127 protein-coding genes, 1 tRNA gene and 6 pseudogenes are annotated in these 107347 nt (G+C 62.6%); 83 read left to right on the forward strand and 51 right to left on the reverse strand.

Going from position 1 to position 107347, the window contains the following annotated elements:
* Positions 1–135 precede the first annotated feature (135 nt).
* A pseudogene (locus FJ959_RS21800) lies at positions 136–465 on the forward strand (hypothetical protein).
* Between the two features lie 28 nt (positions 466–493).
* Here the strand turns inward: FJ959_RS21800 and FJ959_RS21805 are convergent.
* Positions 494–1063, reverse strand: coding sequence for a methylated-DNA--[protein]-cysteine S-methyltransferase (locus FJ959_RS21805; protein ID WP_140524866.1), 570 nt, complete (start codon positions 1061–1063; stop codon positions 494–496).
* A 180-nt stretch (positions 1064–1243) separates the two neighbouring features.
* Between FJ959_RS21805 and FJ959_RS21810 the strand changes: the two genes are divergently transcribed.
* The 9 genes from FJ959_RS21810 (at position 1244) to FJ959_RS21850 (ending at position 8657) form a co-directional block, all read left to right on the forward strand.
* Positions 1244–2155, forward strand: coding sequence for a lytic transglycosylase domain-containing protein (locus tag FJ959_RS21810; protein ID WP_140631926.1), 912 nt, complete (start codon positions 1244–1246; stop codon positions 2153–2155).
* Between the two features lie 5 nt (positions 2156–2160).
* Positions 2161–2649 carry a GNAT family N-acetyltransferase gene (locus tag FJ959_RS21815; RefSeq protein ID WP_140516793.1) on the forward strand — a complete coding sequence of 163 codons (489 nt, stop codon included), beginning with the start codon at positions 2161–2163 and terminating at the stop codon, positions 2647–2649.
* Between the two features lie 147 nt (positions 2650–2796).
* Positions 2797–4065, forward strand: coding sequence for an ABC transporter substrate-binding protein (locus FJ959_RS21820; protein WP_140631929.1), 1269 nt, complete (start codon positions 2797–2799; stop codon positions 4063–4065).
* Between the two features lie 98 nt (positions 4066–4163).
* Entirely contained in the window at positions 4164–5078 is a 915-nt protein-coding gene (locus FJ959_RS21825; protein WP_181171778.1) for a sugar ABC transporter permease, read from the forward strand.
* Between the two features lies 1 nt (position 5079).
* Positions 5080–5904: a carbohydrate ABC transporter permease gene (locus FJ959_RS21830; RefSeq protein ID WP_140582062.1), complete on the forward strand. Its 825-nt coding sequence runs from the start codon at positions 5080–5082 to the stop codon at positions 5902–5904.
* A 92-nt stretch (positions 5905–5996) separates the two neighbouring features.
* Positions 5997–6740: a DUF899 family protein gene (locus tag FJ959_RS21835; RefSeq protein WP_140631935.1), complete on the forward strand. Its 744-nt coding sequence runs from the start codon at positions 5997–5999 to the stop codon at positions 6738–6740.
* A 78-nt stretch (positions 6741–6818) separates the two neighbouring features.
* A complete protein-coding gene (locus tag FJ959_RS21840; RefSeq protein WP_140495937.1) occupies positions 6819–7370 on the forward strand; it encodes a DUF4142 domain-containing protein in 552 nt (183 codons plus the stop codon).
* A gap of 287 nt (positions 7371–7657) precedes the next feature.
* Entirely contained in the window at positions 7658–8122 is a 465-nt protein-coding gene (locus tag FJ959_RS21845; protein ID WP_140556002.1) for a cupin domain-containing protein, read from the forward strand.
* A 142-nt stretch (positions 8123–8264) separates the two neighbouring features.
* The gene (locus tag FJ959_RS21850) at positions 8265–8657 is read left to right on the forward strand and encodes a RidA family protein (RefSeq protein WP_013530107.1); all 393 of its coding nucleotides are present in this window, start codon (positions 8265–8267) and stop codon (positions 8655–8657) included.
* 286 nt (positions 8658–8943) lie between these two features.
* On the opposite strand, the gene carB is transcribed toward FJ959_RS21850, so the two are convergent.
* The 4 genes from carB to FJ959_RS21870 form a co-directional block, all read right to left on the reverse strand.
* Positions 8944–12435: a carbamoyl-phosphate synthase large subunit gene (gene carB, locus FJ959_RS21855; RefSeq protein WP_140631938.1), complete on the reverse strand. Its 3492-nt coding sequence runs from the start codon at positions 12433–12435 to the stop codon at positions 8944–8946.
* Between the two features lie 264 nt (positions 12436–12699).
* The gene (locus FJ959_RS21860) at positions 12700–13545 is read right to left on the reverse strand and encodes an SH3 domain-containing protein (protein ID WP_140566962.1); all 846 of its coding nucleotides are present in this window, start codon (positions 13543–13545) and stop codon (positions 12700–12702) included.
* 218 nt (positions 13546–13763) lie between these two features.
* A complete protein-coding gene (locus FJ959_RS21865) occupies positions 13764–14522 on the reverse strand; it encodes a metallophosphoesterase family protein (RefSeq protein ID WP_140495933.1) in 759 nt (252 codons plus the stop codon).
* 70 nt (positions 14523–14592) lie between these two features.
* Positions 14593–14949: a helix-turn-helix transcriptional regulator gene (locus FJ959_RS21870; protein WP_140495932.1), complete on the reverse strand. Its 357-nt coding sequence runs from the start codon at positions 14947–14949 to the stop codon at positions 14593–14595.
* A gap of 194 nt (positions 14950–15143) precedes the next feature.
* Between FJ959_RS21870 and FJ959_RS21875 the strand changes: the two genes are divergently transcribed.
* Positions 15144–16322, forward strand: a complete 1179-nt coding sequence (locus tag FJ959_RS21875) for an MFS transporter (protein ID WP_140560655.1) — start codon at positions 15144–15146, stop codon at positions 16320–16322.
* 41 nt (positions 16323–16363) lie between these two features.
* Here FJ959_RS21875 and FJ959_RS21880 read toward each other — a convergent pair whose 3' ends face one another.
* The gene (locus FJ959_RS21880; RefSeq protein ID WP_140495930.1) at positions 16364–16828 is read right to left on the reverse strand and encodes a MarR family winged helix-turn-helix transcriptional regulator; all 465 of its coding nucleotides are present in this window, start codon (positions 16826–16828) and stop codon (positions 16364–16366) included.
* A gap of 193 nt (positions 16829–17021) precedes the next feature.
* Between FJ959_RS21880 and FJ959_RS21885 the strand changes: the two genes are divergently transcribed.
* Positions 17022–17816 (forward strand): SDR family oxidoreductase, encoded by a 795-nt coding sequence (locus FJ959_RS21885; protein WP_140560656.1) that lies wholly within the window; start codon positions 17022–17024, stop codon positions 17814–17816.
* A 62-nt stretch (positions 17817–17878) separates the two neighbouring features.
* Here the strand turns inward: FJ959_RS21885 and FJ959_RS21890 are convergent, their stop codons facing one another.
* Positions 17879–18478, reverse strand: a complete 600-nt coding sequence (locus FJ959_RS21890; protein WP_140495928.1) for a LysE family translocator — start codon at positions 18476–18478, stop codon at positions 17879–17881.
* A gap of 95 nt (positions 18479–18573) precedes the next feature.
* Here FJ959_RS21890 and FJ959_RS21895 point away from each other — a divergent pair, with 95 nt between their 5' ends.
* Positions 18574–19443, forward strand: coding sequence for a LysR substrate-binding domain-containing protein (locus FJ959_RS21895; RefSeq protein ID WP_140524953.1), 870 nt, complete (start codon positions 18574–18576; stop codon positions 19441–19443).
* Between the two features lie 61 nt (positions 19444–19504).
* Here FJ959_RS21895 and FJ959_RS21900 read toward each other — a convergent pair whose 3' ends face one another.
* The 3 genes from FJ959_RS21900 to FJ959_RS21910 all read right to left on the reverse strand — a co-directional run bounded on the left by FJ959_RS21900 (position 19505) and on the right by FJ959_RS21910 (position 22511).
* Complete coding sequence (locus tag FJ959_RS21900; protein WP_140524852.1) at positions 19505–20155, reverse strand: dihydrofolate reductase family protein; 651 nt, start codon at positions 20153–20155, stop codon at positions 19505–19507.
* Between the two features lie 102 nt (positions 20156–20257).
* Positions 20258–21100, reverse strand: a complete 843-nt coding sequence (locus FJ959_RS21905) for a protein-L-isoaspartate O-methyltransferase (protein WP_181167698.1) — start codon at positions 21098–21100, stop codon at positions 20258–20260.
* Between the two features lie 46 nt (positions 21101–21146).
* Positions 21147–22511 (reverse strand): Nramp family divalent metal transporter, encoded by a 1365-nt coding sequence (locus FJ959_RS21910; protein WP_140524851.1) that lies wholly within the window; start codon positions 22509–22511, stop codon positions 21147–21149.
* Between the two features lie 232 nt (positions 22512–22743).
* On the opposite strand from FJ959_RS21910, the gene mntR reads away from it, so the two are divergent.
* From mntR to FJ959_RS21925, 3 genes are all read left to right on the forward strand, one after another.
* Positions 22744–23193 carry a manganese-binding transcriptional regulator MntR gene (gene mntR / locus FJ959_RS21915; protein ID WP_181165236.1) on the forward strand — a complete coding sequence of 150 codons (450 nt, stop codon included), beginning with the start codon at positions 22744–22746 and terminating at the stop codon, positions 23191–23193.
* Between the two features lie 204 nt (positions 23194–23397).
* Positions 23398–24330, forward strand: a complete 933-nt coding sequence (locus FJ959_RS21920) for a neutral zinc metallopeptidase (RefSeq protein ID WP_140555992.1) — start codon at positions 23398–23400, stop codon at positions 24328–24330.
* A 157-nt stretch (positions 24331–24487) separates the two neighbouring features.
* Positions 24488–25753: a TCR/Tet family MFS transporter gene (locus tag FJ959_RS21925; protein ID WP_140631941.1), complete on the forward strand. Its 1266-nt coding sequence runs from the start codon at positions 24488–24490 to the stop codon at positions 25751–25753.
* Between the two features lie 13 nt (positions 25754–25766).
* Here FJ959_RS21925 and carA read toward each other — a convergent pair whose 3' ends face one another.
* Complete coding sequence (carA, locus tag FJ959_RS21930) at positions 25767–26978, reverse strand: glutamine-hydrolyzing carbamoyl-phosphate synthase small subunit (protein WP_140582026.1); 1212 nt, start codon at positions 26976–26978, stop codon at positions 25767–25769.
* 278 nt (positions 26979–27256) lie between these two features.
* On the opposite strand from carA, the gene FJ959_RS21935 reads away from it, so the two are divergent.
* Positions 27257–27706 (forward strand): GatB/YqeY domain-containing protein, encoded by a 450-nt coding sequence (locus FJ959_RS21935; RefSeq protein ID WP_140524847.1) that lies wholly within the window; start codon positions 27257–27259, stop codon positions 27704–27706.
* Positions 27707–27742: 36 nt separating this feature from the next.
* Here FJ959_RS21935 and FJ959_RS21940 read toward each other — a convergent pair whose 3' ends face one another.
* Positions 27743–28669: a LysR family transcriptional regulator gene (locus tag FJ959_RS21940; RefSeq protein ID WP_140560658.1), complete on the reverse strand. Its 927-nt coding sequence runs from the start codon at positions 28667–28669 to the stop codon at positions 27743–27745.
* Between the two features lie 100 nt (positions 28670–28769).
* Between FJ959_RS21940 and pcaD the strand changes: the two genes are divergently transcribed.
* On the forward strand, positions 28770–29561 hold the full coding sequence (gene pcaD / locus FJ959_RS21945) for a 3-oxoadipate enol-lactonase (RefSeq protein WP_140582023.1): 792 nt from the start codon (positions 28770–28772) through the stop codon (positions 29559–29561).
* Between the two features lie 46 nt (positions 29562–29607).
* Here pcaD and FJ959_RS21950 read toward each other — a convergent pair whose 3' ends face one another.
* On the reverse strand, positions 29608–30597 hold the full coding sequence (locus FJ959_RS21950; RefSeq protein WP_140516982.1) for a hypothetical protein: 990 nt from the start codon (positions 30595–30597) through the stop codon (positions 29608–29610).
* A 290-nt stretch (positions 30598–30887) separates the two neighbouring features.
* Here FJ959_RS21950 and FJ959_RS21955 point away from each other — a divergent pair, with 290 nt between their 5' ends.
* On the forward strand, positions 30888–31592 hold the full coding sequence (locus FJ959_RS21955; RefSeq protein ID WP_140624060.1) for a DNA helicase: 705 nt from the start codon (positions 30888–30890) through the stop codon (positions 31590–31592).
* 52 nt (positions 31593–31644) lie between these two features.
* Complete coding sequence (locus FJ959_RS21960; protein ID WP_140631944.1) at positions 31645–32202, forward strand: GNAT family N-acetyltransferase; 558 nt, start codon at positions 31645–31647, stop codon at positions 32200–32202.
* 114 nt (positions 32203–32316) lie between these two features.
* Here FJ959_RS21960 and FJ959_RS21965 read toward each other — a convergent pair whose 3' ends face one another.
* The 4 genes from FJ959_RS21965 to FJ959_RS31890 form a co-directional block, all read right to left on the reverse strand.
* A complete protein-coding gene (locus tag FJ959_RS21965; RefSeq protein WP_140631947.1) occupies positions 32317–33501 on the reverse strand; it encodes an MFS transporter in 1185 nt (394 codons plus the stop codon).
* Positions 33502–33623: 122 nt separating this feature from the next.
* Positions 33624–33833 (reverse strand): DUF2061 domain-containing protein, encoded by a 210-nt coding sequence (locus FJ959_RS21970; RefSeq protein ID WP_140495915.1) that lies wholly within the window; start codon positions 33831–33833, stop codon positions 33624–33626.
* A 218-nt stretch (positions 33834–34051) separates the two neighbouring features.
* On the reverse strand, positions 34052–35713 hold the full coding sequence (locus FJ959_RS21975) for a Na/Pi cotransporter family protein (protein ID WP_140495914.1): 1662 nt from the start codon (positions 35711–35713) through the stop codon (positions 34052–34054).
* Positions 35710–35856, reverse strand: a complete 147-nt coding sequence (locus FJ959_RS31890; protein ID WP_181165210.1) for a hypothetical protein — start codon at positions 35854–35856, stop codon at positions 35710–35712. The genes FJ959_RS21975 and FJ959_RS31890 overlap by 4 nt, the downstream gene beginning before the upstream one ends.
* Positions 35857–36103: 247 nt before the next feature.
* Between FJ959_RS31890 and FJ959_RS21980 the strand changes: the two genes are divergently transcribed.
* The 8 genes from FJ959_RS21980 (at position 36104) to FJ959_RS22015 (ending at position 43657) form a co-directional block, all read left to right on the forward strand.
* On the forward strand, positions 36104–36499 hold the full coding sequence (locus tag FJ959_RS21980) for an RcnB family protein (RefSeq protein WP_140631950.1): 396 nt from the start codon (positions 36104–36106) through the stop codon (positions 36497–36499).
* Positions 36500–36640: 141 nt separating this feature from the next.
* Positions 36641–38575, forward strand: coding sequence for a DNA primase (gene dnaG, locus FJ959_RS21985; protein WP_140631952.1), 1935 nt, complete (start codon positions 36641–36643; stop codon positions 38573–38575).
* A 521-nt stretch (positions 38576–39096) separates the two neighbouring features.
* Positions 39097–41121: an RNA polymerase sigma factor RpoD gene (rpoD, locus tag FJ959_RS21990; protein ID WP_140495911.1), complete on the forward strand. Its 2025-nt coding sequence runs from the start codon at positions 39097–39099 to the stop codon at positions 41119–41121.
* 209 nt (positions 41122–41330) lie between these two features.
* Positions 41331–41624 carry a GYD domain-containing protein gene (locus FJ959_RS21995; RefSeq protein ID WP_140495910.1) on the forward strand — a complete coding sequence of 98 codons (294 nt, stop codon included), beginning with the start codon at positions 41331–41333 and terminating at the stop codon, positions 41622–41624.
* 106 nt (positions 41625–41730) lie between these two features.
* Positions 41731–42000, forward strand: a complete 270-nt coding sequence (locus FJ959_RS22000) for a DUF333 domain-containing protein (protein WP_140524839.1) — start codon at positions 41731–41733, stop codon at positions 41998–42000.
* A gap of 20 nt (positions 42001–42020) precedes the next feature.
* Positions 42021–42389, forward strand: a complete 369-nt coding sequence (locus FJ959_RS22005; RefSeq protein ID WP_140524950.1) for a DCC1-like thiol-disulfide oxidoreductase family protein — start codon at positions 42021–42023, stop codon at positions 42387–42389.
* A 168-nt stretch (positions 42390–42557) separates the two neighbouring features.
* On the forward strand, positions 42558–43232 hold the full coding sequence (locus FJ959_RS22010) for a PadR family transcriptional regulator (protein WP_140495908.1): 675 nt from the start codon (positions 42558–42560) through the stop codon (positions 43230–43232).
* Between the two features lie 131 nt (positions 43233–43363).
* The gene (locus FJ959_RS22015; protein WP_140495907.1) at positions 43364–43657 is read left to right on the forward strand and encodes an HlyU family transcriptional regulator; all 294 of its coding nucleotides are present in this window, start codon (positions 43364–43366) and stop codon (positions 43655–43657) included.
* 77 nt (positions 43658–43734) lie between these two features.
* Here FJ959_RS22015 and FJ959_RS22020 read toward each other — a convergent pair whose 3' ends face one another.
* Positions 43735–44937 carry an MFS transporter gene (locus FJ959_RS22020; protein ID WP_140631955.1) on the reverse strand — a complete coding sequence of 401 codons (1203 nt, stop codon included), beginning with the start codon at positions 44935–44937 and terminating at the stop codon, positions 43735–43737.
* A 147-nt stretch (positions 44938–45084) separates the two neighbouring features.
* On the reverse strand, positions 45085–45543 hold the full coding sequence (locus FJ959_RS22025; RefSeq protein WP_140495905.1) for an Lrp/AsnC family transcriptional regulator: 459 nt from the start codon (positions 45541–45543) through the stop codon (positions 45085–45087).
* Positions 45544–45714: 171 nt separating this feature from the next.
* Here FJ959_RS22025 and FJ959_RS22030 point away from each other — a divergent pair, with 171 nt between their 5' ends.
* Both FJ959_RS22030 and FJ959_RS22035 read left to right on the forward strand, forming a co-directional pair.
* Positions 45715–46446 (forward strand): AzlC family ABC transporter permease, encoded by a 732-nt coding sequence (locus FJ959_RS22030; RefSeq protein WP_140495904.1) that lies wholly within the window; start codon positions 45715–45717, stop codon positions 46444–46446.
* Positions 46443–46742: an AzlD family protein gene (locus tag FJ959_RS22035; RefSeq protein ID WP_140631957.1), complete on the forward strand. Its 300-nt coding sequence runs from the start codon at positions 46443–46445 to the stop codon at positions 46740–46742. The genes FJ959_RS22030 and FJ959_RS22035 overlap by 4 nt, the downstream gene beginning before the upstream one ends.
* A 55-nt stretch (positions 46743–46797) precedes the next feature.
* On the opposite strand, the gene FJ959_RS22040 is transcribed toward FJ959_RS22035, so the two are convergent.
* Positions 46798–47433: an FMN-dependent NADH-azoreductase gene (locus tag FJ959_RS22040; protein WP_140495902.1), complete on the reverse strand. Its 636-nt coding sequence runs from the start codon at positions 47431–47433 to the stop codon at positions 46798–46800.
* A 108-nt stretch (positions 47434–47541) separates the two neighbouring features.
* On the opposite strand from FJ959_RS22040, the gene FJ959_RS22045 reads away from it, so the two are divergent.
* A complete protein-coding gene (locus FJ959_RS22045; protein WP_140560664.1) occupies positions 47542–48495 on the forward strand; it encodes a LysR family transcriptional regulator in 954 nt (317 codons plus the stop codon).
* A 42-nt stretch (positions 48496–48537) separates the two neighbouring features.
* Here FJ959_RS22045 and FJ959_RS22050 read toward each other — a convergent pair whose 3' ends face one another.
* On the reverse strand, positions 48538–49131 hold the full coding sequence (locus tag FJ959_RS22050) for a TetR/AcrR family transcriptional regulator (protein ID WP_140631960.1): 594 nt from the start codon (positions 49129–49131) through the stop codon (positions 48538–48540).
* 66 nt (positions 49132–49197) lie between these two features.
* Between FJ959_RS22050 and FJ959_RS22055 the strand changes: the two genes are divergently transcribed.
* Positions 49198–49623: a VOC family protein gene (locus tag FJ959_RS22055; protein WP_140631963.1), complete on the forward strand. Its 426-nt coding sequence runs from the start codon at positions 49198–49200 to the stop codon at positions 49621–49623.
* A 10-nt stretch (positions 49624–49633) separates the two neighbouring features.
* Here the strand turns inward: FJ959_RS22055 and FJ959_RS22060 are convergent, their stop codons facing one another.
* A complete protein-coding gene (locus FJ959_RS22060) occupies positions 49634–50584 on the reverse strand; it encodes a trypsin-like peptidase domain-containing protein (protein ID WP_140631966.1) in 951 nt (316 codons plus the stop codon).
* Between the two features lie 168 nt (positions 50585–50752).
* Between FJ959_RS22060 and FJ959_RS22065 the strand changes: the two genes are divergently transcribed.
* From FJ959_RS22065 to FJ959_RS22075, 3 genes are all read left to right on the forward strand, one after another.
* Positions 50753–51625 (forward strand): S1C family serine protease, encoded by an 873-nt coding sequence (locus FJ959_RS22065; RefSeq protein ID WP_140631968.1) that lies wholly within the window; start codon positions 50753–50755, stop codon positions 51623–51625.
* An 8-nt stretch (positions 51626–51633) separates the two neighbouring features.
* Entirely contained in the window at positions 51634–52314 is a 681-nt protein-coding gene (locus FJ959_RS22070) for a helix-turn-helix transcriptional regulator (RefSeq protein ID WP_140631971.1), read from the forward strand.
* A gap of 186 nt (positions 52315–52500) precedes the next feature.
* Entirely contained in the window at positions 52501–53367 is an 867-nt protein-coding gene (locus tag FJ959_RS22075) for an NAD(P)-dependent oxidoreductase (protein WP_140560668.1), read from the forward strand.
* Positions 53368–53731: 364 nt separating this feature from the next.
* On the opposite strand, the gene FJ959_RS22080 is transcribed toward FJ959_RS22075, so the two are convergent.
* Positions 53732–55216, reverse strand: a complete 1485-nt coding sequence (locus tag FJ959_RS22080) for an OmpA family protein (RefSeq protein ID WP_226880540.1) — start codon at positions 55214–55216, stop codon at positions 53732–53734.
* A gap of 99 nt (positions 55217–55315) precedes the next feature.
* Here FJ959_RS22080 and FJ959_RS32355 point away from each other — a divergent pair, with 99 nt between their 5' ends.
* The 3 genes from FJ959_RS32355 to FJ959_RS22090 all read left to right on the forward strand — a co-directional run bounded on the left by FJ959_RS32355 (position 55316) and on the right by FJ959_RS22090 (position 57197).
* Entirely contained in the window at positions 55316–55756 is a 441-nt protein-coding gene (locus FJ959_RS32355) for a hypothetical protein (RefSeq protein ID WP_246678992.1), read from the forward strand.
* 380 nt (positions 55757–56136) lie between these two features.
* Positions 56137–56583 (forward strand): YcgN family cysteine cluster protein, encoded by a 447-nt coding sequence (locus tag FJ959_RS22085; RefSeq protein WP_140524949.1) that lies wholly within the window; start codon positions 56137–56139, stop codon positions 56581–56583.
* 257 nt (positions 56584–56840) lie between these two features.
* Positions 56841–57197: a hypothetical protein gene (locus FJ959_RS22090; RefSeq protein ID WP_140516721.1), complete on the forward strand. Its 357-nt coding sequence runs from the start codon at positions 56841–56843 to the stop codon at positions 57195–57197.
* Between the two features lie 268 nt (positions 57198–57465).
* Here the strand turns inward: FJ959_RS22090 and FJ959_RS22095 are convergent, their stop codons facing one another.
* Positions 57466–58176, reverse strand: coding sequence for an SIMPL domain-containing protein (locus tag FJ959_RS22095; protein ID WP_140631976.1), 711 nt, complete (start codon positions 58174–58176; stop codon positions 57466–57468).
* A 145-nt stretch (positions 58177–58321) separates the two neighbouring features.
* On the opposite strand from FJ959_RS22095, the gene FJ959_RS22100 reads away from it, so the two are divergent.
* Positions 58322–58397 (forward strand) — tRNA-Ile (locus tag FJ959_RS22100).
* Positions 58398–58454: 57 nt separating this feature from the next.
* Here the strand turns inward: FJ959_RS22100 and FJ959_RS22105 are convergent.
* The 16 genes from FJ959_RS22105 to FJ959_RS22180 are packed head-to-tail and all read right to left on the reverse strand — an operon-like array spanning position 58455 to position 66225.
* Positions 58455–59519: a tyrosine-type recombinase/integrase gene (locus tag FJ959_RS22105; RefSeq protein ID WP_140631979.1), complete on the reverse strand. Its 1065-nt coding sequence runs from the start codon at positions 59517–59519 to the stop codon at positions 58455–58457.
* An 8-nt stretch (positions 59520–59527) separates the two neighbouring features.
* On the reverse strand, positions 59528–59782 hold the full coding sequence (locus tag FJ959_RS22110; RefSeq protein ID WP_140631982.1) for a hypothetical protein: 255 nt from the start codon (positions 59780–59782) through the stop codon (positions 59528–59530).
* A complete protein-coding gene (locus FJ959_RS22115) occupies positions 59775–60035 on the reverse strand; it encodes a hypothetical protein (protein WP_140631984.1) in 261 nt (86 codons plus the stop codon). The genes FJ959_RS22110 and FJ959_RS22115 overlap by 8 nt, the downstream gene beginning before the upstream one ends.
* Positions 60028–60465 carry a hypothetical protein gene (locus FJ959_RS22120; RefSeq protein WP_140631987.1) on the reverse strand — a complete coding sequence of 146 codons (438 nt, stop codon included), beginning with the start codon at positions 60463–60465 and terminating at the stop codon, positions 60028–60030. Before FJ959_RS22120 ends, FJ959_RS22115 begins: the two co-directional genes overlap by 8 nt.
* Entirely contained in the window at positions 60462–60914 is a 453-nt protein-coding gene (locus tag FJ959_RS22125) for a hypothetical protein (RefSeq protein ID WP_140631989.1), read from the reverse strand. Before FJ959_RS22125 ends, FJ959_RS22120 begins: the two co-directional genes overlap by 4 nt.
* Positions 60911–61990: a hypothetical protein gene (locus tag FJ959_RS22130; RefSeq protein WP_140631992.1), complete on the reverse strand. Its 1080-nt coding sequence runs from the start codon at positions 61988–61990 to the stop codon at positions 60911–60913. The genes FJ959_RS22125 and FJ959_RS22130 overlap by 4 nt, the downstream gene beginning before the upstream one ends.
* Entirely contained in the window at positions 61987–62379 is a 393-nt protein-coding gene (locus FJ959_RS22135) for a DUF968 domain-containing protein (protein ID WP_140631994.1), read from the reverse strand. The genes FJ959_RS22130 and FJ959_RS22135 overlap by 4 nt, the downstream gene beginning before the upstream one ends.
* Positions 62379–62795: a hypothetical protein gene (locus FJ959_RS22140; RefSeq protein WP_140631996.1), complete on the reverse strand. Its 417-nt coding sequence runs from the start codon at positions 62793–62795 to the stop codon at positions 62379–62381. The genes FJ959_RS22135 and FJ959_RS22140 overlap by 1 nt, the downstream gene beginning before the upstream one ends.
* Positions 62795–63616, reverse strand: coding sequence for a recombination protein NinB (locus FJ959_RS22145; protein WP_140631999.1), 822 nt, complete (start codon positions 63614–63616; stop codon positions 62795–62797). Before FJ959_RS22145 ends, FJ959_RS22140 begins: the two co-directional genes overlap by 1 nt.
* 2 nt (positions 63617–63618) lie before the next feature.
* Positions 63619–64266 carry a lambda exonuclease family protein gene (locus FJ959_RS22150; protein WP_140632001.1) on the reverse strand — a complete coding sequence of 216 codons (648 nt, stop codon included), beginning with the start codon at positions 64264–64266 and terminating at the stop codon, positions 63619–63621.
* Positions 64263–65126, reverse strand: coding sequence for an ERF family protein (locus tag FJ959_RS22155; protein WP_210239536.1), 864 nt, complete (start codon positions 65124–65126; stop codon positions 64263–64265). The genes FJ959_RS22150 and FJ959_RS22155 overlap by 4 nt, the downstream gene beginning before the upstream one ends.
* Entirely contained in the window at positions 65123–65305 is a 183-nt protein-coding gene (locus FJ959_RS22160) for a hypothetical protein (protein WP_140632004.1), read from the reverse strand. Before FJ959_RS22160 ends, FJ959_RS22155 begins: the two co-directional genes overlap by 4 nt.
* Positions 65305–65499 carry a hypothetical protein gene (locus tag FJ959_RS22165; RefSeq protein WP_140632006.1) on the reverse strand — a complete coding sequence of 65 codons (195 nt, stop codon included), beginning with the start codon at positions 65497–65499 and terminating at the stop codon, positions 65305–65307. Before FJ959_RS22165 ends, FJ959_RS22160 begins: the two co-directional genes overlap by 1 nt.
* On the reverse strand, positions 65499–65708 hold the full coding sequence (locus FJ959_RS22170) for a hypothetical protein (RefSeq protein WP_140632009.1): 210 nt from the start codon (positions 65706–65708) through the stop codon (positions 65499–65501). Before FJ959_RS22170 ends, FJ959_RS22165 begins: the two co-directional genes overlap by 1 nt.
* Positions 65708–66031, reverse strand: coding sequence for a hypothetical protein (locus FJ959_RS22175; RefSeq protein ID WP_140632011.1), 324 nt, complete (start codon positions 66029–66031; stop codon positions 65708–65710). The genes FJ959_RS22170 and FJ959_RS22175 overlap by 1 nt, the downstream gene beginning before the upstream one ends.
* The gene (locus tag FJ959_RS22180) at positions 66028–66225 is read right to left on the reverse strand and encodes a hypothetical protein (protein WP_140632014.1); all 198 of its coding nucleotides are present in this window, start codon (positions 66223–66225) and stop codon (positions 66028–66030) included. Before FJ959_RS22180 ends, FJ959_RS22175 begins: the two co-directional genes overlap by 4 nt.
* Before the next feature lie 164 nt (positions 66226–66389).
* Between FJ959_RS22180 and FJ959_RS22185 the strand changes: the two genes are divergently transcribed.
* The gene (locus tag FJ959_RS22185; RefSeq protein ID WP_181171946.1) at positions 66390–66716 is read left to right on the forward strand and encodes a helix-turn-helix domain-containing protein; all 327 of its coding nucleotides are present in this window, start codon (positions 66390–66392) and stop codon (positions 66714–66716) included.
* A 293-nt stretch (positions 66717–67009) separates the two neighbouring features.
* Entirely contained in the window at positions 67010–67354 is a 345-nt protein-coding gene (locus FJ959_RS22190; RefSeq protein WP_140632018.1) for a hypothetical protein, read from the forward strand.
* A gap of 211 nt (positions 67355–67565) precedes the next feature.
* Here the strand turns inward: FJ959_RS22190 and FJ959_RS22195 are convergent, their stop codons facing one another.
* Complete coding sequence (locus FJ959_RS22195) at positions 67566–67934, reverse strand: helix-turn-helix transcriptional regulator (RefSeq protein ID WP_140632020.1); 369 nt, start codon at positions 67932–67934, stop codon at positions 67566–67568.
* A gap of 259 nt (positions 67935–68193) precedes the next feature.
* Between FJ959_RS22195 and FJ959_RS22205 the strand changes: the two genes are divergently transcribed.
* From FJ959_RS22205 to FJ959_RS22375, 33 genes and pseudogenes are all read left to right on the forward strand, one after another.
* Complete coding sequence (locus tag FJ959_RS22205; RefSeq protein ID WP_140632026.1) at positions 68194–68433, forward strand: hypothetical protein; 240 nt, start codon at positions 68194–68196, stop codon at positions 68431–68433.
* Positions 68426–68833 carry a hypothetical protein gene (locus tag FJ959_RS22210; protein WP_140632028.1) on the forward strand — a complete coding sequence of 136 codons (408 nt, stop codon included), beginning with the start codon at positions 68426–68428 and terminating at the stop codon, positions 68831–68833. Before FJ959_RS22205 ends, FJ959_RS22210 begins: the two co-directional genes overlap by 8 nt.
* Positions 68834–68871: 38 nt before the next feature.
* Positions 68872–69570 (forward strand): hypothetical protein, encoded by a 699-nt coding sequence (locus FJ959_RS22215; protein WP_140632031.1) that lies wholly within the window; start codon positions 68872–68874, stop codon positions 69568–69570.
* The gene (locus FJ959_RS22220; RefSeq protein WP_181171945.1) at positions 69567–69896 is read left to right on the forward strand and encodes a hypothetical protein; all 330 of its coding nucleotides are present in this window, start codon (positions 69567–69569) and stop codon (positions 69894–69896) included. The genes FJ959_RS22215 and FJ959_RS22220 overlap by 4 nt, the downstream gene beginning before the upstream one ends.
* The gene (locus FJ959_RS22225) at positions 69893–70075 is read left to right on the forward strand and encodes a hypothetical protein (RefSeq protein WP_140632035.1); all 183 of its coding nucleotides are present in this window, start codon (positions 69893–69895) and stop codon (positions 70073–70075) included. Before FJ959_RS22220 ends, FJ959_RS22225 begins: the two co-directional genes overlap by 4 nt.
* A 169-nt stretch (positions 70076–70244) precedes the next feature.
* Positions 70245–70658 (forward strand): hypothetical protein, encoded by a 414-nt coding sequence (locus tag FJ959_RS22230; protein WP_140632038.1) that lies wholly within the window; start codon positions 70245–70247, stop codon positions 70656–70658.
* Positions 70655–70927, forward strand: coding sequence for a hypothetical protein (locus tag FJ959_RS22235; protein WP_140646462.1), 273 nt, complete (start codon positions 70655–70657; stop codon positions 70925–70927). Before FJ959_RS22230 ends, FJ959_RS22235 begins: the two co-directional genes overlap by 4 nt.
* Positions 70928–71119: 192 nt before the next feature.
* Positions 71120–71329: pseudogene (locus FJ959_RS32625) on the forward strand (helix-turn-helix domain-containing protein); the annotation flags it as partial.
* 399 nt (positions 71330–71728) lie between these two features.
* The gene (locus FJ959_RS22245; RefSeq protein WP_140646460.1) at positions 71729–73096 is read left to right on the forward strand and encodes a class I SAM-dependent methyltransferase; all 1368 of its coding nucleotides are present in this window, start codon (positions 71729–71731) and stop codon (positions 73094–73096) included.
* A gap of 6 nt (positions 73097–73102) precedes the next feature.
* A complete protein-coding gene (locus tag FJ959_RS22250) occupies positions 73103–73681 on the forward strand; it encodes a hypothetical protein (protein ID WP_140632041.1) in 579 nt (192 codons plus the stop codon).
* Complete coding sequence (locus FJ959_RS22255; protein ID WP_140632044.1) at positions 73681–74280, forward strand: hypothetical protein; 600 nt, start codon at positions 73681–73683, stop codon at positions 74278–74280. Before FJ959_RS22250 ends, FJ959_RS22255 begins: the two co-directional genes overlap by 1 nt.
* A gap of 1195 nt (positions 74281–75475) precedes the next feature.
* Entirely contained in the window at positions 75476–77050 is a 1575-nt protein-coding gene (locus tag FJ959_RS22265; protein ID WP_140632049.1) for a DnaB-like helicase C-terminal domain-containing protein, read from the forward strand.
* 19 nt (positions 77051–77069) lie between these two features.
* Positions 77070–77399 (forward strand): hypothetical protein, encoded by a 330-nt coding sequence (locus tag FJ959_RS22270; protein ID WP_140632051.1) that lies wholly within the window; start codon positions 77070–77072, stop codon positions 77397–77399.
* Positions 77396–77833, forward strand: coding sequence for a hypothetical protein (locus FJ959_RS22275; RefSeq protein ID WP_140632054.1), 438 nt, complete (start codon positions 77396–77398; stop codon positions 77831–77833). The genes FJ959_RS22270 and FJ959_RS22275 overlap by 4 nt, the downstream gene beginning before the upstream one ends.
* Positions 77830–78399, forward strand: a complete 570-nt coding sequence (locus tag FJ959_RS22280; protein ID WP_140632056.1) for a DUF6362 family protein — start codon at positions 77830–77832, stop codon at positions 78397–78399. Before FJ959_RS22275 ends, FJ959_RS22280 begins: the two co-directional genes overlap by 4 nt.
* An 18-nt stretch (positions 78400–78417) precedes the next feature.
* On the forward strand, positions 78418–78597 hold the full coding sequence (locus tag FJ959_RS22285; RefSeq protein ID WP_140632059.1) for a hypothetical protein: 180 nt from the start codon (positions 78418–78420) through the stop codon (positions 78595–78597).
* Positions 78598–78731: 134 nt separating this feature from the next.
* On the forward strand, positions 78732–78959 hold the full coding sequence (locus FJ959_RS22290; protein ID WP_140632061.1) for a hypothetical protein: 228 nt from the start codon (positions 78732–78734) through the stop codon (positions 78957–78959).
* 263 nt (positions 78960–79222) lie between these two features.
* Complete coding sequence (locus FJ959_RS22300; protein ID WP_140632063.1) at positions 79223–80671, forward strand: terminase family protein; 1449 nt, start codon at positions 79223–79225, stop codon at positions 80669–80671.
* Entirely contained in the window at positions 80668–81252 is a 585-nt protein-coding gene (locus FJ959_RS22305) for a hypothetical protein (protein WP_140632066.1), read from the forward strand. Before FJ959_RS22300 ends, FJ959_RS22305 begins: the two co-directional genes overlap by 4 nt.
* 173 nt (positions 81253–81425) lie before the next feature.
* Positions 81426–83147: a portal protein gene (locus FJ959_RS22310; protein ID WP_140632068.1), complete on the forward strand. Its 1722-nt coding sequence runs from the start codon at positions 81426–81428 to the stop codon at positions 83145–83147.
* A complete protein-coding gene (locus FJ959_RS22315) occupies positions 83144–83437 on the forward strand; it encodes a hypothetical protein (RefSeq protein ID WP_140632071.1) in 294 nt (97 codons plus the stop codon). The genes FJ959_RS22310 and FJ959_RS22315 overlap by 4 nt, the downstream gene beginning before the upstream one ends.
* 53 nt (positions 83438–83490) lie before the next feature.
* Positions 83491–84060 carry a hypothetical protein gene (locus FJ959_RS22320; protein WP_246678991.1) on the forward strand — a complete coding sequence of 190 codons (570 nt, stop codon included), beginning with the start codon at positions 83491–83493 and terminating at the stop codon, positions 84058–84060.
* Between the two features lie 43 nt (positions 84061–84103).
* Positions 84104–85018, forward strand: a complete 915-nt coding sequence (locus FJ959_RS22325; RefSeq protein WP_140632076.1) for a hypothetical protein — start codon at positions 84104–84106, stop codon at positions 85016–85018.
* A gap of 42 nt (positions 85019–85060) precedes the next feature.
* Positions 85061–86050 carry a Coat protein gene (locus tag FJ959_RS22330; protein WP_140632078.1) on the forward strand — a complete coding sequence of 330 codons (990 nt, stop codon included), beginning with the start codon at positions 85061–85063 and terminating at the stop codon, positions 86048–86050.
* Between the two features lie 62 nt (positions 86051–86112).
* The gene (locus FJ959_RS22335) at positions 86113–86337 is read left to right on the forward strand and encodes a hypothetical protein (RefSeq protein ID WP_140632080.1); all 225 of its coding nucleotides are present in this window, start codon (positions 86113–86115) and stop codon (positions 86335–86337) included.
* A 4-nt stretch (positions 86338–86341) separates the two neighbouring features.
* Positions 86342–86941, forward strand: coding sequence for a hypothetical protein (locus FJ959_RS22340; RefSeq protein ID WP_140632082.1), 600 nt, complete (start codon positions 86342–86344; stop codon positions 86939–86941).
* Positions 86942–89398, forward strand: coding sequence for a hypothetical protein (locus FJ959_RS22345; protein ID WP_140632085.1), 2457 nt, complete (start codon positions 86942–86944; stop codon positions 89396–89398). It begins immediately after the preceding gene.
* 9 nt (positions 89399–89407) lie between these two features.
* Positions 89408–89884, forward strand: coding sequence for a hypothetical protein (locus FJ959_RS22350; protein WP_140632088.1), 477 nt, complete (start codon positions 89408–89410; stop codon positions 89882–89884).
* Positions 89884–93111 carry a hypothetical protein gene (locus FJ959_RS22355; RefSeq protein ID WP_140632090.1) on the forward strand — a complete coding sequence of 1076 codons (3228 nt, stop codon included), beginning with the start codon at positions 89884–89886 and terminating at the stop codon, positions 93109–93111. Before FJ959_RS22350 ends, FJ959_RS22355 begins: the two co-directional genes overlap by 1 nt.
* Positions 93111–96188: a hypothetical protein gene (locus FJ959_RS32365; protein ID WP_246678990.1), complete on the forward strand. Its 3078-nt coding sequence runs from the start codon at positions 93111–93113 to the stop codon at positions 96186–96188. Before FJ959_RS22355 ends, FJ959_RS32365 begins: the two co-directional genes overlap by 1 nt.
* The gene (locus FJ959_RS22365) at positions 96185–96406 is read left to right on the forward strand and encodes a hypothetical protein (protein WP_140632093.1); all 222 of its coding nucleotides are present in this window, start codon (positions 96185–96187) and stop codon (positions 96404–96406) included. Before FJ959_RS32365 ends, FJ959_RS22365 begins: the two co-directional genes overlap by 4 nt.
* Before the next feature lie 67 nt (positions 96407–96473).
* Positions 96474–98486, forward strand: a complete 2013-nt coding sequence (locus FJ959_RS22370; protein ID WP_140632095.1) for a hypothetical protein — start codon at positions 96474–96476, stop codon at positions 98484–98486.
* 95 nt (positions 98487–98581) lie between these two features.
* Positions 98582–99721, forward strand: a complete 1140-nt coding sequence (locus FJ959_RS22375; RefSeq protein WP_140632098.1) for an acyltransferase — start codon at positions 98582–98584, stop codon at positions 99719–99721.
* Positions 99722–99724: 3 nt separating this feature from the next.
* Here the strand turns inward: FJ959_RS22375 and FJ959_RS22380 are convergent, their stop codons facing one another.
* Entirely contained in the window at positions 99725–99937 is a 213-nt protein-coding gene (locus tag FJ959_RS22380) for a hypothetical protein (RefSeq protein ID WP_140632100.1), read from the reverse strand.
* Positions 99938–100014: 77 nt separating this feature from the next.
* Between FJ959_RS22380 and FJ959_RS22385 the strand changes: the two genes are divergently transcribed.
* From FJ959_RS22385 to FJ959_RS22395, 3 genes are all read left to right on the forward strand, one after another.
* A complete protein-coding gene (locus FJ959_RS22385) occupies positions 100015–100866 on the forward strand; it encodes a glycoside hydrolase family 108 protein (protein ID WP_140632102.1) in 852 nt (283 codons plus the stop codon).
* Positions 100866–101135 carry a hypothetical protein gene (locus FJ959_RS22390; RefSeq protein WP_140632105.1) on the forward strand — a complete coding sequence of 90 codons (270 nt, stop codon included), beginning with the start codon at positions 100866–100868 and terminating at the stop codon, positions 101133–101135. Before FJ959_RS22385 ends, FJ959_RS22390 begins: the two co-directional genes overlap by 1 nt.
* A 185-nt stretch (positions 101136–101320) precedes the next feature.
* Positions 101321–101692, forward strand: coding sequence for a DUF1515 family protein (locus tag FJ959_RS22395; RefSeq protein WP_246679044.1), 372 nt, complete (start codon positions 101321–101323; stop codon positions 101690–101692).
* Positions 101693–101766: 74 nt separating this feature from the next.
* On the opposite strand, the gene FJ959_RS22400 is transcribed toward FJ959_RS22395, so the two are convergent.
* Both FJ959_RS22400 and FJ959_RS22405 read right to left on the reverse strand, forming a co-directional pair.
* The gene (locus FJ959_RS22400) at positions 101767–101991 is read right to left on the reverse strand and encodes a hypothetical protein (protein WP_140632111.1); all 225 of its coding nucleotides are present in this window, start codon (positions 101989–101991) and stop codon (positions 101767–101769) included.
* Between the two features lie 50 nt (positions 101992–102041).
* Positions 102042–102314: a DUF982 domain-containing protein gene (locus FJ959_RS22405; protein ID WP_246678989.1), complete on the reverse strand. Its 273-nt coding sequence runs from the start codon at positions 102312–102314 to the stop codon at positions 102042–102044.
* Positions 102315–102356: 42 nt separating this feature from the next.
* On the opposite strand from FJ959_RS22405, the gene FJ959_RS22410 reads away from it, so the two are divergent.
* Together FJ959_RS22410 and FJ959_RS22415 are read left to right on the forward strand one after the other, a co-directional pair.
* Entirely contained in the window at positions 102357–102650 is a 294-nt protein-coding gene (locus FJ959_RS22410; RefSeq protein WP_140632113.1) for a hypothetical protein, read from the forward strand.
* Positions 102651–102676: 26 nt separating this feature from the next.
* Entirely contained in the window at positions 102677–102946 is a 270-nt protein-coding gene (locus FJ959_RS22415) for a hypothetical protein (RefSeq protein ID WP_140632116.1), read from the forward strand.
* Between the two features lie 108 nt (positions 102947–103054).
* Here FJ959_RS22415 and FJ959_RS22420 read toward each other — a convergent pair whose 3' ends face one another.
* The 6 genes and pseudogenes from FJ959_RS22420 to FJ959_RS22440 form a co-directional block, all read right to left on the reverse strand.
* Positions 103055–103348, reverse strand: coding sequence for a hypothetical protein (locus tag FJ959_RS22420; RefSeq protein ID WP_140632118.1), 294 nt, complete (start codon positions 103346–103348; stop codon positions 103055–103057).
* A 37-nt stretch (positions 103349–103385) separates the two neighbouring features.
* Positions 103386–103793 (reverse strand): GIY-YIG nuclease family protein, encoded by a 408-nt coding sequence (locus tag FJ959_RS22425; protein WP_140632120.1) that lies wholly within the window; start codon positions 103791–103793, stop codon positions 103386–103388.
* Between the two features lie 131 nt (positions 103794–103924).
* Positions 103925–104194, reverse strand: a pseudogene (locus tag FJ959_RS22430) (tyrosine-type recombinase/integrase); the annotation flags it as partial.
* A gap of 3 nt (positions 104195–104197) precedes the next feature.
* A pseudogene (locus tag FJ959_RS32630) lies at positions 104198–104299 on the reverse strand (hypothetical protein); the annotation flags it as partial.
* A gap of 84 nt (positions 104300–104383) precedes the next feature.
* Positions 104384–104545 carry a multiubiquitin domain-containing protein gene (locus FJ959_RS32375; RefSeq protein ID WP_246679088.1) on the reverse strand — a complete coding sequence of 54 codons (162 nt, stop codon included), beginning with the start codon at positions 104543–104545 and terminating at the stop codon, positions 104384–104386.
* A gap of 26 nt (positions 104546–104571) precedes the next feature.
* Positions 104572–104793, reverse strand: a complete 222-nt coding sequence (locus tag FJ959_RS22440; protein ID WP_140495891.1) for a DUF2188 domain-containing protein — start codon at positions 104791–104793, stop codon at positions 104572–104574.
* 25 nt (positions 104794–104818) lie between these two features.
* Here FJ959_RS22440 and FJ959_RS32380 point away from each other — a divergent pair.
* Positions 104819–104923 (forward strand): annotated as a pseudogene (locus FJ959_RS32380) (DUF488 family protein); the annotation flags it as partial.
* 332 nt (positions 104924–105255) lie between these two features.
* On the opposite strand, the gene FJ959_RS22450 reads toward FJ959_RS32380, so the two are convergent.
* Positions 105256–105780, reverse strand: a complete 525-nt coding sequence (locus FJ959_RS22450) for an EF-hand domain-containing protein (protein WP_140495889.1) — start codon at positions 105778–105780, stop codon at positions 105256–105258.
* Positions 105781–106001: 221 nt separating this feature from the next.
* Here FJ959_RS22450 and FJ959_RS32385 point away from each other — a divergent pair.
* From FJ959_RS32385 to FJ959_RS22470, 3 genes and pseudogenes are all read left to right on the forward strand, one after another.
* Positions 106002–106188: pseudogene (locus FJ959_RS32385) on the forward strand (serine/threonine protein kinase); the annotation flags it as partial.
* Positions 106189–106367: 179 nt separating this feature from the next.
* Positions 106368–106694, forward strand: a complete 327-nt coding sequence (locus tag FJ959_RS22465) for a low affinity iron permease family protein (RefSeq protein ID WP_140632143.1) — start codon at positions 106368–106370, stop codon at positions 106692–106694.
* A 93-nt stretch (positions 106695–106787) separates the two neighbouring features.
* Positions 106788–107347 (forward strand): phospholipase D-like domain-containing protein (locus FJ959_RS22470; RefSeq protein ID WP_246680828.1); only part of this gene is annotated, 560 nt, incomplete at its 3' end.

The raw sequence follows: 107347 nt of genomic DNA on the forward strand, positions 1-107347 counted from the left end.
TAGGCTGCTTTCGCACGAAATACAAGACTGCGTGAGAAAGCCGTGATCGAGGGACCGCCCAATGGCCGCCCCAATCCGGTGAAACCGTTGCGTCAGATGGCGCTGTCCGTGAGCCGCGCATCAGGGGAGAGGACCATGAAGACCATTCTGCTGGCAGCATGCCTGACGCTGATTGCCGCCGAGGCGCAGGCGATCTCGCGCTAAGATCCGACGCGGATGGAGTGTGGCCGCGTACAGGCGACGATCGCGCGGCAGGGCGCCGTCATCCTGCGTTACCAGTCGAGGCGGGTACCGGGACTGCCACTCTACGACCGCTACGTGCAGAGCCAGCAATTCTGCACCATGGGCGAGGTGAGGACACGCGCCTATGTGCCGAGCGCCGATACGAAATCCTGCCCGGTCTACAATTGCAAGCGACCGGACAACGACCGGCGTTTCCGCCGGCGGTTTTTTCATAACGACTAGGCCATAGCCTGGCGCGGCTGTTATCGCGTCAAAATCCGAACGAGACCTGCGCTGGCGGCGGCGGGCCGACGCGCACGCCTTCCATGGCCAGCATCTTTTCCTTGGTGGTCGAGCCGCCGGGCGCGGAGAAGCCGCCGATCTTGCCGCCGGCGGCGACGATGCGGTGACACGGAATGACCAGAGGCACCGGATTGGCGCCAAGCGCGGCACCCGTTTCGCGCGGCAGGCCGGCATGGCCGGCGCGCTTGGCCAGTTCGCCATAGGTGGTGGTTTCACCATAGGCTAGCTTTCGCGCCGCGCCATAGATGGCGAGGCGGAAATCGTCGATGCCGTCGAGATCGACCGGCACGGAGGAGAAATCGACGTCCTCGCCTGCCGCATAGGCCTTGATCGAGGCGATCAGTTCGACCACCCACGGCGGCTGCACGGTAGCGGCCGAAACGCCGGCATGGCGCAGCAGCCGCCGTTCCACTGCCTCGCGGCTGCGTTCGGGCAGGCAGAGCCGGATCAGGCCCTTTTCGCTCCAGGCAATCCCCATGAAGCCGATCACTGTTTCTAACACTGCGTGGCCGGCTGTGATCTGCGACGGCGTTTGCATGGCGTGCTCCTTTCGCAAAATGGCCAGAAACCGGCATTCATGCCGGTACATATCAGGAACAATATGGCATTTCGGCCCGAGTCTCGCCACCCGAAAACCACCTGAGCGCCCCGATTGCTCGCCAGGAATCGCTGGTGTAAGGGATTTCTTAACATCCGACGAACCGGACCCGAACGCGGCTTGCCAGCAAAACAAACCCTTATCGCGCTCGGCGTGATCGCGGCCATGGCCTGCGTCAGCGGTTGCACGTCGACATCGCAGATGAAATCCGCGTCTTCCCTCACCGAAACAGCGACCGTCGCCGGCACCGATGCCGGCTTCACCATACCGTTGCCGGAGACGGTTTCGGTGCTGCCGGAACCGCCGGGGATTACGCCCGTTCAAACCGCTGAGTTGCCCGCCGGCCCGACCACACAGGCGGCCGCGGCAACCGCGGCCTTTGCCGGAGCGACCCCAACCGCACCGGCCGTGCCGGCGGTGATGACCGCCAATGCCTGGCAGGCGCCGCCGCCGGCTGGCGCCGGCGCACCAATCAAGGCGGCAGCCACCTACGCCACCGCCGGGCTCATCGTGCCGGCGATCGCCAGGAACGATCAGAAAGCCATGCCCGGCGTGCAGCAGGCGGCCTATGTTGTGCCGCAGAATCCGGCTGCCCTCGTCCAGTTTCCTGCCGCTCCGGTGCAGGAAGAGCATGCGACCGGCGTGCGCGGCGATATCGACCGGCTGATCGTAAAATACGCCGCGTTTTATCAGGTGCCGGTCGACCTTGTGCGCCATGTCGTCAACCGCGAAAGCACCTTCAATCCCAAAGCCTACAACAACGGCCATTGGGGGCTGATGCAGATCAAGCACGCGACGGCGCGCGGCATGGGCTATGACGGACCGGCCAGGGGCCTGTTCGATGCCGAAACCAACCTGAAATACGCCGTCAAATACCTGCGTGGCGCCTGGCTGGTGTCGGACGGCAACGCCAAGCGCGCCGACTGGCTCTACCAGACCGGCTACTATTTCGACGCCAAGCGCAAGGGCCTGCTCGAGGCGACCGGCCTCGGCGTCGACCGCAAGCGGCGCCGCCTGCTGCCCGACGCCTGAGCGAAATGCCCGAACCGCGCCCGCCGGCTCCGAACGACATCCGGCTGCGCAAGATCCTCGACGAGACGCTGGTTCCCGCGCACTGGTCGGATGGCTTTGTCATGCGCACCCTCGAGCCCGGCGATGCGCCGGCCTTGCATGCGCTGCTGACCGAAGTGTTCGACGATGGCGCCGACGGCCCGTTCGACGAATGGTGGCCACGCATCTCAGGCGACCCCGAATTCGATTCTGCGCTCTGTTTCCTCGTCATCGACGCCAAGGGCCTGCTGGTGGCGGCGGCGCTGTGCTGGACGAGCGCCTTCGTCAGGGATCTCGCCGTGCATCCGCAGGCGCGCGGCAGGGGCATCGGCGAGGCGCTGATGTGGCACGCCTTCGCCGTCTTTCGCGAACGCGGCGCAGACCATGTCGACCTCAAGACCAACACGGTGGAAAACGCCGCCGCTGTCAGGCTCTATCAGCGGCTTGGGATGAGCCCTGTCGCCTGGGAAGGCTGAAGCCGCGGCCCGGCCCACCGCCGCTCGCGGGCATCGCTCGGGAACCCAGAGCGCCGCTCCGCATTCAAAGAATGGTGGAGGGGTCCGACGAGCTTCCGGAGCCTCGAAGGCTTGCGTCGCCGTTCCGAAAGGAGATCCTCCGCCGCCATGAGGCTCTTTCACGCATTTGCCACGTTGGTCGCTGCCGCGATGATTGCGGCTGTGCCTGCGCGAGCCGTCGAATTGTCGATCGTATCGGGCGACACAGGAATCGGCATCAAGGTGCTGCGTGAAATCCTCGACCGCTATGAGAAGGACAGCGGCAACAAGGTCAGCATCGTCGTCATGCCGGCATCCGGGACCGACCAGTTCGGCCAGTACAGGCTGTGGCTTGCCGCCGGCAATAGCGATATCGACGTCTACCAGACCGATGTGATCTGGGCGCCGCAGCTCGCCAGCCAGCTCGTCGACCTGACCGCGGCGACCAAGGATGTCGTCGGCGCCCATTTCCCCTCGATCATCCAGTCGCAGACCGTCAACGGGAGGCTGGTGGCGCTGCCGATCTTCACCGATGCGCCGGCGCTCTACTACCGCAAGGACCTGCTCGACAAATACGGCGCCAAGGTGCCTGCCACCTGGAAGGAGCTGGCCGACACCGCCAGGCTGGTCATGGACAAGGAACGGGCTGCCGGCAACAAGGACATCTGGGGCTTCGTCTTCCAGGGCAATGCCTATGAGGGGCTGACCTGCGACGCGCTGGAATGGGTGATGTCGAACGGCGGCGGCCAGATCATCGAGCCGGACGGCACCATCTCGATCAACAATCCAAAAGCGGCGGCAGCGCTCGACACGGCCAAAGGCTGGGTCGGAACCATCGCGCCACCCGGCGTGCTGGCCTATCAGGAAGAGGAATCGCGCGGCGTGTGGCAGACCGGCAATGCGGTCTTCATGCGCAACTGGCCCTACGCCTATGCACTAGGCAATTCCGAAGGCTCGCCGATCAAGGGCAAGTTCGACGTAGCGCCGCTGCCGGCCGGCACCGGCGAAGGCGCGCGTCCGGCGGCGGTGCTGGGTGGCTGGAATCTTGCCGTGTCCAAATATTCCAGGCACCCGGACGCTGCGATCGGGCTCGTCAAATTCATCGCCTCGCCCGCGATGCAGAAATACCGCGCGCTGAGGAACTCCAGCCTGCCGACCATCCAGGCGCTCTATGACGATACCGACATCGCCAGACAACAGCCGATCGTTCCGCGCTGGAAGCAGATCTTCCTCAATGCGGTGCCGCGTCCCTCGGCCGCGGCCAGGATCAAGTACAACGAGGCGTCGAGCCAATTCTGGAACGCCGTCCACAAGACGCTGTCGGGCGATGGCACCGCGGGCGACAATCTGGCCGACCTCGAAGCCATGCTGACCAGGCTGAAGGGGCGTGGCTGGTGACGCCACAACGCGCCTCCATGTCCCGCCCGGCGCGAGGGATGACAGAAGCGGAGCCGAGGACTGAAGCCGTCGCGACCCACCGCCCGCGCTCGCGGCTGATGCGCCAGCGCGTGCGTTCGGCCTGGCTGTTCCTGGCGCCGATGCTCCTGGTGCTCGCCGCCGCTGCCGGCTGGCCGCTCGCCCGCACGGTCTATTTCAGTTTCACCGACGCTTCGCTGGCCGATCTTGACGCCCGCCAGTGGGCAGGCTTCGCCAATTACTTCTCGGTGCTGCGCATGCCGAGCGGCCGGGTGCTCTACGATGGCGTGCTGGCCGACCCGGTGTGGTGGAGCGCCGTCTGGAACACGGTGCGTTTCGCGGCCCTTTCGGTTACCTGCGAGACGATCCTCGGCATGGTCGTCGCGCTGGTGCTCAATGCCGAATTCCCGGGCCGCGGCATCGTCAGGGCGGCGATCCTCATCCCCTGGGCGATCCCGACCATCGTCTCGGCCAAGATGTGGCAGTGGATGCTCAACGACCAGTTCGGCATCATCAATGTGGTTCTGCTCAATCTCGGCCTGATCGACACCAAGATCGCCTGGACGGCCAACGCGGACACGGCGATGGCCGCCGTGCTGGTCGTCGACATCTGGAAGACGACGCCGTTCATGGCGCTGCTCATCCTTGCCGCGCTGCAGATGCTGCCGCGCGAGATCATCGAGGTCGCCAGGCTCGACGGCGCCAATCCGTGGCAGATCTTCTGGCGGGTGACCTTGCCGCTGATCCGGCCTGCGGTGATGGTGGCGGTGATCTTCCGCGCGCTCGATGCGCTGCGCATCTTCGACCTGATCTATGTGCTGACGCCCAACAACGTGCACACCAAGTCGATGTCGGTGTTCGCGCGCGAGAACCTGTTCGAGTTCGACAAATTCGCCTACGGCTCGGCCGCTTCGACGCTGCTGTTCCTCATTCTTGCGCTTCTCACCATGGCCTATATCCGGATCGGCGGGGTCAGCCTCGAGGGCGGGCGCTGAGATGTGGATCCTGAAGCGGACGGCTTTCTACCTGCTGGTCGCGGCCATCGTGCTGGTCGCGGTATTCCCCTTCTATTACGCCATCGTCACCAGCCTGAAATCGGGCACCGAACTGTTCCAGGCCGACCTCTGGCCGAAGACGTTCAGCCTCGGCAATTATCGCAACGTGCTGACCGAAGGCGCCTTCGCACGCAACCTGATCAACTCACTGGTGGTCTCCGGCGCGGTCGTCGCGCTCTCGCTGTTCCTCGGCGTCACCGCGGCCTACGCGCTGGCGCGCATCCGTTTTCGCGGCCGCTCAGCGCTACTATTCGCCATCCTGTCGGTATCGATGTTCCCGCAGGTGGCGGTGCTGGCCGGACTGTTCGAACTGGTGCGGATGTTCGGCCTCTACAATTCGCTTCTCGCGCTGATCTTCTCCTACATGATCTTCACCTTGCCGTTCACCGTCTGGGTGCTCACCGCCTTCGTGCGCGACCTGCCGGTCGAGGTCGAGGAGGCGGCGATCCTTGACGGCGCGACGCCGTGGATCATCATCACGCGCATCTTCCTGCCGCTGATGTGGCCGGCGCTGGCGACCACCGGGCTGCTCGCCTTTATCGGCGCGTGGAACGAGTTCCTGTTTGCGCTGACATTCACCTCCAACAACGCCCAGCGGACCGTGCCGGTGGCGATCGCGCTGCTTTCGGGCAATTCGCAGTTCGAGATCCCGTGGGGCAACATCATGGCCGCATCGGTGATCGTCACCGTGCCGCTGGTGCTGCTGGTGCTGATCTTCCAGCGCAAGATCGTCTCCGGCCTCACCGCCGGCGGCGTGAAGGGGTGAGGAGAAAATGTCGGAACCGGCCGCAGCGGCGCGTCCTTAGGTCTTAGAGCAACCGCGCCGGGACGCCGGCGCTGTGACCCAAGGAGCCGATCATGATCACCTTCCCCAACGAATCCGCCAGATACCGCGCCGCCCGCGAAAAGCTGCTGAAGAAGGAAATCGCGCTGCGCCGCGCCATGGAGGATGTGGCCGTGGCGCGCCGCGCGTTGCCGCCGGGCGGGCTGGTGCCACAGGATTACGTGTTCGAGGGGCTGGATGCCGAGGGCAGGGCGGCCGAGATAAAGCTGTCGCAACTGTTCGCACCCGGCAAGGACACGCTGATCCTCTACCAGATGATGTTCCCGCGCCATCCGCAGGAGACGCGCGACGTGGCAATAACGGGCGGCACGGCGAAGCTGGCGCGGCCGGACCAGCCATGCCCGTCCTGCACGGCGCTGCTCGACCAGTTCGACGGCGCCGTCGGCCATCTCCAGGCGGCCGGCTTCAACTTTGCCGTGGTGGCGAAAACCGCGCTCGAAAACCTCGTCACGCTCGGCCGCGACCGTGGCTGGCAGAACATGCGGCTGGTGTCGTCGGCCTCCAACAGCTTCAAGCGCGACTACAACGCCGAGGATGCCGACGGTGCGCAGATCCCGCTGCTCTCGGTGTTCCACCGCGACGCTGACGGCATCAGGCATTTCTGGTCGTCCGAACTCGGCTTCGCGCCGCCCGAACCCGGCCAGGACCCGCGCGCCATCGGCACCTGCGAGATCCTGTGGAACCTGATGGATTTCACCCCGGAGGGCCGGCCGAACTGGCACGAGCAGCTGCAATATGGCGAGGCATGCTGCCATTGACGGCAAGGCGCCCGGCGCAACTTCCGTGCATCTGCGGCGTTGGAATCCCGAGGGAACCATTCCGACCGGAGATTGCAGATGAAAACGCTTCTGACCATGACCGCCGCGGCCTTGCTCGCCGCCGCGCCCGCCGCGCTTGCCCAATCCACCGCCCAAACGACGCCGCTGGCGGCCGACAGCAAGGTCGACACGCAGACCTTCATCAAGACGGTGCCCGGCGCCAACGAGTTCGAGATCCAGTCGAGCAAGCTCGCCGAGCAGAAATCGGCGTCGGCCGACGTCAAGGCCTTCGCCAAACAGATGATCAAGGACCACACCAAGGCCGGCGAGGACTTCAAGGCGGCGCTCGCGCAGGGCCAGACCACCGCCTCGACCAAGCCGGCCGGCCCGGCGCTTCAGCCGAAAGAACAGGGCCAGCTCGACGAACTCAAGGCCGCCAGCGGCAAGGACTTCGACACCAAATACATCATGATGCAGACAGCAGCTCACAAGGACGCCGTCGCGCTCTTCAGCACCTACGCCCAATCGGGCGATGATCCGGCGATGAAGGAATTCGCCAAGAAGACGCTGCCGACGCTGAAGATGCACGAGAAGCATGTGAAGGAACTGGGCGCGGCGCATCAGGGGTGAGGGCGGTCGAGAGGGAGCTGAACCGCAGACGATAGCACTCTACGGCGCCCCCCTCTGTCCTGCCGGACATCTCCCCCTCTTGGGGGGAGATCGGCAGCTTGGGCGTCGGCGCTCTTTCTGCCCACGCTGAAAATTTGGCGAAAGCATTCGCGACAGCCAATCTCCCCCCCTGAGGGGGAGATGTCCGGCAGGACAGAGGGGGGCGCCGTAGGGCGGCGCGACGGCCAGGGTTCTTCCCATGCCTGCGTGGGACTACACTGCCGCACCACCCACCCGGGGAAGTACCCATGCCCAAACTCGACCTCGCATCCCTGCCCCTCCGCAAGGGCTCGGGCTATCCCGCGCCCTTCGATGGCCCTTGCGCCGGCCGCAGGCGCCGCAGGCTTGGCGATGCCGGCGGGCTCACCGATTTCGGCGTCAACCTGATGACATTGCCGCCCGGCGGCTGGTCCAGCCAGCGCCACTGGCACAGCCATGAGGACGAGTTCGTCTATGTGCTGGAAGGCGAACTGACGCTGGTCGAGGATGGCGGCGAGACGCTGCTCAGCGCCGGCGACTGCGCCACCTTCGCCAAGAACAGCGGCAATGGCCACCATTTGATCAACCGCTCGTCCACGCCGGCGCTCTACCTCGAGGTCGGCTCGCGCAACCCTGACGATGTCATCACCTGCTCCGACATCGACATGATGAGCCCGAGTTCGGACGGACGCTTCCTGCACAAGGACGGCACGCCTTATCCGGGGCAAGGGTGAAGGCTGGACAACGCGTCGGCGCCAGGGGGAGCGCCCTACGAGATTTCGCAGGCGAGGGACGAGTTCCGGCTCTGGACTGCGGGTCGGCGCTGGCGTTCCCCGGCCGGCACTATAAGCTCCCCCAAACCCAGGGAGCATCACCATGAAAAAAGAAATCATCGAAGTGCCCGTCATGTCGGACAAGGTGCGGGCGCTCGGCCTGCCCTGTTCGACGGCGGTGAAGGCCAACGGATTCGTGTTCATCTCGGCGACGCCGCCGGTGGACATGGTGACCGGCGAGATGGTGCGCGGCGACATCGAGGTGCAGACCGAGGCGTCGCTCAAGGCGCTGAAACACTGCCTGGAAGCGGCCGGCACCTCGCTGGACAATGTCGTGATGGTGCGCATCTACGCCGTCAATTCCGGCTTCTACAACGCGATTAACCGGGTTTATGCCAGGTACTTCTCGACCAACCCGCCGGCGCGGAGTTTCGTGCCGGTGGCTTCGTGGCCGATGGAGTTTGATATTGAGATTGAGTGTGTGGCGGTGGCGTGAGTGGGCTCCAATGGCCTGCATCCAAGTGAAGAGTAACCCCACTCCTCTACCTCGCCAAGGGGGAGAGGTTTTCTCTGTCACAGATACAGCAGATTCTAGATACGCTCGGTCAATGGTCGAAGCAAATTGAAGGTGTTTCTAAAACGAACCGGAATAAACGTTTGCAAAGAACAGTGTCGATTCGTCTGCCGACTATTTGATAGCGCTTAAGAATCCGAGGAGAAAGTGACCTTTGATTTCTCGTGGGTGTCATCGTCTCGGAATTTTTCACTGATTGGCTGTCGCCTTAAGCAAAATACTCCTGCAGCGGCCGCACTTCCAAACTCCCCGCCTTCAGCGCCGCGATCGCCTCGGCCACAGCCGCCGCTCCCGATAGCGTCGTGTAATACGGCACCTTCTGCATCAGCGTCGCGCGGCGCAGCGATTTGGAATCCGACACTGCCTTCTGGCCATCGGTCGTGTTGAAGACGATCTGGACCTGGCGGTTGCGGATGGCGTCTTCGATGTGGGGGCGGCCTTCCAGCACCTTGTTGATCTTCTCGGCGACGACGCCGTTTTCGGCGAGGAAGCGGGCGGTGCCTGAGGTGGCCATCACCTTGAAGCCGAGGCCGGCGAGGCGCTTGACCGCCGGTAGGATGCCTTTCTTGTCCTCGTCGCGCACCGAGACGAACAGCGTGCCGGAGCGGGGCAGATCAACACCCGCCCCGAGCTGGCTCTTGGCGAAGGCCAGGGCAAAATCACGGTCGAGGCCCATGACCTCGCCGGTCGAGCGCATTTCCGGACCGAGCAGGATGTCGACTCCGGGGAAGCGGGCGAAGGGGAAGACGGCTTCCTTGACCGCGATGTGGCCCGGATTGCGCGGGTCGGGCATGGCGCCATAATGGGCGAAGGCGTCTTCCAGGCTCTCGCCGGCCATGATGCGGGCGGCGATTTTCGCTATGGGACGTCCGATGGTCTTGGCGACGAAGGGCACGGTGCGCGACGCGCGCGGGTTGACCTCCAGCACATAGACCGTGCCGTCCTTGATCGCGTATTGCACGTTCATCAGACCGCCGACATTGAGCGCGCTGGCAAGGGCCGCCGTCTGCCGCTCCAACTCGTCGACCAGCTCCGAAGGCAGCGAGTGAACGGGGAGCGAACAGGCCGAGTCGCCCGAATGGATGCCGGCCTCCTCGATATGCTCGAGAATGCCAGAGACAAAGGTCGCCTTGCCGTCGCAGAGGCAGTCGACATCGACCTCGATGGCGCCACTGAGATAGGTGTCGAACAGCAGCGGGTTCTTGCCCAGCAGCGTGTTGATCTGGCCGGTCTTGTCGTTGGGGTATTTCTGCTTGATGTCCTCCGGCACCAGGCCGGGCACGGTGTCGAGCAGATAGGATTGCAGCATGCCCTCGTCATGGATGATCTGCATGGCGCGGCCGCCCAGCACATAGGAGGGGCGCACCACCAGGGGGAAGCCGAGCTCGCCGGCGACGAGGCGGGCCTGCTCGACCGAATAGGCGATGCCGTTCTTCGGCTGGCTGAGGTTGAGCTTGTGCAGCAGCTTCTGAAAGCGGTCGCGGTCCTCCGCCAGGTCGATCATGTCGGGCGAGGTGCCGAGGATCGGGATGCCGGCCTTCTCCAGTGCGTCGGCGAGCTTCAGCGGCGTCTGGCCGCCGAACTGGACGATGACGCCGACCAGCTCGCCCGACGCCTGCTCGGCGCGCAGGATCTCCAGCACGTCCTCCGCCGTCAGCGGATCGAAATAGAGCCGGTCCGAGGTGTCGTAGTCGGTCGACACGGTCTCGGGGTTGCAGTTGATCATGATCGCTTCATAGCCGGCGTCGCGCAGCGCAAAGGCCGCGTGGCAGCAGCAGTAGTCGAATTCGATGCCTTGGCCGATGCGGTTCGGGCCGCCGCCGAGGATGACCACCTTCTTGCGCGACGAAACCTGCGCCTCGTTGGCGAGCGCGCCGGCGAAGGGCACTTCATAAGTGGAGTACATGTAGGCGGTCGGCGACGCGAACTCGGCCGCGCAGGTGTCGATGCGCTTATAAACCGGATGAACGTCGAGCTTTTCACGAATCTTCTGAACGACTTCCACGTCGCTCTTCGTCAATGAGGCGAGGCGGGCGTCCGAAAAACCCATGGCCTTCAGCATGCGCAGATTGGCGGCGTCCTCAGGCAGGCCGTGCTCCCGGATGCGGGCTTCCATGGCGAGGATCCCGGCGATCTGCTCGAGGAACCACGGATCGATCTTGCACATAGCGTGCACGTCTTCCAGCGAGGTGCCCATGCGGATCGCCTGCGCCACCATGCGCAGCCGGTCGGGCGTCGGCGTGCCCAAGGCGGCGCGGATCGCGTTGCGGTCGTCGGCGCTGTTGGCGGAGCCAAGGCCGGGGATCTCGATCTCGTCGAGACCGGTGAGGCCGGTCTCCAATCCACGCAAAGCCTTCTGCAGGGATTCCTGGAAGGTGCGGCCGATGGCCATCACTTCGCCCACCGACTTCATCGCGGTGGTCAGCACCGGCTCGGCGCCGGGGAATTTTTCGAAGGCAAAGCGCGGGATTTTCGTGACGACGTAGTCGATGCTCGGTTCGAACGAGGCGGGCGTGGCGCCGCCGGTAATGTCATTCTCGAGCTCGTCCAGCGTGTAGCCGACGGCAAGCTTGGCGGCGATCTTGGCGATGGGGAAGCCGGTCGCCTTGGAGGCCAGCGCGGAGGAGCGGGAGACGCGCGGGTTCATCTCGATGACCACGAGCCGGCCATCGGCCGGGTTGACGGCGAACTGCACGTTGGAGCCGCCGGTCTCGACGCCGATCTCGCGCAGCACCGCGATCGAGGCGTTGCGCATCATCTGGTATTCCTTGTCGGTCAGGGTCAGCGCCGGGGCGACGGTGATCGAATCGCCCGTGTGCACGCCCATCGGATCGATGTTCTCGATGGAGCAGACGATGATGCAATTGTCCGCTCTGTCGCGGACGACCTCCATCTCGTACTCCTTCCAGCCGAGCACGCTCTCCTCGATCAGCACTTCGGTGGTCGGCGAGGCGTCGAGGCCGGACTGGACGATGTCGAAGAATTCGGCCCTGTTGTAGGCGATGCCGCCGCCGGTCCCGCCCATGGTGAAGGAGGGGCGGATGATGGCGGGCAGGCCGACATGGTCGAGCGCCTGGGCGGCGATCGCCATGGCGTGGCTGATGTAGCGCTGCTTGCGGTCGCCTTCGCCGAGGTTCCAGCTTGTCTCCAGCGCGTCGAGCGCGGCGTCGAGATTGTCGGGCTTTTCGGCCTTCAGCGCCGCGCGCTCGGCCTCATGCGTCTTGCGGTCGGCATTCTTGACGTCGGTGGCGTTGGCCAGCATCGACTTCGGCGTTTCCAGGCCGATCTTCTTCATCGCCTCGCGGAACAGCGCCCGGTCCTCGGCCTTGTCGATGGCCGTGGCGTCGGCGCCGATCATCTCGACATTGTAGCGCTCCAGCACGCCCATGCGGCGCAGCGACAGCGCGGTGTTGAGCGCGGTCTGGCCGCCCATGGTCGGCAGCAGCGCATCCGGGCGCTCCTTGGCGATGATCTTGGCCACGACCTCGGGGGTGATCGGCTCGATATAGGTGGCGTCGGCCAGTTCCGGGTCGGTCATGATGGTGGCCGGGTTGGAATTGACCAGGATGACGCGGAAACCCTCTTCCTTCAGCGCCTTGCAGGCCTGGGTGCCGGAATAGTCGAATTCGCAGGCCTGGCCGATGACGATGGGGCCGGCCCCGATGATCAGGATCGACTTGATGTCGGTGCGTCTTGGCATCTTTATGAATTCCGTTCGGCGAGCGGCTTGCACGAAAAACCGGGACGGGAGACCCGGCCGGTTGTGCTTGCGATTCTGGTATCAGGCTAGGAGGGCCTTATAGGGAAGAGTTTTGCGGGATGTAACCCCGAAAATGAGGGCAGTAGGGCAGTAGGGCAGTAGGGCAGTAGGGCAGTAGGGCAGTAGGGCAGTAGGGCAGTAGGGCAGTCACTCCAGGCACTTCACATATTGCCTTACTGCCCTACTGCCCCATTGCCTTCCAAACTAATGCCCAAACGCCACGGCATCCGTAATCTCGAATCGCTCCGAGATGCCGACGCGGATCATGCTGAGGCTGCCTTCGCGGGTGAAGCGGAAATCGCTGTCGCCGTCGGAGCCGGCGGGCAGTCCGCCATAGAAGGAGATGACGCGGCTGCCGCCGTCCGGCCAGGTCACGGTGACGTCGGCCTTGTCGCTGCCCTTGTGCTCGACGCTTGCCGCGCAAAGGGTCATCGGCTGGCCGACATTGCGCGCACAGGGAATTTCAATGGCGGCGCCTCCGGCGGTGGCCTCCGCCTGTGCCGGATTCTCCCCAGTGCGCGGTTCATTCGCCACCAGCGCCAGGCCGTAAGCATCCTGCATGGCGATCACCGCGGCGGATTTCGGCGTGGTTGCGGGGGCAGCCGCATTGTCGGCTCCGCCTAGCCGCGCCGTCAGGTCGGGCGGCTGAGCGGCCGCGGGGCTGGCGGCGCCGAGCGCCTGGCCTGCATTGTTGGTCGCGGCAGCGGCCGCATCCGCCTGATCCGGATCGGGCGGCGAAGCCGGATTGACGGGGTTCAGGTAGCGGGCAGGGGTCCAGCCGCTGATTTTCGGGTTCTCGGCCTCGACCTTGCACCATTGCCGGCCGTCTACGTCGATGCAGCCGAGATTGTTCACGCTGGCGCCATTGGCCAGACGCGCCTCGGTCTTGCCGATCGGCGATGGCTGGGCGCGGACGTTGAGGAGATCGTCGGGGGCGAGGCCGGTGACGATGGAGATGAACGGCCCCTCTTCGGCATGGGCCACCGTCAGAAGCAAAGGAGCGGCGATCAGCGCGAAGAGCGTCGTTCGGAGCGTAGACCAGCGCTTCATCACTTCGCCGTGGCCGATAGATTGCATTACCAAAGGCACCGCCAGATACGAAAACGCCGCCACACGCGAAGCCGATTTTATAGGCGACGACGCTGCGCCATGTCCAGAAGCGAGATTTTCTTCCGGCAGGGACGGAGCTGCGTGAGGGCGATGATCGGAGAGCGGGGAGAGAGCTCAGCCTGGCATGCGCTTGCTCGCGGCATGAATGCAAAAAGCATTCAGCCGGGCATGAAGCCGGTTCGCAGCGCATGGGCCCATTCGGGCCGTCCCGCCTGTTCGGCCTGGCCAGCGGCCGCCTCGTGATCGTAATCGACGGCGATGGCCTCGAAACGGTCGGGCCGGCCGGGCTCGCCTGAAGTGACGATGCCATAGCGCGCATGCGGCGCGCCCTGCTCGGAGGAATGCGCCGGCGGCGTCGAGTCTTCATAGGCGGGACAGCCGACGCTGCCCGGGTTGAAGATCACCGGACCGCCGGGCAAGCGGATCAGTTCGGCCCGGTGGCTATGGCCGCACAGGGCCAGGCGGCAGGCCGGATCGAGCGCCTTCAACCGCCGCCGGATCGCCGCCAGCGGCGCACGCACCAGCCGGCCGTCGGCGATCGCATCGAGCAGGTATTTCTCGTCGTGATCGGGCCTGGCATGAAAAGCGATCACGCCGGGCGCGATCTCCAGCGTCAGAGGCTGGGCGAACAGTACCTCGCGCTGCGCCCCGGTCAGCCGTTCCTGCGCGTAGATGTCGGAGGCCCACATGGTCTCATCGGCCGGATCGGCGGCGACGCGGCGGTCATGATTGCCGCGCACGGTCGGCAGGTCCAGCGCTTCCAGCCGCGCAAACGTCTCGCGCGGCCAGAGCGGACCCGAAACGCTGTCGCCGAGATTGACCGTGATATCCGCGCCGCCGCGCCGCTCGAGGTCGGCGAGCACGGCGTCAAGCGCCAGAACATTGCCGTGGATATCGGCGAGGACAGCAATGCGCATGGGAGCTCCGGTTGTGAGGCAGCGTTTCCTCTCCCCATTACCGTGGGGCGAGAACCCAGATCCCGCGAGGTCAGGCCGTCACTTCGATATCATGGCCGCCGACGGCCGGCAGCGCCGGATCGTCCCCTGCGGCGGCAATAATGCTGTCGAGCAGGCCGGGGAAACGGGCATCGAGATCGGCGCGGCGCAGCGTGATCATGCGGTTGGTGCCGGCCACTTCTGCGCGAGTCACGCCGGCCTCGCGCAGCTTTGCCAGGTGGTAGCTCAGATTGGTCTTCGAGGCGAGATCGAGGAATTTGCTGCAGTTCAGCGGCACGCCTTCCTTGCTGGCGAGATAACGCACGATCGCCAGCCGCGTCGGGTCGCCGAGCACGGCGAGCACGATCGGCAGGCTGATCTGGTCCGTATTGGGATGTGGCAGGCTCATGGCTGCAACCTAAGCACAGTTCCGGCCGATTTCAACGCACCCGCTCCGCGTCTGCCCTGCACACCGCTCTCCCTTTCACGATCGTGCTGACACAGGGCTGTCAGGATGGTTGTGCTATTTTTTCCTGGCTTCATTGACATCCTGCCGGGTTATGTCCAATTGTTCAATAACCTTTGAACTAAGGACACATCGCCATGGACAAGCGGATCTTCTGGCTTGCGCTCGGATCGTTTGCGATCTCGACCGAAGGCTTCGTTGTCTCCAGCCTTCTACCCGACATCGCCAGGGATGCCGGCATCTCCGTTCCGCTCGCCGGCACGCTGATCACCGCCTTCGCGCTCGCTTATGCGGTCGGCACGCCGATCCTGGCGACGCTGACCGGCGAATGGGACCGGCGCCGCGTCATCCTGTGGACGCTGGTGTTCTTCGTCATTGGCAACGTTGCCGCGGCCTTGAGCTCCTCCTTCGAAGTGCTGCTCGCCGCGCGCATCATCATGGCGCTGTCGTCTGGCCTGTTCGCGGCGACCGCGCAAGGCACGGCGGTGGCGCTGGTCGATGACCATCACCGGGCCCGCGCCATTGCCGTCGTCGTCGGCGGCACCACGGTGGCGGTAGCGGTGGGCGCCCCGCTCGGCGCGCTGGTCGCGGCGATAGCCGGCTGGCGCGGCACGTTCTATGCCATCGCAGGCCTCGGCGCGCTCGCCGGCGCCATCCTCTGGTATCGGCTGCCGCGCGGCATCATCGGCACCAAGCTGCCGCTGAAGCGCCGGCTGGCGGCGGCAATGCGTCCCGGCGTGATGCCGATCCTGGTGACGACCACGCTTGCCCTCATCGGCGCCTTCACCGTGTTCAGCTTCATCGCGCCGCTGGCCATCGAAGCCAGCGGGCTCTCCCCGATAGCGCTGCCCGGCATGCTGCTCGCCTTCGGTGTCGGCGCCGTCATCGGCAACATCGCCGGCGGCCAGGCCGCGGACCGGTTTGGCGCGACGCGCACCGTCGGCTGGTCGCTGGCGCTGAGCGCTGCCATGCTCGTCACCTTCTCGCTGATCCCGGCCTTTCTGCCGCATCATCTCGCCGGGCCGGCGCTGATGGGCATGATGGTGCCATGGGGCATCGTCGGTTGGGCCTTTCCGCCGGCGCAGGCGAGCCGCATCATCAAGCTCGCCCCCGACGCTGCCCCGATCGTGCTGTCGCTCAATGCCTCGGCGCTCTACCTCGGCGTGGCGCTCGGCGCGGTGGTTGGCGGCGCCGTGCTGCGCTATGGCGGTCCGGCCGATCTGGGCCTCATCGCGGCCGTCTTCCCCGTCGTCGGGCTCGGCATCGTGCTGGCCGGCCGGATGCTGGCGCGGCCGGTCGCCATGCCGGCGGAGTAGAGGGTGCCGAGCTTTTCGTCACTGGTTCTTACGCGGCCGCTTCAACTGGAGGGAGCGGCCGCCGGCGTTTCGAGGTCCAGAGAGGCCACATCATCCAGCGTCGCACGCAGCTTCGCGGCTTGCTCCGCGCCGATCATCTCCTCGAAGCGCTGCTGGGCGACACTCCACAGCCTGATCGCCTCTTCGAGCTTGGCCTGGCCGTGCGGCGTCAGCCGGACGCGCTTGACGCGGCGATCGTCCTTATCGGGGAAAGTTTCGACATAGCCGTCGCGGACCAGCGGCTTCAGCGTATGGCCGAGCGCCGAGAGATCCATGATCAGCGCCTCGGCAACGGTCCCCATCGCCGGTTCGCTGCTGGCACTGATCTGAAAGAGCAGGCCAAATTGCGTGCCTTTCAGCCCGGAAGGCGCAAGCGCGTCGTCGTAGAAGCGGCCGAGCCTGCGCGCGGTGCGCCGCAAGGTGGCATTGTTGCATCGGCTGAATCCCGGTTGCTGAAGATCGGTCATGTCAACTCCTCGCTGGCAAAGCCTGTGCCAGCCTGCCCGCAGAAATAGTTTTCGCGGCCGCCGTTGACAAGATAGTGGCATATACCTACTTCGCCGAAAGTGGCATATGCCACCAATTGACGATCGAGAAGCTCGGCAGCCGGCGCATCCGTCGAAGCCGAACCAGAGCGAAGAGCGCGAAAGGAACAGGACAATGAGCAAGAATGAGAACAAGGGCACCGCCGTCATCACCGGCGCTTCCTCCGGCATCGGCGCTGTCTATGCCGACCGGCTGGCGGGGCAGGGCTATGACCTGGTGCTGGTGGCGCGCCGCGCGGACCGGCTCGAGGAATTGGCTGAAAGGCTGCGCTATGCCTACAGCCGCAAGGTCAGCGTGATCAGTGCCGATCTGGCCAACGACGATGATGTGCGGCGGGTGGAGCGGACGGTGTCGACGGATGACAGCGTCACGCTGTTGGTCAACAATGCCGGGCTTGGTGGTGCGCAGGTGGTTGCGACGGCGGACGCCGATGCGGCTGAACGCATGATCAAGGTCAATGTGATCGCCCTGACGCGGTTGACGCGTGCTGTGCTGCCGGGATTTCTCGCGCGCAACCGCGGCGCTATCGTCAACATCGCCTCGGTGCTGGCCTTTGACACCTCGTTCGGCGGCATCTACAGCGGCACCAAGGCCTATGTCGTCAACTTCACCGAAGCCCTGCAGCGCGAGGTTGCCGGCACCCATGTCCAGGCGCAGGTGGTGCTGCCGGGGGCGACCCGGACCGATTTCTGGGAAGTCGCGGGAAGCGATATCGACCAGCTTCCGAAGGAAATCATCATGACCGCCGACGATATGGTCGATGCTGCCCTTGTCGGCCTGGCCAGGGGCGAAGCCGTCACCGTGCCCGCGCTTGCCGATACGGCCAAGCTGGACGCCTTCCTTGGCGCCCGGCAGACCTTCTACGGCAGCCTGCACGCCGACAAGCCAGCCGCACGCTACGCGGCTTGACAGGATTCGGGTTCCTCGCCTCGCCTTGCGGGGGCGAGGAACCCAGGTTCTGCAGGCCCATCTTACGCCTGCCGCCACATCGGAATGATCGATGCCGCCAGCACCAGGCCGAGCAGGATATTGAGCGCGCGCCATTGCTGCTCGGTCTTCAGCAGCCGGGCGAGCAGCATGCCGGCCACACACCATAGCGACAGCGAGAAGGCGGCGGTGAGGCCGAAGGTGGAGCCGAGCAGCAGGGCCAGCCGCGCCGGCCCGTCGGCGAGTGCGGCGAAGGATGCCGCGGCTCCAAGCCCCATCGCCCAGCCCTTGGGGTTCAGCCACTGAATGCCGGCACCGCCGAGAAAACTGTTCGGTTTGATCATCGTCACATCGAGCTTGGGGGCCCCCGCACGGCCGATCTTGAGCGCCAGCCAGACGAGGTAGAGCGAGCCGGCGATCTTCATGGCAAGCTGCAAGGACGGCATGGCGAGAAGCAGGCCGGCCAGCCCGGCGGCCGCCGCCCCGGTGACGGTGGCCAAGCCGGCCGCGCTGCCGACCACCAGCGGGATGGAGCGGCGAAAGCCGAACTGCGCGCCCGACGCCGTCGACAAGGTGGTGGCGATGCCGGGCGTGCTGGTCGCCACCAGGGCGAACAGGATCAGGGGGATGACGGGTTGGAGCATGCGGCGTCCTCAGTCGGAGGCCCCATGGTAGATGCAGCCGAATATCAGTAAATGCAATATTTGCGATGACGGGCATTAGCATCTATAATGCAGGCATGATCCGCAACCTCGATACGACGCTCATGCGCACCTTCGTCACCGTCGCCGACAAGGCCAGCATGACGGCGGCGGCCAATGCGCTGCACCTGACGCAAGGCGCCGTCAGCCAGCAAGTCCGGCGGCTGGAGGAGGCGCTCGGCCGCAGCCTGTTCGAGCGCGACCGGCGCGGCTTGCGGCTGACCTCTTCCGGCGAGCGGCTGTTCGGCAAGGCAAAGCGGCTGCTCAGCCTCAACGACGAGATCTGGGCCGAAATGGCTGCCAATGTCGTGGCCGGCCAGGTGCGGTTCGGCGTGCCTTACGACCTTGTCGGCACGACGCTGGCGCCGGTGCTGAAAGCCTATGCGCAAACCTATCCGCAGGTCGAGATATCGCTGGTCTGCGCCTCCTCACCGGAATTGGCCGCGGCGCTCGCGGCCGGCACTATCGACCTGGCGGTCATCGAGGAGCGGGTGGGGGCATCGGATGGCGAGTGCCTCGCCATCGATCGGCTGGTGTGGGTCGGCGCCAAGGGCGGTGTCGCGCGCGCCAAGCGCCCCCTGCCGGTCTCGATGGTCGCCGACAGCTGCGCCTTCCGGCCGGTGGTGCTTTCGGCGCTCCACGAGCATGGGCTGGAATGGCGCACCGTGTTCGAGAACGGCAATATCGACGCGACGACCGCAACGGTGCGTTCCGATCTGGCCGTCACCACCTGGCTGGCCTCCACGGTGCCGGCCGATCTCGACATATTGCCGTCCGAGTCCGGCCTGCCGCCGCTGCCGAATTTCTCGATCAACCTGCATCTGCCGAGGCACGGCGTCGGCCCGGCGGCGCAAGCGTTCGCACGGCATATACGCGACGGGCTGGCGCGCCGGCCGCAGGCGGCTTGAGGGAATTTTCAGAACCTGGTTTCCTCTCCTCCACGTTCGTGGAGGAGAGGAAAAGAAGCGTTTACTTCCAGGTCCTGCGCCGCTCGAGCTCGGCGTCGGATGGCTCCCCCGTGACAAAGGAACCGGTCTTGATTTCGCCGGCGCGCTCGTAGGTCGCCATGATGACGCCGGTGCTGGAAGCCTGCGAGCGGGTCAGCTTGAAGGCGGCCGGCATCGCGTCATCGCCGAACAGCCGCTTGCCCTTGCCCAGCAACAGCGGGAAGATCATCAGCCGAATCTCGTCGATCAGCCCATTGGCGAGCAGGGTCTGGATCAGATTGGCCGATCCCTGGATGAGCAGGTCAGGTCCATCTTCCTGTTTGAGGCGGCGCAACGCCGGGACGATATCAGGCCCAAGCGATTGCGTGTTCTGCCAGGTGAGCGAATCCGGACGATGCGTCGCTACGTATTTGGTCGCAGGGTTGAAGGCATCCGCGATCGGATCTTTCTGATACGGCCAGTATGCGGCGAATATGTCGTAGGTTCTGCGGCCGAGCAACAGGGCGAAGGGTTTGGAGAATAGTTCATCCATTGCCGCGCCCGCCACTTCGTCAAAATAGTGGAACGTCCAGCCGCCGAACTTGAAGCCGCCGACGGGATCCTCCTCCGGGCCGCCCGGCGCCTGCATGACGCCGTCGAGGCTGACGAATGTCGCCGCTATGATCTTTCTCATGGGATGCTCCTCCTGTTTCGATCCACGCCGTCAGGGCCGGACTTCAGCCCAAGGACGGATGACTGGCTGGCCGTCCGACAGGGCGTGCCGAATTTCGGTTCGTCAGACCCGAGGCCGCGCATCGAGGCTGCGTGACGAAAACCAGACATGCTCAAAGATCGCGGTGGCGGTGCGGTCCGGCAACTTGTCCGCTGTCAGCCAGATCGAGCGGCTGCGCGCGGCCTGGTCGCGCGTCGGGATTTTTGCCGCGAGACTTGCAACCGACGCGCCGGAGCAAGGGATGAACCAGGAGCGCATGAAAGGGTCGCAGGCAAAACCGTTTTCGGTGCGGGTCACCAGAACGGCCAGGGGAACGCGCTCGGCCGGGCGCCACGGGAAGATCATGCGGCCGTCCGGCTTCAGCGCCTTGAGCCAGCCGGGTGGAGGTGCCGCGACGCCGGCATTGACATAGATGACGTCCGACGGCGGCAAATCCGATGTGACGGCATCGCCAGGAATGACAGTGACGTTCTCGTAGCCCGCAAGGTTTGCCTTTGCCCGCGAGGCAAGATCGGCGTCCAGTTCGAAGGCGGCAACGGTGCCGCCAGGTGAAACCAACCTGGCCAGCAAAGCCGTGTAGTAGCCGGTGCCGGCGCCGATGTGAGTGACAGCCTCGCCGGGCCTGGGCGCGAGTTTCCCGATCCACATGGCGTGCAGGAACGGCTCGCCATTGTTGATGCCCTTGTCGGCATCGAGCACCACCAGCACGTTCTGATAGATGAAGCGCGGGTCGGCGCTCGGGGTCTCGACCGCGCCTTGGCCGGCGACGATCGTCCATGGGCCAGGACCGAGAAACGCCTCGCGCGGCACGGCCGCGAACACCTCTTCAAGACGCGGATCGGCGGAACGCGCCTGGGCAGCCATCAGCTTGGCATAGAAGCTTCGGGATTGGGCTATCGTGGTCATGATCGACCGAGAAATAGCGCGGGCCGCGTCTTTGTCGCGGCCGATCTCAGCCGATCCCGAACAGCGTGTCGTAGAGCAGCTTGAAGTTGAGCACCAGGATGATGGCGGCGACCACCCAGGCGAGCGCCGCAACGCCGCGCGGGATGGCAAGGCTGCCCATCTTCTTCCTGTCAGAGACGAACTGGACCAGCGGGATTACCGCGAAGGGCAGTTGCATCGACAGGATCACCTGGCTGAACACCAGCAACTGGCCGGTGCCCTTTTCGCCGTAGAGCGCGGTGACGACCACCACGGGGATGATGGCGAGGCCGCGCGTCAGCAGGCGCCGCGCCCATTGCGGAATGCGCAGGCGCAGGAAGCCTTCCATGACGATCTGGCCGGCAAGCGTGGCGGTCACCGTCGAGTTCAGGCCGGAGGCGAGCAGCGCCACGGCAAACAGGATCGAGGCGATGCTCAGGCCGAGCAGCGGCGACAGCAGTTCGAAAGCCTGGCCAATCTCGGCGACGTCCTGGTGGCCGGTGTTGTGGAAGGCGACCGCCGACACGATCAGGATCGAGGCGTTGACGAACAGGGCCAGCATCAGGGCGATGGTCGAGTCCGTCGTTGCCCATTTGATGGCGTCGCGCTTGCCCTCGTCGGTGCGTTCATAGGCGCGGGTCTGCACGATTGAGGAGTGCAGATAGAGATTGTGCGGCATGACGGTGGCGCCGATGATGCCGATGGCGATGTAGAGCATCGCCGGATTGGTGACGATTTCGGATGACGGCACGAACATCGAATGCAGGATCGTGCCGGCCGGCGGCGCGGCGACGAAGATCTGGATGGCAAAGCAGCTGAAGATGATGATCAGAAGCGCGATGACGAAGGCTTCGAGATAGCGGAAGCCCTTGTTCATCAACAAAAGCACCAGGAAGGCGTCGAGCGCGGTGAGCATGGCGCCGCCGATCAGCGGAATGCCGAACAGGAGCTGCAGCGCGATCGCGGTGCCGATCACTTCGGCGAGGTCGCAGGCGATGATGGCGAGCTCGCAGGCGATCCACAGCACGAAGTTCACCGGACGCGGGTAGTAGGCGCGACAGGCCTGGGCGAGGTCGCGGTCGGTGGCGATGCCGAGACGCGCGGCCAGCGCCTGCAGCAGGATCGCCATCAGGTTGGACAGCATGATGATGAACAGCAGCGTGTAGCCGAACTGGGCGCCGCCGGCGAGGTCTGTCGCCCAGTTGCCCGGGTCCATATAGCCGACCGAGACCATATAGCCCGGCCCCATGAAGGCAAACAGGCGACGGAACCAGACGCCCGAATTCGGTACGGCGATCGAGGAGTTGACCTCGCGCAGGCTCGGCTGCTCATCGCCTGGCCTGTCGAACCGCCACGCTGGTCTGGCTATGGCGGTGGCGTCGGTCTCGGACATGGCGAATTCCGCTTGATGCAATGGATGATGTCTCCTATCTATGTCGCGGCTCAACATTATGCAATATGCTATATTTCATTGATCATGCTTTTGTGATGTGATCGATCGTGCTCCGACGCGGCGGCGATGCGGTTGCGCCTGGGCCCGAATGCAAATAAACGCCAGGATTGTGGGGGCCCGTGCTATGAATGCGGGCCGATTCAATCTTCGGGCAGCCAAGGAGGAGCGCATATTGGCGCTGAAGAACAGACCGGTCCCGCGTGAGCCGCTGCCCGATGCCGATGTCCATTCGGAAGGGTTCCGGCAGACGCGCGAAGCGCGCCGCAGCGCGCTGGTCGAGGACTATGTCGAGTTGATCGCCGACCTGATCGAGGACGGCAACGAGGCTCGCCAGGTCGACATCGCGGCCAGGCTGGGGGTCGCCCAACCGACAGTGGCCAAGATGCTGACCAGGCTGTGTGCCGACGGGCTGGTCTCCAGAAAGCCTTATCGCGGCGTGTTCTTGACCGAAGCAGGTCGCAAGGTCGCGGAAGAGAGCCGCATTCGCCACCAGACGGTGGAGGCTTTTTTGCGTTCGCTCGGCGTCAGCGCCGAGACGGCGCGCATCGATGCCGAGGGCATAGAGCACCATGTCAGTGCCGAGACACTGGAAGCGTTCCGCAAGGCGATGACGGCGGGCTAGGGACTTTGCCAAGCCGTTGGCTCGTTTCGCCGGCGATGCCATAGACATTCCACAGTCGCGGCCAGAGCAGCGGAGCCAACATGCCAGCACGGCCACGGCTGCGAAAAATGCTGTGACTTGGCGCAACCATTGAGATAATTGTTTATGAGGTGGAGCCGGCCTCGCGCCGGATCGACCAGTAAATTCGCAGCGCGGGGAGTTGCCATGCTCTGGAGAGGCCGTCGTCAGAGTGACAATGTCGAGGACCAGCGCAGCAGCGGCGGCGGCGGATTTGGTGGCGGCGGACCCGGCCAGTTCCGCATTCCGATCGGCGGCAGCAGCGGCGGCGGCATGTCGATCTCGACCATCATCATCCTCGTCGTGCTCTATTTCGGCCTGAAAGCCTTCGGCATCGATCCGATCCAGGTGCTGAGCGGCGGCGGTGGAGGCCTGCTGCCTGGCGGCGGCGAGATAACGGACAACAGCGGCAGCCAGGGCGGGGGCACCGGTGCGCCGGCTTCCGACGAGATGAAGCAGTTCGTGGCAACCGTGCTGGCCGAGACCGAGGACACATGGACAGGCATTTTCAAGGCCAACGGACTGACCTATGAGGACCCCAAGCTGGTGCTGTTCAGCGGGCAGATCCGCTCGGCCTGCGGCTTCGCCTCGTCGGCGGCCGGACCGTTCTATTGCCCCGGCGACCACAAGGTCTATCTCGACATGACATTCTTCCAGCAGCTGGACCAGCAGTTCGGCGCCTCGGGCGAGTTCGCGCGGGCCTATGTGATCGCGCATGAGGTCGGCCATCACGTGCAGAATCTGACCGGCATCATGTCCAAATTCAACCAGATGCGGCAAAGCATGGGCGAGGCCGAAGCCAATCAAATGTCGGTGCGCGTCGAGCTTCAGGCCGACTGCTTCGCCGGCGTCTGGGCGCATTACACGGCGCAGAAGGGCATATTGGAGCAAGGCGATATGGAAAGCGCGCTCAATGCCGCCAGGCAGATCGGCGACGATACGCTGCAGAAGAAGATGCAGGGCTACGTAGTGCCGGAAAGCTTCAACCACGGCACGTCGGCGCAGCGGCAGACCTGGCTGGCGCGCGGCTACAAGAGCGGCAAGCTTTCCGACTGCGATACGTTCAACAACCCGATCTGAGCATCCGGTTCTTTCACGGGTGACCTGACGGCAAGGATGTCGTCAGGGGGTGTCAGGATGCGAACGTCCTGCTTGTTCCCTCATTGTTCCTGACGGCCTGCTCGCCTATAAGTGCCTCCGCCTGCGCGCCAGGCGCCGGGAAGGAGCAGACGAAACCATGATCGATCCCAAAACCGCCAAGCGGGGGCTTGCGCTCGTCTTCACGACGCTGCTCCTCGACATCATCGGATTCGGCATCATCATGCCGGTGCTGCCGGCCTACCTGCAAGAATTGACCGGCGTCGGCGTCTCGGAGGCGGCGATCGTGGGCGGATGGCTGTTCTTCGTCTATGCGGCCATGCAGTTCTTCTTCGCGCCCGTCATGGGCGGGTTGAGCGACCGGTTCGGCCGGCGGCCGATCCTTCTCGCCTCTGTGCTGACGTTTTCCATCGACAATCTGATCTGCGCCATAGCCTGGTCCTACCCGATGCTGTTCATCGGGCGCGTGCTGGCCGGCATTTCGGGCGCCAGCTATTCGACCACATCAGCCTTCATCGCCGACATCTCGAACGATGAGAACCGGGCCAAGAATTTCGGCCTGCTCGGCATCGCCTTCGGCGTCGGCTTCGTCATCGGGCCCGTCCTTGGCGGACTGCTCGGCACCTTCGGGCCGCGCGTGCCGTTCTATTTCGCCGCCGGACTTGCCTTGGTGAACTTCCTGATCGCGCTGTTCCTGCTGCCCGAAACGCTCGATGAAAAGCACCGCCGCCGCTTCGAGTGGAAGCGCGCCAACCCAGTCGGCACGCTTCTGCAGATGCGCCAATATCAAGGCATTGGCTGGATCGGGCTCGTCTTCTTCCTGATGACGCTCGGCCACATGATGTATCCGGCGGTCTGGTCGTTCGTCTCCAACTATCGCTATGGCTGGAACGAGCAGCAGATCGGTTTTTCGCTCGGCGCTTTCGGCCTGTGCGGAGCCATCGTCATGGCAACGGTGCTGCCACGCATCATTCCCAGGCTTGGCGAGTGGAGGACGGCGGTGATCGGTCTGGCGTTCACGGCGCTCAGTGCTTTCGGCTACGCCTTCGCGACGCAGGGTTGGATGATTTATGCGGTGATCGTCGTCGGCTGCCTGGAAGCGCTGGCCGACCCGCCGCTCAGGAGCCTCGCCGCCGCCAAGGTGCCGCCTTCGGCGCAGGGTGAATTACAAGGCGCGATGACGTCGATCTTCTCGATCACATCGATCGTCACGCCGCTGCTCTATACCGCGATCTTTTCCTGGTTCACCGGGCCAAGCGCGCCAGTGACCTTCGGCGGTGCGCCTTACCTGGTTGGCGCGGTTTTCCTAGTGCTGGCGCTCGTTGTCTTCGTTACGAAAGTGGCGAGGCCTGCGGCACTCGGAACCGTCACCAAAGGCGTCGCGGAAGATGGGGCACGAATATGAGGATCTGTCGGAACTAAGCCCGTTCGGCCAGCAGTTCCTCGCCGCGCTTTTCGCGGATCAGGTTGACGAAGCGGCGGAACAGATAATGCGAATCCTGCGGGCCGGGCGAGGCCTCGGGGTGGTGCTGGACCGAGAATACCGGCCGGCCTGTCAGCGCGATGCCGCAATTCGAGCCGTCGAACAGCGAGACATGGGTTTCCTCGACGCCTGATGGCAGCGAGTCGGCGTCGACGGCAAAGCCGTGGTTCATCGAGACGATCTCGACCTTGCCTGTAGTGTGGTCCTTGACCGGATGGTTGGCGCCGTGATGGCCCTGATGCATCTTGGCGGTCTTGCCGCCCAGCGCCAGCGCCAGCATCTGGTGGCCGAGGCAGATACCGAACACCGGAATCTCGGTCCTGAGCAGGTCCTGGATGACCGGCACGGCGTAGGCGCCGGTGGCTTCAGGGTCGCCGGGGCCGTTGGACAGGAAGATGCCGTCCGGCTGCATGGCGAGGATTTCCTCGGCGCCGGTCTTGGCCGGAACCACGGTCACCTTGGCACCAAGCCCCGCAAGCAGGCGCAGGATGTTGCGCTTGACGCCATAGTCGATGGCGACGACATGCATGGAGGGCTCGTCCTGTTCGCCAAAGCCCTCGTCCCACACCCAAGGCGTCTCGCGCCACACCGAGGACTGGCCTGACGTGACCTCCTTGGCGAGGTCGAGGCCGATCAGGCCGGACCACGCGGCGGCGCGGCGTTTCAGGTCGTCAAGATCGAAGACGCCGTCGGGCGCATGCGCGATAACGGCGTTGGGCATGCCCTTTTCGCGGATCAACGCGGTCAACGCGCGGGTGTCGATGCCCGAGAGGGCGACGATGCCGCGCTTCTTCAGCCATTGATCGAGATGGCCGGCAGCGCGGTAGTTGGAGGGATTGGTGACATCGGCCTTGAACACGGCGCCGACGGCACCGGCGCGAGCAGCCGGATTGAGGTCCTCGATGTCTTCGCCGTTGGTGCCGATATTACCGACATGCGGGAAGGTGAAGGTGACGATCTGGCCGGCATAGGACGGATCGGTCAGGATCTCCTGATAGCCGGTAAGCGCGGTGTTGAAGCAGACCTCGGCGACCGCCGAACCCGTTGCGCCGAGACCGCGACCCTCAATGATGGTGCCGTCGGCCAGCACCAGCAATGCCGTCGGTTTCTCGGTGGCCCAAGCGGGGGTGGACGCGGTGTCGGCCATGGCGGCACTCCTATCAGGCCGCGCGCTTCAAACAGGCCCGGCGGGCTATTTGCGCGGCAAACGGCGCGGAGCGGCGAATTCGCTGCCTCCACGCACTCAAGCTTCAGTTCATGCAAGGCCCAGTACATAGGGGAAGGGGGCAGGTCGGTCAATGATGATGGGAAATGCCGCTACGATTTATTTCATTGAGCAATATCATAGGCTTGCCTCGACATATCAGGGTTTGCGTTGGTCCGCACCGGGCGCTATTGTCCGCGCCGACCGAAGGAGAGAGCACGATGCGCGCAAAAATCGCCGAATCCCTGAAGAGCGCGATGAAGGCGCAGGACAAGCACCGGCTGCCGACATTGCGGCTGATCCAAGCCGCCATCCACGATCGCGATATCGCCAATCGCGGTGCCGGCAAGGAACCGGCCAGCGACGAGGCGATCCTGCAGATCCTGGCCAAGATGGTGAAGCAGCGCGAAGAATCGGCCAAGGCCTTCGAAGACGGCAAGCGTCCGGAACTGGCCGCGCAGGAGCGCAGCGAGATGGAGATCATCCGCGATTTCCTGCCGACGCAGCTCGACGATGCCGCCATCACCGCCGCGGCGCGCGAGGCGATCGCGGCGACCGGTGCCGCCAGCCAGAAGGACATGGGCAAGGTGATCGCGGCACTGAAGCAGAAATATGCCGGCCAGATGGATTTCGGCAAGGCAAGCGGCATCATCAAGGGGCTTTTGCAATAGTCGGCGCGTCGAGCGCGAGCGCCAGCGCTCGCCTGCCTATAAAACAACCTTCTGGGGCTCCAACGCGTGGCGCAATGCTGGCGCCTCCTGCTGGATATGATCCCACAAACGGTTGGCGACCGGCCCGTGGGGACGGTCGCGGCGACGCGCAACCACCAGTTCGTCGGTGCGGCCCGGCATATGAGGGCCGGCGATGGACCGCAGGCGTCCATCACGCAGCTCCTCCTCGATCAGGAAGCGTGGCAGGTGGCCCCAGCCGAGGCCCTGCAGGATGATCTCCTTCTTCATGCCCTGGTCGGCGACCAGGCATTGCGGCGCGCCTTCGACCATGAAGTAGTCTTGTTGCGGTGAATGGCGGGCAGTGTCGCGCATCACGCATTGGGTGAGCGCCTGCATCTGGTCGGGTGTGATCGGCGGCTCGATGCGCTCCGGCAGAAAGCCCGGTGCCACCACGGGAATGAACGGCACCTTGCACAAATCGATCCATTCCACCCGCGCATCGCCCTTGTCGATCCAGTGCAGGACCAGATCGGCCTCGTCGTCGAAAAGGCGTTCCCAAGGGCCGCCGACGGCCTCGAAGTGCAGGTGCAGACGCGTGCCGGGACATTGCGCGAAGAACCGCCCGAGCAGGCCCAGCACCTGCGGTCGTGGGCATAGGTCGCCGATCACCACATGGATTTCGCTTTCTTCGCCCATCGAGAGCTGGGCGGCATGCACGCGCAGGCCTTCCAGTTCGCGCAGCAGCGATTGCGCCCGGCGGTGGAACGACAGCCCGGCCTCGGTCGGGCGCACGCGATAGCCGCTGCGGTCCAGGAGAACGAGGTCGAGCTGCCGTTCCAGCTTGGCGACAGCGGCGAATACAGCCGGGTGTGAACGATGCAACAGGGCCGCCGCCGGCTGAAAGCCGCCGGTGCGGATCACGGCGTCGAAGCACTGCAGGTCGTGCAAGGTGAATTCAGCCATGTCAGCTTTGATTACAGAGATTGTCCTGACTTTGTAATATCAACAAACCAACGATCTGACTACGCTCTGTCATTCAACCCTTCCAGAAGGATCTTTCATCATGAGTGAGCTGAATTTTGTGACTGTTGGCGACGGCACGCGCATCGCCTACCGTTTCGACGGCGATGCGCGAAAGCCGGTTCTGATGCTGTCGAACTCCATCGGCACCACGCTGCATATGTGGGATGGACAGGTCGGCGAGTTGTCCAGGCATTTCCATCTTCTGCGCTATGATTTTCGCGGCCATGGCGGATCGAGCGTGCCGGCCGGCGCCTATTCGCTCGATCGGCTCGGCGGCGACGTGATCGAGCTGCTCGACGCGCTCGGCCTTGGCCGCGTGCATTTCCTCGGCCTGTCGCTGGGCGGCTTCGTCGGGCAATGGCTCGGCATCCACGCGCCGGAGCGGATCGACCGGCTGATCCTGAGCAACACCTCGTCGCATCTCGGACCGGCAAGCTATTTCGACGAGCGCATTGCCGCCGTCCGGCAGGCGCCCGACATGGCCGAAACCGCCGAAACGTTCCTCAACAATTGGTTCCCGGCAAAAATGGTGGCGGCCAACGAGCCCGTCATCGAGGAATTTCGCGCCATGCTGCTCGCCATCGACCGGCAAGGCCTGGCGGGCCTCTTTGCGGCGGTGCGCGACGCCGACCTTCGCCGCACCGTGGCGCTGATCTCGCGGCCGACGCTGGTGATCGCCGGCGAGCACGACACGGTGACGGCGGCCAGCCACAGCGAACTGATCGCCGCGGCGGTGCCCGGCGCGAAACTGGTCGTCCTGCCGGCGGTTCACCTGTCGAATGTCGAATATCCATCCGGTTTCATGCAGGCGGTGTTCGATTTTCTGCGCTGAGGGATGCGATCCCGTAGACCCCGCATCCCCGGAGCCGGGACGGACCTCACGGCTCCTTGCAGATCGGCACCGGCTGCGGCGGCGGTGCCGGGTGGTCCTTCCTGTATTGGGCAATGATCGGCTCGAGCGTCTTTCGCGGCCAGAATTTCGGCGTGCCGATTTCCTTCAGGCAGGATGCGTTCCAATAGGGGCCAGCGTCCGACAGCGAACGGCCCGCCGCCACGATTTGCGCAACGGCGGCGATGTCGCGCGATTCAGGGTAGATGTAGAGCGTCGTCGGATTGTCCTTCACCATCGGGATGATCTGCTGCGCATCCGCCGCCGACCAACTGGTGCAGCCATTGCTGCGGCCGCCGGCATAATCCACCAGCTTGCCGAACGGCACGTAGCCGTCATGGTCGGCATGCGAGCTGGCCGGGTCTTTGCGAAGACACATTCCCTTCAGCACTTCCGCCGGATGCCCGCCGATCACGCGCTGCCTGGCGTTCGCGGCCTCGCCCTCGCCATCGAACTGCACGAAGGTACGCATGAAAGCCACGTCCTGCTTCGCTGCGGTGCGATAATAGCCCTTGAACGAGGTTTTCGCCTCGCCGGTCATATAGGCGCCGCCGGCGGTCAGTGACGAATCCAGCGCATTGCCGAAGTTCTTCGCGCAGCGCTTGCCATTGGCGAAATCTGCGACGCCCTTCAGATTCCGGCCGCTGCCGTGGCCCGCCGAAACGGCGCGAAACGCCTGGCTGGCCTCGCAGATGATGTAATAACGGTGACCCAGTTTGTTGTTGCCCAGATCGCTAGGGCGCGTCGCATCCATGGCGAAGTAGCAGGGATTGTTAACGGCTCCTGCGCCGACTTTCTTCAGGTAAAGCGCTCGGGCCCGCTCCAGGACCACAGCTGAGATCTGGCCATCACCTTCGCCGACATGGGCCTGCAGCCAGGCCGGAATGGCCGAGGGCGCGGCAAAGGACCGTGCCGTCAAAGCGACGACAACGAGGAAGAGGCTGGCGACGACACCCAGCGGGATAGATCTCAACCGCACCAGACCCGTTCTCCTGTCGAAGCGTTTGTGTTTTGGCGGTGAATCACCCCCGGCACGATCATAAATCGGCTTATGCCGGCCGGCGAAACACATCTTGTTCAGCATTCCCGGCACGTATGCGCGTTTTCGACCGGTCAGCATTGGGGTATTGTCTGATTCCGGCGCGCCCACGCCTCCTCCCTCCGTCGGGAAAGCATCATTCATGCGGGGCAATCCGATCATCGAACCGACTGTTCGAGCACCAAGCATAAGGAGGGGTTGCGAAGACCGCTCGCACCAGGAGGTTTGCGATGATTGCGCCCATTTACCATCTGAAGCGTCAAGCCAGGCTGTTGTCCCGCAAGGAGAAGATTCCGCTCCATCAGGCGCTTGACCGTGTTGCAGCCCGCGAAGGTTTTGCGAGTTGGAGTCTGCTTGCGGCCAAGGCAGCCGAGACGACGGCCGCCGGCAGGCTGTTCTCGCGGCTGATGCCCGGCGACCTGGTTCTGGTCGGTGCGCGACCAGGCCACGGCAAGACGCTGATGAGCCTCGAACTCGCGGTCGAAGCCATGAAGCGTGGCCATCGCAGCGTGTTCTTCTCGTTGGAATACACGCATCGCGATGTGCTGGACCGGTTTCGCGCCATCGGGGCGGACCCCGCCCAGTTCGACCGATTGTTCGCGTCCGACACTTCCGAAGCCATCAGCGCCGACTACATCGTCGAGGTGTTGGGATCGGTGGCGCGTGGGACGCTCGCGGTCATCGACTATCTGCAACTGCTCGACCAGAAGCGGGACAATCCGGAGCTGATGGACCAGGTCCGGACATTGAAGGCTTTTGCGCGTGACAGGGGCGTGATCCTGGTCTTCATCTCGCAGATCGACCGCTCCTACGATCCGTCAACGAAGCCGTTTCCCGATATCAGCGACGTTCGGCTACCGAACCCGCTGGATCTGTCGCTGTTCAGCAAAGCGTGTTTCCTCAACAAGGGCGCGATCCGCTTCCAGCCCGCTTGAGCGTTCCAGTGGCCATCGCTATGCCTGCTTGGCCTGCGAGGGAGCATGGATCATGATCGAAATCGTCAAGCCCGGGCTCAAGCATCTGGCGTCCTACAAGGCTGCGCTCGAGCGCGGCTGGTCGCCCGACAATGTACGGCTCATGGAGGCAGCTCGCGAGCAGCTTGCCGCAATCGAGGAGGATCCGGCGGCGTTCCTGGCCAGCCTCGATGATCCCGAGGCCAAGGGGCCGCCGATCACCTTGCCTGACGGCAGACAGGTCCCGCGCCTGCCGGGCTTCAGGCGCTGGATGTGGGACGGCGAGACGTCAGGCTCGATCGGCCTGCGCTGGCAGAAGGGCACGTCGGCGCTGCCGCCGCACGTGCTTGGCCATATCGGCTACGCCGTGGTGCCGTGGAAACAGCGACGCGGCTACGCGACGGAAGCGCTGCGGCTTATGCTGGATGAGGCGAGGGCGGTCGGCCTGGCTCATGTCGACATCACCGCAAAACCTGGGAATCCGGCCTCGCACAAAGTGATCCTGGCCAACGGCGGCAGACTGGTCGAACGTTTCCTCGAAGATGCCGCCTATGGCGGAGCGGAGACCCTGCGGTTCCGCATCGATCTGTAATGCGTTGGAGCTGCGCAGCCGCCAGGCGAGACATGACTGTTCATCGCGTCGTGCTTGCGCCGGTGGACGCCCGGATCAGGCATGATCGGTGGTGGATGTCCTGACGCGGATAATCTACTCAGCCGCTGCCGTCAGCGGTGGCGTGGCGTTGCTGCGCCACTCCCAGATGTGCGAGGCGAGCGCCACCGCGACGGCGACGAGCATCGCCACAGCGCCAAGCAGCGGCAGGCTGCGATAACCGTAACCGCCATTGAGCATGGCAGCACCGAGCGATGCCGCGAGCGCTATACCGACATTGAAGCCGGATGGGATCAGCGAGGAGGCCAGGTTCGAGGCATCCGCAGTCCAGGACAGGATGCGGGTCTGAATCGGCGTACCGATGGCGAAGTTGAGGCCGCCCCAGATGACGATCGCCACGATCATCGGCACGGGATAGGGGCTGACGGCATAGATCACCGCAAGCGTCACCGCCTGCAGGGCCAGCATGGTGATCAGCGAGGGCATCAGCTTCCAGTCGGCTAGCCTGCCGCCGAGGAAGACGCCAAGCGTGGCGCCGACGCCGTTGAGCAAGAGCACCCAGGGCACCAGGTTCTCGTCGAGGCCGGTGATCTCGATCAATGTCGGGGTGATGTAGGTGAACAGGCCGAACTGGCCGATCATCAGCATCAGCATCAGGATCAGCGAGGTCCAGACCTGCTGGCGGGCAAGCACGCGGACCTCGCGGGCGAGGCCGGCGGGTTTGGCCTGATAACCTGTGGTGCGCGGCAAAAGGGCTGCCATGGCAAGCGTGGCCGCCACGCCCAATGCGCACATAACCCAGAAGGTCGCGCGCCAGCCCCAGATGTTGCCGATGGCAGTGCCCGCCGGCACGCCGATCACGTTGGAGACGGTGAGGCCCGACAGGATGACGGCCACCGCCATGCCGCGCTGGTCCCCGCGCACCAGCCCGACCGCAACCACCATGGCGACGCCGAAATAAGCGCCATGCGCGACTGCGACGGCAATGCGCAGAAGCAGCATCGAGGTGAAGTCGGGCGCCAGCGCGCAGGCCGCCTGACCGATGGTGAAGGCGACCGCCAGGGCGAGCAGCAAGGTTTTGCGCGGCAAGGACTTGGTGGCAAGTGCCAGAAGCGGACCGCCGATGGCGATGCCGCAGGCATAGCCGGAGACGAGATAGCCCGATGTCGGAACCGAAACGCCAAGCCCTTGCGCCACCTGCGGCAGCACGCCGGCGATGACGAATTCGGTGGTGCCGAAAGCGAAGGCAGCGATGAACAGGGCGATGAGCGGAAGCGACATGGCGGGAATTAAATCCTCGAATGCAGGCCTCAAACCACGGATGCGCGCTGCCGGCAATCCAGAAATCTTTGTCGCCGCTTTAGCTTTTCTTGATCTCCGGGTTCAAAATCTTGACCCCGGGTTCAGAACGGGGTCTTGCGTCCATAAGGAACCTTCAACCATGCCCGCTCATGAAAATAATAGAGCAGCGACTTGGTGAAGACTTCTGTCACGCCGATGGCGGCCGCCAGCTTGACGCTTCCGGTCACCACCAGCGAGATGATCATCGTATCGATGGTGCCGGTCACGCGCCACGAAAGCGCCTTGGCGAAACTGCGCGAATGGGTGTCCATCGATCTCCTCCGAAAGCTTTGGCTGATATGCCTAGCCCGAGCGATGGAAACGCGGCAATGGCAATTTTGCCGCCGAAGGACCGACGCCATGCAATTCTGCCGCAATACAATTTTTTCGACAGAGTGCGGCGCTCTTCCTTCTGCCCTTGTTTGTTGGGAGGTGGCGTCGCAAAGCGAGGTGGGATGAGGTATCTCAAAGAAGGGAGAGATGTCGTTGATCAGCTCGCCTTCAACCTGGATCCACCGAGGAGGCCGCGTTCTTCCAGCACGGGATAGGCCATCGATGCCAGCAGCGAGTTGATCTGTTTGAGATCGCGGATGGTGTCGAGGTGGATCGAACTGGTCTCGACGCTTTTGGCAGTGCCTTCGCGCAGCCGCAGGAAATGGCTGGCGCTGGTCTCTTTTTCGGCGTCGCGCAGCCGTTCCTTCTCCAGCACCAATTGGCGAGCCGTCTCGGCATCGCGCGACACCAGCACGTTGAAGGCAAGCCGCGCATTGGCGAGCACCGAAGCGTGGAAGGCGCACAGCTCGCTCCAACCCTCGTCGGTGAATTCCAGTCCACGGTCGAACTTCTTCTTCACATGTACCAGCATGTTGCGCACGATGATGTCGCCGACCTGCTCCAGCTTGACGCAGGCGCCGATCAGTTCCTGGCAGCGCAACGCCTCGTCCTCGGTCAGCGGGTTCTTGGTGACCTTGGCGAGGTAGAGCTTGATCGCCGCGTGCTTGCGGTCGACGCGGTCGTCAAGGGCGGCCAGCGCCTTGATCTTGTCGGCATCGGCGCTCTCGTAGAGCTCGATGATGCGCTTGAGCATGATCTCGACCGTCTCGCAGACCCGCACCACCTCGCGGGTGGCATTGGCCAGCGCCTGGCTCGGCACGTCGAGCGCGCTTTCGTTGAGCGCCGAGAGTTCGACGACGTCGAGCGTGGCGGCTGGCGTCTTGGTGCCGAGCGCCACGATCTTCTCCGAGGCGCGGTAGACGAGACCCGCCAGCGGCAGGCCGGCGAGCAGGATCAGCACATTGAACAGGATGTGGGCATTGACGATCTGGTCCGCTGCCGTCGCGCCAAGGAACGCGAAATGCGGCCTGAAGATCATGACCAGGATCAGCATGACCAGCGAGCCAAGCCCGCGCATCAAGAGGTTGCCGATCGGCACGACGCGCACTTCGGGGCCGGAGGAGCGGGTCAGCATGGGCGCGATGATCGACGAACCGAGATTGACGCCCAGGATGAGGACGACGCCGAGTTCGGGCGTGATCAGGCCGCGGCCCGCCAGCGTCGCCATCAACAGGACCGCGGCGATGCTCGATTGGAACAGCCAGGTGATCAGCGCCGCCAGCAGATAGGCGGTGATGGAATCGCCGGAGAAGTAATTGATGATGACCGGCATCAACTGGCTGTTGCGCAGCGGCTCGGATGCCTGACCGATCATTTCCAGCGACAGGATCAAAAGGCCGATGCCGACCAGGATGCGACCGGTCTGGCGCCAGTCGCGCCGCTCGGTGGCCATGAACATGACCGTGCCGGTGATCAGGCAAAGCGGCACCAGCAGCGTGAGATCGAAGGTGAGCAGCTTGACCACCAGAGCCGAACCGATCTCGGCGCCGCGCACGGCCAGTTGCCCGGCCGCGCCCGAGACGATGCCGGAGCCCGCGAAGGAGCCGACCAGCAGCGTGACGGCGGTGGAGCTCTGCAGCGCTATAGCGAGGCCGGTGCCGGCCAGCACCGCCATGACAGGATTGCGCATGGTGGCGCGCAGCTTGTGGCGCAGCACGTCGCCATAGGCGCGCTCGACGCCGGTCTTCACCATGCGCGTGGCAAACAGCATCAGCGCCACGGCGCCGGCCAGATGCAGGAGAACCACGGAGCCGCTCATTGCGGCGCACCGATACGGACAAGGCCGGCGACACGGGCAGCGCGGCGGTCGGGAGAAAGAGGAGGGGTGCGAATCATGATCATGACGTTGGCCGATAATAGCTCGAATATTTTAGCCGGATAATAAAAATTTGTCGATTTCAAGGGCTCTCCGCGCGCGACGGGCCGTGTCGGAGAATGGACGGATGCCGAAATGGTTGCATGAGCCTCGCCGCCTTGACGCGGCGGATAGGCCGGTGTTGCCGCCCGCCCTTCGCTCGGAATTTGCGAGGATGTTCAACCAACCGGTCTAAAGCTTCGGATTCATTACGGAATTGTAATGCTCATGTTCAGTTTCGGTTCATTCTTCGACGGCTATTTCTGCGGCATCGACAACCAAGGAGATTCCTTCATGAAACGCATTGTTCTTTCCGGTCTTGCTTTCTCGATGCTGGCCGCCACGTCCCTGACGGGCCAGGCCGCACCGCTCAATGCGCCGGTCGCGCCGCAGTCGAACTATACCAATGTCGACTGGCAGAAGCCTACCAACCGGGATGTCAGGAAGCGCGTCATCCAGAAGCGTGTTATCCAGAAGCGCACCATTCAAAAGAAGGTCGTCGTGAAGCGGAACAACTGGCGCAATGGCCAGAAATATTCCGGCTGGCGGCAGCATCAGCCGGTCCGCGATTATGGTCGCTACGGCCTGCATCGTCCCGGCCGTGGCCAGGAATGGATCCGCGTCGGCAACGACTATGTGCTGGTCGGCGCCCTCTCCGGCATCATCTTTGGCGCCATTGCCGCGCAGTAAAGTCCCGATAGTGCCAGACTGGAGGAAGGGCGGCCCGCAACGGCCGCCTTTCCTTTTGCCCTGTGGAAACCGGGCATCGTCAGCATTAGGGGTCGCCGGATTTCGCGGGCATGATTATATGGGGGATAAACGAGTTCCCCGATGCGCTTTCCGCCCGCCTTCCTCGACGAGATACGCGATCGCGTGCCGATTTCGCAGGTCATCGGCCAGCGCGTCGCCTGGGATCGCAAGAAGACCAATGCGTCGCGCGGCGATTATTGGGCCTGCTGCCCGTTTCATGGCGAGAAGAGCCCGTCCTTCCATTGCGAGGACAAGAAGGGCCGCTATCATTGTTTCGGCTGCTCGGTCTCGGGCGATCACTTCAAGTTCCTGACCGAACTTGACGGACTGAGCTTTCCCGAGGCGGTCGAGAAGATCGCAGACATGGCCGGCGTGCCGATGCCGGTTCGCGACGTGCAGGAGGAGCGGCGCGAGAAGGAACGCGCCAGCCTTACCGACGTCATGGAAATGGCGACTGCCTTTTTCCAGGAGCGGCTACAGGGCGCGGAGGGCGCCAAGGCCCGTGCGTATCTGCGCGACCGCGGACTGACGCCCGCGACGCAGCATGCGTTCCGGCTGGGCTATGCGCCCGACAGCCGCAATGCGCTGAAGGAGCATCTGGCCGCAAAGGGCGTGCCGAAGGGCGATATCGAGGCCTGTGGGCTGGTGCGCCATGGCGATGACATTCCGGTCTCCTATGACTGGTTCCGCGACCGCATCATGTTCCCGATTCCGGATTCGCGTGGCAAGGTCATCGCTTTCGGCGGGCGAGCGCTGGCGCCGGATGCGCTCGCCAAATACATGAACTCGCCCGATACCGAGCTCTTCCACAAGGGCAACGTGCTCTACAATTTCGCCCGCGCGCGAAAAGCGCTGGCCAAGGGCGGCACGGTCATCGCCGTCGAAGGCTATATGGATGTCATCGCATTGGCGCAGGCCGGCTTCGAGAATGTCGTCGCGCCACTCGGCACGGCGCTAACCGAAAACCAGCTCGAACTGTTGTGGCGTATGGCCGCCGAGCCGGTGCTGTGCTTCGACGGCGACAAGGCCGGGCTGAAGGCCGCATGGCGGGCCGCCGACATGGTGCTGCCCGTAGTCCAAGCCGGGCGCACGGCGCGTTTCGCGCTGCTGCCGGAAGGCAAGGATCCCGACGACCTGGTCAAGGCGGAGGGGCCGGATGCCTTCCGCGCCGTGCTGGCGGAAGCGCGTCCTCTTGCCGATCTGTTATGGATGCGCGAGACGGCGGGCGGCGTCTTCGACACGCCGGAGCGGCGGGCCGAACTGGAGAAGCGGCTGCGCGAACTGACCAGCCGCATCCGTGATGAAAGCCTGCGATATCACTACCAGCAGGACATGCGCGAGCGCGTGCTGAGCTTCTTCGGTTCTCAGCGCGCAACGCGGCAAGGTCGTCCGGACTGGAAACCGGGGCAGGGCAAGGCGCCCGCTCCCGGCGGACAATTCGCTAAAGCCGGCGGTGGTCGCATCGCCATCACGGAAAGTCTCGGCCAGTCGGCACTGGTCAAGCGCGGCAACGAAGGAATGTCGGTGCGCGAAGCGACGATCATCGTGGCACTGGTCAACCACCCGGCGCTGATCGACGAGAATTTCGCCCATGTCGAGTTCCTTGATCTCGCCAACCCCGAGCTGAGGCGGCTGCACGGCGCCATCCTCGACGCGATGGCACATGACATGGCCAATGACCGCCACGCCGTGGTGGCGACGATCGAGCGCGCCGGCTGCGCCGAGATCTGGGAGCGTGCCGTCGGCCTGATCAGGCGGGCGCGGCAGTGGCCGGCGCTGGAGACGGCAGCGCTCGAGGATGCCCGCGACGCTCTGAACCAGGCGCTGCACTTGCAGCGCAGCGCGCGCACCTTACATAAGGAGCTGAAACAGGCGGAAGCGGCGATGGATGCGGATCCTTCGGACGAGAATTTCCGCCATCTGATCGAAATTCAAGCGCAATTTCGGGATGTACAAGCGACGGAAGCGCTGATCGAAGGCTTCGGTGTTTCGTCGGGCAGGGCTGGTCGGGCCTGAAGCATGGTTCCGAAAAGCGGGACCCGGTTTTCGGGAACGATCATACTCCAGTAGAAGAAAGGCGGAGCTCATTTCGGCCCGAGGGTTGGGACGGGCTCATGCCAGCAAGTGCAGGAAAGACGGCGTTGTCATGGATCTTCTAGAGCCGGACCGCGCTAAGTCGGGTAATTGATTCGCTTTTTTCATGCGAATCATGCGAGAGGCGCTTGACCTTCCGGCAGAATGGCGGAATCAGGACGATTCGAAACGTTAACCCGCACCCGCGTCGACGGGAAAAGCAGCGATGTGAGGTCTTGGTCACTGGACAGGCAGCCAGCCTGCCACAGATATCAGGGTTAATCTGGACTTAATGCATGTCGCCCAAAAATGGAAACCGGTTTTGGGCGACGACAGGGCACCAACAAAGAGATGATGCAGTTATTGGCCCGGTGAAGCGCGTTGCAAAAGCGAGCCCAGCCGATTTGACCGGTCCGACAGCTTGCGCGGCCTCGATGTCGGGCCGCTAGGAGAAGATAAAGACTATGGCGACAAAGGAAAAGGAAGAGGTCGAGACCGAACGCGAAGGCGCCACCGATGGCCCTCTGCTCGACCTTTCCGATGATGCTGTCAAGAAGATGATCAAGGCCGCCAAGAAGCGCGGCTATGTCACCATGGACGAGCTGAATTCGGTGCTGCCCTCCGAGGAAGTGACCTCCGAGCAGATCGAGGACACGATGGCGATGCTGTCCGACATGGGTATCAACGTCGTCGAGGACGACGAGCAGGGCGAAGAGGCCGAGGCCGGCGACACCGCGGCGGATGCCGAGGAAGACGCCAACGAACTGGCCGAGCAGACCGGCACCGCCGTCGCCGCCACAACCACGAAGAAAGAGCCGACCGACCGCACCGACGATCCGGTCCGCATGTACCTGCGCGAAATGGGTTCGGTCGAGTTGTTGTCGCGCGAGGGCGAAATCGCCATCGCCAAGCGCATCGAGGCCGGCCGCGAGACGATGATCGCGGGCCTGTGCGAAAGCCCGCTGACCTTCCAGGCCATCATCATCTGGCGCGACGAGCTCAACGAATCCAAGATCCTGCTGCGCGAGATCATCGACCTCGAAGCCACCTATGCCGGCCCCGAGGCCAAGCAGGCGCCAGTGGTGGAGCGCGTCGAGGAAGCGCCTAAGGTCGAGGAAAAGCCGCGCCGCGGACGCGACGATGAAGACGACATCACCAATGTCGGCGCTGACACGCGCGGCATCGGGGATGACGACGAGGAGGACGAGGACGAGGCCAGCCTGTCGCTGGCGGCAATGGAAGCCGAGCTGCGCCCGCAGGTCATGGAAACGCTCGACGTCATCGCCGACACCTACAAGAAGCTGCGCAAGCTGCAGGATCAGCAGGTCGAGAACCGGCTGGCCGCGGCCGGCACGCTGTCGCCCAGCCAGGACCGCCGCTTGAAGGAGCTGAAGGACCAGCTCATCAAGGCGGTGAAGTCGCTGTCGCTCAACACGGCGCGTATCGAGGCGCTGGTCGAGCAGCTTTACGACATCAACAAGCGCCTGGTGCAGAACGAGGGCAAGCTATTGCGTCTCGCCGAAAGCTATGGCGTGCGCCGCGAGGAGTTCCTGAAGGAATATCAGGGCTCCGAGCTCGACCCGAACTGGACGCGCTCGATCGCCAATCTGACCTCGCGCGGCTGGAAGGAGTTCACCAAGAACGAGAAGGACGCGATCAGGGATCTGCGCGCCGAGATCCAGAATCTGGCCACGGAAACGGCCATCTCGATCCTGGAATTCCGCAAGATCGTCAACCAGGTGCAGAAGGGCGAGCGCGAAGCGGCGATCGCCAAGAAGGAAATGGTCGAGGCCAATCTGCGCCTCGTCATCTCCATCGCCAAGAAATACACCAATCGCGGCCTGCAGTTCCTCGACCTGATCCAAGAAGGCAATATCGGCCTGATGAAGGCCGTCGACAAATTCGAATATCGCCGCGGCTACAAGTTCTCGACCTACGCGACATGGTGGATCAGGCAGGCGATCACGCGTTCGATCGCCGACCAGGCGCGCACCATCCGCATTCCGGTGCACATGATCGAGACGATCAACAAGATCGTGCGCACCTCGCGCCAGATGCTGCACGAGATCGGCCGCGAGCCGACGCCGGAGGAACTGGCCGAGAAGCTCGCAATGCCGCTCGAAAAAGTGCGCAAGGTGCTGAAGATCGCCAAGGAGCCGATCTCGCTCGAAACGCCGGTCGGCGACGAGGAGGATTCGCATCTGGGCGACTTCATCGAGGACAAGATGGCGATCCTGCCGATCGACGCGGCGATCCAGGCCAATCTGCGCGAGACCACCACGCGCGTGCTCGCCTCGCTGACGCCGCGCGAGGAGCGTGTGCTGCGCATGCGCTTCGGCATCGGCATGAACACCGACCATACGCTCGAGGAAGTCGGCCAGCAGTTCTCGGTCACCCGCGAGCGTATCCGCCAGATCGAAGCCAAGGCGTTGCGCAAGCTCAAGCACCCGAGCCGCTCGCGCAAGCTTAGAAGCTTCCTGGATAGCTGAGGCCTACCGATTGTGAAGAGATCAAGGGCGCCCATCGTGGCGCCCTTTTTCTTTGGCGCTCGCCATTGCGGCACGCGCCCTTAGGGAGGATAATTTCGTGTCGGATGCATTTTTCTGGGCGACAGCCCGGGAAGCCCGCCCCGGTCGAGGCCGTGTCGACATCGCCATGGCCTGAGCACCGTGCTCCGTGGCCCCGGAGGAGGCGTGCCATGACGACTTACATCATGCTGATGAACTGGACCGAGCAGGGCGCGAAGAACGTGCGCGAATCCCCCAAGCGCCTCGATGCCGCCAAGACGCAGCTGGGCGAGATGGGGGGATCGTTCAAGTCGTTCTACCTGACCATGGGCGAATTCGACATGGTGGCGGTGGTCGAAGCGCCCGACGATGCGGTGCTGGCGCGTTTCGCGCTGATGCTGGCCGCGGGCGGCAACGTCAAGTCACGGACCCTGAAGGCTTTCCCGGAGCTTGCTTACCGCGAGATCATCTCGTCGCTTGGATGATGCAAATCGGGACGTTCCGGAGCCGATGAGCAGGTGCCGGCTCGACGGCGCCTTGCGGCAAGACGGTGCGCTCCATCGTGATAGAGTGCAGCCAGCGGAGATCGCGATGAAGAAAGTTTCGATATTGGCTATCAGCCTTGCCGCGTGGTCGTCGATGCCGATCGATGCCCACACTGCCCCGCAAAAACCGGTCGGCATGTCCAATCCCGCATCGGTCCATTGCGGAGAGATCGGCGGGCGCCTGATGATCAAGAAGGACAAGGCTGGCAATGAATATGGATTTTGCCGCTTGCCCAATCGGCGGCTGTGCGAAGAGTGGGCGCTGTTTCGCGACAACAAATGCGTCGGGCCGAAGACGGCGATGGGCCTGAAGTGATCGATAGCAGAACCAGGCCATTGCTGACCGTCTGGTACAACACGCGCTGCCCGGTCTGCGATGCCGGCATTGCCAGGCAGAAGCGGCGGTTGATCGAGGCGGTCAAGGCCGGGCGGATCGAATTTCGCGACATCAATCATGAACCGGCAGCCTTGGCCGGATTTGGCGCTTCGCTGGAAGACATCCGCCGCCGGCTGCACGCGACCGATGCTCAGGGCAGGCTGCTGGTCGGCGCCGATGTCGCCATCGCCGTGTGGGCGCTGACGCCGGGCGAGGGCTGGCTGGCAAAGCTGCTCGGCAACGCCCTTACGCTACCGCTCGCTCGCTTCGGCTACGACCGCTTCGCCGACCTGCTCTATGCCTGGAACCGGCGCAACGGCCGCTGGTAGCGCCGGCTACTCCAATCATGATGAACGCATGTTCGAGCGCGACCGACGGATCGGCGTCTGACAGATGCTGTTCGCTTCCGGCCCGATACATCGTAAGATATATCTTGACTCCACGCTGGCGTGTGCCTAGCTAAGATATGTCGTAAGATATAACTCAAGGAGCAATCAATGCACGGACACAATCATTTTGGCGATCGCGCCGAGCGCGTCTTCATGCACATGGCCGGCAAATTTGGCGGCAGAGGCGGGGGCGGCGGCTTTGGCCCGTTCGGCCATGGCAGGGGCGGCGGACGCGGCGGCCCGGGCGACATGTTCCGCGCCGGGCGCATGCTGGCCGACGGAGACCTCAAGCTGATCACGCTGTCGCTGCTGGCCGAGGCGCCACGCCATGGTTATGACATCATCAAGGCCTTGGAGGAGCGCACCAGCGGCATCTACAGCCCGAGCCCGGGCGTGGTCTACCCGACGCTGACCTTCCTGGAAGAGGCAGGCTATGCCGTGTCCTCGAGCGAAGGCAACAAGAAGGTGTTTTCCATCACCGAGGCCGGGCAGGCGCATCTTGCCGACAACCGTGAGATGATCGAGGGCGTGCTAGACCATCTCGAGCGCTTCGGCCGCAAGATGGCCAAGGCGCGCGACTGGTTCGGCTGGAATGACGATAGCGAGGACCGGCGCGGCGGCCGAGGCGGCCGTTCGGAAAAGCGCGACGAATTCCGTGCGCTGCGCCACCGGCTGCGCGCCGCGCTGAGCGACATCGTCGATGCGCCGGCGGACAAGCAGGCCGCGGCGATGAGCATCCTCGAAGACGCCGCCGCCGCGCTCGAAGCGCTGTCGCGCAAATAGCCGGCTTCGGTCCAACCGGCACGGCCCTTGCCCGTTCAAGCAAGGAGCGATAGTGAAATTCATCCTGCGCCACATTATGTGGTGCAGGATGAATGATGTGGTGCGGGATGAATGCTGTTGGAGGAAGCCCGATGTCTTTTCTGAAGCGTCTTTTCGGCGGTGGCGGTGATGAAGCGGCCGAGCCAAAGAGCGCCGCACCGGCCAAGCAGGTGGAGCACAAGGGTTTCACGATCAGCGCCACGCCCTACAAGGCCGATGGCCAGTACCAGACCTGCGGCGTCGTCTCCAAGGACGTCGACGGCGTCCTGAAGGAACACAGATTCATCCGCGCCGATCGCTTCGCCGGGTTGGACGACGCCGTCGACATCTCGATCAAGAAGGGCATCCAGCTCGTCGACGAGCAGGGCGAGCGGATGTTCGGGTAGACCGCCGACGAACGGCTCAAGAATTCCAGAGATCCGAGGGCCGGTCCAGATATGGGCCGGCCCTTTCGTTTGCTCCGCTATGCCGGCTGCAACGCTCTGCGCGGCAGTGGCGGGAAGGCGATGGCGATGCCCGCCGCACCCAGCCCGATGAGGGCCGAACCGATGAACAGCCAATGGTAGTTGGCGTAGGCGTCGAACACCATGCCGCCGGCGAGCGGGCCGAGCGCCATGCCGAGGCTGGACAGCATGGTGGCGGCGCCGAACACGGTGCCCAGGATGCGCTGGCCGAAATATTCGCGCGCCAGCACTGCGTAGAGGGGCATGACGCCGCCATAGGTGGCGCCGAAGACGACGGCCAGCATGTAGAACTGGCCGAGCTGACTGATCGAGAGATAGGCGGCGATCACCACGGCCTGGATCAACAAGCCGGCGATCAGCACCGGCTTGACGCCAAGCCTGTCGGCGAGCACGCCATAGAGCAGACGCCCGCCAAGCCCGGCAAGGCCCTCGACGCTGTAGATCGAGACGGCGGCCATGGGTGCCACGCCGCACAGCATGGCATAGCTGACCATGTGGAAAATCGGCCCCGAATGCGCCGCGCAGCAGGCGAAGAAGGTCAGCCCCAGCACGATGAATTGCGGCGAGCGCAGCGCTTGGCCGACGCTCAGGCCGGCGCCCTCGGCAACCGGCGAGGAGCCAGTGTCGGTCACGACAGGCTTCGGTGGCTGGCGCACCAGAAGCACCGCCGGCAGGAGCAGCACCCAAGCCATGATGCCGATGTCGAACATGGCGGTGCGCCATTCATAGGCCGAGATCAGCCAGCGGGCGAAGGGCGAGATCGTCATCGGCGCGACGCCCATGCCGGCCGAGACCAGCGACACGGCAAGGCCGCGATTGGTGTCGAACCAGCCTGTTGTAAGCGCGATCATCGGTGCGAAGAAGGCGCTGGCCGCGAGCCCGACGAGCACGCCAAAGGTGATCTGGAAGGTGACAAGCGAGCCCGCACGGCTGGCCAGCACCAACGCCAGGCCGAGGAGCACCGCGCCGACCGTGACGACGATGCGGGCGCCGAAGCGGTCCGACAGCGCGCCCCAGGCGAAGCCGCCAAGGCCCATGACCAGGAAATTGAGCGTCATCGCGCTCGATATGCCGGCGCGTGACCAACCGGTATCGAGCGCCATCGGCTCGAGGAAGATCGCCAGCGAAAACATCGTGCCGATGGCGACACAGGACATCAGCGCGCCGGCCGCGACAATGACCCAACGATAGCAAAGGTTCATGGTTTTCTCCCATGCCGTAAGGCATTTGTTGTGCGGCACGGCCTGACTTGGCCTGCCGCTTGCGTCCGAAGGACGCCGGCGCCGGCACCAATCCTACAATCCGGTTGCATTTTTTATCCAGTCTGAGATGAGGCCATTTCCCGGCGCCTAGATCGGCAGTTCCGATGTGTATTTGATGGTCTGGCTGGGAACGTCGGTCTTGACGTTCTGCACGCCCTTGATGCGGCTGAGATGTTCCGACTGGAAGCGGCGGTAGTCGTCGATGCCGGCCGCCACCACGCGCACCATGGCGTCGCAGTCGCCGAGCATCAGATAACATTCCATCACCTGCGGCAGCTTGGCCACTTCGGTGGCGAAATGCTCGATCGTGTCTTCGTCCTGCGCTTTCAGCCAGATGCGGGTGAAGAAGGTCAGGCCCTTGCCGATGCGGGCCGGATTGAGCACTGCGACGTAGCGGTCGATGACGCCGGCCTCCTCCAGGAGCTTGACGCGGCGCAGGCACGGGGACGGCGACAGGCCGACTTCAGCGGCCAGCTCATTGTTGGCCATGCGCCCATCGCGCTGCAGCGCCCGCAGGATGCGCCTGTCGATCTCGTCAAGTTTCATGGCTCTAAATTCCGTTTCTCTGGTGATTAATGGTACAAGATGCCAAAATTTGATGAAAGACAACAATCTTCGCAACCAAATTGCGAGGCCTGGCGGCTATGGTCGCCCTGACATCAGCGACATCCAACGGAACCGGCAGAGGCGGCCGCGCGGCGCGGCCGGAGGAAGATCATGAGCATTGCGAGATCGGCGGCGGGCGGCGGATTGAACTCCGAGTTCCGGCGGGGCGTGGCCTCCTGCGCGCCCGTGCTGTTCGGCACCATCCCTTATGCGCTGGTGCTTGGTGCACAGGCCACACAGAGAGGGCTCAGCACCGCAGAACTGTCGCTGCTGACGGGACTGAACTTCGCTGGCGGCTCGGAATTCGCGGCGATTCAGCTGTGGACGTCGCCGCCGCATGTCCTGCTCATCGTCGCCATCACCTTCCTGGTCAACAGCCGCCATCTCCTGATGGGGGCGGCACTGGCGCCGTTCCTGCGCGACCTGCCGCGGCGCAAGGCGTTTTCCGCGCTGTTCTTCATGTGCGACGAAAGCTGGGCGCTCGGCCTGGCCGACGCCAAACGGCGCGCCGCCGACGGCGTCGCGCCGGCCTTCAGCCGGCGCTACTATATGGGCGCGGCACTGGCGATGTACCTGACCTGGGTGGCCTTCACCATAATTGGCGCCTTGCTCGGCCCGGTGCTGGGCGACGCCGAGACCTACGGCTTCGACATGGCGTTCGCGGCCGTCTTCCTGGTACTGCTGCGCGGCATGTGGAAGGATGTTGCCGCTGCGCGGCCGTGGCTGGTCAGTCTGATCATCGCGGCGCTGACCTACCTTTTCGTTCCCGGCGCCTGGTATGTAGCGGCGGGCGCGCTGGCGGGGCTGGTCTCGGCCTGGCTGTTGTGGAGGGATGAGGCATGATCGACGCGCAGACGCTTCTCACCATCGTGCTGATGGCCGGTGTCACGTACCTCAGCCGCGTCGGCGGCTATGTCGTGCTGCGCAATCGGGTGCTCAGCGCGCGGGCAACGGCCGTGATGGAGGCGGCGCCCGGCTGCGTGCTGATCTCGGTGATCGCGCCTGCCTTCGTCTCGAAAAACCCGGCCGATCTTCTGGCTCTGGCCGTCACGCTGATTGCCGCCACGCGATTTTCGATGCTGCCGACCGTGCTGATCGGGGTCACTTCGGCAGGACTGCTGCGGCACATCATTGGATAGGCCAAAAAAGGCAGGCGCGGGCGCCTGCCTTCGATCTGGTTGGCAATCAGAGCTTTTACGCGGCTGCCGCGACATCCCGGCTGGCAGCCACCACGGCGTCGACCTTGGCGGTTGCCTTGGCGAGCGCTTCGCTTACTGCGTCAGGACCCTTGGCGACGCCTTCGATGCGGATGACGTCGACGTCGGTCATGCCGATGAAGCCGAGCACCGAGCGCAGATAGGGAACGGCGTGATCGAACTGCACGGCCGCGCCTTCCGAGTAGATGCCGCCGGATGCCAGCACGATATAGACCTTCTTGCCGGTGACGAGGCCTTTGGGGCCATTTTCGCCGTAAGCAAAGGTTTTGCCGGAACGGGCGACATGGTCGACCCAGGACTTCAGCGTCGAGGAGATGTTGAAGTTGATGAAGCCTGTCGCCAGGATCACCGTGTCGGCGGCAAACAGTTCGTCGAGCACGGCATCCGAGACTCCGACCACTTCGGCCTGACGCGGCGTGCGGGCTTCGGCAGGCGTATATATGCCGGTCGCATAGTCGGTATCGATATGCGGCAGCGGATTGGCGACAAGGTCGCGCACGACAAGCGTGTTCGACGGGTCGGCTGCGAGCAGCTTCTGAGCGAATTCGGTGGCGATACGGGTCGAGTGCGAGGCAGCGCCGCGCGGGCTCGACGTGACGAGAAGAATGGACATGTTGGGTCTCTCCAGTGGAATTGGACTGTCCCGCTACATATGGGCTATTAACCCATCAGATAAACCGGTATATTTTATATATGATCCATCCATTAATTAGATACGATGATGCAGCCTAATCCGACACTCGACCAGCTTCAGATCCTCGTGGCCGTTGCCGACACCGGCAGTTTTTCCGCCGCCGGCCGCAAGCTCAACCGGGCGCAATCCGTCATCAGCTACGGCATCGCCAATCTCGAGGCGCAACTCGGGCTGAAGCTGTTCGAGCGCGAGGGCACGCGAGAGCCGCAGCTGACCGAGATCGGTCGGGCGATGCTGGAAGACGCGCGGCGGATGATCAGCGTGCTGCACCGCATACGCTCGCGCGTCGATGGTCACCATCGGGGGCTGGAGGCGGAAGTCGCGCTGTCGGTGGATGCGGCGCTGCCTTCGCCAGTGCTGGTGCGGGTGCTCAAGGCGTTCGAGGCGCAATTTCCGACCGTGATGCTGCGCCTGCACATCGGCACACTCGGCGTGATCCCCGACCATGTTGTCGGTGGCCAGGCCGATCTCGGCATTGGCGGCCTGCTGGGCGATGTCGACGTCCACCTGGTGGGCATAGGCTTCATGTCGATAGTGCTGGCGGCCGCGCCCACCCACCCTCTGGCGCTGCTGCCCAAACCGGTCGCGATCGAGGACGCGCGCGAACACACACAACTCGTCGTCACCGACCAGTCCGAGCGTACCAAGGGGCGCGATTTTGGCGTCTTCGCCTACCGAACCTGGCGGCTGACGGACCTGCGCACCAAACATATGTTGATGCGTGAGGGGCTGGGCTGGGGCGGGCTGCCGCGTTGGCTGATCGCTGACGATCTGGCTACCGGCCGTCTCGTGGAACTCGACCTCGAGCCTTTCAGAGAGGTGCGTTCGCCGCTTTATGCCATGCACCGCGCCGACCGCAGCCCGAAGCCGGCGGCGGCCTGGCTGATCGACCAGTTCAAGCGCCAACTTGGCTGCTTCAACGAGTTCGAGCCGGGCGAGGTGCCCGACGAAGAGCCGGAAATTTCCAGCGCACAGATTTGATTCCAACCTTTGCCCTGGATCTCATCGGCGGGAAGCCTCGGATCACGCGCGGGACAACCCATCGATCAGTGTCGTGAGAACGGTGCGGTAGTCTTCGGCCGAACCGCCCGCCTCAATGGCAAGTGCCGCGCGGTCGAAGGCGGCGGCGAGCAGGGCGGTCGTCGCTTCGGCCGGAAGCTTCTTTATGGTCCGCGCCCGCATCGCCGCGACCAGCCCTTCGCGCAGCGAGCGATTGCCATGGCGGTTGTCGATGGCGTCCATTTCGGCGCGGCCGAGCACGGCCGGGCCGTCGAGCAGCAGGAGCCGCGTGCGGCCGGGCGCGCGCATGGCGGCAAGATAGGCGTCGGAGCCGGCAATGAGCGCGTCGCGGGCATTGAGCGAAGGCGGCGCTGCGCCCTCGATCTCCCGCGCCACGGCCTCTGCCTCCTGCTCGACGACGGCGCCGAACAGCGCCTGCTTGTCGGAGAAGTGGTGGTAGAGCGCGCCGCGCGTCACGCCGGCCGCGGCGACGATCTCTGGTGTGCCGGTCTCGGCGTAGGATTTTTCGATGAACAGTTTTCGCGCCGCGGCGATCAGATCGGCGCGTGTCGCCTCGGTGCGGTCACGGTTGGAACGGCGCGCTGATCTCTGTTGCATACATGCAGCCTGTATGTTAATTCAATTTACATGCAGACTGTATGTTGCTTGACGGGAGAAGGAAAGTTGAAGACGACCAGCTATTATCCGGTGCTGATGACCGGGGACGTTGCCGGCACAGCGGCGTTCTATGTCGAACATTTCGCCTTCCGGCCGCTGTTTACGAGCGACTGGTACGTGCATCTGCAATCGGTGGAGAGCAAGCGCGTCAATCTCGGTATCGTGCAAGGCGACCATGAGACGATCCCGGAAGAGGGACAGGGTCGGAGCTCGGGCCTGCTGATCAACTTCGAAGTCCGTGATCCCGATGCGGTCTATGAGCGGATCACAGCCGCCGGCCTGTCCATCCTTCGGTCCCTGCGCGACGAGCCTTTTGGCCAGCGCCATTTCATCACCAGGGATCCCAACGGCGTCCTGATCGATGTCATCAAGCCGATCCCGCCAAGCGAGGAATTCCTGGCACAGTATGCGCAGGGTGCAGTGAGCGCCTGAGTGGAAACCCTCAACCAGCCCTTGCCACTGGCGTCACTGTCACCTGGCTGACACCGGTGCGGCGCACCACCGTGCACCGCGTCTCGCGGCCGATCCGCTCGGCGTCGAGCAAACGCACCAGGTCGTCGACGCCGGTGACCGGTCGGCCGTCTATCGCGGCGACGATATCGCCTTCCCTGAGGCCGGCCTTGGCCGCAGGGCCCTCCTTCTCGACGCCGCGCAGCCGAACCGCGGTCTTGCTCGATACTTGTGACAGAAGGGCTGCGCGACGGGGCAGGTTGACGGTGTCGGCCGACATCCCGATGAAGGCGCGACGGACGCGGCCGAAACGGATGATCTCCGAAATGACGAAATTGGCGGTGTTGGAGGCGACGGCAAAGGCAATGCCTTGCGCACCATGGATCATGGCGGTGTTGACGCCGATCACCTCGCCCGCCGAGGATACCAACGGTCCGCCGGAATTGCCGGGGTTGAGCGCGGCGTCGGTCTGGATGACGTCGTCGATCAGCCGCCCGGTGGAAGCGCGCATCGAGCGGCCGAGCGCCGAGACGACGCCCGAGGTGACGGTCCATTCGAAGCCGAGCGGGTTGCCGATGGCTATGGCGATCTGGCCGCGCCGCAGGCGCTTGGAATCGCCCAGCGGCGCGACATCGGCAAAGCTGCCATCGGCGCGCACCAGCGCGATGTCGGTGTCGGCGTCGCGGCCGAGCACGCGGCCTTCGCTGGAGGCGCCGTCGGGCATCGATACGCGCACCGTTCTGGCATCGCCGACGACGTGGAAGTTGGTGACGACGAGCCCATCATGCGCAATGACGAAGCCCGACCCATGCCCGCCCTGGCCACCGATGCGCTCGATGCGGCAGACAGCCGGGCCGATGCGGTCGACAGCATCGGCCACCGTCGTCGAGTAGGCGTCGAGCAGCGCGTCGTCGGATTGGAATTTGGCGGCAGCAACGGCCATTGGCAGGCTCCATGTTTTCAGGCGCAACGATGACTATATGTGCGGAGCGGCTTCATCCGCCGCGACCTGACCAGATGGCCAGTCGCCCGGCCGACTAGCCGTCAGGCGAGTATCTCCAAGCGCGCTGCCGCGCGATATCTGGGGCATGGATGAACCCAGGAGACTGCTATGAGCGAATTCAATCTAAGTGCCTTTTCGGAAGCCGTTGCCGATCTGGCAGCCAAGGCGGCACCGGCGACCGCGAGCTTCACCACCCACAATCATCGCACAGCGAGCGCTTTCCATTGGCGCGACGGCTACTTCGTTGCCGCCGAGGAAGCCGTCGAGGCCGGCGAGGAGATCGAGCTGACGCTGGCTTCGGGCGAGACGGTGAAGGCCGATCTTGTCGGCCGCGATCCCTCGACCGGCGTCGCCCTGCTCAAGCCGGCCGGTGCTACCAATGCCGAGCCGTTGGCCAAAGCGGATGCGGTGCGGCCCGGCAATATTGCCGTCGCCATCGGCAACAGCCGGGGTTCGGCGTTGGCAGTTTCAGGCTCGGTCGGCGAAGTCGGCCCGGCCTGGCGCTCAATGCGCGGCGGCACCATCGACCGGCGCATCAACCTGGCGGTGGGCGCCGGCGGCCGTTTCGAGGGCGGCCCGGTGCTCGATGCCAAGGGCGCGCTGATCGGCATGCTGTTGTTCGGGCCGCGCGGCCGCGCGCTGGTCATGCCTTACGAGACGATCGAGCGAGCGGTCGCAACGCTGCGCGAAAAAGGCCATGTCGCCCGCGGCTATCTCGGCGCCGGTCTGCATCCGATCCGTGACGGCGAGGCCCGCGGCGCCATCGTCATGAGCCTTGATGACAACGGTCCGGCCAAGGCCGCCGGCCTTTCCCTCGGCGACATCATCGTCGCCTGGAACGGCGAGGCGGTGAGCGGCCCGCGCGAGCTGATCCGCAGGCTCGGCCCCGACAGTGCCGGAGCTTCGGTTACGCTCGGTGTCGTGCGCGGCGGAGAACAGCGCGACGTGGCGCTGACGGTCGGCGAAAAGCCGCTCAGCTGAGAGGATTAATGGACGCGATCGCGACAGGCAAGATGACGCAAAGCAGCACCGGCGAGCGGCAGCTGGTCGTGCTGGTCGCGCTCGGTGACGCCGCGCGCGCCGAGCGGCTGTCCGCGTCGCTTGCCGCGACCGACGATCTGCTGCCGGTGACGCCGGGCAGCAGCGAAGCGGTCGATGTCGCCATCGTCGACGAGACCGCCGGCCCCACGGGTGCGGGAACAGGGGAGGGCGACGCCGTTCCCGCCGCGACCGCGCGGGTGCTGTTGTCTTCGCAGGCCGGCCTGGCACGGCCGCAGGGGCAGGTGTTCGCCGTGCTGCCAACGGCGGCGGATGCAATGCTGATTGCGGCCGCCGCCAGGCTGGCGGCGGCCGGCTACCGCGTCTTTGGCGACAGCGGATCCGTTCCCGGCCGCCGCGATGATTTCCACGGCGGCGATATTGGCGGCGACGGCCTTTTCGACGAGGAGCATCCCGACGAGCATGCCGCCCGCCCGACGCTGTCGCCGCGAGAAGCGGAAGTGCTGGCGCTGCTGGCCGAAGGCGCGCCCAACAAGGTGATCGCGCGGCGGCTCGACATTTCCGTTCATACGGCGAAGTTCCATGTCGCCGCGATTCTGATCAAATTGGGCGCTGCCAACCGCACGGATGCCATCGCCATTGCGATGCGGCAGGGGCTGGTGCTGGTCTAGGGTGACGTCTCAGCCAGGATTTGACGATCATCGTCAAAGTCAGCGCTGCCCCTATAGCTCCAGATCATTTACAGCGGCAAGGAACGGACCCTCCGCAGCGTCACCGTCAGCCGCTGCCGCAAGCTCTTGTATCCGGGGACCGCCACAGGCAAGGATCGCGCTACGAGACAAGCAAGCGGAGGAAAAATGTCGCTCAAGGGAAAGACGCTGTTCATCTCCGGCGGGTCGCGCGGCATCGGGCTGGCGATCGCTTTGCGCGCCGCGCGCGACGGCGCCAATGTGACGATCGCGGCCAAGACCGCTGAGCCACATCCGAAGCTGCCGGGCACGATCTACACCGCCGCTGAAGAGATCGAGCAAGCCGGCGGCAAGGCGCTGCCGGTCCTGTGCGACATTCGCGAGGAGGCGCAAGTGGCCGAAGCGGTGTCGAAGACGGTCGAAAAATTCGGCGGCATCGATATCTGTGTCAACAATGCCAGCGCCATCCAGCTCACCGGGACCCTGGAAACCGACATGAAGCGTTACGACCTGATGCACCAGATCAACACGCGCGGCACGTTTCTCGTTTCCAAAATGTGCATTCCGCACCTGAAGTTGGCCGGGAATCCTCATATCCTGAATCTGGCGCCGCCGCTCGACATGAAGGCCAAGTGGTTCAAGAACCATGTCGCCTACACCATGGCCAAGTTCGGCATGTCCATGTGCACGCTGGGCATGAGCGCGGAGTTCGCCAAGGACGGCATCGCGGTCAATTCGCTGTGGCCGATCTCGACCATCGATACCGCGGCGGTGCGCAATCTTCTGGGCGGCGCGACGGTGGCCGCGATGAGCCGTTCGCCCGAAATCATGGCCGATGCCGCGCATGCCATCTTCATGCGACCATCACGCGAAGCGACCGGCAATTTCTACATCGACGAGGAAGTGCTGCGCGCCGAGGGGATCAGCGATTTTTCGGTCTATGCGCCGGGTGCGGCCGGGCCGCTGGCCGGCGACTTTTTTGTCCCGGACGAGGTGTTTGCCAATTCCGGCACGAAGATCAGGACGGCTTTCTAAAGATGTATCGAGGCGCAATTCCGGATGGAACTCGGTTTCAGACTTTCCTGCAGTTGCTCTGAGCAAAAAGCCCCGCCGGAGAGGGCCGGCGGGGCTCAGTGCGTCCCGCTGGAGTCGGGACGGGGCAGGGAACGCCCGATCCTGAATCTGGGGTAGGCAAACTCGCGATTCAATGAGCGGGATCTAACACCAGGACAATTCTTGTTGAACTTGGGCCGTTGCCCGCGATCTCGCCCATCCCGGTTCAGCCGGGATGGGCCTTTTGCCGATCTGATTCCAGAAGCCTGCTCAAGCGGCTGGAAATGCAGACATTTGATCGACCATGATCTTTTCCGAAAGCCGGTTTCCGGCTCCCGGATCCTGGTCAGTTGTTGCTCGCCACCGGCGCCACCAGCGAGGTGATGCGACGGATGGCGACACGCCGGTTCTCGCGGTTGGGGCCTGAGGTGTCGACCTTCAGATATTCCTCGCCATAGCCCTGCGTGGTCAGGTTTTCAGGCGGTATGCCGAAGGCGTTGGTCAGCGCTTCGGCCACCGCTTCGGCGCGGCGGTCCGACAGAGCGAGGTTCGCCTCCGGTGTGCCGACAGCGTCCGTGTGGCCTTCGATAAGGAAGGTCTCGGCCGGGTTCTTCTTCAACAGCTTCTCCATGGCCGTGGCGACACCCTCGAGCTTCTGCACCTCGGCATCGGAGATCGAGGAAGAGCCGAATTCGAAGTTCAGCGTGTCAAGATCGATGCGTCGGGCAATGTCGCGCACCCGTGCGGAACGCTTGACCTCGTTGATCGAATAGAGGCGCTGCACCTTCTCCACCGGCGGTTGCTCGAGGAAGGTGTAGTAGTCGTCCGGGCTTTCGACCTCTTCGGAGTCAAGGATGTAGTCCCGGCGCGGAATGGTCAGCCGCATCGGTGGTAGGTCGTCGCCCGGATCGCGCCAATCGTTATCGTCGTCGTAGCTTCGTTCGTCGACATAGCTCAACACATACTCATGACCGTCGGGCATGATGCGCGACCGCTGGATGATGTCGCCGTAGCGGTTGCGGATGGTGACGATCTGCACGCCGTTGTCGCGCTCGACTGTCTCGCGCGTGCGGCCTTGCGACAGATCCTCATAGTAGACATCCTTGGCGCCGCGGGTCAGGCGCGGCCGGTCACTGCTCTGAACGTATGTCTGATCGTTGAGCTGAATGATGACGCGATCGCCGATCTCCTTGAGCACGTCGACACCCTTGGGGCGGCGGCGGTCGCGGATGTTCTCGTCCGGTGCGCGCTCGAGGCGTTTGCCCTTCTCCTCGGTAACCGGGACGATTTTTTCCGGTTTGATCTCCTGCTGAGCAGCTCTATCGTCGGTCGGGGGCGGACCCTGGTCGACGGGAGCGACCGCGGGTTGGCGGCCCTGAGCACCGCCCTGCCGGGCGTTTTGCCCACCATTCTGCTGCTCGCCATTTTGCTGCTCGCCATTCTGGTTGGCGGGGTTCCTGCTGGCCTGGCCGTTCTCGCCGCGGCCGCGGCGTCTGGCATCCTTCTGGCTGTCGAGAATGGGGGCAGCGTTCTTGTCGGCGGACGTCTCGGCCTGCTCGGGGTTTTGCCCCTGGACAGGCGCGGCCTTGCCGGCACTGGGCTGTTCACCCGTGGCCGGCTGCTCGCCCGTTGCAGGCTGCCTGCCGGTTTGCTGTTGTTCGCCATTGGCCGGCTGCTGTTCGCCATTGGCCGGCTGCTCGCTAGCCGGTTGTCTGGCGTTCTTTTTCCTCTTGTCCTGGGGTTGTTCGCCCTGGGCTGCCGGCCGCTCGCCTGAGGGTGCCGGTTCTGCCTTGGGTGCTTCTGCGGCAGGTGCTTCCTTCGGTGTCGGCACGGCGCTGGGCTCGGCCTGCTGCTCCTGTTTGCGCTTCTTGCGCTGGTTGTCGTTGGCAGGTTCCGTTTGGCCCGCCGGTGCCTGTTCGGTCTGCTGTTGTTGGTCGCGCTTCTTCCTGCGCGGCTGCTGTTCCTCGGTGGCGGGTGCTGCCTCACCGGCTGGCGCCTGCTCGGTCTGCTGCTGCTGGTCGCGCTTCTTCCTGCGCGGCTGCTGTTCCTCGACAGCGGGCGCGGCTTCACCGGCGGGCGCCTGCTCGACCTGCTGCTGGTCGCGCTTCTTCCTGCGTGGCTGTTGTTCCTCGGCAGCTGGTGCGGCCTGCTGCGCGGGGGCCTGTTCGGTCTGCTGTTGCTGATCGCGCTTCTTCCTGCGCGGTTGTTGTTCCTCGACAGCGGGCGCGGCTTCACCAGCCGGCGCCTGCTCGACCTGCTGCTGATCGCGCTTCTTCCTGCGTGGCTGTTGTTCCTCGGCGGCTGGCGCGGACTGCTGTGCGGGTGCCTGTTCGGTCTGCTGTTGTTGCTGATCGCGCTTCTTCTTGCGTAGCAGTTCCTGGTCGCTCTGCTGTGCATCGTCAGTCTGGGTGTCCTGGGCCAGGACCAGCGGCATTGCGCTGTCTCGCATGGGGCCGAACGCGGCACTTCCCTGAAGCGGGGATGCGCCCAACGGCGCGGATGCTATCAGCAGGCCGAGTGCGGTGCCTGCCAGAATCCGTGGTTGGCGTTTCATCGAAATTCTCCTTGTGGGGTCCCATCCTTGCCGAAACCGATTTTAACGAAATTGGTTCCGGCGGCTCAGGGTTAGGGACCGTACGGGGCGATTGGCCGGCCTTTTGAAGGCAACTTCATGTCTTTCGACGGGGGTGCCGCCCCATTCCAGCCTTTGCCCTGCTTGACCTTCGCGGCGGCTGGGGCCACATGCCGGAGATGGAAACGCCGTTCTGGAAAACAAAGACGCTGGAAGCAATGAGCCCGGCCGAGTGGGAATCGCTCTGCGACGGCTGCGGCAAATGCTGCCTGTCGAAGCTCGAGGACGAGGATACTGGCGACATCTACTGGACCAGCGTCGGCTGCCGCCTGTTCGACGCGCAGACATGCCGCTGTTCGGACTATCACAACCGGCTGGCGCGCGTTCCCGATTGCGTCGGGCTGACGCCGCAAAATGTACGCACCATCAGTTGGCTGCCCAGCACCTGCGCCTACCGGCTGGTCGCGGAGGGGCACGATCTCTACTGGTGGCACCGTCTGGTGTCGGGCAGTGCCGAGACGGTGCATGAGGCCGGCATGTCGATGCGCGGCCGGGTCAAGGCCAACGAGACGGATCTGGCCGAGCCGGAGGATTATTTCGACTATATGCTTGACGACGAGCCATAAGCTCGCATCGGGACGAGGAACCATAGCTCGCATCGGGATGACGAGCCCTGAGGCCGGTGTCCGCAAGGGCGCGCAGGAACCAGGAACCATGCGAGACGTTTGGGGCACATTGTTGGAAAACCCGTAGAAGCTTCCTTTTTCCGCCACATGAACCGCCGATGAACGGCAGGTTCGTAAATAGTTCAGACAGGCGGGTGCATTCTCCCATCATCGATTTCAAGAGGACGGGCGAGAGCCCGCAACAAGGAGAGAAGACCATGTTCAACTCGGTGAAAACGGCAGCCCTTTCGGCCCTCGTCGGCCTCGGCACGCTGGCGGCCGTTCCCGCCCATGCCGACAGCCTTTACCTGGGCTTCGGCAACAACAACGATCCGCGCTTCGGCGTCTATGCCGGCGATGACGGCTATCGCCACCGCCGCGATGAACGCCGCGACGACTGGCGCCGCGGCTGTTCGCCCGACTGGGCCCTGAACAAGGCCGAACGCATGGGGCTGCACCGTGCCCGCGTCGTCGACGTCAGCCGCCGCACGGTCAAGGTGATGGGCCGCCAGTATGGCGACCGCGTCGTCATCGTGTTCGCCAATGAGCGTGGTTGCCCGATCATCAACCGCTGAGCCTCTTAAGGCGCGACCTTCTGCGAGGGTTGGTAGCGGCATGATCCTCTGCGGGGTCAGTCGGCAGACACCCACCCTCTGCGAAGATCGATCCTGTCAGGATCAGTCTGGAGACACGACCTTCTGCGAAGGTCGGTCTGGAGTAGTGGAGCCGCTTTCCTTCGGGAAGAATGCGGCTCAAAAAACCCGCGGGAGCGATCCCACGGGTTTTTCATGCACCACGGCGGACGGTTCAGGGTCGGGCTCGGCCATGGACCATCGAAGACGCTTATTTCAGTTCGAAGGTAACGGTGACCTGGACATTGTAGGCGTTCTCGCCGGCCTGCACCGGAGCAGCACCGACGGCCGCGTCGAAGGCCTTGGCGTTGATCGGCATCGGTGGCGGCGCGATGTTCTGGTCAGTGATTTCGATCACCCGGCCTATACTGACGCCGGCTGCTTCCGCCAGCGTCTTGGCCTTGGCCATGGCATCGGCCACCGCCTTTTTGCGCGCTTCGGTGACGGTGGCAGCCGGATTGTCGTTGGTGAAGACGATGCCGCCGCCCTGGTTGACGCCCAGCGACACCGCCTTGTCGAGGATCTCACCGGTCTTGTCGACGTCGCGCACGCGCACCGACAGTGTGTTGGTTACCTGGTAAGCAATCAATTCGGCCTCCTGGCCGCCGTCGGGCTTGTTTGTGTAGTTATAGCGCGGATTGATCTGGATGCCCGCGGTCTGGAGGTCGCGGTCCTTGATGCCGGCCGACTTCATCGCGGCGATCACGGCCGCCATGGCGTCGTTGTTGGCATCCAGTGCGGCGCTCGCCGTCTTGGCTTCGCGCATGACGCTGAGCGTCAGGACCGCCAGGTCGGGCGCTACAGTCGCCGCCCCTTCGCCCGAAACCACGATACGGGGCGGTGTCGGCGACTCAGCGGCCGCGGCCAGCGTCGGAAAGGCGATGGCGGCGGCGAGTGCGAGGGGCAAAAGAGGTCTGGTCATGAAATCTCCTCGGGTAAGCATATCCGCGCCCAGCGGGCGCACGCGGCTCCTTATGGCGCGATTATGGGCTGATTTGGACGATTGTGACCAGCGGTCCCGGAAAGCCTTGTGCCGCGATGCGAAAAACATTAATCCAGCCCGCGTGGGGCCTGTAGCTCAATGGTTAGAGCCGGCGGCTCATAACCGCTTGGTTGGGGGTTCGAGTCCCTCCGGGCCCACCATGACCATTGATTTGCAAGGCTTCGCGTGAAGGGTAGACAATAGGGTTAGACAGTCGGTTAGACAAACCTCTTTATCAGCCGCGTCATGCCATCCACAGCAAGCCGCTCCTGCTCCGCATCCTTGCTGTAAAGCTCCACATGATCCAAGTCGTCGTGCCCCAGGATTCCGGCCGATTGCTTCGACGTGGCGCCTTCCTCCGCCAGGTATTTCCCCAGCGTCTTCCGAAGCCCGTGCAGGGTACATCCCGGCGCCATGTCGGCCATCTCTGTCCAGTGCGCCATCATGCCCGTGAGAGACTTCTCCGAGAACGACTTGCCATAGGCGTTGGCAGCCACCGTGTCGGTTTTCCTTGGCAGGTTGATCAAGGCGTCTTTCAGCATCGGAAGCATGAGCAGGCGAAGAACCTTGCCCGTCTTGGCTTGACGTACCGTGATCCGATCCTTGGCAAAATCCACATCCGACCACAGTTGCGAGGCTACATCGCCGCGCCTGTTGCCCGTCCACAGCGCCAAGGCATAGACGGCTCGCGGCATGGTCCCGTTTGGCCATCGCTTTTCGAATGCGGCACGTTCGTCTTCGGTCCACGCTCTCCAGCCGGTATATTCGGGTCTCCATCCGATCTTCAGGGAAGGATCGAACTCGATCCAATCTTGGTCCATAGCCTCCGTAATCAACCGGCGAACGGCTGTAAGGATGTGCTTGGCCTTGTGGGGCGTCTCGCCATGCTCTTTCAGAATGAGCTTGACGTGCCTGCGGCGAAGATCGGAAACCGGGATAGTTGCCCAGAGTGTGGGGTTGTCCTCCGCCACCTTGGACGCAAGGAATTCCTTGGTCAGCCGCTCGTTCTTGTATTTCGTCGCCTCGTCCAGCTTCCGCCACTCGATCCCTTTTTGGACAAGCCGCCAGGCATCGGCAAACGTCTTGGGGATGATTGTCTTCGGATGGGCGATTACCTCCGCTTGGCGAGGCTCCCGGCCCTCCACAGCCGCGCTGTACGCCTCCTCGAACTCGGGATGGCCAGGCTCTTGCGGCAGGTAGATGGACTTTCCCGCCCGCCTGAAGCGGTAGCGGGTCGTTCCATGCCGGTCTTCGAACGGCGAGACGTAGGGGTAACCTTCCATCAGTCCATCTAAGCCGCGCGGTTGCGCCCCGACAAGATGCGATCGATCTTGTTACCGTCATCCCCAGGCAAGTCGGTGAAGAATGCATCGAGCTGGATCCGGTCCCATAGGGTCCGGCTATTGGCCCGCTTCGGACGCGGCATCCTGCCGTCTGCCACCATCTCATCGAACAGAGTAGGGCCAACGCCGATATAGCGTGCCGCCTCCTCCCGGCTCAACCCGCGCGGCGGATAGGCGATACTGTCTGGCGCCCGCTCAGCCATTACCATCACCGGACCGGCTGGGGCGGCGGCGCGGTTTCTTCGTGATCGGCGCGAACGGCCCCAACGGGTGCTTCTCTGCGTTTAGCAGTTGCCAAAGCCCGATGACGAAAGGAGCCGCGTGAGGGCGCCTCACCATCAGGTAGCCTTTGACCGGCCCGGCCATGACAGTGATCGGCCCAAGCGGCGAACTCCAGCGCTTTGGGAAAGGCTGCGTCATATCGATGACGAAATGCGTTGCGTTCGGCTCACCCATGATCGCCGCCCTCCTTATCGCCGGGGATGGTGAGGGCGCGGGCCTTGAGCGCCCGAATGGTGCGGCGATAGGCTTCGACCTGCTGGAATGAGCCTTCTTCGTGAGGCACAGCCACGCTTTCGCATTCGTCGTAGACGGCGAGAACGTCCTCCCGCAAGCGCTCTATCTCGGATAGTAGGTCGCGGATGTTGTCGGGAGAGCAGCGGGCGATATGGGCGGCGTTTCTATTCGCCTCTTCCTGGGTGATGCCTGCCGACCATGAACGAATGTCAGCCAGCGGAGCGAACGCCTGGTCCTGGTATGTCGGAGTAGTGGCGATCGTGCCCCCTCCACAACTCTCACTGCCCTTCGGGCCAAGCGCGAACCACGGACCTGGCGTCACCTTGTCCAGCCCGTCCCGCAGCTCCTTCTCTATCCGCTCTATGGTCATGGGCGGGGCTCTGGAATATCCTGCCATCCGGTTGCTGGTGGTGCAGGAGCGGCGGAGAGCATGGCGCGATGGCAATTTGCCACGATGTCCCCCCAGGTTTTGCCGTGCGCCTCGCTGACACCAGCGTTAATCATCGCCTCGGTCGGCTCAACCGGAACTATGCGCCACCCTTCCGCTATCTGCCCTACAGAAGTGGGGGATAGATAAAGTGGGACATCGAATCCGGGAGTTGGGCTTCGCACGGTCGAAAACTGATGTCGGCCCATTTCAAGATGTTCGCGTTTCGCCCAGGCCACAGGCTCCGCTATCTGCCCTACAGGGGATGCGGAGAGGGCGGCTTCGAGGGTCTTTGCGGCGAGGCGGCAATCGCGCAAGACTTCGCCCATATCGGCTTTGCCCATGTGCGAATCCAGACGTTCGATCAGCGCGCGAATTTCGGTGACGTTCATTGTTCTGGCCTCTGGGATTGAATGATGCGACCTGCGGCGCGGATGTTTCCGAGCGTGAAATATGTTCGGAATTGCTCGCGATCATCGAGGGCTTGATAGGACGGCCCGAGAGGAATCGCGAACGGGTTCAACGCCTCCAGAGCGCCAGCAAGAGCCGCTTCGGCCTTCTCGGCGCGGGCCAGAAGATCGATGTTCGTGCCGGCCATGACCTTTGCGACGTTGACGGCCCGGAATCGCTCCGACATCTCCTGCACGTTGGCGTCCCAATTTTCCTGCCAGCGCGAGTTTTCGCGCCGCGCCTCATCCCGCTCCGCAGTGAGCGATGCGATAAAGCTGGCGGGCACAAGGGTGAGAAGCTTCTGGCCAATCGGGGGCTTCGGAAGGGCATTAAACATCGCCTTCACGGCTTGACCATCGGTCGTGGTCGCGTTGCCCTTCTCGTCCATGAAGATGACCGGGCGCAGGTCCGCTGGGACTGCTGGTGCGGGTGGATGGGTGAAGAGAGGCGTCACTGTCCAATTCGAGCTGTTGGCTCTATGGGATGCCAGTTCTGGGTCTCTCGTCAGAACGTCTATTTCTTCCCATCCATCACCAAAGCCAGTGCAAGTCCAACCCCATGGCTTCGTCCCCGGCTCCGATGCCGGCTCCTGTATGGAGAGGGCGCTGAGAATACGACGCTCGTAATCGGCCTGCGCGGCAGCTTTGGCGGCTTCAAGCGTGTCACATTCATGCTCGGCATCGGGACACAGCACCACATAGGCGGAACTGCCCATTTTGATATTGTAGTAGCCGTCGAAGCCGCTGAATGCGTCCCACTCATCAATGACGCCCTCGCGCTCGTATTCATTCCAAATCAGGGCTCGCACCTTCACTCCCTGCTCTTGAGGGGCGCGGGAAGCGGCGAGATAGGCGCGGATCGCAACTTGCGCACAGGCCAAGCGCTCCGAAACCCATTCGGCATCATCGCCGCCGTCAAGCCACGGATCAGGTTCCCCGCGCTGCGATGCGTCCTCCTTGTCGAAGGCTCGTGCAAGCAGTTCCAGGGCAGGCTTCAGAGGGGCGGTGCTCTCGGTCATGGCATCCTCGATGAACGAATGATGATTTCGGCGGCCTCATCGTCACCGCTGACCGCATAGAGGGCCAAGGCAACCCGGCAGGGGTCGATGGCGTGACCTTCCCAAAAGGCCCGCTCTGCCTGGCTGTGCTGCTCCCGGTGGAGCGCTGCGCTCAGCGGGACCGTCCACCGGTCGTCAGGCTTCTCCGCACCGCCGACTTCCCGCTTCCCGTAGGCAGGATCCGCGTACCGGATATGAGCCGCTTCAACGGGCCGGCCGCCGGTGACGATGCAGGGAAGGGTGCGTATCCATTTCAGGTGCGCGTCATCTTCCTGGCGCGGCCGGCGGCGGCCTTTCGCGGGCGAGGTGGAGAACGCCGTCGGCGGGCGCTTGATTGCAAAGCCGGCCATCACGCCACCTCCTCGGCTTTGAAGCCGGGATGCTTGGACTGCATGTGCTTGGCCATCTGCGAAACGGTACGATTGCAGCAGGGGCACACGCCGGCGGCCGCGCGGTTGCGAAGACGAGTGACCTGACCCTTGCGGACGGAGGCTGTTTTCTCGGCATCCTCGCGCATGCGTCGCTGCCAGGCGATCTCGTCGTCCTTCTGCGCCAAGCGCTGCTTTAAAAGGTCAAGTTCACGGCGAACCTTCTCGTCCTCGCTATCCTCTTTGGACCAGCCCCACTGGTGGCCGCTCGGGCAGGAATTGAAGCCGCCGCTTTTGCGCCGCTGGTCGTAGAGATCGGTCGGACAGGTTGCGACCACACCGCAAGTTTTGCACGTCCATATCATGTGCGACTGGCCGTAGATGATGATGGTGGCCATCAGTCCGCAAGCTCCGCCGCGTCTACACCGATGATGCCGGCCAGATACTTCCCGACCTCGACCGTGCCGGCCGCGGGCTCATCTCCGCAGCAGCGCTCAAGCTCGGTTCTGATCTTGGTCGCCTTGGCGCGGACCAGATTGGACTTGCCGCCGATCTCGTCGGTGAACACCAGGGCCTGCCGTTTGAACACATTGAGTTCCGGTCCGACGGCGGCCTTCATGGTCTTGAAGACACGGACCAGGAATGCCTTGTCCTCGTCCGAAAGAGAGTTGGAGGCCGGCAACGCGTCGGGTTCTTCCCGCGCTCCCATGTCGCCGGCCTCCGCAGGCCCGCCGCTGGCAGGCTCTGATTGGTCGGCAGCGGGGCCACGATGGGGGGCATCAACCCCGCTGCCGTCATCGGTGACGCTGGAGCCGTCGGCCGATGGTTCTTGTTCCTTGGGATCGTTGAAGGTGACGCCATTCTCGGCGCCCCACGCGTAGATGAATTCGATGAGGTCGGTCATCTCCTGCTTGGACAGGTCGGATGACGACTGGCCGACCGGCACAAATGTTTTCTGGTCGAGACCGGGCAGGAACCGTATCTCCCGACCCCAGGCGCTCATGAACAGGAGCTTCCATTCCTCCGTGGTGTAGTCGCGGCCCAGCGCCTTCATGTGCGCCGCCACGTCGGTCAGCATGGCCCACAGGCGGTCGTTCTGCGGTAGCGAGCGCTTGGACGCCTTGAACTCGATGCGCGTGCCCCACGGGGCCTTGCTGACCCAATGCGCGGCCTTCTGCCGATCGGCTTCCGTATTCAAAACGAGAAGAGCGCGGCCCACGATCAACCAGCCATCACGCTTTGGACGAGCTGACTTTTCAGGACATGGGAGCGACTTCCGTAAGTGCGGATGCGCTCGACCAGTGCTGCCAGCTCGTCGTTGAACCGGTCGATCTCGCCGGCCATGTTCTGGATGTAGGGTTCGTCGCGCCTCACCTTGACCGTGAGAGCCGGGAGTTTCGGCCAGTAGCTGGTGAAATCCCACCAATCCCGCTCTGCTACCCAGAGGTTCCCCTGAACCTGGGCCTTGTGCTCCGGCGGAAGATCGCCGCGCAACAGCCGCTCGATCTGGATGTGAGGCAGCGCGGTTTTGATTTCGAGCCCGCCATCTTCGCCGATCAGGCTATCGGGGCTGGCGCCCTTGTTTCCGTTGCGGATGAACCCGACGCGTTTGATCTCGACGTCGTTGATGAAGGCATAGGTTTCTCGAGCCTCGTCCTCCATGGTCTTGCCGCGTTCCATGTGCGCGTTGGTATAGGACTCCATCGGCTCGCCGGTCAGGATCTCGCCGGCAAGCTTGCGCATGTATTCCGAACGCGTCTTGCCTTCGCCTTTCGCCATGACGGTGGCGAATTTGGAAGCTGTCGGGATGCCGGCCCGGCATGCAAACCAGTCATCCGAGCCTTGCTCGCAGTCGAAAATCTCGATCACGCGGCCTTCTCCTTGCGAGCTTGAAGAACGCCGACGGCCTTGTCGAAATGGCGGGCCAGCAGGTCGGAGACAGCCTCTATCTTCGCCCACTCGCAGAACTTGACGACGTCGGTTCCGGTTTCTTCAATCAGAGCCAAGAGCGTATCGCGCTGAGCATCTGTGATCGGCCCGCTTGGTCCTTTCTGCGAGATGTTGCCATCCTTGTCATCGCCTTGCTCAGCAAGCCCGCAAGCTGCCTTGAGGGTATGGCGCTCCAAATAGGTGACCGTGCTGGCGCGGGCTTGGATTGGGTTTTTTGCGCCGCCAGTATCGGGGGGACCGCCCATAGGAACGCGTTTGCAGTGGCCCAGGACATGCTCAATCGTGCATGTGACCTCAATCCAGTCTTTCTCGTCCCGCGTGATATTCCACGTTGCCGTCAGGTCATGCTTTGACAGCGCCGGCGTAACGGCGTCTACGAATGAGAAAAGTTCGGCGTAGCGGCGCCCCTTGAGCGGACCGTCGGTAACCTCCCTATTGCGGACGATAGTGATGACTTCCGACTTGAAGGCGGCAAAAGCTTCGGTGAAAGCCTTTCGCGCCTGGTTGGCCTCCCACCGCTCTTGAAGGTCCATGAGCTTTTCAACAGTCTCCAGGCTGGCGCCGTTGGCCAATGCCCGGTCGAGCATTTCCATCGGCGTGACGGCGGTCGACTGGCGCGCGGCCATGGCGCGGCCGGCCTGCTCGACAACGGATGTGCTTGCCTGTCCGATCGACTGGATACCGTCCACGTCGGCGTCGATGCTTGCGGGTCTGGTCATGGGGTTTCCTTCCGGGGTTTCGTCAAAATCAAAGTCGTTGTCGATGGGGTTCGTGCTCATGCGGCAAACTCCATCTCCACGGCGGCGACAGCCTGCCGGTCTTTTTCTGCAAGGGTTACGATGGTCTCGGCTTCGGCTGGGCTGATGCCGGCGGTGAGGAGCAACAGGCGCTCCCACGCCATCCGCTGGGCGCGGGACAGGTCGAGGAGGGCCAACTCGGCGAGGTGATCGCGGGGCATCAGATCAGCTCCTTTTCCAGCGCGAACGATTCGGGCATCGTCACGATGAAAATGTTTGGTTTGCCGGTGGACTCGATTTCGATCTTCGAGAATGGGAGCCAGACCCTGCGTTCGTCGTCGGCTGTGACGAGGATCGCCTTGTCGGTCATGTGGATTGATCGCACTTCGATATCGACCAGATCGGATTTGCCCATCACGCGGTTTCCTTCTGATCGACGGGGTGCATGTGCTTGCGGACGCGCTGGCGCATCTGTCCGAGGGCAATGCCCATCTCCCGGACGTCCTTGTCCTTGTGGTCATCGGCGAACTGGAGAAGCGCTCCGATGCAGCGGAAGACCTGGAGGTCGAGCGCGTCGGCGTCCCTCTGCTCCGAAGTGCGCGGGCTGGGGCGGGCGTAAGCCATCACGCCCTCCAATCGTCAGACGACGCGGCATATTCCATGCCGATCGCGTCCATCTTGGCCTCGGCGAGCGAGACCGCCTTGACGTGTTCGAGGTAGAGCGACAGCCGCCACGGGAGCAGCTTGCGGGCATGCTCGACGTAGCCGACCGAGTGAAGCCGGACCGTCGGGGTCAGCATTTCGTCTGCCTCGGCGATGGTCTTCTGGTGCTGGCGGATCATCAGAAGATCGTCACGGACAGCGGAGAGGTTGTGCCGCCAGGTGTTGCCAAGGCGCTCGTCAAAGACGTGGGCGGCGACCGGGGCCGGGTGAAGGGCGGCGTTCATGCCGACACCTGTTCGGCGTAGATGACGGCGCTCGACTTGACGTTGGTGGTGAGGCTGTCAAAACGCCAGCCTGTCAGGCGGCTGACCAAGCTGCGGGCATCGTAGTCGTTCTCGGCCTCGACGCGCATGACGAAGTCGCGCGTGGCTTCGCGGCAGACTGTGAATGTGCGATTGGCGGCTGCGGTCTTCATCATCTTCATTCCCTCGGTGGGTCGCCAGATCGGCCGAAGCTTCTTCGTGGCTGATAAGGGGAAGATTATGGAAAACTCATAAGAACGTCAAGGCAAAATTATGAGAAAGTCATAAAATATTTTGACACCGCAGCGGCGCCATGCGAATCAAGGCTATGGAAAAATGGATGAAGAACGACGTCGGCCTCAGCCTGGCTGGGGAGTGGTATCGCAATCGCGATGAGTGGGTACGGCACATCTTGGGCAGGGATTACCTGTCGTCAGATTGCCAGCGCGTCGGCATCTTCATTGCTCTGCACATGAACCGGCACGATGGGCATACCAAGCATCAGCAGACGACGATCGCCGCCGATCTGAACCTGAGCGTCGAGACGGTAAAGCGGGCCGTGAAGAAGCTTCGTGAGGAGGGACTGATCGACCGGGATCAGGTCAGGCGAGGGCGCCGAAACCGCGCCGTAAACCACTACATTCTGATTTTCCCGTGGGCCGTCTAGGTGTCACTGGTGACACTTTGACTAGGTGTCACTGGTGACACCCCTAATAACGGTACATCATAATAACGGTAGATTCTTTCTTTGGTATAGGGGCTATGAGGTGGAGTTCTATAGCTCTAGCCGACAACCATTTTTTGGGGCCTTACCGGTCAAGCGCCGATGTCAGGAATCTATCCAAACGCCGCATGCTCCTGAAGGTACTTGTCAGGAGCCTCAGCGGGCGGATACCAGGATTGATCGTTGACTCTGCGCCGTAGGACAGCTTTCCTATTCGCCTAACCGGGAGGCGAATAATGAAATCTTCAACGTGTGGGGCGACCCTTGTCGATGATGGTTGCCACCTCAGCCAAGAGCTTGAGAGCCGCGTCGCGGTCAGAATCGTCAAGCGAGAAAGAGCGATCGAGCCTGGCACTTACCTCAGCGTTGACGCTGCGGTTCCCCTCAACAGCCGCCAATTTGAGCCGCTTGAGCAACTCAGGAGTTATGCGGACATGGATTGTGATGCGGTCTTGCGCAGGCATGGCTGCGACTTATGGCGCAAAGGTTTACAACCTGAAATCGGTCCACCGGATGCTACAAATGTCCCACTATGTGCTACCAGTTATCCACAGGCATCGAAGCTCATTATTACAGCTTGATATAATCCGTTAATCGAAATCCAATGTGACCGCACCACGAATGGGCCGTCGCCGTAAATTAACAGGGAACAAAAAAGGGGGCCGGGGGAAATGATCCAATACATCCCGCGCGGAAAGACGCGGAATGAGGACACCATCCAAAATCTAAGAACCCTCGCAGACGGTGTCTCGCTTCAGGAAATGCGGCAGATAGTCGAGAGGGACGCGGTGCTTAAGCTGATTTTGCTTTTGCCGGAGAGCGTTCTTGATCAGGCTCTTTCTGTTGGTAAGGCTCTGCAAGCTTGCGCAGAACATCGGCGTAAGATTCCTGGAGCTCAGGGGGAAGGCTATCGAAAGTCGTGAGCAGCTCGCGATATTTCGACGCCAGATCCACCATAGGTCCGGTACCCCGCATCAACCACTCAAAGCGGACCTTGAATTTCCGGGCGTAAAGTTCGCCTTTGTCGGCCCGGAAGCCCGAACTCCCATTTTCGTGGCCTGAGTAGGTGCCATAGGGCACGCCCACGGCGGCAGCGCCTTCCACCGCAGAATCGTATCCCGCTTGCTTTCGCGCGGTCGCTAAACGCTCGTGCAATTCCATCCTCTGAGTTTGCCAGAAATTATTATGAGATACTCATTGACATGCGACTATGAGTTTTCCATAATCTGGGCATGGAACAAGAAATTGACGTTCGATCGATCCGGACAAAGCTCCGTTTAACCCAGGCCCAACTTGCCGACGCAGTTGGCGTTGACCAAAGCACGGTCTCCAACTGGGAGAACGGCATGCTGCCGCGCGGGCCGGCCAGAAAGCTTCTCCATGCACTGGAGGCGAGCGCCCCCGCCCAAGAGGACGCAGCATGAACCGCTCTCTTCGAGACCCGTTCAACGTCAGCGCATATTCGCTCCTGTTGCGCTTCGATATTCCGGCCTCTGCCGGTTTCTGTCGCGTGGACAGAGCGACCGGCGCCGCGGTGTTGCGTAAGTACCGCCGCGATGTAGCCTTCGAAAGGAGGATCGCGCAGCTCGCCGAACTGCGCCGCCTGTCGCCGCTTGGCACCGCCCGGCGTGACCTCAAGATGGGTCGCGTTCATGCGTAATCTCGTGGGCGATCTTCTCTCGCAAGGCCATGCGCATTTTGGTGTGAGCCACGTGCAGCTTGACGGCATCGCCGAAATCGTCGGAATTGCTCTCGTCGAGATCGAGGCGGGCGAACTCCATGCCCAGATCGGCGATGTCGAAGTCCTTTTCGATGAGGTATTGCCGCTTCAGATCGCTCGACGTCCAGTTAATGACGCCGGAACCGGCAAGCTGGTCGCAAAGGAAGTCGATCAGGCTGAAGGCCAAGTCGGCTCGCGCCTCGGCGATGCGCAGTCCGACCTCAAGTTCTACGATCCTGTTTTCCAAGTTCGTCCCTTTCCGATTCATCATGATGTTGTTTCGCACCTCCATCTTGATCGGGTCGGGGAGGGGCGTCCAGCCTCGGCGGGTGCCGCATGATCTGCACCGCGCAGACAAGCCCGGCGAGGGCCGGATAGATGGCCGGGCTCCTGACAGGCAACAAGACGGCGAGCGCGGCTGTTCGTGGCGATGATTTCTACGGCTCGCCCTATGCGGCCCTGCCGCCGCTGCTGGTCGCTGAGGGCAAGCGACTGCCCCGGACGATATGGGAGCCCGCCGCCGGCAATGGTGCGCTGGTGCTGCCCCTGCGAAACCGTGGTTACCATGTCCATGCGACCGATTTGAATAATTGGGGTTGCCCTGGCAGCGAAGCGCAAGTCGACTTCACCGGCGAGGTTGCGGTGCGCCACGGTGATCGCCTGCGGGCCGACCACGGCGACAAGTTCGGGATTGTCACCAATCCACCCTTCAACATCATCGAGACGTTTGTTGAGCGCGCGGTGGCGATGTCGCCCTATGTGGCGCTCCTGTGCCGGCTTGCCTTCCTCGAGAGCGAAGGTCGCATGCTCTGGTTCCCGCGCGTCGGACTTCGCCGGGTTCACGTGATCGGCGAGCGCCTGCCCATGATGCACAGGCATGGCTACGACGGCCCGAAGCTGTCCAATGCCGGCATGTGCTTCGCCTGGTTCATTTTCGAGATCGGCAAGCGCCCCGTTCATCAGGTTCCAGTCCGCTGGGTCAGTTGGAAGAAGGCATGCAGGAAATTCCCGCAGACCGACGCCGACACGCCGCCAGTCGCCAAAGACCAACTCGGGTTATTCGAGGTGGCGGCATGAACGGTATCACTCAGCGCCAGTCCGACGCCCTTTCCTTCATCCGGTCGTTTCAGGCCGAGAAGGGCTTTGCCCCAAGCTATAGCGAGATCGCCGCCGGCATTGGTGTGGCGTCTCGCAGCCGGGCATTCGAACTGGTCAAAAGCTTGGAACTTCGCGGTGCCGTGCGCACCCGTCCAGGGATGAACCGCACAATTGAACTGGTCGATGACCAAGGCGCCGAGTTCCATTTGAAGCGCATCCTCGATGCGGTCGCGTGCAGCGGTTTTATCGGCGTAACCGATCCGATCATCGCCGCGGCCGTCGAAGCTTTCGGAGGTCGGCAATGACCGTCCTCGCCGCCTCACTCTATCTGCTTGGCGTGATCGGCGCGGCTGCTGCCGTAGGGCGGGATGTACCCGCGGGCCTGCGTGAATGGATCGTCATCGTTGGCTGGCCGCTGGCGGTTGCCTATGCGGTCGCTTCGGTCCCGGTTTCCAAGTTTTGGGCGAGGAGCTTTCGCCCATGAAAAAAGTTCCATCTGGATCGGCCTCTGTGCCTGCAAGCGTGTGGTTCGATCCATTTCTTGACCTCTCTCTGAATGCCGACGGCCGGTTTGTTTATCCGCCCGTCGACGCCGGACAAGCCGGCTTAGTCGCTGTCTCTGACACCCACAGAGATATCGAAAGGAAACGGTCATGGGTGACACCAAACGGGTCAGATCCGACCTGCAACGGGGCATAAGCGTCATGAGTACGGCGACAACGGAGGCGTTCGGTTATCTCAACGAGTTGACCAAGCGCCAATATCGCGGGTGGGGCGACACAGCCACAGCCGCGCGCGACAGGGCAGCGAGGGATGCCGGCATTACGCCGGCTCAAGCGGAACGCGTCTGGAAGCGATGGAAGGTCATGCCTTCGATCGATGGCGACGTCTACCGCGCTCTGCGCAATCGATACGAGGCTCTTTGCGAGCGAGTTGAAAACGCGGCCCGGGACATGGACCGACTAGCGCGGGAAATCGAGGAAAACGATGCGACTGATCAAAGCCGTCCTGCGGTGGCTGGCGGCATGGCGAAAGCTGCGCAAGGCGCGGAAAGGGAGATGAGATGACAATGCGGAAATCACTACGGCTGGCCTTCAGCCGCGACACTGTTGACCCGGCCATAGCAAAGGCGATCGCCGAGGACGTCTCGGCACTGAAGCCGGAAGGCATCATGGAGCGCGCCGGCAGGGCGGTGTCCAGCGCTCTGACCAAGCTGAGGGATTCGGAAGTTCGGCTCGAGGCAGAAATCGCCGAGCGCAGCGAAGAGCTTCGGCAGGTTCGGATCGTCATCCAGTCACAGCAGGCCGCCGAGCAGGTTCTCAACGCAGCCCAGTAACAGTGCCACGCGCCGGGCATCGGCGTTCCATTGCTACGAGGGCAAAGGAAAATGTTGCAGCAAGATCCAGAGCGGATGTCCCGCGACCAGCTTATCGCCAGGGTCGACAGTCTTGAGGCCCAACTTGAGGCCGTTCGTGAGGCCAACAGCCCGGCTGACACATTGCGTGTGCAGCGGGCATTCGGTCTCACAATGCATGAATGCAGTTTGCTCTTGCTCCTCAGTGATGGTCGGCCCCGCCGCAAGGAGCAGATCCACAGCGGCATCTACAGCGACCGGATCGATGATCCTCCCGAAATCAAAATCATCGACGTCTTCATCTGCAAGGTGCGCAAGAAGGTCGAACCGTTCGGCGTGGTGATCGAAACCATATGGGGCTCTGGCTATTCGCTCAGCGACCCGCGTGGCGTCATCAAGGCGGTTATGTCTGGTGAGGAGCCGCAGCTCTCGCGACGACCAGGGAGCCGGCAAGAGCCTCCGCACTTGCAGAAGCGCAAGGCAGGGGAGGATTTCACCGCTGTGTTTGCCGACATCGTTGCCAGGTCAGGCGGGCGAGCCGCTCCGGTTCGTTTCACCTCGCGAGAGATGGCCGCCCGCACTGGCGTACATCGCACGATTTCGGTGCTGCTTCGGTGGCTCGAAAGCCACGGGAAAATCAAGATCATCAAATCGCCACCGCCCGGCGGTCGCTGCGAACGGAACTGGATCGTTCAGATTGCGCAGCCGTCGACGCGATCTGCAGACCGCAGTTTGGCAGCAGCATCCAGAGCGGCGCTTGCGCCGCTGAGCGCGGAGTAGGCCGTGAACGCGATTGCCCGCCAAAGCACCGTCATCGATCTTATCGCCGAGTACGATGAGAAGCGCGAGGCCATCGAAGCCGAGGTCAAAGCTTTCGAGGCGGCCTATTCGCGGCTGGAGATGGCTGCTTGCATCCAGGGCAAGTTCGCCGGTCCGGTTTCCCAGCACCGACCCTATGTCAGCGCCGACACGCTGAAGCGCAACCTCTGCAAATCGGGCTGGAAGGCTGTTTACGACCGCCTCCAGATCGATCGTATCGCCAGCGCACGCGACCGCAAGCTCTTCGATCAGACGATTGAAAACCCTCCGGAACTGACGTTCGACAATGCCAAGGCTACGTTTGGCGATTACCTGGAGCGGCCGCGCCACCACATCTTGCGTGGTTTGGCCGAGGTGTTCGCCGATCTCGACCCCGCCTACAAATCGCATTCGAAAGTGAAGATCGGCGTCAAGGGCCTGCCCAAGCGCGCCATCCTGAGCAACTTCGGCGACTATTCCGGAACATACGGGCGCGACAAGCTTCGCGACATCGTGAACGCGCTCGCTGCCTATCGCGGGCAACCGCTAATGGAACATGCCGAGTTTCTGATTATCAGCGATGCGCACCGCGCGGGAGAAGACGGCATCCTCGACGGCAGGCCCGCGCCTATCCAGCGCGGCGACAAGGACGAGCCGACGCCGCTGCCGGATCGCGGTTTGTGGATCCGTAAGTTCAGCAACGGCAACGCGCATGTGTTCTTCGCCCCGGAAACCCTGACCGACATCAACCGGGCACTGGCCGAGTTCTATGGCGAAGTGTTGCCTGATGCCGAAGAGGAAAACGCCAAGCCGCGCGCCGGCACGTCAGTCTCGAAAGACCTGCAATTCTACTGGTCCCCGCTCGGTGTGATCGAACGGGCGCTGGAGGTAGCCGGCATCTACAATCTTCGGGAATGGCGAAACAACCCGCCCGAGCCTTCGCGCATCCTGGAGCCGTCGTGCGGTGACGGCCGGATCATGGATGCGATCAGGTCGCGTGGTCATCGCGTCTTCGGCATCGAGTATCACGCCGGCCGAGCCGCCGAGGCGCGCGCCAAGGGGCACAACGTCCTGACTGCGAACTTCCTAGAATGCCCGGCCAAGCCCGAATTCGGTTTCGTTGTGATGAACCCGCCGTTCTATGGCCGTCACTACGTCAAGCATGTTCGCCACGCGCTGAAGTTCCTGAAGCCAGGCGGCACGCTCGTTTCCATCCTCCCGGCGACTGCCTGGTACGACCATGGCGAGTTGAAAGGCGACTGGACTGACTTGCCCGTCGGCAGCTTCGCGGACGCCGGCACCAACGTCCCCACCGGAATTCTGAAGATCCGAATCCCTAACCAAGGAGCCTGAAACACCATGGCAAAAAGCAAGGCAAGTGCAGTGCAGCCAGGTCACAATGTCGACATCGGCGAAGCAGACCGCAAGGTCCTGTTCTTCATCAACCGCAAGAACTATCTCGCCGCGCTCGCCGAGCAGAAGGCCGCCACGGCCAAGCTGAAGCAGGTCGGCAAGGTCATCAAGGCGGATCTCGGCGAATACGGCCTCGACCAGATCAAGGCGTATGAGAAGGCGCAGACGCCGGAAGGTCTCGCCAAGATCAAGGCAGCGCAGGAGGCCGAGCGCCAGGCTCTCAGGTTCGCCGGCGTGCCGATCAACACGCAGCTCGATATCTTCGCCGACCGGATGCCGCTGGACGAGCGCGCCTATCGCGACGGCGAGGAAGCCGGGTTGCGCGGAGATACCCTGTCCAATCCCTACAACGAGGCATCCGCCGAGGGGCAGGAATATGCGCGGGGTTGGCATGACGGGCAGGGCGCCTTATTCGCCGGCATCAAGAAGAAGGAAGACGCGGCGGCCGATGAACTGATCAAGGGATCGGACGAAGGCGACGACCCGTTCGGCGACGAGGCCGACAAACAGGACGAGGCCGCCTGATGCTGGTGCTCGGGCTCGACATCGCGACCTCCTGCGGTCATGGGCTTATCGAGCCCCATAAGAAGCCCGACACATGGCGCTGCGGCGCATGGCATTCGGCGGGAGAGAACGGCGAGGACAAGGCCGGCGTATTGGCCCTGTCCATGATCCCCTACCTGAAAGCGAACCGGCCTGTGTTCGCAGCGATCGAAATGCCCCAGCGCAACGTCAAGACGTTCGGCCGCAAGCGCGAAGACATGGCAGGGCAGAGCGTTGAACAAACGATCAATCCGAACGCCCTGCAACTGTCCGCTCTTGCCGGTGGCGCCGTTGCCATCCTCGATGCCTTCCATATCCCATGGGGGCTGGTCGCCTCCGCCACATGGCGTTCGGTCTATTTCGGCAAGGGCGTCAAGCCGGTCGGTAGAGACGACTGGAAAGACCTCGCCATCAAACATGCTCAGATGCAGAAAATCCCGCTTCCATCGACCAAAGCGGCGCAGCGCGATGCTGCTGAAGCAATAGGCGTCGCTGCTGCGTGGGAGCGCTGCACGTTCATCCCGGCAAGGCACCAGGCCTCTTTCATGGCGCTGCGCACCGGGCAGGCGAGGGCAGCATGAATGTGGCTCTACATCCCCAACATCTCGACATTATCTCCATCTGTACCGGTGGCGGGGGGCTCGATCTCGGAATCGAGCTGGCAATCCCAGGCGCTCGAACGGTCTGTATGGTGGAGAGGGAAGCCTTCGCCGTCGCGCACCTGGTGGCAGCGATGCAGCAAGGTCTCCTGGCTGAATGCCCTGTGTGGAGCGATGCCCGAACCTTCGACGGCAGAGCATGGCGTGGCTGCGTGGACGGCCTCATTGGCGGCATCCCGTGCCAGCCGCATAGCCATGCTGGAAAGCGGCAAGGCTCAGACGATGAGCGAGACCTGTGGAGCGACGCAAGGCGCATCGTCGTCCAATCTCGACCCTGGTTCGTCCTCATCGAGAACGTCTCGGGAATGCTGTCGGCAAAGCCCGGCCTCGATCCGGGCGCGTTCCGCGTCTGGCGTGACCTACAAAGACTGGGTTTCGACGTTGAGGGAGGATTGTTTACGGCGGCAGAGATTGGCGCGAGTCACGAGCGTGAGCGGGTTTTCATCCTCGGCGTGGCCCACGGCAACCGCGAACATGGTGACCGGCGCCGGGTCAGATGGACGCGAGGGCGGGGACAATCTTCAAACGGCAGCGATGAAGTTCCAGGCGTCGGCCTGGCCGACGCCTTCAGCGCGGGACTGGAAGGGTGCGAACGACGAACTGCACGATCGTGGGACAAAGGGAGCGCCTCTCAACGAGATAGCCAAGGTGTGGCAGGCGTCGACCAGGTCGACGCCTCGGGCGACGGATGGAGAGAAAGGGGGGCCGAACCAGAGGTTCGGAGCGGGCGGCATCCCCTTGGCGGCTCAGACGATGCAATGGGCGACCCCATCGGTGGCGGACACGACCGGGGGCCGGATGACACGTTCGGGCGATCGGTCGGACGAACCTCTTCTGAAGGGGCAGTCGGAACGCCTTTCCTCTTCCCTCCAGGACCGGATCATCTACCCCGTTGGGCAAGTGTCCTCGCATCCTCGCCGGAGTTTGAACCCGCTTTTCGTCGAGTGGCTGATGGGCTGGCCTCCCGGTTGGACATTGCTCGTGTGGACCGACTTCGCATGCTCGGCAATGGCGTTGTCCCGCTTCAAGCAGCGTATGCGGTGCGCACTCTCGCAACTCGCCTCGCCGAGCGCGGCTCCGCCGGCGCAGCTCGCCTTGTTCGGATGATGGAGGTCGCATGAACGCGCACCCCAGAGACTTCAAAGCCCCACTACCCGACGCCATCGAGGCCGAAGCCGCCTTGCTGGGTGCGATTCTCCACACCAACGATGCCTACTGGCGCGTGGCGGGTTTCCTGAAGCCCCAGCACTTCCACGAAAAGCTGCATGGCACCCTTTATGAGGTGATGGGAACCATGATCGCCGAGGGCCGGCCGGTCAATCCGATCACCATCAAGCCCTATATCCCGGCGGAGGAGATGGTCGGCGAACTGACCATGTTCCAGTATGTGATCCGCCTGTTCTCCGAGGCCGTCACGACCTCCGGCGCCTACGACTACGCCCGCGGCATCATCGAAATGTGGGCCCGCCACCAGCTCATCGCGACCGCGCAGGATCTCGACGCGCTGGCCCGAAACATGCCGGTGGATATGACACCGGAGAAGATCATAGGCGCAACGGCTGACGAGCTCACCCGCATCGCCAGGGAAGGGAATGAACGGGCAGCATCGCTTCAATACGGTGTCATCCTGCCGAACGCCGTGACCAAGGCGGCCAAGTCCAGCGGTGACGTCTCGTCACGCATTCCATGGTTCCTGCCGGAGATCACGTCCGCACTCGGCGATATCAGGCGCGGCAACCTGGTGGGCTTGATGTCGGACAGTGGTGGCGGCAAGACATCGTTCAGCCTCCAGCAATGTCGTTTTGCCGCCTCCAAGGGGTTCAAGAGCGCGTTCTTTTCAATAGAGGTCACGGACGAGGAAGCAGCTCTTCAAGCCGCCGCGCAGCAGTCGCATATCTCGCTGGGACGGATCGACGCCTACACCCTCAACAGCAAGGAGGGCGCCGACCTCGAGCAAGAGATGATGGCGTCAGCCGATCTGCCTTTCTACATCGTCGGATTCGGCGAATGCACGCTGTCAGATGTTCGGGTCAAAGCCGAGGCGATGGTGAAAAGCCATGGGCTGGACCTGATCATCATCGACCACGCCAAGATGATCACCCTGCCGAATCCCAAGGACATCTTCGCCGACCGGGTGAACGCTCTCTATCGTGGCCTCAAGGCGCTGGCCAAATCGCTCAATGTCGCGATCGTCATCCTGATCCAGCGAAACGACGACTGGAAAAAGCGCTGGCAGTCGGGCGGGAATATCCGCCCCATGATGGGCGACGCCTACGGCGGCTCAGGGGTGAAGCAGAACCTCGACGTCTGGTTTTCGCTCTATCGGCCGGAGCCTCTTTACAAGGAACTGATCCCGCAGACGCAGCGGCAGGAAAAGCGAGACGAGCTAATCGAGAAGTATGAGCGCTCGCGCGGCCGCGCCCAAGTCATCAACCACAAGCGCCGGCGCGGGGAACCTGGTCGATCGCCTGAGATCAAGTTCGAGGCAGAGTTCACCCTGTTCGCCTCCTTGGTCGACGACCATCCGACATCGTTCGAGGGGTTTTTCGAGGAATGGCGAAACAACCTTCCGGCCTCCTGTGCCCATATTGCGGCTCCACCCTGTCGACCATCATCGACACCCGCAAGCTTCACGAAGCCAAGAAGCGCAAGCGGCGGTGCTTCAAATGCTCACGCACGTTCGACACGATAGAGACGCATGTGGTGACGGCATGACCGGAGACTTCCTCCCCGAGTTCAAGCTGATGCCGGCCAAGGGCGGCGGGTACCGCTGCACCTACCGCCTATTCGAGGGAAAGCCGTTCGTCCTGATCCCCGGCGAGGCCAAGGAGACGGCAGGTCAGGCTCTCAACGCGGCCAAGGCCTATGTCCGCGCCAAGCTGAACCCGCCGATCCGGTGTGAGGCAGCGGTAAAGGACGCACTCGGGGTGGCCCAATGGCACGAGCAGCGCGCCGCCCATCAGGCCGAGCAGCAGGAACAGGCGCTCGGCGCCATTATCATCCGCGGTCGGCAGGTGAAGGTGGAGAGGAAGCGAGCATGACGCACCCCTGCGATATCTGGAAGGTAGCGCGGGAATGCGGCGTCATCCTGCGCGAGGGCTTCGAGCACAGCCCGACCAGCCGGAAGCCATTCGAATGCTTCTGCAAGCCGACACTGCGGGAGATCGGCCAAGAGCACGGGGAAGGGCATTTGCGTCTCGTCCTGATGCTGATGACCGGGACCAAGCCGAACGCGGCCGAGCTATACGCCGACATGATCAAGGCTGTCTCCTCGGTGCTGGTCCGGAAGCCGGATCTGGTCAGCCGGCGGTCGTTGGTCGACGATTTCAACGCCATAGACCTCGGCGCGCTGCGGACAAAAGCCAGGGCCATGAATTGTCCGGTGGCGACGACAGACGTTCTCCGCGTCCTGCTGGCCATCCGCTTCTATGAGCCGATGCAAGGCGAACTGCTGGAATGGCGAGGGGCCGCATGACCTATCGGGCATGGACAGCGAAGGCGGTAGAGGACCGCGTGATAGAGGCGGCCGAAACCCTCATGCTGCTGCCGAACGTGCGCGGACCGCAGCCCTATGGCTCAGCGATGCCGACGCCGGTTAAGGAATGGGAGGCCTATGGCTCCGAACCCTCCCGCTACAAAAGCCGCCCAAGCCGTGACGCGATCGACCGGATGCCGGAAACCTGGGGCTGGATAAACGCGCACCCTGACCAGTCCGACCGAGTGCTGCTCTATTCCTGGGCATGGGTGAAAACCCGGCGCGGTCGCTCGATCAACGACTTCGCCTCGCGCGAGGGGATGAACGTCCGAACTTTGCGCCGCCAGATTTCCCGTATTTGTCAAGATATTGCGGGGGAATTGAACCGATTACATGTCGTTCGGTTGAAAGTGATCGTTGACCCGGTGTCCGAAATTACGGCAGAAGTCGATCCAGATCAGATATCTTCGGTGAGCTACGCCAATCACTGGCGCGCCGAGGATGCCAAGCCCCAGCACCTCCCTGAACTTCTGGATCAAAGGGCACCCGCAACGCGGGCGGGGTGACTTCTGCCGGGAGCGACCATGGCCGAAAGCATCCGCCGGCTGAACGAACTCTCCGATGCCGCCGTGTCCGATTATCTGCGCCGCTCCTCCATCACTTATCTTGAAGCGGTGATCTCGCTGATGCTGACCAGCATGTCACCGGAGGAGGCGGCATCCATTCTGGAGGCCGAAGCGGTCGATCTGAGAGAACTCGGATGAGAGCCGTCATCCTCGCCGCACTCCTGGTGCTGACAGCCTGTGCGACAGGCCAGCCCTGCCAATTCGATCAGTTCCTCGTGGACCCGACATGTCATTGACCGTTTGAGGGACAACCCCCGAAAGGAGAACACCCAATGTCCACCCGATATGCAATCCTCGTGACCAACGATGAAGGTCAGGACCAGGTTTCCGACATCAAGCAGATGGAGGGCGCTGCGCCCCAGGTTCCGAGCGGCTACAAGGCCGTCAAGGTTCCCGATGGTGTCCAGATCGGCATGATCAAGGGCGGCCCTGTCAATGCCGTGGGCGGCTATGGCTTCCCTGAAGGCTCGCCGGCTCCGGTTCGCTCGCCGGCCGCCTGAAATCAGCGGAGCCTGAGCCGTGCCTGTTCCAGAGGGTCGCAAGTTCCAGAAGGGCGTTTCCGGTAATCCCGGTGGCAAACCCAAGGACATGGAGAACGTCCGCGATCTGGCGCGGTCGTATACCCGAGATGCGATGCAGACGCTTCATGCGATTTGCACCAAGGGAAAGACCGAGCCGGCGCGCGTTGCCGCCTCGGTCGCCATTCTGGAGCGCGGATGGGGCAAGCCGTTGCAGCAGGTGGAAGTGAAGCGGACGCCATTCGATGAACTCAGCCCTGCCGAACTCACAGCTATTGCAGAAGCTCTCGAAACTCTCGCCCGAGAAGAGGGCGGACCTGCTGGCGGACATAAAGGACCGGCTATCGAGGGTAAGGCTGGCCGGGTACCGACCGTACAGTAAGCAGGCGTCATTTCATGCCGCAGGCGCCAAGTATCGCGAGCGCCTGTTTCGCGCTGGCAACCAGCTCGGGAAGACCATCGCTGGTGGCGCCGAAGCAGCCTTTCATCTCACCGGGCAATACCCGGATTGGTGGGAGGGCAGGACTTGGGATCGCCAGGTTCATGGCTGGGTCGGTGGCGTCACCGGCCTCTCGGTGCGTGACGGACCGCAGAAGATATTGCTCGGCCGGCCTGGCTCCATCGGAACCGGCATGATCCCAAGCGAGGCGATCGCCGGCTACACGATGTCGAGGAGCGTCGCCGATCTGGTGGACACCGTGCGGGTGCGCCATGTGTCCGGGGGCATCTCCACCGTCTCGTTCAAGTCCTACGAATCCGGCCGCGAGAAGTGGCAGGCCGAAACGCTGGATTTCGTCTGGGATGATGAGGAACCACCGGAGGACATCTACACTGAGGGCCTGACCCGCACCAACGCGACTGGCGGGATGGTCTGGCTGACCTTCACGCCGCTGCTTGGCATGTCGAGCGTGGTCAAGCGTTTCCTCGGGAACGATTCTCCGGATCGGCACGATACCGTGATGACGATCGAGGATGCCGAGCATATCCCACCGGCGGAACGCGAGAAGATCATCAACAGCTACCCGCCGCACGAGCAAGAGGCACGCGTGCGCGGTGTGCCAATCCTGGGCTCGGGGCGCATCTTCCCGGTTGTCGAGAGCGACATCACCGAGGATGCATTCCAGATCCCGCGCTATTGGCCGCGCCTCGGCGCCATGGACTTCGGCTGGGACCACCCATTCGCCGCGGTTGAAATCGCCTACGACACCGAGGGCGATGTTGTCCATGTCGTCAAAGCCTATCGGGTCAGGGAGCAGGCGCCGGCGCAGCATGCCATTGCGCTGAAGCCGTGGGGCTCCTGGCTTCCCTGGTCATGGCCTCGAGATGGCCGCCGCGAAACGCTGGAAGGGGCAGGGCATGCGCTGGCCAAGCAGTTCGGCGAGCATGGTCTCAATATGCTCGGAACGCATGCGCAGTTCAGCGACGGCTCGGTCTCGGTCGAGGCTGGTCTGATGGACATGCTCGACCGCATGCAGTCCGGCCGCTTCAAGGTGTTCAGGCACCTGAACGACTGGTTCGAGGAATTCCGCCTCTACCACCGCAAGGACGGCAAGGTCGAGAAGATCGCCGACGACCTGATGTCCGCCACCCGCTACGGCGTGATGATGTTGCGGCATTCGATTGTGGACCCGGCAGCGTTCAAGGCAATGCGCCGGCCGCAGGGGATGTCTGATCCGTTGAGCGATTATCGGTGAGCGTCCGCATCATCGGGGGCAATCTTCGCGACCTCTCCTACATCGCCGCCAACCTGAGACCAGAAGACCGCGCGGAAGTCGATTGCCAGCTTGACGGCTGGACGCCCGCCACATTGGCCATACAGGCGCTGCACGGCTTCGCTTATGTCGCCGAGCTCGATGGCAACCCGGAAGCAGCCTTTGGCGCTGGTGAGGTCCGCTCCGGTCTCTGGATAGCCTGGAGCTGGGGAACGAAGCGCATGCGGCGCTGTGTGCCGCGCATCACGCAATTCTTCTATGATGTGCTCGGGCCTGATGTAGCTTCACGTGGAGCGCACCGTGTCGAGGCAAGGGCGCTCGCTGACAACGATCTCGCCATCCGCTGGCTGAACAGGCTGGGAGCGCATGAACGCTGCCTACTGCCCGCCTACGGCAAGAATGGTGAGGACTTCATCCTCTTCGACTGGACAAGGGATACCTGGGCCAATGTGTCTATTTCAAAAGCCACCGGAACTGAAGCCGCTCCCTCCGACGCCGACGGCTCAGGACAAGGACGCTCAGGACCGCGTCGCCGCCGTGCAGCAGCAGTTGAATGCAAATGACGGCACCGCCTCGACCGTGAAAACCGATCTCGCTCCTTCTGACCTGGTTGGGCAGAAGCGCGTTCTGCTGGGCGTCTGATCATGCGCGCAATGAAGCGGGTGTTCCGCAACCGCATCTTGCCTTGGTGGTTCTGGCGCCGGCTCGCCAACCGCCTGAAGCGAAAGGCTGGTTGATGGCTGATTCCCGCGCCCGCGACGTTCTCTCGCGCCAGTCCGAGTTCGAAACCGAGCGCTCGGATTATGAGGCCGTCTGGGAACAGGTCGCTGAGTTCTGCGACCCTGACGCGCCTGATGTGTTCTCCAATCGTGGTTCCAAGGCGCGCACGTCACAGCCGGAGCGCTCCGAGCGCCGGGGTTCCCGTGTCTACGCCAACACCATCAACAGCGCCGCCAACCGTCTTGCAGCGGGGCTGGAGAGCCTGATCATCCCCCAGTCGGAAAAGTGGCATGGTCTCTCGACGGCTGCCATGAACGACGAGGAAACCGACGAAGAGAAGGAATGGGCGGAAGATCTCCGCGACTTCCTTTTTTCGCTGCGCTACTCCGCCAATTCCAATTTCGTGCCGGCGACGCAAGCCTGTCTCAGGAACGTGGTGCGGTATGGTCCCGCCTACCTCTATGCGGAAGAGGGCTTCGGCGGCACCCTGATCCATTATGCCTCGATCCCGGTCATCGAAGGCTATCTCGGCCGCAACCGCTGGGGCATCGCCGACACCTTCCACCGCAAGTACGAGCGCACCGCGAGGCAATGCGCGCAGCTCTTCGGCTATGACAAACTGCCGGGCCGGATCAAGATGCTGGTTGATGATCCCGGCAAATGCGAGGAAAAGGTATCGCTGATCCAGTGCATCAAGCCGCGCGAGGAGCGCAAGATGTACAATCTTGCCGGCACTTACGATTATCTGGACACCGCGTTCGTGTCCTATCACGTCATCGAGGAAGAGGAGGAGATCGGCAAGGAGAGCGGGTTCCGCACCTTCCCGGTATCATGCTTCAACTGGCGCCGGTATGAGGGCGATACCTACGGGATATCCCCGACCATCGAAGCCCTGACCACGGTGCGCGAAGAGAATGCCGTGCGCCGCTCCGGCCTGCGGGCCTTGCAGCAGATCACCGATCCTGCCACCGCCTCCAAGGCTCGGCTGGATTATGTGCCGGTTCTCAACCCAGGGGAAAACTATCCCGGCCTGATCGGCGATGATGGCCGGCCGCTCATTGCTCCGATCGCTCTCGGGCAGAACCCCGGCCCCGCCTTCGACTATGCCGCGACGCGCGCCGAAGAAATCCGCGACATGATGTTCGTCAACCTGTTCCAGACGCTGGTGCAGAACCCGCAGATGACCGCCACCGAGGCGCTGATCCGCCAAGAGGAGAAGGGCGCGCTGCTCGGGCCGTCGGGCTCGATCATCCAGGCGGGCTTTGCCTCAAACCTCGATCGGGAACTGTCCATCCTCGAAGCCAAGGGGCTATACGACCAGGACAGCCGTTTCCTGCCGCCGCAGAGCCTTGCCGGAAAGACCGTGCGTCCGACCTTCACCAGCCCCCTGGATGTGCTGCGCAAGGCTGCGGAGGCCAAGGACACCATTCAGGTGATCACCACGGCCATTCAGATGGCGCAGTCCGATCCGAGCGTGCTCGACAACATCGACGGCGACGAAGCCCTGAAAGTCGTCGCTGGCGCCGGCAGGAGCCCGCAGCGCATCTTCCGCCGCAAGGAAGAGGTCGAGGGCATCCGCGAGGCACGCAAGCAGGCGCAGCAATCGCAGGCCGGCATGTCGACGATCGCCGCCGGCACTCAGATGGCGAAGGACGCCGTTCCCGCCGCCGTGCAGGCCCGTGACAGCGGCTTGCTGGATGGTCTTCAGAACATGGTGCAGCCGCAGGGCAACGCATGAAGCCCGACAAGTTCGATGATCCGGAACAGGACCTGACCATCCGCAAGCGCCTGCTGGTCGCCTATGAGGCGCTGGAAGATGGGAACGCGGATCGCGATCAAGCCCGGCTCATCCTCCAGCACCTTGCCGGGCTGACCGGCTATTACAAGAACATCTCGCTCGCCCAATGGGTCAAGGACACCGGGTCGGCCTCTGGGTTTGAAGCGGCATGCATCGAGCACCAGGCCAAACGCTGGGTGTTCTCTGAAATCCTTCCGTTCCTCACCAAGCACGTGGACGGCAAGGGATAGCCCTGCGGCGGGTTCAGCCGTTCAATCCCTCCCAAGAATGAAGGAATACGATCATGCGCGGACTTCAGCGAACCCTTAACCGTGCCGCACAGCGAGAGCTTGGCGTAGCCGTCCCCAAGGCTGGGCTGGCATGCAAGGTGAGCGGCCAAGGCGGCGCTTACCGTCTCGAATTCACCATGACCAACATGAAGGTCACGGTCACCGATGCGCTGGCCTATGCCAGCCAGAAGCTGTTCGATTTCGTCGATGGCAAGATCCGCATCAAGGGCGGGACTGCCACCTTCACCTTCGGTGTGGACACGGCGCGCGCATCCACCATCAACGATTCCGCCTCGCTGACCTGGGGTATCGGTTCAGCGGCTGCCTCCAGCATCACCTTGGCCACGACGATGCAGAACGTCGTTGCGGTCACCACCCGCACGCTGACAGGCGCCGTTGCCGCTCCGTCGCCGGCTTCGGCCGCCGATGTCGCCGCCGCCGCCACGCTCGATGGCACTGGCACGGCTATCGACCTCTACATGAACTTCGCCTTTGCCACGAATACCGACATCGACGCCGACGGCATCCTGTCGGTCAACGGCAAGCTCATCCTGTTCGTCGAGAACTGGGGAGACAACGCGTAACCCTGCGGCTGGGTGAGCCGCTTCAACAAAGGAATTCTCTCTCATGACAGATCAGGCAGACGCCGGGTCCGTGGTGGTCGATCCACCGGCGGGCAACCTTGCAGCGCCAGCAGACGGTGCGGATAACGGGTCCGCCGCACCGGAAGCCAAGAGTTGGTTTGACGGTCTTTCCGAAGGCAACCGCAAGCTCGCTGACACCAAGGGCTGGACCAAACCAGAAGGCGGCATCGAAAAGGTGCTGTCCTCCTATGCCGAACTGGAGCGGTTGCAGGGCGAAACCCTGCGCGTTCCAGCGGCCGACGCATCTCCGGAAGAGTGGAAGAAATTCCACGACAAGCTTCCCGAGGCCATGCGCCCGGTCGCATCCGCCGACAAGATCGAGTTCAAGCGCCCGGAAGGGCTCCCCGCTGACCTGCCTTATGATGACGGTCTCGCCAACACCTCCAAGTCATGGATGGTCGACGCTGGCCTGAATTCAAAGCAGTCTCAGGTTCTTCATGACAAGTTCGCCGGTCATATGGCCGAGATGGCGAAGGCGCAGCAAATCGCCATCGCCGAATCGGTCACGAAAACCCACGACGACCTCGTGAAGGATTGGGGACCGGTAACCTCCGAAGGCTTCAAGGAGAAGCTGGAAGTGGCCAACCGGGCGATGAAGGGTCTCGGTCTCGTCGACGCCTATAAGGCCAAGGGCATTCTCTTGGCCGACGGGAGCCTTACCGATCCTCAGATTGCGAAAGCATTCCAGGCGATCGGCGAGGCGATGTTCAAGGAGGACAAGATCGGAGCCGACGGCGTGCCTGGCGGGGTGAACCCGTTCAAGCGCGGTCCGGACGGCAAGATCGTAAGTCCGGCGGCGATTTCAGCCCTTGTCCAAAGCGACCCCGCAAAAGCGAAACGGCTTGCAATCGAGGCGGGCGAAAACCCCGACCTCTGGATGCCCAACAATCCCCTCTGAGTAGGGGTTTTGCCGGCTCGCATCATCTGAAGGAAGACCACAATGGCAGACGCCTACACTCGCATCACGGACGCGATCGTCCCCTCCGTGTATGCACAGTACAGTTTCGAGGAACACGTCCAGTCCCTCGAAATTTTCCAGGCCGGCATTCTCTTCAACGATCCGATGATCACCTCCAAGCTCTCGCTCGGCGGTCGTTCGGTCGACATCCCCGGCTGGAAAGACCTCGGCAACGATCCCTCGGAACCCGTCAATGACGATCCGGCGGATTCGATCGAGATGAAGAAAATCGGCAGCCGGCGCGAAACCGCCGCCCGCAATGTCCGCGCTCAGGCCTGGGGCATCCCGGATCTGACCTCGATCCTTGCAGGCGACGATCCGCAGAAGGTCATCGTGCGCCGCCAGACCGACTACTGGCAGCGTGCCCACAAGCTGACGCTGATCAGCATCCTGAAGGGCGTCGTCGCCGACAACATCGCCAACGATTCCGGCGATCTGGTCCGCGACACCAATGCCTCCATCGTCGACACCGACATCATCGAAGCGGCCTACCTCATGGGTGACCGCGCCGACAAGTTCAAGACGATATGGATGCACTCCAAGCAGATGAAGGCCCTCAAGCTCGCGGACCTCATCGACTACGTGCCTTCGTCCGAACAGGGCGGCATGCTGATCCCCTACTACATGGGCCTGCGTTGCATCGTCGACGACGACATCCCCGTCGCCACCGGCGAATACACGGCCTTCATGTTCAAGGACAAGGCCATCATGTGGAACGAACTTCCGGTCAACACCGAGGGCGGCCCCCTCGAATTCGACCGGAAACCGCGCCAGGCTCATGGTGGTGGCGTCACCGAGATGGTGGCACGTCGTCACTTCGTCCCGCACGTCCCCGGTACCCGCTTCCTTGATGCCTCGACGGCCGGCGAATTTGCCACGGATGCCGAACTTGCACTGGCGGCGAACTGGGACCGCACGGCTTCCAGCGTGAAGAACATGACCTTCATCGCGCTCAAGACCACCGAGGCCTGATCGGGGCTGATGCCAACGAGGCGGGCGGCTTCGGCTGTCCGCCTTTTCCTTGTGGAGATCACATGCCGTACAAACCCACAGGGCGCCCGAATGGCCGCCCGCGCAAGAACCCGCAGCCTGCTGCCGCTCCAGAGCAGCAGGAAGCCCCGCCGCGCGTCAATCTGGCCCGCGCCCGCGCCCGCTATCGCATGCTGGCCGAACTGGCAAATCCGAGCCCGTTCGTCGTCCCCCTCGATAGGCGCGGCCGCCCTCGCCACAAGCCGCGGCACTCTTCGGTGAAGGTCTGAACAGATGGCAATCACGCCCGTCGACATCGCCAACATGGCCTTGGCCACGCTGGATGAAGCCCCGATCGATAGCCTCGATCAAGATATCAAGGCGGCGCGTCTGCTCAATCTGCCCTATGACCTGACCCGCGAAGCCGAGTTGACGAAATACGCCTGGGTGTTTGCCATCCTCACGGCTTCTGTCGTCGGCAGCGATACCGGATCTGGGGATTGCACGCTGAACTGGGCCTATGAACTCCCGCCCGACTGCCTTCGACCGCTGCCGCTGACCTATGATGGCGAGCCCAATGGTGTGCCGATCTCATGGCGTCAGGAAGCGGACATCATCTATTCCGACCAGTCCAGCCCGCGCATCATCCGCTATGTGGCGAACCTCACCGATCCCAACGATTGGGATGCGCTGTTCACGGACGTTCTCGTCGCAGCGCTTGCGGTCAAGATCGCCCATCCTCTCACCCACAAGGCTGGCATGATCGACATTGCCCGCGCGGCCTATGACAGGGCCGTGGACGCGGCTTTCCGCTCCCAGGCCATCCAGCGCGCCGGCAGGCTGTCAACGTCCTCCTGGGCCATCCAGCGCGGCGACAACCGCTGGAGAGCGTGAGTGGCGACTCTTTACCCGCTTCAGGACACATTCGTCAGGGGCGAGATCAGCCCCCGCCTGCATGCGCGCGCCTCGCTCGATCTCTACCGTGCCGGCCTGTCTCGTTGTGAGAACTACATCACTCTCCCGCATGGCGGTCTGCGCAAGCGCGGCGGGACATATTTCACCGCAGAAGTGAAAACATCGGCAAAGGCGACGCGGGCTATCCCGTTCATCTTCTCGGCCGACCAAGCCTACATGCTGGAATTCGGCGATCTCTATATCCGCGTCTACGCCTACGGCGCCAGGGTGGGCACGGTCGAAGTCGCCACGCCCTATCTTGAGGCTGACCTGTTCGAGCTGGACTATGTGCAGTCCGCTGACCAGATGTGGATCAGTCACCGGGATTATCCGCTCAAGGTCTTGACGCGCACCGCGCACACGACATGGACGCTCGACGATTACGATATCGACGACGGGCCCTATGACGACATCAACGACACCTCTACCACGCTGACGCCGGCGGATTACGGCTCACTCACGCCCAAGATGACATCGAACACCGCGCCTTCCGGCACGGTTTCGGGTATGGGCGGCGCGGCAGATGCATGGTCAGTCTTCGACAAGGATACCAGCACCGCCACAACCATCTCGGGCGCTACTGATGGGTTTGTAGTCTACAGGACAGCCGGCGGCGAACAGGTGATTGTCGACAACTATTATCTGACTGCCTCCACCGGAGGATCTGCCGATCGCACGCCAACGATCTGGGTGCTGCAAGGATCGAATGACGGCGCAACATGGGTGACGCTCGACAGCCGCACCGGCGAAACCGGCTGGTCAGGCGGCGAAACCCGCTACTATGAGTTTCTCAACAAGCTTGGGTTCGAATATCATGCCTTCACATGGAAGGCGATCGACGGCGCCGCTGACAGCAAGTTCGCGGAACTAAACCTCAACCGTGCCGCCGCCAGCCAGACGCCTTTCAACCTGACGGCATCATCCGTCGTCGGCATCAATGGAGGGACCGGGTTCCAGACCTCCGATGTCGGCCGTGCCGTGCGTCTTCTTGCATCCGATGGCCGCTGGCGCTGGGCCAAGATCACCAGCCGCACCAGCACCACGGTCGTTAAAGTCCAGATCAATGGCTTTGCGCTGCCCGATCTGAGCCCGATTTCGCGCTGGCGCCTGGGCACGCTTGTTCCAGGCAAATATCTGGAATCGGGCTCGCTCTATGAAGAGCGCCTAGCCTTCAGTCGCAAATTCTCTCTCTATGCCTCGGCAACTGGAGACTTCAACAATTTCGCGCTGGGCGAGGAAGACGACGACGCTCTGGAATTCTTGCAGGCGGGTGGTGGTCAGGCCAACGACATCACATGGATCGCGGAATCGGACGGTGCGCTGCTGATCGGCACGCTGGGTGGTGTCCGCGCACTGTCCGGATCAGGAATTGATGAAGCGCTCACACCATCCTCTTTCAAGAATCGGCGCTCCCGCACCTCCGGCTGTTCGCGCATCCGCCCCGTCGATGCTGGACAGTCGTTCCTTTACGTGACCCGTTCGCGGCGGTCGATCGCGGAACTCTCCCAAGCTAACACCGGACGCTTCACCTCGGACGATATCGGGCAAATATCCGAGCACATCCCGAAAAAGGGCGTGGTCGAACTCGCCTTTCAGACCGATCCGGATCCGCTGCTGTGGTTCCCGCTCGATAATGGGGAACTTGGAGGGTACACGCATCAGCCTTCGCAGGATGTGAGGGGCATGCACCGGCATGATATCGCCGGCTCGTTCGCGGGTTCGGCCTGGGGCATCGTTGAAAGCGCCTGTGTCACTCCTGGCCAGACCGGAAACGATGATCTCTGGCTGATTGTCAAGCGCACCATCGGCGGCGTCACAAAGCGCTATATCGAGATTAAGACTGCGCCGTTCGAATATGGCGATATCACCGATGCCTTCGAGGTGGATTGCGGTCTGACCTATTCCGGGGCTGCGGTCGGTACTGTTTCTGGCCTATCGCATCTCAATGGCGAGATGGTCGATGTCCTCGCCGACGGCAAGGTCTACAAGGGGCTGACGGTCGCGGCCGGGCAGGTCACCTTGCCGGGTGGTGCAACAGCAGCCAAATGGCAGGTTGGCCTCCCTTATGTGTCATCTGCCGACACGCTGGAGCTTGATGTCGGCGGCAAGGACGGATCGATCGTCGGCCGCCGCAAGAAGGTTGCCAAGGTCATTATGTCCGTGATGGAGACCGACACGACGGGGCTTCAGGTGCAATCCCTCGTGCGCGGCAAATGGGAACCGGTGCGTATCCCCTCGATCGTGGCGCCGAACGGCGTGGCCAATCTGTTCACCGGCAACATCGAAGTGCCGATTGACGACAGTTGGGAAGGTCAGGGCCGGGTGCGCATCCGGCATTCCAACCCGACACCTTGCACAATCCGCGCTTTCACGCCCGTTTTCGATGCCGAGCCATAGGACAGCACCATGTGCACATTCGCCCTTCTGAGCTTGGCCGGCACGGCTGTCTCGACCGTCGGCGCTGTGGCTCAAGGCGCGCAGCAGCAGCAAATGGCCAACATGCAGGCCAAGGCCTATGAGCAGCAGGCCCGCGCCGATGCGCAGGCATCAGCCTTCGAACAGGCGCAGGAGAAGAAGAAGCAGGACTTGCTTCAGGCTCAGGCCCGCGCCGCGATAGGGGCCTCGGGCGTGTCCGCAGCGGGTTCTCCAAGCGAAGTCTTGGCTGCCAACGCCCGGCAGAACCAGATCGACCTAAAGGCGATCCAGTACGGGTCCACGCTGCGCCAGAATAACCTCAACACCCAAGCCGGGATTTCGCGCTTCAGCGGCAAGCAGGCGATGGGTGCCAGCCTGATCAACGCGGGCAGCACCTTGGTTTCGGGCATCTCCAATCTGTATGACCCCAACAAGGCCGTGAAGTTCGGCGGATCGGCGTTCGCATAATGGCCGTTATTCCTCTCCAAGTCGCCAGCCGGTCGCTCGATACCGGCGGCACGGTCCAATATCCGCAGGGTGGCGAGATCGGCCGCGCGCTTCAGGGCGCCGGGGGCGAGCTTTCCCAGATCGCCGCGCATTTCAAGGCCAAGCAGGATCAACAGGACAGGTTCGATGCCGGTGTTGTTGATGACGAGCTTCGCCAGCGCCTTGCCCAAGCGGAGGATGATGCAGTCCGCAATGCCCCTGCCGACGGTTCGGGCATCCATGATAGCGTTTATGGCCAGATGGACGTCAATGGCCGGGCCGTCCGTCCGGGCGCGTTCGACACGCTCTTTGACGAATATGCCCAGAAAGTTCCGGAAAGCCAGCGCGCCAACTTCATGGCGAGCAAGGAGGCGATGCGCCTTGCCGGCTCAAATCGCACGGCGGGCTACCAGCAGACCCAGCGTCAGGCCTATGAGCAGGTTGAGCTTACGAAGTCCCAAGACACCCTGCTGAACGGCATTCTGCAAAGCGATCCGAACGATACCCAGACCTTCGAGGCCTTCAAGCAGAACGGTTTGGACCGTATCGCGGCATCGGGCATGTCGGCTCTCGACAAGGAGAAGGCCGCCTATAACTGGAGCCAGAGCGCCACCAAGGGCCTGTTTCAGGCGATGCTCGACAAAGATCCGAGCTTCGCCGGCAAGGCAAGGGCGGCGCTCGGACTGGCGCCGGTCGCAACACAGGGTGGTGGCGCGGTTAACGCTGTTGTGGATCGGATCATCGGCGTTGAAAGTGGCGGCAGCGCCACGGCGAAAAACCCCAACTCGTCAGCTTCCGGCGTTGGCCAGTTCCTCGATTCGACCTGGGTGCAGACCATCCGCCAGCATCGCCCCGACATCGCGGCAGGTAAGAGCGCGGCACAGATCATTGCGCTGAAATCAGATCCGGTGCTCGGCCGGCAGATGGTCGCGGCCTTCACGCAGGACAACGCCGACTATCTGACTAACCGCGGGCTGGCGACGACACCGGGCAATCTCTACCTCGCCCATTTTCTGGGGTCGCTGGGCGCGGTCAACGTCTTGAAGGCTGACCCAAACGCCTCCATTGCAAGCGTGGTCGGGCAGGATGTTGTGCGCGCGAATGGTTTTCTTGCTGGGAAGACAGTCGCCGACACCATCGCATGGTCAGACAAGAAGATGGGCGGCGCTGGCGGAGGTGCAGTTGACCCGCGTTTCGCCGGCCTGTCACCGGACGATCGGCTGACCCTCGCCAACCAGGCCGATGTGCAGTACCGCCAACAGCAGGCGGCCGAGAAGGCTCAGGCAACGGCGAGCTACACCGCCTACAAGGACCGGTTTGAGATGGGCATTGTCGATGGCTCCATTGCTGATCCGGCGCTGATCCACAACGACAAGACGCTGAACGATGGCGACAAGGCGTCGTTGCTGCGCTCGTTCAATGAGCAGAACAAGGGCGCCCTCCAGCTTCAGGGCGATCTCAGCGCATTGCACGGAGGTACGCTCTCGCTTGATCCCTACGCCAGTGACGACAAGAAGCGCGCCGACAATCTCTACTCGGCCGCCGCCGGCAAGGTTCCGCTGGAGCAGCAGGCAGGGCTTGCCACGACCATCATCCAGCAGACCCATGTGGTTCCCCAGCCGATCATCAACGACATGCGGCGCGGGCTCTCCAGCCAGAACCCCGGCCAAGTTATCGCTGCGGCGCAGACCGCACAGAAGATTTCCAGCTTCGACCCGGCGGCACTTGGCCGGCGCGATGGCGGCTCCGAGGTGCAGAAGGCTGCCGACGACTTCAGCTATTACGTGAAGAAACTAAACCTGTCGCCAGAGGAAGCCGCGCGTCGGATGATCGACAATGCGTCGCCGGAAAAGCAGCGCGACCGCAAGGCGCTGGAGCCGGCGGCGAGGGAATTCGTCAAGACCATGGGCGATGTCGACCTGTCGTCGGAATTCAAAGACGGCGGGATTTTCAGCGGTGCGCCAGCGCTTGGCCTCGACCCGGCACAGGAAGCGGGCATCAAGGCCGATTTCCTCGCCATGGCCGAAGACCAATTCTATGCGGCGAATGGCGATCCCGACCTGGCGAAGAACCGCGCGCTAGAGCAGATGAAGGCCATCTACGGCGTCTCTCGGATGAGCGGTTCGGCCACGGTCGTGAAGTATCCACCGGAGCGGTATTGGCCAAAGGAAGACAGCAGGGGGTTCATAGCCGGTGTAGTGGGGGCCGATGACCCGCTCCGGTATGCCAAGACGCAGCTTCGCAGCGAGATCGACGAATTCTCGGGTCGCGGCCCAGCCGGCCCAATCACACAGTTTGCCGGCAGGGTTGAAGCTGGGAATATCGATTTGGCCAGCCGACCACAGGTGCAAAACCCCGACGGTTCGATCAGCACGGTTCGCTCCATGTCGTTCGAAGAGGATGGCAGGGAGGTGTTGGTCCCGACCGTTTCGCCAGATGGAAAGATTCTGACCGACCAACAGGCGATCGATCTTTATCATCAGACCGGCCAACATCTCGGAAAGTTCGACACGCCCGATCATGCCGATGCTTATGCACAGGCTTTGCACCAGACCCAAGAGCAGTATTACCGTGGTGACCTGGCCATCGATCCCTCGACTGTGCGCCTGGTGACGACACCGGAGACCGAGGCCGATGTAAAGGCCGGCCGTCTTCCGGGGTACGCGGTCATGTGGAAAGACGCCAACGGCAATCTGCAGACAATTCCGGGCAAGGTGTGGCGGCCGGATGTCACGAACATGCTGGCCAATCAGGCGGTGAACCGCACCAAAACCGAAGCCGAGACAACGGCCAACGCAAGGCAGAATGACGCGCTGTATGAGGTGAACATTCTCACCGGTGAGCCCATGCAGCCAAAGCAGCCGGCGGGCATCGCCGCACCAAGCGGTGAGCTCGGCGCCAATATCCCTGCCGATATCCCGGCAAAGCAGGAAGGTGCGGCGCCGCGTCCAGCCGTTGATGCCGCTCCGACCAAGAATGACAACCCGGTGCCTGCCCGTCCGGCCCGAGACACCGCCCCGCAATCCAGCCTGCCATTGACCGATCGGGATTTCGAGGAGTTCCAGCAGCGGATGCTCAGTGCGTCGAGTGCTGAAAAGGCCCGCGCCAGGCAAGAAGCGATCGCAGCCGAGGAGGCAGCGAAGAAGGCCTATGAGGAGCGTGTGGCGCAGCACAAGCGCATCCGGGCAATTCTGAAGAGGGCGCAGTGATGCCATTCTTCGATGAGCAGCGCTCCATCAACGATCTCAGCAACGTTCAGACCGATGAGCCTGCGCCCGATCCGACGGCTCTCCAGACATGGGGCGCGGCCTTCCGTACGCAAAACACGGTCGGCTCGTTCGTCGCTTCCAGCGGGATCCCTGATGCTGGCATCGTTGAAGATGGCTATGACGCAATTGCGGACGCTGCCAGCGATCCGAAATATGCACCCTTTGTCACTTCCTTTGCTGGCATCAGGAACCGCAAGGCAGGAACGGCACAGAAGTTGCGCATTGATCAGGAGCTTCAGGATCAACGCACTTTGGCTGCATCGGGAACGATGGGCACAATCGCGCAGATGGCGGCCGGCGTCGTTGATCTTCCCACGCTGGCGTCGTTCGGCGGCGGCGCGGCTATCAGCGGAGGCTCCAAGCTTGCCGCCGCCGGTCGCGCTGCCCTTGGCGCCGGTATCGACACGACATTCTCGGAAGGGGTTTTGCAGGCCACACAAGCCACAAGGACAGCCGAGGAGAGCGCCTTGAATATCGGCGGCTCCATTGTGCTCGGCGGCGCTCTTGGCCTCCTGGCGGGCCGCTATCTGGACAGCGCAAGCACTCGGGCGCTCTCTACGAAGATTGAAGGGCAGGAGGCGGCTTTTGCCGCGGCGGACCGCGAATTCACCAATATGGGCAAGGGGGCGTCCGCAGGCGCCGCAGCGCGTGATGTCGGCCCACTGGCCTTGAAGGATGAGGCGTTCATTTCCAAGCTTCCGATCATCAACCGGCAAGATCCACTGATCCGGCTCCAGTTGAACGAGATCGATGCCGGCCGTGAGGCAGTGCGCGGGCTTGCCGAAACCCCGCTGGAATATGCCGACAATGCCGCCGGTGTCGCCACAGAGCGCGGAGGAGCAGTCGAAACCCGCATGAAGATGTGGCACGCGCCGCTGGCAACAGCGCTGCGCGAGATCGACACCAGCTACGCCAAATACTTCCATGGCGCACCGGAGCCGAACGCATTCCAGCGCTTTCTTGCCCCGATGCAATCGGAGTTCGACCGCGCACGCGGCTCGACGGATCGATTGACCTATAAGCAGTTCAAGGAGGAAGTCGGCAAGGCGGCATTCTCCGGTGAGCAACACCCAATCGCCCAGGTGGCAGAGGCCGCGAAAATCTATCGCAAACTCGACGATGCCATGAAGAAAGCGGCGATCGAGGCGAAACTGTTGTCGGAGGATGTCTCGGTAAAGGGCGATGTCTCCCACCTGTTCCGCATGTACAACAAAGACAAGATCATCGCGCGCCGGGGCGAGTTCTCGGCGATCCTGAACGATCATTTCATCACGGCTCGCAACGCGGCGGCAGCGCGCGCGGAATCGCCATTGGCAAAGAAAGCCGGTTCGGATGGCAAGATCGATCCGAAGGCTGCGGCTCAGGCCGAACGGGATGCGCAGTTCGGCAATCTCTCCGATGCCGAGGTGAAGGGACTCGTCAATGACACCATCGACAGTATCCTTGGCCATGCCGACAGTCGCATCCCCTACGACATTGCGTCCGGTCCGCGCGGCCCGCTGAAGGAACGCGTCCTGAACATCGAAAGCCGGAAGATACAGGATTTCCTCAACACCGACATCGAGGAGGTCTTGCGTGCCCAGATTCGCACGATGTCAGCGGATGTCGAGATCGCCCGCAAGTTCGGCTCGGTCGACATGGCCGAGCAAATCCGCAAGATCAACGACGAGGCAAATGCCAGGATCGCGACTGAGACGACGGAGAAGGGCCGGCAACGGGTCGAGGCATCGCGCAAGGCGGCCATTCGCGACCTGTCCGGCATTCGTGATCGGCTCCGAGGCCAGTATGCCTTGCCGTCCAACCCCGATTCCTTGGTGCTGCGCGCCGGCCGCTTGGCCCGCAACATCAACTATCTGCGCTTGCTCGGTGGGATGACGGTTTCCGCAATCCCTGATCTCGGTAAGGTGGTGTTCGCTCATGGCCTGACCAGCACGTTTCGCGATGGCTTCATCCCGATGGTGAAGAACTTCAAGGCGTTCCGGCTGGCGGCTCAGGAGGTGAAGGACGCCGGAACCGCGCTCGATATGGTGCTGGACAGCCGCGCCATGTCGATGGCGGAGATTACCGACGACTTCGGCAGGCATTCGGCTTTCGAACGTGGGCTATCATCGCTCTCGACCCGGTTTGGCGTTGTCTCGCTCATGGCCCCATGGAACGCTACCTTAAAGCAGTTCACCGGCCTGCTGACCATGACGAATATCCTGCGGTCTGCCGAACGGGTCGCGGCAGGCAAGGGCACGGCTCGTGATATCCGCAACCTGGCCTCATCGGGCATCGATGCCGATCTCGCCGAGCGGATCACCAAACAGTTCGCAACCCATGGCGACAATCAGGATGGGGTTCTGCTGGCCAAGGCTGGCGACTGGAGCGATATCGAGGCACGCGAGGCCTTCCGCACCGCCGTTGTTAGAGAGGTCGACCGGGCCATTGTCTCCCCGGGGCAGGACAAGCCGCTGTGGATGTCGACGGAACTCGGCAAGGCCGTGGGTCAGTTCAAAAGTTTTGGCATCTCCTCGATGCAGAAAACCATGCTGACCGGTCTACAGCAGCGCGACGCCGCCACGCTGAATGGTGTTCTGGTTTCGCTTGGCCTCGGCGCCTTCACCTATTGGGCAAAGTCAGCTTCGGCCGGCCGGGAGACATCGGATGATCCCACGCAATGGGCCGTGGAAGCTCTAGACAAGTCCGGCCTGACAGGCTGGTTGATGGATGCCAACAATATTGCGGAAAAGGCGACACGGGGCAGGGTGGGGTTTTCGGCCATCACCGGTAAGCCCGTTTCGCGCTATGCCAGTCGCAACGTCACTGGCGCTTTCCTTGGCCCGACGGCGGATGCGGTGTCCGACATCTTCCAGGTCTCGGGGTCGATCTTCGCCGGGGACACCACGAAATCCGACCTGCACAAGGTTCGGCAACTGATCCCGGCGAACAACCTCTTCTACGTTCGCTCATTGTTCGATAAGGTTGAGGCGATAACCGGCGATGCGCTCGATCTGCCGGACACTCGAAAGAAATGATGCTCGCTGCCACCCTTGGAATCCTCGGTCTCGTCTTGGCGCTTTTTTGCGTCGGTGGGTTCATGGAGGGCGACATGGCAAAAGTCGGCAAGTTCGGCGCAGGCTTTGTCCTCTGTGCATTCCTTGCCATCATGACGGGCGCGCCTCATTCCGGCGGCGGGTCACAAAACTGCCATATCGATTGGGACGGTCGCGCCAACTCGGAAGTCTGCGACTAACCACCACCTGAAAATCTGACCTGAAGGCCCTGCTTTGCGCGGGGCTTTTTACTATGGAGCAAGCCTCATGGCCCGACCCGCAACTGCCGCCGTTCGTCTCCTGACCGGCGAGCGCGAACCCGTGCGCTTGGCGACCACGGCGAATATCGACGTCGATGCCGGAGGCTTGCTCACAATCGACGGCGTGCAGACCGAGGTAGGCGATCGCGTACTGGTCAAAGACCAAAGCGATGGTTCGGAGAACGGCATTCGCACGGTATCGACAGGCCAATGGTATCGGGCAGCAGACTCGCGCACCGCGCGGACCATGCAGAAAGGCACCACGGTCCATGTGCAGGAGGGCACGGCCAACCAGGGCAAGACTTTCGTGTTCAACACGCTGGACCCTGTTGTTGGCGATACTTCCTTGTCGATCGTCTTTTACCAGTCGGACGATACGATAGGCGAAGTGAATGGCGCTATTGCCGCCGGTTTGGTCACCATCAGCGCCGCTGAGGCTGACGCGATTGTGGCGATAGAGGAAGCCGGGGCCGATGTTACCGCCATCAAGCCGGCAGACACTAACGCCTCGGGCTTCGGGTTTGTCATCGATGAAGATGACATGGTGTCCAACAGCGCCAGCAAGGTTCCGACGCAGCAGAGCGTCAAGGCTTACGCAGACCTGAAGCTTGCCAAGACATCGAACTTAGCGGATTTGCCAAGCAAGCCGGACGCGCGGGGTAATCTTGCGGTACCGGTCTATGTCTCGACCCGCACGGCGATGAAGGCTTTGACGCCAACGAAAGACCTCGTGGCAATCCTGTACGAGGCAGGCCGAGAAGGAACCTTCGTCCTCAAGGCCGGCTCACCGCCCGTCACCGACACGCAAGAGGGTGTCTATGTCGTCAGCAACACGGCTGGGTTCTACTGGAAACGCATTGACGCCGCCCCCGACATCACAGTGTTTGGTGCCGTACAGGACGGCGTCACGTTAGACGATGCAGCTATCCAGGGTTCTCTCGATGTTTTGGGATATGCCAACGTTCTTGAGTGGAAAGGATCGGCGGTCAAGGTCAACAATATTCGGTTGAAGGATGTTGGAAATCTTTTGCAGGGGTTTGGTTGGCCGAAACTGATTTCAAGTGCCGGAACGGTCCTCAATATCGAGAACAGCTACCAGACAGTGCAAGGGCTCATGATAGACGGAACCTTGCAGACTACCGGCTTACCTGTGATCCGCATTAAGACCGATTTACGAGGCATGACCACCGTCAACATCAAGAGTCTCTACCTGATAAACTGCGGTGCAGGCATCATGGACATGAACAACGGCGCCAATCTTGCCCTGTTCGTAAATATCAGGGATATCACGATGGAAGGGCATCGTGGTTATGGAATTGCCACATGGGACTGCTGGGCTTCTTACCACATAGATCAAGTCGTGGTCAGCAGGGTTGGAAAGACAGGCACGGCCTATAATTCCCCGGCCTTTTACTTCAACGGCGCCGAAGGTATCTTCTTCCGTAATTGCGCACACAACGGGTCAGCGGCGACCAGTGTACAGGCGTTGCAGGATGGGGCAGTGTTCGACAATTGCAACTTTGTTGTTTTCACGAACTTCATCCCGGATCATTCTGGCGGTCGAGGTTTGGTCTTTCTTAGCTGCAACAATGTTAGGGGTGGCGACAGCACTCTCGTCAATAGTGTGGATCATGGCTTTGTGGTCTCTGGCGGTAGCCTGTTCAGTATCTCGGATGTCCTTGCAACGCAGTTGGCGACAATCGGGCTGGCGGCCAAAGACGGCTTCAACCTTACGGGCACGACAACGTTCAAAGGGAAGGGGTTGGCCGCCACCGGCTACACGAGGAATGGTTTTTTAGCGGATGCCTGCACGAAGTTGAACGTCATGGGCGACTTTTCCCTCAACACCGGTCGCGGCATCGTGACTACGGGAGCAAGCTCGGCCAATCTGTTCCACGGTTGCCTCACCGCGTCGAACACAGCCGGCAACTATTCTCTGGTGAGCGCGTCCGATTATCTGCGCGATCATATGGTGAGCGCGGGCACCCTCGCCGATGTGACTGGGCCGGCTACTGCGTAAAAGCGTCTGCGAATGATCGCTGGTGTTGCATTTGCGCAACTGCTGGTGCGGCCTACTAGTGGTAGTCATGTCCTCAATTGGCGAGGTTGCAGGGCATGACAACTCAAGGGCGCAGCGCGGCGCTTGACGGACTCCGGGGCTTGGCTGCCGTTGCTGTAGTTTTTTATCATGCCATCCTCGATCAAAGCGCAGCGACGGTCGCCGTGCTGGATCCACCGATCCAGGGATTGACCTCTTACAGGGAAGCCGCAACCAAGATCGCTCTTACGGTCGCTAACGGCCAAAGTGCAGTCCTTCTATTTTTCGTGCTGAGCGGGTTCGTTCTGAAGCACTCGCTTAGCCGAGCGACTGGTTCAACGCTGTCGATTTGCCGGGAGTTCGTCGTGCGGCGGTTGTGCCGTCTGTATCCGGCGATAATTTTCTGCATGGTTTTTTGCTTCGCGCTGGGTTCCTCATTGACCAATCTTCCATGGTTCGCGGCCAGCCCTCATCTCGCGGCTGCCGCCAACCCTCATCTGGTTTTGCTCAATGCGACGCTAGCAAAAATCACAATGCATGGCGCGACATGGACCTTGCAGGCCGAGGTCTTAGCCGTTCCCTTTGTGCTGCTGGCGTTCTTCGTTGGCAGGAAGTGGGGGGTTCTTGGGATATCGATCTGCCTCGCCATTTCGGTCATGGCGATTGAATCGCCGTTCTTGGCGCTGAACCTCCCGAACATGTCGGGCGTCCTGTTCGCGTTCATGGCTGGAATTTTATTGGCGGAGACCAAGTCGGCAACATTTAACGAGCAAGCAGTCTGGATCGCCGTTGGTTTCTTCCTGTTTGCCAGACTGGTCGTTCCGATGCATTCTACGACGGCGACGATCAGTCAAACGATGCTCGCTTGCTGTCTGGTGTATGCCGCCTTTAGCGCCCGAGCGGGACTATTCTACGATCTTCTGAACGCCCGGTCTTTGCGGTTTCTGGGGCGTATAAGCTTCAGTCTGTACCTGCTCAACGTTCCGGTGATGTGGGTTGTCGGGGCGCTGATAAAGGATATCGGCTTCAGCGAAACCAACCCACTGGAAATGGGTATCCTTCTCGGGGTGGTGACGACAGCGCTCACGTTGCCGATCGCGGACTTTTCAGAGCGTTGGTTTGAACAGGGCGGCGTTCGGCTTGGCCGATATCTTACAAGGCGGCGCGCAATGCTGCCTGACGTATCCTCTGACGTAGTCGCGGCCCCGGCCGAATAGCACCTAATCGGCATCCCGAAACCAGTTCGTCCGCCCGCTGACGAACTCCGTCACCCGTATCCATTCCCCTGATGTCGGCTCCCGACCAAGCCCGGCCTTCACCGGGCCAAGCGTTGCCGCCGCTTCATTCATGCTGCCAGCCTGAACATCGGTGCGCGTCACGGCTTGGCCGCCGCGCATCGTCTCGACCGTGTACCTGACTTTGATATCCCCCATCGGCCCCTCCCGGCGCCGACCATAGCCAAAATTCAGAACCGAACAAGCTGCCCAGCCTTGGGCGGAAAGGACAACCCATGACCGCATCCCGTGAGAAGGAATCGCTTGCCCGCGTGCTGGTTCACGAAGGCGGCTATGTGAACCATCCGGCCGATCCCGGCGGGCCGACCAACAAGGGCGTGACGCAGCGCGTGTACGATGGCTACCGCAAAAGCAAGGGCCTCACCACGCGCTCTGTCAAAGGCATCACGAGCCAGGAAGTGGCAGATATCTACGATCGGCAGTACTGGGACGCCGTGAAGGGCGACCAGCTTCCCCCAGGCGTCGACTACGTGGTGTTCGATGGCGCTGTGAACTCCGGACCAGGCCAATCCATCAAATGGCTCCAGCGCGCGCTTGGGCCGCTCTACAAGGGCGGTATCGATGGCGTCATGGGCGTTGGAACCATCGCCGCGGTAAACGCCGTCAACAACCACGATGCGCTTATCGATCGGATCTGCGATCAGCGCCTTGATTTCCTCCGCCACCTGAAGACGTGGCCAACTTTTGGAAAGGGCTGGGCCTCGCGTGTCAGCGAAGTCCGCTCGATCGGCAAGGCATGGGCGACCGGCGAGACGCCGCAGGCCGCCAGCTTCGTGGATACCGGACAGGCGAAAGCCTTTGTCGAGGATGCCAAGGCGGCACCATCGAGTGCGCCTGCCGATGTGGCGACGGGTGCAGGCGTCGGCGGCGGTACGGTTGCCGGCACGCTGCAAGGTCTTCAGGACCAGCTTTCTCCGCTCTCCTACGCCAGCGAATGGGTTGGCCGCATCGTGGTCATCCTCGCCACCGTGAGCGCGCTTCTGGTCATCGGGGGTCTCGGATACCGCTGGTACGTCAACAGGAAGGCAGCGAGGCTCGCTGAGGCGCTTTCGACGGGGCCGGCGTGATGTTCGGCCTCAACTGGTTTTCCGTGGGCGCTGGGGCCGTTGCAGCCGCTGTGGTGACCTTCGGCGTGATGGCTACCTACTCAGCGCTGGTGACCGTCCCTGCGGTCAAAGCGGAGACGCGCACCTTGGTCCAGGCAGAAGCGCGGCAAAGGGCCCTCGATCTCATCCAAAAAAGGAACGACGACAATGCCGAGATCACGACTTTTGATGCTGCTCAGCTTTGCGTTGAGCTTGGCGGTAAGTGGGTGCAGCCAGACCGCTGCGATTGAAGGCGCTGGTTTTTCCCTGCTGAAGCCGTCCGGGCAGACGCGAGACTTCATCATCAAGAATGACCGGCCGTTCGCCGAAGCGGTAGCGGGCAACAACCGCGCCTGCAAACGGTCGCCGGCCTGCACGAAATAGCGTCGCACCGAGGGCGGGGACAATGCCGACATCTGGAACCAAAAGCCTCGAAATGATGATCGGCGGCCTGCTGCAAGCGACACAGGACATGCAGCGCGACATCACCGAGATCCGGCGCGATATCAAGGACAGCGATGCGCGCGCCGCCCTGAGCTACGAGCAATCCGAACAGCGCGCCGCGTCCAGCCGGGCCAAGATGTATCAGAAGACGGATGAGCTGGTGGAGCGCGTGAGCGCCACCGAGAGCGCGGTCAGCAAGCTCAACGCCGACATGACCAGCGTCAAGGAAGTGACAGCCGAGGTGACGCGCTGGAAGCTGATGGGGCTTGGCGCCTTGGGCGTCACCGGCATGGCCGCCGCTGCCCTGGCTTCGCTCGTCACCGCATATTGGTCAGATATCTGGCGCGTGCTGCGCGGCGGTTAGCCCAGACCACTTGTTACTGCATAACAAATCGCCCGTCTCGGCTCACGCCGGGGCGGGCTTTTTTGCGTTTCTGGCTATGCCTTGATGTTCGGCGCCGGCGGCTTCACGGTCGTCTGCAACTGCAATCTCTCGACCGTGGCGACGATCGCGGCTGAAATCGCCTCGGCCTCGCCAATCAATGTCGGGCCATAGAGCCCGTTGACCATCTCTTCGCTGGGCAGCACGTCCGGTGGGCAATGCTCCTCTATCGTGCGCCTGATCAACTGCAACGCGGCTCGTTCCTCGGGATCGTTCTTCATCAACCATTCCCGCATTCAGGCCGCCTCGGTTCGCCGGGCGGGCTTTCCTTTTATTGGCCGCGCAACATGCCGCAAGCCTTCGCCGCGGCCAGAAACGCGTGCCTGGCGGCCTCTGGCGTCCCGTTGCCTTCCTTGGCCGCTATGCAGGCTTTGACCGCCGCCTGCCATTGGGCGTCGCGCTTGTCCCATGTCAGCAGCTCCTCCGCCGCGGCCTCGACACTGTTCACCTCGCGCGTCACGCCGACGCGTTTCGTCTTGACGGGAACAGGCGGTGAAAACCACAACATCGGCGTGGGATATGTGACGGCGCTAAAATTCGTCAAGGACGCCTTGACGAAACAGGAAATTGTTCCTTTTCTGTTCTCATGGCGCACGAACCGATAGACACGCTGGGCAAGGCGACCCGGCACAACATGCTCGTCAAGGCGGAATGCAGTTGCGGCAACGTCCGCTATCACCGCTCCGCAGACCTGATGATGGTGTTCGGCGGCGGCCGTGACCCGCAAACCCTGAATTTCACCTGCGACCGCTGCAAGCCGACAATCAAGGTCACGCTGCTCGAGGTGCACCCCGAGCACCTTCCCAAGAAGCTCATGATCCACAAGCCGATGAAGGTCGGCGGCAAGATCACCTGGCACACCGAAAGGTTCAAGGGATGAGCGAATGTCAGGAGGGTTGATCGGCAATGCGTTGGACGGTCCAGACGTTGATAGACGGCAAGATGCATCTCCGGGCCTATTGCCACCGGTCGTCATGCAATCATAGCCAGGATCTGGACCTTCAACTGCTGAAAGCCAAGCTCGGGCCGGATGCGCCGGCCATGGCGGACGACCTCATCCCCAAGCTGAGATGTGCCCGGTGCGGCGGCAAGGCGGTTGGGCTGATCTACTCGCCTGACCCGGACAAGGTTTCTGGCATGGGCAGAAGCCACTACGCGAAGGCCAAGGGTTTTTAGATCCAGCCCATCGCCCAAGCTATCCCCAGCATGACAACCCCGATCGCAGCAAGGTAGGGTAAATTGCGTATTGTCATCGCCACTCTCTCATTGGATCGCGGTTGCAGGTCAATCGTCGCGATATTCGAATGGATCGCCACCCGATATGAGCTGGCCGTTGGAATAGTGCAGGGTACGCCCCCGCAAGTGCCATTCAGATTCTTGCTCGCGTAGCTTTGCTAGCTTCGCATCTCTCTCCTCCTTCGTGGCAAACTCCTCCCATACGTCCCAGCTATGGATGTAGGAGACGTTGCCAGAGACAGGAGTTGCTCGCTTCCGTTGGATCTGGAAGTAGGTGCCGTTCTTCGGCGGCGGCGTCGTGTAGCTAAAAGAGGTTCGTGGGTGCATCCAGTCGTCAGCCATCTCTATCTCCTATCCGAACGAAAAGGTGCGGGGAGCCCTAAAGCCTGATTTCGATTTCAGGTTCCGGGTCAGGTTCCGGAAGCTCGATCGCGTGGATGCACATCTCCAGATACTTCGCGAGCGCACCACGTAGATCGAACCATTCGCCCCGAAGCCGATATTCAGAGAATCGTTTGTGAAACTCCTTTTCGCGGCGCTTGCCGCCGGGGAGGACTTTGACGATCCGCGCCTCTTCCGCGCTTCCGGTCTGGAGCGACTTAAACCGAGAACGAAGATTGGCTGAACGACCAATCTTGACGGCGTTGCCAGCCTTCATGAAATAGATATGCCCATGCTCGGCAGGGGGCGGCTGGCGCTTCGGAATTGGCGGTGGAATGTAAGCGGCGCGGCGAGCCTCTTGCTCGGCGTTTATCTCGGCCATGCGCTGTTCGAAATAGCTGGTCATTGGTGGAGCCCTTCACGGGATGATGCGGAACGATACGGGAACATTAGTGTCTAACCGAGGTGATGAAAAGCGCAGAATTGCGCGGTTCGTGCAGTCCCTCCGGGCCCACCATTATCGTTATTTATAGTGCGTTAAATGGTGGCTCGCCACGAGGTTGGCCAACAGGTTTCGCCAAGCAATGGTTTGCGCGTTACCAGCCTTACGACTCGGTCCATGCCCTGCACAGCCAAACGCACCTGCGACGCTTCCCGGGAATAGAGTTCGGCATGGTCGATATCGTCATGGCCGAGAACGTCCATCATCTGCCTGGTGGATGCTTCCGCCTCGGCGAGATAAACCCCGAGTGACTTCCTCAAACCGTGCAGTGTAAGGCCCTTCGGCAATCCGGCGAGAGCGAGGTACGGAACGTCCCGGACCACGAGGTGCAATGTGTCGATCCTCAGGGCGTAGCCCTTTTCAAGCAGTCGGCGGATGTCGTCGTTATGACTGGCCAGTTCGATTAACACTGAAGACCATTCCTTCCTTGACCTTCACGCTGCCACCCGGAGCCAGGATGCCTTCCGGCTTGTGACCGTCGCCGCGGGTGTAAGTTACCGAGTAGGTGATCTCGGGTGCTGCGGATAATCGGGATAAGCTAGTGTCACCACCTCGGCGTAGGTGATGGTGTCCTTCTTCGGGACCTCGTAGGGGCTGCCGTCAACAATGATGGTGACGGTCTTGTCCTTGCCCTTTTCGTTCTCCTGGGTCTGCATTTTAGGATATCCTTGTGTTGAAGCCGCTAACCGCGCGGCGGGAAGGGATCGTTGCCGTAAGAGTTCGAGTCGCGGATCTGCCCGTTGGGGCGATGGATCACCACCTCGCTGTGCTGGTTGATGGCGATGTCTCTTGCCGAGGCGACCGCACCGGCTTGGGTCGGATGAAGCGAAGTGGCGCGGTTATTGCCGGCGCCGAGCACCGCCCACTGACCGTCGCGAGGTACGACATGCTGATTTTTGCCCATGAAAGTCTCCGTTAAGGTTCGTTTGTCCGTCGGCAGGCAGCAGCGGTGCGCCATCATGTGCTCGGAAACGCTTTGGTGGCGCTGCCACAGGAGAATCGTCGCGAATTATCTGATCAGTCGTGGCGAGTCCGCGCCGCCGCGGCATCGGAGACGCGCAAGGTCGGGTGTGTGAGGCGGATGTTCGGCTTGCGCCGGGTTTTGTGCAGTCCTGCATTTGAATAGACGTGCTTTGCCTGCACCAGCCGCCCATCAGGGTGCGGAACTGAGCCAATTCATGAAACCTTGCTGGAAGCGCCGAGGCACTTCGGCCTCTGGCACGTTCCACGAATTGAAGAGACGCTTGCCTGCTTCGGGTCACTGCACGAGCATGCTCGCATCGGTGTGGAGGTCCGATCGACCAGCCGGGCATACTACCAACCGGTGCTAGGGATAGCGTCCAAAAAAGCGCCTAAGTTCGAAGTGCTACTGCATCTCTCCACTTCCGCGACTATGTGAGAAGGATTCAATCTCCTCCAAGTCAATCCTGCCATCGCCGTTCTCGTCGACGACGTCAAATATCCTCCCGATCACATCCTGGATCTCGCTCTGCGAAAGTGCTCCATCGCCGTCGGCGTCCATTATCGCAAACATTATTTTCATCCTGGCCGCGTGCATCATGCGAGGCCCCATGCGATCAGGCTTTCGAGCTATCCTGTCCCCATCGTGCGGCCCTTGCCCTATGTCCCGGTGCCAATCTTGCCGATGCGGAAGCCTTTCTTCGGGGCCGCGATCTCCCTGCAGCTTGTCCTGTAACATCTCGTCCATCATCTGCCGCATCATCTCACGCGTCTGGTCTTCTGTCTGTTTGTTAGGGCCTGGCAGTGGTGTGGATCCAGACTGCTGCGGCGGCGGCTTAAGCTCCGGTGTCCCACTCGTCTGGGCCAGCGCCGGCAAGCTTAACATGACCAAAGCAGCGGCAGCTGCCGTCGTCCCACATTGTACTTTCATCGGATTTTCCTTCCTTGAATGGCCATGCCAAACTTCGGCATCACGGCCAAACTTGCTCCTCAGACTTTGGTTCCGGATGCAAGCTGCACAATAGAAGCTCAAATCGTGAGGTTCGGCAGCTGAAGTACGATGCAGCGATGTCGAGCGACAACATCTTCGGTCATTTGATGGGCCGCCTCGCTCACGGCTGCGGGGTACTCACCGTTTGGCGGGCGCCGACGACGCAAACCGCCGCCGAACTGGAAGCGATTGCATCTTCACACGGCTGGACGCCCGAACCCGTGTTGAGGAACTGTCGGCTTCGGAGACTGTCAGTGGCGCGGCCATCAGACGATTTCCAGACTGCCGACCTTCGCTTGGGTGAGACGCGTAAAGGCTATCGAACGCGCAATCGAGGAACACAAACCACGGTGATCGTTGCTGCCGAAATGGTGAGATAGAGAATGCTCGCAGGCTGCTCCTAAAAAAGATGATCGAACGCCGCTTGGAATGGAACATGCGCTCCCACCACTGCTTGGCGCTCCGCCGGCATGCATTGTAGAGCTTGGCACAACGGGAACCTGCGTTGCAGTCGAAAGTTCTTGATGATGGCAACTCGCCCGATCACGAGCGTGCTCACCTCAATTGGCACGTTGACCTCTCGGCCGGCAGCATTCCTGGTGCTGCTGGCTTACGCGGCCCTTTGGCTATTTCTCGACAGGGCGAGTTTGAACTGGCACGGCGCGGCGACCCTGTTCACCTGGGCCATGACACTGTTCATTCAACGCGCAGAACATCGCGACACGCAGGCGATCCATGCCAAGCTGGATGAGATGTTGCGAACGAATAGCTCGGCATCGAACATCACCAGAATCGATGATGAGGAACCAGAGGAAATCGAAAAGCATCGCACTCGTAAACAGCAGGGCGATTGAGATGTGCCATGCGGACTCGCGGCGCTACGGGCGGGTGCGGACCCAGTGAGGTTTGGCGTAAACCGGGGAAGGCTGCTTAACAGCCTCAAATACGTGGCCGTTGCCGTCATCGCCAGCCTGATCACGTTGCTCAGCATAAACTTGGCACCAGAGCCACGCATTTTGCGAGCGCTTGTCCCGCACCGTTTCGACGCGTCGGATCCCGATTTTGCAAGGAGCATGAGCAGTTATTCGCAAGGACAGCTGTTCGATTCAAACGCAGTACAAACCCTTGTCAACGGAGATGAGATCTTTCCTTCAATGCTGCAGGCAATCCATGCGGCTCGGTCTACAATTGATTTCGAGACCTATATCTATTGGTCGGGGGTCGTCGGTTATGAGTTCGCGACCGCGTTGGCAACCAAAGCCCGGGAGGGTGTCGAGGTCCGTGTGCTCGTTGACTGGGTCGGCAGCCTGCCGTTCGATGAAGACCTGATCGAGATCATGACAAGCGCCGGCGTGCGGTTCCAGCGCTATAGACCTATTCATTGGTATACGTTGGATCGTGTAAACAACCGGACCCATCGCAAGCTGCTCATCGTCGACGGGCTGGTCGCGTTCACCGGCGGCGTCGGTATTGCCGACAACTGGCTCGGAAACGCCCGCAACCCAGA

Origin of the sequence: Mesorhizobium sp. B2-2-4 (assembly GCF_006442375.1) — a bacterium.
Lineage (GTDB): Bacteria > Pseudomonadota > Alphaproteobacteria > Rhizobiales > Rhizobiaceae > Mesorhizobium.

Excerpts from the sequence above, each read along its gene's own strand:
- FJ959_RS22385 (WP_140632102.1), top strand. The coding sequence starts at position 100,015 with ATGACCGCATCCCGTGAGAAGGAATCGCTTGCCCGCGTGCTGGTTCAC.
- FJ959_RS22025 (WP_140495905.1), bottom strand. The coding sequence starts at position 45,543 with ATGAAACTTGACGAGATCGACAGGCGCATCCTGCGGGCGCTGCAGCGC.
- FJ959_RS21980 (WP_140631950.1), top strand. The coding sequence starts at position 36,104 with ATGAAACGCATTGTTCTTTCCGGTCTTGCTTTCTCGATGCTGGCCGCC.
- FJ959_RS22390 (WP_140632105.1), top strand. The coding sequence starts at position 100,866 with ATGTTCGGCCTCAACTGGTTTTCCGTGGGCGCTGGGGCCGTTGCAGCC.
- FJ959_RS22140 (WP_140631996.1), bottom strand. The coding sequence starts at position 62,795 with ATGGCCACCATCATCATCTACGGCCAGTCGCACATGATATGGACGTGC.
- FJ959_RS22060 (WP_140631966.1), bottom strand. The coding sequence starts at position 50,584 with ATGGCCGTTGCTGCCGCCAAATTCCAATCCGACGACGCGCTGCTCGAC.
- FJ959_RS22235 (WP_140646462.1), top strand. The coding sequence starts at position 70,655 with ATGACAATGCGGAAATCACTACGGCTGGCCTTCAGCCGCGACACTGTT.
- FJ959_RS22320 (WP_246678991.1), top strand. The coding sequence starts at position 83,491 with ATGCGCGGACTTCAGCGAACCCTTAACCGTGCCGCACAGCGAGAGCTT.
- FJ959_RS22095 (WP_140631976.1), bottom strand. The coding sequence starts at position 58,176 with ATGACCAGACCTCTTTTGCCCCTCGCACTCGCCGCCGCCATCGCCTTT.
- FJ959_RS21965 (WP_140631947.1), bottom strand. The coding sequence starts at position 33,501 with ATGTCGCTTCCGCTCATCGCCCTGTTCATCGCTGCCTTCGCTTTCGGC.
- FJ959_RS22380 (WP_140632100.1), bottom strand. The coding sequence starts at position 99,937 with ATGGGGGATATCAAAGTCAGGTACACGGTCGAGACGATGCGCGGCGGC.
- FJ959_RS22160 (WP_140632004.1), bottom strand. The coding sequence starts at position 65,305 with ATGCCCCGCGATCACCTCGCCGAGTTGGCCCTCCTCGACCTGTCCCGC.
- FJ959_RS22040 (WP_140495902.1), bottom strand. The coding sequence starts at position 47,433 with ATGTCCATTCTTCTCGTCACGTCGAGCCCGCGCGGCGCTGCCTCGCAC.
- FJ959_RS22010 (WP_140495908.1), top strand. The coding sequence starts at position 42,558 with ATGCACGGACACAATCATTTTGGCGATCGCGCCGAGCGCGTCTTCATG.
- FJ959_RS21895 (WP_140524953.1), top strand. The coding sequence starts at position 18,574 with ATGATCCGCAACCTCGATACGACGCTCATGCGCACCTTCGTCACCGTC.
- FJ959_RS21920 (WP_140555992.1), top strand. The coding sequence starts at position 23,398 with ATGCTCTGGAGAGGCCGTCGTCAGAGTGACAATGTCGAGGACCAGCGC.
- FJ959_RS22180 (WP_140632014.1), bottom strand. The coding sequence starts at position 66,225 with ATGATGAAGACCGCAGCCGCCAATCGCACATTCACAGTCTGCCGCGAA.
- FJ959_RS22375 (WP_140632098.1), top strand. The coding sequence starts at position 98,582 with ATGACAACTCAAGGGCGCAGCGCGGCGCTTGACGGACTCCGGGGCTTG.
- FJ959_RS22410 (WP_140632113.1), top strand. The coding sequence starts at position 102,357 with ATGGCGCACGAACCGATAGACACGCTGGGCAAGGCGACCCGGCACAAC.
- FJ959_RS22130 (WP_140631992.1), bottom strand. The coding sequence starts at position 61,990 with ATGACCGAGAGCACCGCCCCTCTGAAGCCTGCCCTGGAACTGCTTGCA.
- pcaD (WP_140582023.1), top strand. The coding sequence starts at position 28,770 with ATGAGTGAGCTGAATTTTGTGACTGTTGGCGACGGCACGCGCATCGCC.
- FJ959_RS21815 (WP_140516793.1), top strand. The coding sequence starts at position 2,161 with ATGCCCGAACCGCGCCCGCCGGCTCCGAACGACATCCGGCTGCGCAAG.
- FJ959_RS21900 (WP_140524852.1), bottom strand. The coding sequence starts at position 20,155 with ATGAGAAAGATCATAGCGGCGACATTCGTCAGCCTCGACGGCGTCATG.
- FJ959_RS22420 (WP_140632118.1), bottom strand. The coding sequence starts at position 103,348 with ATGGCTGACGACTGGATGCACCCACGAACCTCTTTTAGCTACACGACG.
- FJ959_RS22225 (WP_140632035.1), top strand. The coding sequence starts at position 69,893 with ATGACCGTCCTCGCCGCCTCACTCTATCTGCTTGGCGTGATCGGCGCG.
- FJ959_RS22265 (WP_140632049.1), top strand. The coding sequence starts at position 75,476 with ATGAACGCGCACCCCAGAGACTTCAAAGCCCCACTACCCGACGCCATC.
- FJ959_RS22070 (WP_140631971.1), top strand. The coding sequence starts at position 51,634 with ATGGACGCGATCGCGACAGGCAAGATGACGCAAAGCAGCACCGGCGAG.
- FJ959_RS22215 (WP_140632031.1), top strand. The coding sequence starts at position 68,872 with ATGGCCGGGCTCCTGACAGGCAACAAGACGGCGAGCGCGGCTGTTCGT.
- FJ959_RS22415 (WP_140632116.1), top strand. The coding sequence starts at position 102,677 with ATGCGTTGGACGGTCCAGACGTTGATAGACGGCAAGATGCATCTCCGG.
- FJ959_RS22050 (WP_140631960.1), bottom strand. The coding sequence starts at position 49,131 with ATGCAACAGAGATCAGCGCGCCGTTCCAACCGTGACCGCACCGAGGCG.
- FJ959_RS22205 (WP_140632026.1), top strand. The coding sequence starts at position 68,194 with ATGAACCGCTCTCTTCGAGACCCGTTCAACGTCAGCGCATATTCGCTC.
- FJ959_RS22270 (WP_140632051.1), top strand. The coding sequence starts at position 77,070 with ATGACCGGAGACTTCCTCCCCGAGTTCAAGCTGATGCCGGCCAAGGGC.
- FJ959_RS22120 (WP_140631987.1), bottom strand. The coding sequence starts at position 60,465 with ATGACCATAGAGCGGATAGAGAAGGAGCTGCGGGACGGGCTGGACAAG.
- FJ959_RS21890 (WP_140495928.1), bottom strand. The coding sequence starts at position 18,478 with ATGCTCCAACCCGTCATCCCCCTGATCCTGTTCGCCCTGGTGGCGACC.
- FJ959_RS22085 (WP_140524949.1), top strand. The coding sequence starts at position 56,137 with ATGGAAACGCCGTTCTGGAAAACAAAGACGCTGGAAGCAATGAGCCCG.
- FJ959_RS22105 (WP_140631979.1), bottom strand. The coding sequence starts at position 59,519 with ATGGAAGGTTACCCCTACGTCTCGCCGTTCGAAGACCGGCATGGAACG.
- FJ959_RS22290 (WP_140632061.1), top strand. The coding sequence starts at position 78,732 with ATGTCCACCCGATATGCAATCCTCGTGACCAACGATGAAGGTCAGGAC.
- FJ959_RS22155 (WP_210239536.1), bottom strand. The coding sequence starts at position 65,126 with ATGAGCACGAACCCCATCGACAACGACTTTGATTTTGACGAAACCCCG.
- FJ959_RS22350 (WP_140632088.1), top strand. The coding sequence starts at position 89,408 with ATGTGCACATTCGCCCTTCTGAGCTTGGCCGGCACGGCTGTCTCGACC.
- FJ959_RS22000 (WP_140524839.1), top strand. The coding sequence starts at position 41,731 with ATGAAGAAAGTTTCGATATTGGCTATCAGCCTTGCCGCGTGGTCGTCG.
- FJ959_RS21805 (WP_140524866.1), bottom strand. The coding sequence starts at position 1,063 with ATGCAAACGCCGTCGCAGATCACAGCCGGCCACGCAGTGTTAGAAACA.
- FJ959_RS22030 (WP_140495904.1), top strand. The coding sequence starts at position 45,715 with ATGAGCATTGCGAGATCGGCGGCGGGCGGCGGATTGAACTCCGAGTTC.
- FJ959_RS22115 (WP_140631984.1), bottom strand. The coding sequence starts at position 60,035 with ATGGGTGAGCCGAACGCAACGCATTTCGTCATCGATATGACGCAGCCT.
- FJ959_RS22330 (WP_140632078.1), top strand. The coding sequence starts at position 85,061 with ATGGCAGACGCCTACACTCGCATCACGGACGCGATCGTCCCCTCCGTG.
- FJ959_RS22425 (WP_140632120.1), bottom strand. The coding sequence starts at position 103,793 with ATGACCAGCTATTTCGAACAGCGCATGGCCGAGATAAACGCCGAGCAA.
- FJ959_RS21865 (WP_140495933.1), bottom strand. The coding sequence starts at position 14,522 with ATGCGCATTGCTGTCCTCGCCGATATCCACGGCAATGTTCTGGCGCTT.
- FJ959_RS21830 (WP_140582062.1), top strand. The coding sequence starts at position 5,080 with ATGTGGATCCTGAAGCGGACGGCTTTCTACCTGCTGGTCGCGGCCATC.
- FJ959_RS21875 (WP_140560655.1), top strand. The coding sequence starts at position 15,144 with ATGGACAAGCGGATCTTCTGGCTTGCGCTCGGATCGTTTGCGATCTCG.
- FJ959_RS22075 (WP_140560668.1), top strand. The coding sequence starts at position 52,501 with ATGTCGCTCAAGGGAAAGACGCTGTTCATCTCCGGCGGGTCGCGCGGC.
- FJ959_RS22065 (WP_140631968.1), top strand. The coding sequence starts at position 50,753 with ATGAGCGAATTCAATCTAAGTGCCTTTTCGGAAGCCGTTGCCGATCTG.
- FJ959_RS22210 (WP_140632028.1), top strand. The coding sequence starts at position 68,426 with ATGCGTAATCTCGTGGGCGATCTTCTCTCGCAAGGCCATGCGCATTTT.
- FJ959_RS21955 (WP_140624060.1), top strand. The coding sequence starts at position 30,888 with ATGATTGCGCCCATTTACCATCTGAAGCGTCAAGCCAGGCTGTTGTCC.
- FJ959_RS22300 (WP_140632063.1), top strand. The coding sequence starts at position 79,223 with ATGAACTCAGCCCTGCCGAACTCACAGCTATTGCAGAAGCTCTCGAAA.
- FJ959_RS22440 (WP_140495891.1), bottom strand. The coding sequence starts at position 104,793 with ATGGGCAAAAATCAGCATGTCGTACCTCGCGACGGTCAGTGGGCGGTG.
- FJ959_RS22090 (WP_140516721.1), top strand. The coding sequence starts at position 56,841 with ATGTTCAACTCGGTGAAAACGGCAGCCCTTTCGGCCCTCGTCGGCCTC.
- rpoD (WP_140495911.1), top strand. The coding sequence starts at position 39,097 with ATGGCGACAAAGGAAAAGGAAGAGGTCGAGACCGAACGCGAAGGCGCC.
- FJ959_RS22195 (WP_140632020.1), bottom strand. The coding sequence starts at position 67,934 with ATGGAATTGCACGAGCGTTTAGCGACCGCGCGAAAGCAAGCGGGATAC.
- FJ959_RS22185 (WP_181171946.1), top strand. The coding sequence starts at position 66,390 with ATGAAGAACGACGTCGGCCTCAGCCTGGCTGGGGAGTGGTATCGCAAT.
- FJ959_RS22135 (WP_140631994.1), bottom strand. The coding sequence starts at position 62,379 with ATGGCCGGCTTTGCAATCAAGCGCCCGCCGACGGCGTTCTCCACCTCG.
- FJ959_RS22355 (WP_140632090.1), top strand. The coding sequence starts at position 89,884 with ATGGCCGTTATTCCTCTCCAAGTCGCCAGCCGGTCGCTCGATACCGGC.
- FJ959_RS22045 (WP_140560664.1), top strand. The coding sequence starts at position 47,542 with ATGCAGCCTAATCCGACACTCGACCAGCTTCAGATCCTCGTGGCCGTT.
- FJ959_RS22035 (WP_140631957.1), top strand. The coding sequence starts at position 46,443 with ATGATCGACGCGCAGACGCTTCTCACCATCGTGCTGATGGCCGGTGTC.
- FJ959_RS22395 (WP_246679044.1), top strand. The coding sequence starts at position 101,321 with ATGATGATCGGCGGCCTGCTGCAAGCGACACAGGACATGCAGCGCGAC.
- carB (WP_140631938.1), bottom strand. The coding sequence starts at position 12,435 with ATGCCAAGACGCACCGACATCAAGTCGATCCTGATCATCGGGGCCGGC.
- FJ959_RS21905 (WP_181167698.1), bottom strand. The coding sequence starts at position 21,100 with ATGACCACGATAGCCCAATCCCGAAGCTTCTATGCCAAGCTGATGGCT.
- FJ959_RS21845 (WP_140556002.1), top strand. The coding sequence starts at position 7,658 with ATGCCCAAACTCGACCTCGCATCCCTGCCCCTCCGCAAGGGCTCGGGC.
- FJ959_RS22280 (WP_140632056.1), top strand. The coding sequence starts at position 77,830 with ATGACCTATCGGGCATGGACAGCGAAGGCGGTAGAGGACCGCGTGATA.
- FJ959_RS22370 (WP_140632095.1), top strand. The coding sequence starts at position 96,474 with ATGGCCCGACCCGCAACTGCCGCCGTTCGTCTCCTGACCGGCGAGCGC.
- FJ959_RS32365 (WP_246678990.1), top strand. The coding sequence starts at position 93,111 with ATGCCATTCTTCGATGAGCAGCGCTCCATCAACGATCTCAGCAACGTT.
- FJ959_RS21910 (WP_140524851.1), bottom strand. The coding sequence starts at position 22,511 with ATGTCCGAGACCGACGCCACCGCCATAGCCAGACCAGCGTGGCGGTTC.
- FJ959_RS22275 (WP_140632054.1), top strand. The coding sequence starts at position 77,396 with ATGACGCACCCCTGCGATATCTGGAAGGTAGCGCGGGAATGCGGCGTC.
- FJ959_RS21960 (WP_140631944.1), top strand. The coding sequence starts at position 31,645 with ATGATCGAAATCGTCAAGCCCGGGCTCAAGCATCTGGCGTCCTACAAG.
- FJ959_RS21860 (WP_140566962.1), bottom strand. The coding sequence starts at position 13,545 with ATGAAGCGCTGGTCTACGCTCCGAACGACGCTCTTCGCGCTGATCGCC.
- FJ959_RS21850 (WP_013530107.1), top strand. The coding sequence starts at position 8,265 with ATGAAAAAAGAAATCATCGAAGTGCCCGTCATGTCGGACAAGGTGCGG.
- FJ959_RS22170 (WP_140632009.1), bottom strand. The coding sequence starts at position 65,708 with ATGGCTTACGCCCGCCCCAGCCCGCGCACTTCGGAGCAGAGGGACGCC.
- FJ959_RS22285 (WP_140632059.1), top strand. The coding sequence starts at position 78,418 with ATGGCCGAAAGCATCCGCCGGCTGAACGAACTCTCCGATGCCGCCGTG.
- FJ959_RS22450 (WP_140495889.1), bottom strand. The coding sequence starts at position 105,780 with ATGAAAGTACAATGTGGGACGACGGCAGCTGCCGCTGCTTTGGTCATG.
- FJ959_RS22335 (WP_140632080.1), top strand. The coding sequence starts at position 86,113 with ATGCCGTACAAACCCACAGGGCGCCCGAATGGCCGCCCGCGCAAGAAC.
- FJ959_RS21870 (WP_140495932.1), bottom strand. The coding sequence starts at position 14,949 with ATGAGCCTGCCACATCCCAATACGGACCAGATCAGCCTGCCGATCGTG.
- FJ959_RS21840 (WP_140495937.1), top strand. The coding sequence starts at position 6,819 with ATGAAAACGCTTCTGACCATGACCGCCGCGGCCTTGCTCGCCGCCGCG.
- FJ959_RS21940 (WP_140560658.1), bottom strand. The coding sequence starts at position 28,669 with ATGGCTGAATTCACCTTGCACGACCTGCAGTGCTTCGACGCCGTGATC.
- FJ959_RS21820 (WP_140631929.1), top strand. The coding sequence starts at position 2,797 with ATGAGGCTCTTTCACGCATTTGCCACGTTGGTCGCTGCCGCGATGATT.
- FJ959_RS22400 (WP_140632111.1), bottom strand. The coding sequence starts at position 101,991 with ATGAAGAACGATCCCGAGGAACGAGCCGCGTTGCAGTTGATCAGGCGC.
- FJ959_RS21995 (WP_140495910.1), top strand. The coding sequence starts at position 41,331 with ATGACGACTTACATCATGCTGATGAACTGGACCGAGCAGGGCGCGAAG.
- FJ959_RS22230 (WP_140632038.1), top strand. The coding sequence starts at position 70,245 with ATGGGTGACACCAAACGGGTCAGATCCGACCTGCAACGGGGCATAAGC.
- dnaG (WP_140631952.1), top strand. The coding sequence starts at position 36,641 with ATGCGCTTTCCGCCCGCCTTCCTCGACGAGATACGCGATCGCGTGCCG.
- carA (WP_140582026.1), bottom strand. The coding sequence starts at position 26,978 with ATGGCCGACACCGCGTCCACCCCCGCTTGGGCCACCGAGAAACCGACG.
- FJ959_RS22165 (WP_140632006.1), bottom strand. The coding sequence starts at position 65,499 with ATGGGCAAATCCGATCTGGTCGATATCGAAGTGCGATCAATCCACATG.
- FJ959_RS22020 (WP_140631955.1), bottom strand. The coding sequence starts at position 44,937 with ATGAACCTTTGCTATCGTTGGGTCATTGTCGCGGCCGGCGCGCTGATG.
- FJ959_RS22015 (WP_140495907.1), top strand. The coding sequence starts at position 43,364 with ATGTCTTTTCTGAAGCGTCTTTTCGGCGGTGGCGGTGATGAAGCGGCC.
- FJ959_RS21975 (WP_140495914.1), bottom strand. The coding sequence starts at position 35,713 with ATGAGCGGCTCCGTGGTTCTCCTGCATCTGGCCGGCGCCGTGGCGCTG.
- FJ959_RS22220 (WP_181171945.1), top strand. The coding sequence starts at position 69,567 with ATGAACGGTATCACTCAGCGCCAGTCCGACGCCCTTTCCTTCATCCGG.
- FJ959_RS22250 (WP_140632041.1), top strand. The coding sequence starts at position 73,103 with ATGGCAAAAAGCAAGGCAAGTGCAGTGCAGCCAGGTCACAATGTCGAC.
- FJ959_RS21835 (WP_140631935.1), top strand. The coding sequence starts at position 5,997 with ATGATCACCTTCCCCAACGAATCCGCCAGATACCGCGCCGCCCGCGAA.
- FJ959_RS22110 (WP_140631982.1), bottom strand. The coding sequence starts at position 59,782 with ATGGCTGAGCGGGCGCCAGACAGTATCGCCTATCCGCCGCGCGGGTTG.
- FJ959_RS21825 (WP_181171778.1), top strand. The coding sequence starts at position 4,164 with ATGCGCCAGCGCGTGCGTTCGGCCTGGCTGTTCCTGGCGCCGATGCTC.
- FJ959_RS22175 (WP_140632011.1), bottom strand. The coding sequence starts at position 66,031 with ATGAACGCCGCCCTTCACCCGGCCCCGGTCGCCGCCCACGTCTTTGAC.
- FJ959_RS21925 (WP_140631941.1), top strand. The coding sequence starts at position 24,488 with ATGATCGATCCCAAAACCGCCAAGCGGGGGCTTGCGCTCGTCTTCACG.
- FJ959_RS21880 (WP_140495930.1), bottom strand. The coding sequence starts at position 16,828 with ATGACCGATCTTCAGCAACCGGGATTCAGCCGATGCAACAATGCCACC.
- FJ959_RS22465 (WP_140632143.1), top strand. The coding sequence starts at position 106,368 with ATGGCAACTCGCCCGATCACGAGCGTGCTCACCTCAATTGGCACGTTG.
- FJ959_RS22365 (WP_140632093.1), top strand. The coding sequence starts at position 96,185 with ATGATGCTCGCTGCCACCCTTGGAATCCTCGGTCTCGTCTTGGCGCTT.
- FJ959_RS21885 (WP_140560656.1), top strand. The coding sequence starts at position 17,022 with ATGAGCAAGAATGAGAACAAGGGCACCGCCGTCATCACCGGCGCTTCC.
- FJ959_RS22340 (WP_140632082.1), top strand. The coding sequence starts at position 86,342 with ATGGCAATCACGCCCGTCGACATCGCCAACATGGCCTTGGCCACGCTG.
- FJ959_RS32375 (WP_246679088.1), bottom strand. The coding sequence starts at position 104,545 with ATGCAGACCCAGGAGAACGAAAAGGGCAAGGACAAGACCGTCACCATC.
- FJ959_RS22190 (WP_140632018.1), top strand. The coding sequence starts at position 67,010 with ATGAAATCTTCAACGTGTGGGGCGACCCTTGTCGATGATGGTTGCCAC.
- FJ959_RS22315 (WP_140632071.1), top strand. The coding sequence starts at position 83,144 with ATGAAGCCCGACAAGTTCGATGATCCGGAACAGGACCTGACCATCCGC.
- FJ959_RS21935 (WP_140524847.1), top strand. The coding sequence starts at position 27,257 with ATGCGCGCAAAAATCGCCGAATCCCTGAAGAGCGCGATGAAGGCGCAG.
- FJ959_RS22255 (WP_140632044.1), top strand. The coding sequence starts at position 73,681 with ATGCTGGTGCTCGGGCTCGACATCGCGACCTCCTGCGGTCATGGGCTT.
- FJ959_RS22125 (WP_140631989.1), bottom strand. The coding sequence starts at position 60,914 with ATGAACGTCACCGAAATTCGCGCGCTGATCGAACGTCTGGATTCGCAC.
- FJ959_RS22325 (WP_140632076.1), top strand. The coding sequence starts at position 84,104 with ATGACAGATCAGGCAGACGCCGGGTCCGTGGTGGTCGATCCACCGGCG.
- FJ959_RS22310 (WP_140632068.1), top strand. The coding sequence starts at position 81,426 with ATGGCTGATTCCCGCGCCCGCGACGTTCTCTCGCGCCAGTCCGAGTTC.
- FJ959_RS21970 (WP_140495915.1), bottom strand. The coding sequence starts at position 33,833 with ATGGACACCCATTCGCGCAGTTTCGCCAAGGCGCTTTCGTGGCGCGTG.